Below are 115,343 nucleotides of genomic sequence, written 5' to 3'. Positions count from 1 at the left end.
ATTCTCGACTCTGTTAATGCACTGAATAAGCTAGACTTTAGCCAACAGGAATTAACTGCAATCAATAATATTCTAAAGGAATAGGATTTAAACGATGAACAGCCTAATCAATGATAAAGCAACATCTGGCAAACCACTAAAACACCGTACAAAAGGGGCTATAGCCATGACAATGATGATAACCGCATTAGCCCTAGTTAACCCTGTTGCCGCTGAAATTAATCCCGCACAGCTTGCAGATATAAAAGCGATCAAAATTAACAATAACCAGGTGATAACCGCAGGTTTGCCGACAAGCTCTGAGTTTGAAACGCTCAAACAAGCAGGCGTTGAGGTCGTGATTAACCTAATTCCAACCAATAATCCTAACTTTCTTGCTGAAGAACCCGAATTAGTAAACGATTCAGGGATGAAATATGAAAACATCGAAGTCGATTGGCAACAGCCAACAATAGAAAATGTTGAGCTGTTTTTTAGTGTGATGGAACAAAACAATGATAAGTCGATTTTAGTGCATTGCGCCGCCAACTATCGCGCCTCAGCATTTTACTATTTGTACCTAGCTACCCAAGGTATCGATGTTTCTGGAGAAGTACTAGAAGATACATTATCGCCTTGGGGGGACTTACAACAAAGCTTTGAAAAATACCCACAATGGCAAGCACTCATTGAACAAGTCAAACAAAAATACTCTACCAAATAGACCAACTCAACGTTGGGCAGCTATGTGTTAATAAGTGTGACTTTAAGATTTATCGACATAGCAGATAATTTGTTATGTCGATATTTTCATAAAATATTGTTAAGCAAGCTCATGAGTAACTTAAAAGTCTATGGTAGCGGGAGTTGCTCAATAAGCATCGAGCTTGATTAACTGCAACCAAAAACTGAAAACCTTGAGCCATTTTTTAGTGTTATGAAACAGCGCAGTGACGAATATATGTTTATCTTGAACATCATTTTGGTTGTTCAAGAGTTTCTATTGTCATGAAAATATAAAATTATCGTTTCCCAGATCTCAATACTGACACTACAACCTGTATCTCAACCAATAAAACCTTTAATCTCGCGCACTTCTGATGTGCCTTCAACACTAACCAATATTTAGCGGTCGCCTTTTAACCTCAATACAATCCAAGGTTAATTAAAACTCATGCCACTAAACCAAAATGAAAATAGCGCACAACTTGTCTATATCTATTGAATTCAACTAGAACATTGGATTTTCAGAAGGAAGGTTAATTCAGTAGCACACTTGAATAGTTGTCGATAAGGTGGCGTCACAATACGCCTATCTATTTACCTACATTATTTTTTAATTAATTAACTGCCTAATGAGTCATCACAACCCCGTTTTCAGGACAACTCTTTGCTCTTCTAGGTTGTCTTATTCAACGGCGAAAGCTAGATACACACCACGTTATTGTAAAGCAATTACCTACAACTAATTCTGGATTAACAACTGATTTAGTTAGCTGAGTTATCAAAATTAAAACGCTCAACGATTGTGATTTCCGCCCACAAAAAACGCACTCTAAGGGCTGTCACCGCAAATGGTGACGAAAGTTTCATAAAACACTTAAAAATATAAAATCTACAAATAGAAAGGGAAAAATGATGAGAAAAACCGCCAAGTTTATGTTGTCGATGGTGGCTACAGCAGTTGCAATGTCTTCTACTAATGCTATTGCAGAAGAACAAGAAGATGGTATAAGCATCGGAGGTGCTGTTCGCGTTAATTATGCATACAAAGACTACGATGAGTCCTCAAAAGACAAGTTAGGTGAATTTGATTTTGATGTAGCTTCAATTACATTTGACGGGAAAATAGGTGATTGGGGTATAGCTTCAGATTACCGATTCACTTCAGATAGCAACTACATAAAATACGGTTATGGCTTCTACGATATAAACTCTGAGTGGCAACTTCAACTTGGTATCAATAAAGTACCATTTGGTAATCCTGGTTTCATCTCAAACAGCTTTTGGTTCGGCCTTCCTTATTACCTAGGTTTTGAAGATAGCCACGATGTGGGTATTAAAGCCTCTTACGACAATAACGGCTGGAACACTGATTTCGCGTTCTACAAAAATCCTGTTTACAGTGCAACGGAAAACAAGCGTTATTCAGCTTCATTATTCAGCGGCGAAATCAATGGCACTGAATATCATAACGAAGAAACCAATGGGTTTAACTTTAGACAAACCTATACCTCTGAGTATGAAGGTGGTTCTACAACGTTTGGTGGTTCTGCTCAATATGGTCAAATCTATAACAGTGATACAGGTAATATGGGCGACCGTTATGCTGTAGCGTTGCATTTAGATAGCACTTACAAAGGCTGGAACTTGCAACTGCAAGCGATGCAATACGAATATGACGCGGCTGACTCTGCTGACGACAATAAAATCGGTATTGCTGTCGTAAGCTGGCAGTATGAAATCGCTTCTAAAGGCCAGGCCTATAGCGCAAATATCGCTAAAACCTTTGCCACTGATTTTGGTAGTGTTAAATGTTACAACGACTTTGGTTTAATGACACCTGACGTAGCTGACGATAGCTATGACAACAGCATGCAAAACGTCACAGGTTGTGCGATCTCTGCTGGTGCGACTTACACCATGGTTGACTTTATTTTGGGTAAAAACATGACTTTCGCGACAGCCAATAATGACCATATAGGCTTACCAGAATTCGGCAATGACTGGGACAAACGAATTAATGTTAATTTCGGGTACTATTTCTAAAGATTAGAACCTAAATGCGATAATCCAAGCGTTAGATAATCAAACAGACAGAAACAAATTCATGCTCCTTAGTTTCTGTCTGTTTTACCTTCAACTTTGTAACTCATATGGGTCATTGATGACTCGATTGATAGCACTTCCAGCTGCAACAATAACTCAACCAATCCGACATACCTTCATCGATATTGCCCTTTCGTCCATTCTAATTCGGCTTCAAGTTGGCCGATCTTTAATTGTTCATCCGATGATTTAGATGACTTAAACTTAGACTTAGACTTAGACTTAGACTTAGACTTAGACTTAGACTTAGACTTAAACTTAGCTTTATCTAACAAATGGCTTTGTCAGAGATAAAAAGTTTTAAGTAAAATACCAAATCGTTCTGATACCTCAGCGACTGAATAGCCACGTTCATTTGTCTGCCTAACCGCTTCAATTTTAAATTCTTGGTATCAGTGTTTGCCTTTGCTCAAAACACCTCGCATTGAACTTACAATGTAACTCATTTGGTGTTTAGCAAAGCCTAGGAAGTCCCAGATTTCTCAGCACGAACACTACAAACCATTTTACCTGTCGCTAAACAAGTTTCACACGTGCGCTTTTGACCAGCACCATGATCTAAAAACTGACGAATACGTTGACTTAAGCCTTGCATCATCTCCTGCGTAATCGGTGTGCGCCAATGGTAGTAATTCATCAAACGGCTGATATGACGTAAACCATCCGCATCATCAGAATTTAAATATTTATCATCCATCAAACCACTTTGATATGAAGATGTCGCACCAGCGAGAAAAAAGTACAGTGACTGGGATAAATTTTTGATATCCATTTCTGTCGCATTCAGCTCACCCGCGGCAACGGCATCTTCCAATGGGTTTCGAATACAACTCCAAAAGAGGTTCACCCGATTGCGAAGGATAGATATTTTATCAGAGCTGGCTAATTGCCAAAACATGCTATTGATTGAAACAACTCTCAATATGTTAAATATTGGGCTTAATTTTACTAATTCAAAAGTAAAGATAAGCGGTAACACTGCACGTTCATGAACAGTTAAATGAGGATTATCTTTAATAAAATCGGGCATTCTTGATGAAGTTGTATTGCGTAAAAACAAGCAAACTAATACATCTTCTTTTGACTCAAAATATTTGTAAAGCGTGTTGGTTGAACACTGAGCACCCTTGGCGATCTGTGCAAACCTAAAAGAAACAACCCCTTGATTATCAATAAGTTCTTCTGCCGCATCTAATAATTGATTACACCTTATTACATCCATTTTATGATTTGGACAGTGCATGTTCATCTCTTATTTATCAAGTTGATTCCAGTTGATATTACGGCTATAGGCAGATTTTTATAGTTAAAAGAAACATTTTCTTGAGCAGCTCCACAAAAAAGATTATCACCCCGCATAAAGTGTGATTTTGCGCATGTTTAGTTAAATGATGAAAGCATATTGTTAGCCCAAGTTAATCGGAGGCAACACAATGCAAACAAGACGTTCATTTTTAAAATTTGGGGCTGGAGCTGCTGCCGTTGGCGCACTTTCACCATTAGCAGTTAGCGCTAATTCATCAGAAGTGAAGTGGGATGAAAAGCATGAGATCGTTATCGTAGGTTCTGGTTTTGCAGGCTTAGCCGCTGCAGTTGAAGCGGGTAAATTAGGTGCTAAAGATATCGTCATCTTTGAAAAGCTCGGCGTATATGGTGGCAATAGTACCCTCAATGCTGGCCAAGCTTGTTTTGCCAATACTGATCTACAAAAACAGCTAGGCATTGAAGACAGCGCAGAGTTAATGGTGCAAGACCAACTAAAATCTGGCCGAGGCTATGCCAGTGAAGAATTACTGCGTCACAGCGCTGAACTCGGTCCATACATTTACCAACTGACTAAAGATTGTGGCTGTGTTTATCGCGATCACATCATCAACACAGGCGGTACAAGTGCCACCCGTAGTCACCAAGTAGTTGAACGCAGTGGTGCAGGTTTTATCCGCCCAATGCTCAAAACGGCTAGAAGCTACGGCGTTAAAACCAAAATCCGCCATAAGTTCGAACACCTTATTACCGCAAAAGACGGCACTGTTCTAGGTATTCAAATACGTCGTGGCTACCACTTCGGTCATGAAGAATCGGGCGAACTCATCAATGTAAAAGCTGAGAAAGGTGTGTTGATTGCAACAGGCGGTTTTGGTGCTAACGTCAACTTCCGCCAAGCACTAGACCCCAACTTAGGTAATGAAGTGGGCTGTACCAATGCGCGTGGCGCAACAGGTGATGGCCTAATTGCCATGCTTGCAGAAGGTGCTATGCCAATTCACTTGAGCTTTATTCAATCAGGCCCTTGGGCATCTCCTGATGAAGGTGGCTTTGGCTACGGCGCAGGTTTCTCGCTATATAACTTCCCCCACTCTATTGCTATCGACCGTAACACTGGCGAGCGTTTCATGAATGAAACTGCCGACCGTAAACACCGTGCCGATTTAGAAGTTCAACGCAGAGATAAAGACGGTAACCCTAACCCTGCATTACTCATCGCACCTAAACATGAGGCGCAAAAAGATCCTTCTATGGCTAACGTCCTCAAATATAACGTTGCCTGGGAGTTTGACAGCGTAGATGCGATTGCCAAGCACTTTGACCTACCTAACAAAGCGCTTAAAAAGCAGATAGATGATTGGAACAAATACGTCAAAGCAGGCGAAGATCCGCAGTTTGGCAAACGTATGAACATGAGCACTGGTATCTATCTGACTGCACCATTCATCGTGCAACGCTTATGGCCAAAAGTGCATTACTGCCAAGGCGGTATCCAAATTAATGCCAAAGCAGAAGTGATTGCTGCAAAAACAGGACAAAGCATTCCAGGGCTTTATGCCGCAGGCGAAGTTTCCGGTGGCGTACATGGTGTGAGCCGACTTGGTGGCTGTTCAACACCAGAGTGTATGGCATTTGGCGTAACTGCTGCTCGTTCAATGATGAAGGCATAAGGAAAATTACCATGAAGACAGTTAACACATTACTTGCACTCATTCTTGGTGGTTGCATTGCACTTTCAGCACAAGCGCAAGATCAGCGGGATTATCATGAAATGGTATACGACTCAGGCTGTAAAACCTGTCATGACCAAGGGATGAAAGCCTTCCCGTCAGATGAATCTTGTTTGCAATGCCATGACATGAGCGAACTGGCAGAACAAACAAAACGTGAAGGCCATGAAGCTCAACAGAACCCTCATGACAGCATGCATTACGGCCAAGAAGCGCCGTGTATGGAGTGTCACGGAGAGCATAAACCGAAACAAGCAATCTGCATGGATTGCCACAATTTCGACTTCCCAAAATTTAAACAATAAAACTGAAATACCTAACAATATAAAGGAATAGATGATGAAAAAACTAATCGCAATGTCAGCAATCCTTGTTACAGGTTGCGCTGTAGCAGGTGACAAGCCAGCAGACCAACCTTGGCATAATGAAAAGCCAACACTGTCTACCATCAATGCTCCAACTAAAGTCATGCCTATGGTATGTAAGCAAGAGCAAGCGATGAAGTACCTTGAAGAATTGAAGTCTGGCAAAAAAGACATCAACTCTATCATGTCGAACGATCACGGTGGCACTGGAGCTAATGAATCAGGCTGGTTAACTTGGCGTGTTGATGACCCAAGCAATCTTATCCCTTGTCCAGAAGGCGGTGCTGGCGCTACTGAAGTTGGCATGTGTTGGAAAGAGCTGAACGATGAGCCAACAGTAATTGGTTTAGTTCGAGTTGCGCCTGGTACGGCAGCACCTCATTACCATCGTGAAATGGAATGTTACTACGGCCTAAGTGGTCAAGGACTAACGTGGGCTCAAGAGCGCATGCAACCATTTGGTGCTGGTGACTACATTGAGATCCCATCTAAAGCAATGCACTACACACCAAACACCTATGATGATCAAGATCTGATCTACATGTACTGGTTCCCACTAGATGGCAAGTTCTCAACCTTCAAATACCAGTGGCCACAAGATGTAGGTCCAGGTGAGCAACTAATGTTCGACTTTATCCCATACACCAACTCTAAGCTTGTGCGCTCAGGTAATGGTGGTTACGGCTGGGATGTTGTTCAAAAAGCTAAGTAATCCAGGTTAATAGTTAACTAGGAAGGGCCAGCTCACGTTGGCCCAACATAAAGTTATGAAAAAATCACTAATATTGTTTATCGCTGTACTGTTCAGCAGCCAATTAGCTGCCGATGAGGCCATGTCGATTTTATGGCAACAATTGGCTCCTGGACCAAGCGACTTACCCGTCGCAACCAACGTCAATCAAGACCTTGACGGTAAAACGATCATTATACCGGGATTTATAGTGCCTTTAGATGGCCTAGATGTTAGCCGCAGTAAGAACTTCTTACTTACGCCGCAGCAAGGCGCGTGCTTTCATAAACCTCCTGCTCCCGCCAATCAGCTCATCCATGTGGTATTTGATGAGCCGATAGCCATCCCTGATGCACATCATCCTATGTATATCGCCGGTACACTCAGTATTAAATCGGCACAATCAGGCTTTGCCAAAACCGGTTATGCACTCAAAGGGATTGAAGCTATCGAGTATCCCATTTCGGTAGCGAAAACCAGCGCAGCTCATTCACATCAACACTGAGAGTTAGCAATACTTTCAAGGACAAAAATATGAAAAACACCGCCAAGTTTATGTTGTCGATGGTGGCCACAGCAATTGCAATGTCTTCAGTCAACGTCATGGCAGAAGAGCAAGAAGATGGTATTAACATCGGTGGCGCAGTGCGCGTAAATTATGCATATAGAGATTATGACGAATCTAATAAAGATAAACTAGGTGAGCTTGATTTCGAGATGGCTGCCATTAAGTTTAATGGTAAAAAAGGTGATTGGGGTTTAGCTGCTGAATATCGCTTTACTTCAGGCAGTAACTATATCAAATACGGTTACGGCTCTTATGATATTGATCCGAATTGGCAGCTGCAAGTCGGTATTAATAAAGTGCCTTTTGGTAACCCTGAGTTTATCTCTAATAGTTTCTGGTTTGGTATACCTTACTACCTAGGTTTTGAAGATAATCACGATGTGGGTATTAAAGCCTCTTACGACAATAATGGCTGGAACACTGATTTCGCGTTCTACAAAAATCCTGTTTACAGTGCAACGGAAAACAAACGTTATTCTGCGTCATTATTCAGTGGTGAAATCAATGGCACTGAATACCACAACGAAGAAACTAACGGCTTTAACTTTAGACAAACCTATACTTCTGAGTATGAAGGCGGTTCGACTACATTTGGTGGCTCTGTTCAATACGGTCAAATCTATAACAGTGATACAGGTAATATGGGCGACCGTTATGCTGTAGCGTTGCATTTAGATAGCACTTACAAAGGCTGGAACTTGCAACTGCAAGCGATGCAATACGAGTACGATGCAGCAGACTCTGCTGACGACAATAAAATCGGTATTGCTGTAGTGAGTTGGCAGTATGAAATAGCCTCTAAAGGCCAAGCGTACAGTGCAAATATCGCTAAAACCTTTGCCACTGATTTTGGTAGTGTTAAATGTTACAACGATTTCGGTTTAATGACCCCTGATGTTGCTGACGATAGCTATGACAACAGCATGCAAAACGTCACAGGTTGTGCGATCTCTGCTGGTGCGACTTACACCATGGTTGACTTTATTTTGGGTAAAAACATGACGTTTTCTACCGCTAATAATGACCATGTAGGTTTACCTGAAATGGGTGATGACTGGGATAAACGCATTAACATTAACTTTGGTTACTATTTTTAAGCTATTACTAACTCTATTGACGTTAGTCTTTATTTAAATGTTCTGTAGCTAGCTGTATAAAAAACAAATAGTCAGAAACAAAAACGGCCACTTTCTTGTTCCAGAAGAAAGTGGCCTCGCGCTTTATGTCGCAATAACAGGATGAAGTATTACCACAAACATTAGCACTCGCGTTGCTATTTTTACTTATCACTTCTTCGTTTAAAAACGCCTGTCTTAAATAACGTCTTATCAATAAAGAAGCGTGTGATTAATTGCAAAGAAGTGTTCCAGACTTCCTACTCTAAATCACACTACATACTGGATTTTTAGCATTAAAAGGATGAAGTAATAATGCTAAAAATCAGTACCTTGTTACACTCAAGAAAACCAAGGGTTACCATTTATCCGCAATGCAGTGACAGATAACCCTGTTACTATTTTTAGTATTGGTAATCGAATTGCAGAGTGAATTCTGTTCCTGGCTCTTTTGCGTATACCACCACGTCTTGCTGATCGTATTCGGTTGTTTCGCCTAGGATATTCTTCACTTTAAATTTCACCCCAAAGCTTTCTGTTGGCAGGTAGCTGTATGTGAAATCTAAACTATGAAAAGGTTGCTCATAAACATCATCTAACCCGCCGCGTCCGCCATAAGCAATACGTTCACCAAACACGTTATATACCAGTGTCGCACTATGTGACTCATTAGCAGAATCATAGCTAAACTGCATGTTGGCAACCCACTCAGAGTGACCTGTCATGCGGCGCTTATTATTAGTTGGGTCAATCTCACCATTCGCTAAGATTTCAATTTCTGAATCACTTAAGGTTAAGTTACCCGCGACAAAGAAGTCTTCCCAGAATCCGCCTTCTGTGCCGATAAAGCCAAGGTCATGTAAAAACTCGGTTTCGATACCATAAATAACGCCTGATTCAGCATTGTAAAACTTGAGCTGACGACCGGCTTCAGAAATACGTTGAATCGCTTCAATCGGGGCATCGACGTCTTTGTAGAAACCGCCAACACTTAAGTTTGCGCCATCTTCTGAGTAGTATTCCCAACGTAAATCCAAGTTGTAAATATCAGAGCTTTCAAGCTCTGGGTTACCGAAGAAATCAAAACCAGTAATAGGGTCTTGGAAACGTACTGGCGCAACTTCACGTAAGTCAGGGCGCACCAATGTTTTACTTGCACCAAATCGCCACTGACTCACATCAGATGATTTCCAGGTTAACGACATTGATGGGAACCAGCCATCTTCAGCGATAGCATAGTCTTCCATGTCATAACGACCACCTTCATCTGAGATTTCGCCATCAGGCGTTAGTGGTAATGTCACTCGGCGGAAATCTTCATAGCGAACACCCGCAACAAAGCGCCATACGTCATCAAAGTCGATATCAAGGTTCACAAACCCTGCATCAATCATTTCTGCGGCAATGTAATCTTCGGTGTCTGTTGAAGCATCTTTAAGTTCTAAATCAAGCGTGTCATTGGCAATATTGTCATCAGAGAAAATATTATCAAAATCAGTTGATAGGATGTCACCATTAGGATCTGTTGGACTTAAGCCAACATCAAAACCTAAACGTGTTGCATAGCTTTCACGGGTGCGCTCAAAGTATTCGTAACCACCACTAATTTTTAGCACGTTCATGCCAAATTCAAACGGTAGGGTTAAATCGAACTTGTAATTTTCGGTATTATCATCAAGGCGGCTATAAACATATTTAGGCGCATCTTGAGTATTCAAGTTACGGCTTGTCATGTTATTAGCATCATCAAACAATACGTTATAAGTGTACGAAAGCTCATTAGGTGCATAACGCTTAGAGCTTGCGTTTGAATACATCCAATTAGCTTCTAAGTCCCATAGATACTCAAAGAAATGGTTACCCTGAATTTGGTTACTAATCAGATTACGTTCTTCATAAGCCACATCGTAAACTTGCAGAGCATTAGGCTCTGAAATCGTATCGATGGTTTCTTCAATTGCCACTGATACATCATCTGAAGTGTCGCGCAGGTAAGTTGAGAAGGTTTGAATTTTATGGTCGTAACCAATTTCTAAACCTAAATTGAGCATGCCAGACATTTGCACAATCGAATCAGTACCCATAACATCTTTTGAGTTTTCGATTTGTACGTTGTCAGCATCACCCGCTAATTCCACTTCCGTTTTGGTGTAGTTTTCAGCTTGTTTCTTATAAGAAACTGCCGACATTGCGCCAAAAATAATGTCATCAGTAATATCCCAGCGATCGCCAATAGCGATGTTACCGCGAATACCTGGGTCAGTGCTTTCAGTAAATACCGTCATGTCGCGATACATGTCACTGGCTAACCCACGGTTAATTTCCTGCGCCTTGGCAAAATCAATGGTACCGTTTGAACCTGTCACGATATCAATTGGGCTGATCCCGCCATACATATTATTGACATCATTAATGCTGTTAGGCATTGAACGAGTGCCGTCATCTTGGCCCATCCAATCATCACCACCACCGTTATAAGTGAAAGTGTCATCAGAATCGTTGGTGTTGTAACGGCCACCTAAAGACACTTTAAAAAAGAAGTCTGCAGGAATGGATTTAGTACGAATATCAACATGACCACCACCAAAAGCTGCTGGCGTACTGGCTGTACTGGCTTTTTGTACTGATAGTGACTCAATAATAGAGGCCGGGAACATATCCAGCGGTACCACGTTACGAGTTGGGTCTGGTGATGGCACAACCGCACCATTTAAAGAAGTACTTGAATAGCGTTCGCCCAAACCACGTACGTAAATAAACTTGCCATCTTTTAGTGTCAAACCAGTCACACGGCGCAGCGCTGCGGCGGCGTCACTGTCACCTGTGCGAGAAATTTGGTCTGCACCCATGATGTCAACAACCGTTGGTTGTTCACGACGTTCTTCAACTGCTGCTGAAGCAGAAGTGCGCAAGCGACCCGTTACAGCAATCACTTCAATTGGGAAATCTTCACCTGGATCAACCGCAGGCGTTTCTTCCGAGTAAGCTGGTAGTGTTGTAAAAAGAGAGGCTGCAGAAATGGCAGTGACAACAGCTAGACTTAGCTTGTTAGCGATAAAACTCGGCTTGGTTTTCATAGCGTTTTTCAATCCTGTACACAGTTCAGGTTGCGCCTTCGTCTTGGGAAACTCTATTTACATGGCTTACACAGACGAGGCAGAAAGTATTGTCTTATTGACTCAATATCACTTACTAAAACCCTGAGATAAGGGTTTTAATTAATGCCAGCAAGCACTGCTTGCTGGCATTATCAGGGCAGATTTACTTGATAAATGCCCAACCTTCACGCCAGTCAGTCTGGCCATCGAATGCACCGATATAATCAGTTGATTCGAAGAAAGTATCAGTCGTGCTCATATCAAGACCAGTACCCAGTAACACGGTGTCAGTACCTGCTGGCATGCCATCTGTTAATGTGACTTCTTGTGCAGAGTTACCTGTTTGCGCTAAGAACCACTCTTCGGTACCAACCGCATCAGTTGTCGCATCATTATCTGAGCTGTATTTAAATGGCTCGTTACAATCGATTACTGAGTGAGAAATCATTAATGAACCATCATTAACATTGTCAACAAGACCGGCATACGTACCGTCTAGCTCTAGACACTCACCTGATTCAGTCTCCGAAGTTGAACCTTTACGACCTTGAATCAATAGGTTGTGGATTGACGCTGCTGTAGCAACACGAAGGATAATCCCTTCACCTTTGTCGCCACTGGCATTTTCAATGTCAGTACCTGGAAGGATGGTCACGTTAGAGATAGTTGGGTTAGACACTGGTGTATCGTCAGTTCCTTTATGGCTATCACCTTCAAAACCACGGTTTGCTTGACCATCTTCATGAGTGATATACACATATTGTGCTTTACCCTGCCAGCCATTAGTCCAATCTAAGCTGTCATCGAAGTTGTCAGTTAAGTAAACATATTTAAGGTTGACTGCACCGCCCCAGAACTCAACACCATCATCGCCATTAGCGTGAACTTGGATATGGTCAACTTGCGTACCGCTACCTACTGCCGCAAATGAGATACCGTTCATTTCTTGAGTATCGTTCACTTTAAAGCCAGCATACTTAACTACCACATAGCTGATTTGACCGCTGTTATCAGCATTGTCGTTACCGCCGTATGGGAAATCGCCCACTTCGAATGAAGCATCACATGCATCTTTATCAGGACAAGTATTGGTTTCTCCGTTACCAAGAAGTACTAAACCACCCCATTGGCCACGCTCACCTTCTGCACCCGCAATCACATCTTGCTGCGAAGTCATCACGATTGGATGTTCAGCACTACCTTGAGCCATGATTTTTGAACCACGGCTAATCGCGATGTAGCTGTTATCTGTTGCAAATAACTGAGTACCAGCTTGAATGGCTAATGTCGCTGAGTCAGTTTTATCACCACCAACAACCACTGCACCGCCATCCACTTTGTACATCACGTTTTGACCAGCAAGCAGTGTTGTATTCGTGGTGATGTTACCTTCGATTGAACAGACTAAAGTCACGCTGTCATCTTTATAAAGGCCTGCAACCACATCTTCTGCAGTTGTGCCAACTGGGCAAGATGTTAATACTGGTAATTCAGTTGGCGCTGGCGCTGCGTCTTCATGAATCGCAGTTGTCCAGCCCGTAGTCCAATCAGTTGTACCGTCGAATGCACCGATATACTCAGCATCCATTAAACGGTCATCCATGTTAGCTAAATCTGCTGCACCGCCAGTTAATGCCACTGAAGATGAGTTAGGCATGTAACCAGTTAGGTCAGATGCACCCGCTAGGTTACCTTCTTGTTCAAGGAACCATTGCTCAACGTCAAGTGCAAGTTCACGACCTTCATCAGCATCTGGTTTTGCATTTTTAAACGGCTCAACACAGTCGATTAAGCTGTTTTGCATGTTTAAGTTGCCAGCTTCTGCAGTAATAACTGTGTTGTCATCATTCACTTCTAAACACTCGCCAGATGCCACATCACCTTTAACCAGCATGTTGTAAGCGTCTACTGCAGTGCCTTTACGGAATAAGATACCTTCAGCATCATCGCCGCCACTGTTAGTGCCATTAGCCACTTGAATAGTAAAGTTAGCTAAAGTTGGACGAGATTGAGGTTCTGCGTCTGCGCTGCTGTTACTGTCAGCTTCAATACCACGGTTAGAACCGTTATCTTCTTGACGGATATATACGTGTTGCGCGCTACCTTGCCAACCGTTTGTCCAGTCTAAAGAATCATCAAAGTTTTCAGTTAACACAACGTGAGAAAGCGATACGTTACCGCCCCAGAACTCAACACCGTCATCGTTATTTTTATGAATTTGGATATGGTCAACAGTTGTGCCCGCACCGACTGCTGCAAAGCTGATACCGTTCATTTCTTGTGTATCGTTGATTTTAAAACCACCGAACTCAACGCGAACATATTGGATAACACCTGAATTATCTTCAGTGTCATCACCACCGTAGCTGTGACTTCCTACTTCAAATGCAGCATCACAACTGGTTAAATCAGGGCATGAGTTAACTGGTGCGTTACCTAAAACAACTAAGCCGCCCCATTGACCCGCTTGACCTTCTTGACCCAATGCAGATTCAAGTGATGTAAATACGATAGGTTCATCTTCTGAACCTTCTGCCATGATTTTAGAGTCACGACTAATCACTAGGTAAGACTCACTGCCACCCACAATTTTAGTGCCAGGCATGATAGATAATTCAACTGAATCGGCTTTATCGCTACCAGCGATAACTGCGCCATCTAGCATCCAAACAACATCGTTACCAAGAATAATATTGTCACCATCTTGGCCGCCAACATTCACTGTCGATGCAGCAGTAGAAGGTGCTAATGTGCCTGACAATACCCAAACTTCTTTACCGTCGATTGCTGCAATAGTTGCACTCTTCTCAGCAAAACCACCGTAAGCAGCTTCCTGATCTGAAATGTCAGGAGTTGTAGGACCTGGGTTAGTTGGCGTTTCACCGTCTGAACCTGTATCGATATTAATGTCACCACCACAACCAGCAAGTAGCAAAGTTGCAGAAAGTGCAGCAGATACAGCATTAAGTTTAAAAATGTTTTTCAGTTCCATTGTCATCTCCGAGGACGGATTTAAGCGTGTTAAGTAATTCGGCTGGACGACAAACTAACCCTCAAAAATGACAAAAAGACTGCGTAAAAATGACAACAACATTTCATTAACATGAAGTAAATATTAAAATCGAATAGAGACAATGACTTACAACTTGATACGGCTTGATTTTTATTGTCACATTATTAACAATTATTTTACTGAGGTAACGTTTGGTACAACTTTAGAGGGGGCGACTGGAGGAAAAATAAACTAAAACTCAGGTGAAAAACTTAAAAATAGACCTACATCTGACCTAAAATAGACAGTCTATATTGACTGAAAATGACAATATTATGACTGTCGAAACAGGTTCTTTAAGATGAAGTTATAAATGATTAAGTTAAATAACAAAACTAATCACCTTTAGATTTACGGTATCAATCAACGTTCATCACGAAAAGAAACCTGTAGATAACAGTTTTAATCGATTAGTACCGATTAAAAAAACGAAAGAAACCACGTAAATGATGCCATATTGATGGTGATATTATTCCTTTAGTCAATATTTTACTTAAGCTTATTTGTGTTTTACCACCACATTAGTAATTACTAATGTTAGTACTATTAATATTAACAGCTTACAATATTCAAAATATAAACTGATACTTCAACTGTCATTTTTCAGAAACGAACAGACTTGGTTCATTTCCCCAAATTAGAAGTTCACAGCATCATTCACATCAAAGACAAGGAATGTTATTCAATACAAATAAGTCACTCACACAACGCAAAACTGGCAAAGGCTTTACCCTGATTGAGTTAGTGGTGGTGATTATAATTCTTGGTATTTTAGCAGTCGTTGCAGCGCCAAAGTTCATCAACTTACAAAGTGATGCCAAAATCTCTATCGTTCAAGGTGTTAAAGCGGCAATACAATCATCACTGTATTTAGCCTACTCACAGGCAGCCATTGATGGCGTTGAAAAAGACGACCGCAGTGTGATTGATTACAATGGTGAAGTGATTGAGATGAAGCTTGGCTATCCAGAAGCATTTGGTAAAAATGCGGGTGGCGGCTTACCACAAATGTTGGAAATAGGCTCTGAAATTGATTTCTGTTTTGGTAATGGAACCTGTACACCTAATGTTGAAGTTGGTTCGTCTAATGTTCGCTATGGTTATGATTTAGATGATGAAACGATAAACTGTCATGTTCGTTATATTGAACCAACTGGCACCAATGGCTCAGATACCACTTATACGTTAACGGTTGATATTTCAGGTTGTTAGCCACCGATGTGGTTTTATGTAGATAAAAATAGGTTTAGCCGTTCAAGCTAAACCTATTTTTTGTTAACAAGCAATACTAAATCGCTGCTTTATCTTGCGTTTTCCATTGTACGGCCAATAATCCCAGCACCACCGCCACACCAATAACGCCTGTGCCAAATGGATTAAACAACACCCAAGGGACAGTGGCGATTGCAACCAGTCGTTCAACCGTTGAAAGCGGACGTAAAAGGTAACCTTCAATCGATATCGCAATAGCCACGATAATGCTAGCGGTCTGAATAATCGCGAAGGTAAATGCCATCATGCCTGCATCAGGATTAAGCAAATCGGTATAGGCCATCATAATTGGGATTATGAACAAGCCACCTGCTAGCTTAAATGCCTCAACAGATGACTTCATTGGGTTGGCATTTGCCACCCCAGCTCCCGCAAATGCAGCCAGCGCAATCGGTGGGGTTACATTTGAAGTTTGCGATAACCAGAACACAATTAAGTGCGCTGTTAATAATGGCAAACCAAAGTCACCCAACATTGGCACTGCCATTACTGCAAGAACAATATAAGCTGCAGTCACAGGTAATCCCATGCCTAACACTAATGCCACTATGCTAATTAACCCAAGCGCCACCAGCATGTAACCGCCCGAAAAGTCCATTACAAATTGAGTAAACTGCAGCCCAATACCGGTTTGCCCTACTACACCAACAATGATGCCAGCGGCGCCACAGGCAACTGAAATTGGTAGCGCTAATAACGCGCCATTTTTCATGCCTTCGATAAACTTTTTAAGACCTATTCGGCTGTGTTTACGCAGTGCTGCTGTCACTAAAATAGCCGCGCAGCCTGCAACCCCTACCAGCAATGGTGAGTATGCCATCATCAATAATGACGTGATGATAGCGAGCGGAATAAGGTGATGAGCGCCGTGTTTCATTACCTCAATGATGGCCTCAGTGCGACTCGCCGCTTTTAGGTTCAACTTGCACGCCATTAAATGCACATAAAGTAAGGTACAGAAGAAATACAAAATGGCAGGTGCAATGGATGCCAACATGATTTCACTGTAAGGCACACCAGTAAACTGCGCCATCACAAACGCACCAGCGCCCATAATCGGCGGCATAATTTGACCACCTGTTGAAGCCGAGGCTTCAATCCCAGCAGACTGCTCAGGTGTATAGCCCAGTTTTTTCATCATTGGAATCGTCACTGCGCCAGTGGTCACTGTGTTTGCAATTGCCGAACCTGAAATTGAACCTAATCCAGCAGATGCCAATACAGCCGCTTTTGCAGGGCCGCCGCGATATTTACCTGCAATTGAAAAAGCTAAATCAATAAAGAATTTACCTGCGCCAGTGACCTCTAAAAATGCACCGAACAGCACAAAAATAAACACGGTTGTCGCCGCAATACCCAAAGCAGAACCGAAGACACCATTAGCAGAATAGATTTGGAATTGAATCAACTCTTGTAGTGAATACGCCTTAGTCGCCATTGCTCCTGGCAAGAGATCACCAAAGCCACTATAAGCTAAAAATACGCCAGCAATCAGCACCATCACCCAACCGACGGTACGTCGACAACCTTCTAATAATAAGAGTAATAATGCACTACCTGCGACTAAGTCGGCTGTACCTAAACCATAAAGCAAATGGTCAATATCGTTATAGTCAAAAATCGACATCCGATAACCGGCAAACACGGTCACGCCACACAACGCAAGATCAAATACCCTGCCAAGCATATAGCCTTTTTTACGACGATTTTTAACTAATGGATAATGTAAAAAAATCAGAATCAACACCCAACACAAATGAACGGGGCGAAAATAGGTTGCTGATATCGTTGAGGTAATACCTTGCCAGATTTGAAATGATGATAAGAGTACTGCGATAACTAGCGTAGTGTAGCCAATAATTTTAACGGTTCTTTCATAAGGAAGAGCGCTGGCAACACCTGCGTCAATATCGACCTGTTGCTCATTATCCCCACTCACATACTGCTCGGCTTTTTTGCCTTGTTCTTGGGTCATAGTTTTTCCTCTGTGCCAATGATTGAGTTAAGCCACAATCAATGACCTAAATATACAAAGGCAACATTACGTTGCCTTTGTCTTTTTCACGTTCACCTAAAGGTGTTATAACGACCTAGAAAACTAAGTTAATTTACTTAATGCTATCTAAATACTTTTGCGCACCTGGATGTAATGGCACACCTTGTAGTCGTTCAGCATTTTCAGGTGTTGTCGCTTCTGCAACCTTAACCACTTTTTGCACTTCTGACATGTTCTCAAAAGCTGCTTTAGTTAAATTAAACGCCATTTCATCGCTCATTTTGGCGCTAACTACAATCACGTTCCACACACTTAATGTCGGCACTGCGCCTACATTGTTGTATACATCAGCAGGAATGGTGTAATTACTGTAAGCAGGGTTTTTATCAATGAAAGAGGCACTTTCATCTGCCGATACAGGAATAATGCTCACTTTATGGGTTAACGCCACTTGAGTAACCGCGCCAACACCTTGCCCGCCAACAATAAAGCCAGCATCAATTTGGCCATTGGCTAATGCATTGGTCGTTTCTGAATAGTTTAGGTACACCGCTGTGATGTCTTTTTTCACATCAATACCAATAGACTCAAGTAATGCAGCAGAGGTCACCGCTGTACCACTGGCAGGAGCGCCTAAAGAAATACGCTTACCTTTAAGGTCGGCTAGTGAAGTAATACCAGACTTTTCAAGACTGATTGCGTGAACTAAATTTGGATATAGTGCAAATAAGGTATTCACAGGCATAGCACTTCTGAACTTACCTTCACCTTTATAAGCATCAAGCACAACATTGCCCATCGCGATCCCAGCAATCATATCGCCGCGAACCACTTTAATGGTATTTTCAACAGAAGCGGCTGTCACCTCTGCTTTCACATTAACCTCTGGGACTTTATCAGACCACACTTTCGCTAACGCACCACCAAATGGGTAGTAAATACCACTTTGGCCACCTGTACCTATTGAATAGTTTTCTGCTTGAACCGCAGATGGCAATATTAATAATATCGCTAAAACTAATGCACGATGAAACATAGCCTTCCCCTTGATTTTAATCACGCCCTAATATTAGGATATGATTAAAAACCTTTGTTTATTAATAACTTTTTGTTAACAGTTACGATTTAATTAGCCATCGATAATCACTTATGAGGTAGGCAAAGTCAAGGTGTAGAATAGTCGTAAGAGTTTAGTATTATCTAGACCGAGATCGTCAACAAAGAATGAGAGCTTTTATGAAACACTAAAAATAAAACAGTATCGGCAACATGTCCTTAAAACCTATACATTATTAGTTATTCGAAAGACCATACTCTGCATTAACTGTAAACATCATGTTCATGGCAATGAAAAAACTTATAAATTGATATAACAAAGCCCAATACTGAGATTGGGCTTTGAAAATTATCTAATGTAGACCAATTGGTTAATCTACTGCTGGGTAAAAATAATATTATCGATCCAAACAGAATCTTCTAAAGAAGACACACTGCCGTCTTTGAAATACTCAAAACGAATGGTGTTTTCACCGGCAACTAAACTTAATAAATAGTTAGTCCATTGTTGAGCTGTAGAATCAATCATTAATTCATCATTAAGGTATACCCGTAATTTATCGCAGCATGGCTCAGAGAGTACTAACACATCAAAACTAAGTTCTCCATCTGTCACTAGTACAGAAAATTCAGTAATACTTTTCTGTGAATCACCAATATCACCCGAGCGGTAACTATTACTACCTTGACTCACTTGATCTTGAGACAGTGACCAATTTGCATTTGAATCTACAGGTTCAGTCCAAATTAAATTCAGTTGCCCCTCAAAGTTTTCTGTAAAATCGGTGAGTGCATCAGGTATAGACCCTGCATCATTAGGATCAGTTAAATATAAATTGACTTCAGCTCCATCGCTAAACATGTCACCGTCAGTATCGCTCAGTAACGGATTGGTAAATGTTGTGTTCACTTCAACTCCGTCTTCTAATCCATCTAAATCAGTATCTTTTAACGTTGGATTAGTCAGGTAGAAATTGACTTCATCACCATCTGACAATTGGTCATCATCGGTATCAAACACAGCCGGATTAGTGAAATTATGGTATTCAACAAGATTATTTAAACCATCTAGATCTAAATCAATTGATGCGTCTGATGAATCGAGATCGCTTAAACCATATTTGTGCTCCCACCAAGATGGCATGCCATCTAAATCTTGATCAATAACTGGGACATCACTAATAAATTGACTACTAGAATGCTCCAGTTCAACGCTAAAACTGTCAAGGGATAAACTGGTTTTGATTAACCTGTAATTAGAATCAGTAATAAGTAACTCATTACGTTGGTTAATATTAATATCTATCAGCGGCGCGTTGATTGATAAAGTTTCAACTATCACACCTTGAACATCGTATTTTAAAACGTCACCACTCCATGTGACCAAATACATATTACCCTCACCGTCTGCAGTCACGGCACGAGAGTCCTGTACTAACACCGAAGAGTCTAATTCCATGGTATTCGGATTATAAATATCAATTCCGGAACCTGAAAGCGCATATAAATTGCCATCTAATCCAATACTTAAATCAAAATATCCAGCACCAGAAATATGCTCTGAAGTCTGGTTAACAAGGTCAAATTTTACTATGCCTTGACTATTATCGTAACCAACATTCATATCTGTTACGAACACATTGGAGCCCAAACTATCAATGCCACCGTATGTTGAATTATTTACTATTCCCCAACCCGAATGAGTTAAGCTCTCCCATGTATGACGCTCAGGATCATATAATGATAATGAAGGAGCAAACACTCCATTAAATACCGCAATTCGACCATCATCTAATACCTCAATATCCCGGGCACTGTATGAAAAATAAGGGACTTCAACAGTCTTTGTCACCTGATTATCATAATCAAAAAACGATAATTGATTATGCTGTTGACTAACATATTGAGTCGCAGACTCCGCTAGAGACTGCAATGGAGTAAATTGAACATCATCTATTCTTAAGGTGCAATTATCATAGTTATAGAAATATATATGATGTATGCCACGAGGGATGAGCATTGTATGCTGCTGCCAATCGTTACTCAATGTAACGTATTGAATATTATCGTCGTAGCCAAAAGCTGACGAAGCCCAAGCGCAATTACTTTGCACTTTGAAGCTCAACTCATTACCGGCAAAGTAACCCATAAAGCTGATGTCAGCTTCACCGTTAGTATATAAACTATAAGTACCATCACTTGCAATAACATCGTCAACATACCAAGTGGCTAAACTTGCATTCATTGACCATGAATCTGGGATAAGTTGATCTTCAAAAGAATATGACTCGCTAGTGATGATATGAGGCGCTGAATTAATATCGTTAGGGTCTGTTTGTAACCAATACTCTTCAAAATTCGTAATGGTGTCGCCATCGCTATCATTCGCGGAATCTGTAGGGTCTAATAAATTAAACCCTTGCTCTATCTCCCAGTTATCAGGCATGCCGTCAGCATCAGTATCTGAATTTTTTGGATTTGATAAATGAATATTTAACTCATCATAATCAGTTAAGCCATCCTCATCAGAGTCAGCATTAACAGGGCTTGTTCCTGAAACAAACTCTTCAAGATTACTTAATCCATCAAGGTCGGCATCAAGCAATGCATCATCAGCAAAGTACTTATCGAAACCGTAGAAATCCTCATACCAATCCAACATGCCATCGTCATCAACATCACCACCAACATCTATAGCGGTCAACTTTCTATTTTGATGATCTAAAATATAGAGTGCACCCTCACTCCCTAAAGACAGCATCCCTCCTTTAGCAATCGACCACAGCTCTTGATGGGTATCAAGATCAAGTGCATAAGTCATACTATTATCAGAAACAAATAACAAAGAATTACTGACCACAATATTGCTGGCTAAGAATTGATTGTTATCAGCCTCCCACGCCCACAACAACGATCCATCTCTTGAGTCTAATGCATTAATAACACCGTGATTAATCACATAGACTTCACCAGCGCCTACAGAGATTCCGTCTGCATAGCCTGCTACTTTGTTCCACTTAATCGATTTAGTGGATAGATCTATAGCAATTAACTCATTGTTATCAGATAAAAATAAGTCATTTTCAAGACCTAAAACAGCCGTTTCCCCATTAATAGAGTTATCTTCAATTGCGATCGACTCCACCAATTCGCCATTTTCTTTATCAATGATATGCAGATCATTATCTAGCATATAAACCGAATTATTATCGACTGTAGGAGTCCAGTTATAAAGATTATCTTGCTCTCTAAACCAAATCTCTTCACCAGAGTTTGCATCAAACCTATATACACCGCCGTAATAGCCTCCACCAACATATACACCATCTTCAAAAATGGTTGGAGCAGCGTAGCGTGTCCACTGGTTTTCATAGGCAGACTTAAATACCAAATCACCAGAATTGATATCCAAAGCTCGAAGGAATGAATCACTATGACCGCCAGTTTGAAAATAAACTTTACCGTCGCTATAAGCAGCGGGGGTAATCGCATCAACTTGGTAAGTACGCTGCCAAGCTGTAGTACCATCCAATGCGTTAAAGCTTACTAATTCCTTAAACCCATAATTTTCAATCTGACTACCCGTTAACAAAACATAATTATCAGCAATCATTAATTTATCGGAATAGAGATCAATATTTAACGGTATATCAATCGTCCAACGCTCAGATAAATTATCAACATCAATATCAACTACATTTAGTCCATTATGAGATGCATTACCTTGCAAGCTCGACCACGGGGAAGCTGTCGGTATATCTGCAATATCTATAGGATTTGTTTTATAAAAATACTCTTTAATATTCAAAAAACCATCAGCATCAAAATCAAGCTGAGCATCATCTTCTTGAGGGTTGAAACCATAATTCACTTCCCAACCATCTGACATACGATCGTCATCAGTATCAAAATTCATTGGTAGTGTCAGATACACATGGACTTCATCACCATCACTAAGATTGTCAAAATCGCTGTCTATTATTGAAGGGTCTGTACCATAAGCAAACTCATCAGCGTTACTTAAACCATCGTTGTCAGCATCAGCGAGAGTATCGTCCAATAATGGGTTTAATGAGTTAGCCACCTCCCATGAGTCTGGAATACCATCAGCATCACTATCTTCATTGAGCGGGTTGGTTCCTAATGTTGCTACCTCTACATAATCATTAAGTCCATCAGCATCTGAATCTTGATTTAAGGGATCTGTGCCGTGATCATTAACTTCTTCACCGTCTGTTAATCCGTCGCCATCGGAATCGCTATTTAGTGGATTTGTCTGTACACCATTAACTTCATCTCCGTCACTTAAACCATCGTTATCTGAATCAGCATTGGTAGGGTCGGTCAGTAATGAATACTCTATGAGGTTACTTATTCCATCATTGTCAGAGTCGAGAAGCGCATCATTTTGATTACTGTCATCTAAGCCATAAATTTGCTCCCACCAACCAGGAATACCATCATTATCATGATCAGCTACAACTTGATTGGTGTAGCTAAGCGTCTGGAATTGTTCAGTAACAACAACCAAATCATCATCAATGACCTCTAATGCCACAGGCATACCAGAAAAACTAATTACACCAAGTTGACGAAGCTCTTCACCTGACCAAACCGACAATACTGAATCACTAGAATCGGTTACTGATAAGGAAAATATTTCACTTCCAATCCATCGAATATCAGTAGTCGATAGCCCTAAATCAGCCACTTGCTCTAACGTTGATGCATTAAAAATTTTACCGCTACCTAAAATCACCTTGGTATTGTCACTAGACACTCGAACAGGGTGACTAATACCATCACTACTATGATAAGGAGAATCACCTGAAGATGTGATAACACCAGTGGACTGATCTATTTCTTCATAATGTAAATCATTTGGTGATGTATCATCCCTTAAGAAGTACACTCTTGAAGTATCAGAGTTCCAGGCATATGTATGGGAGAAATAGTTCCAATCTTTACTGTCTGTTTTAACACCATCTTGATTGAAAATATGATGAGAAACCCAAGCACCACTTGAGTCTTGCGCTAAAACGTAGTTACCAACACTCGCTAAGCCATTGACAGACCAACTTAAACTAGTAAACGGCTGTACTTCATAGGTGTTGCTAGGCTCGATGGAATGAACCTCTCCAGACTCAAACCCCACGTATAAGCGTTGATGTTCAGCAGAATAAGCAAGCTTGTTGGCAGAATGCGCAGCTAGAGAAGGAAACAGTGGTTTAAGATTGATAGGATTATCATAAGACTCACTACTGGTGTTCCAAGTATATACTTTTTGATTTTCAGCACTTAATAAATAAAGCACGCCATCCGCGGACACCACATCATCAGCCAAAAAGTCAGGTACTGTTGTATTAAAGTCACACACTTCATTTAAGCCATGTTCAGTTAACCAACAAGCTGAATCTTCAGGAAAAGCATCCACTAACGCTAATAATTCAGCATCCGTTTCTACCCCCTCATTGACTTCATCAGCAAAACCATCGTTATCTGAATCTTTTGAAAATGCAGGGTTAGATGCAAAGGCATCCTCAGTATTAATCACGCCATCATTATCAATATCATCATTGGCAACAAAAGCTTGAATTTGCACTCTATCTGGAGTGTTAACAATCAATACACTGCTATTATCATATGAAAATGAAGCTAGAATATCCCCATCAAACGTTAAATATTCTTGTACAATAAGTTCGGCATCTCTTCTTACCAAGTATGATACTTCCTCACTGGACTCCACAGTTACTAATGTGTTGTCAGCCAACCAAAAAGCATCACTAATTTGACTTGATATAGAGCCTGTCCACTCAAGAGTATTACCGTCATAAATATCACCGCTACCCAGTAACACTTTGCTTCCATCAAGTGAGACTGAAATAGGAGGTCTAATAACATAATCCCCATGGTGAGGACTGTCGACTTGCTGAGTTATTTGTCCTGTAGATTGGTCTATTTCAGTAGAAATAAGGTCATTTGGAGCCGAATCATCACGAAAATGGTATAACTTTGAGTTGGCATCGCTCCAAGCAAAAGAAGCTGAATTTAACTCAAAGTAATTATTGTTTTGTTCAGACGCTTCAGCCGAAATATTGAAGCTTGCATATTCTTGATTATAATAATTATGACCACTTAAAGTAAGTAGATAATTACCAGCGGAAACAAGTTGATTAGCTGGCGTTTCTAACGTTGTAAAATGCACCAATTCATGACCATCAATGTAACTAATATCGCCATCGTCATCACTATAATATAAACGGCTATGGCCATTAACAAAGCCCATGACTGGTGAGTCAATTAACGCTATAGGTATTGGTGTAAGGAAGTGTTCAGTCGCAGTGTCGTAACGGTGTATTACTCCCCATTGTGGTCCAGATAAATAAACTAAACCATCATTGCCAAATTCAACTTCACTTGGCGTTTCTATTGCCATCCAAGTTAAAAAACACTGTTCATTAACCCCATCAGATTCCGCAAAACAACTCGCATCACCAGGAAAAAAGTCTGCATTATCGCCAGTTCCATCACTATCTGTATCAATGGATTCAGTGTCATCCAATGGAAAAGCATCTTCTTCGTCTACAATGCCATCCCCATCATCATCGGTATCGGCATTATTGCCAATACCATCACCATCAGTGTCTATTGATTCAGCCGCATCTAATGGGAAAGCATCTTGATCGTCATGTACACCATCTCCATCATCATCGGTATCAGCATTATTCCCAATACCGTCACCGTCAGTATCAACTGACTCAGAAGCATCTAATGGAAAGGCATCTTTATCATCTAAAACTGTATCGTTATCATCATCTGTGTCTGCATTATTTCCAATACCGTCACCATCAGTATCAACCGATTCAGAAGCATCTAACGGAAAGGCATCTTTATCGTCATCAACGCCATCACCATCATCGTCTTTATCTACATCATCGGGCAAACCATCACTATCCGTATCAACGCTAGGTTGAGGTTGCGGCGATGGTTCAGAACTCTCTCCACCTCCGCCTCCACAACCCAGTAAAAATAACATGAGTAGTGTAATAGTAACTGTATTTTTCATTGCGCTTCCTAGCAGAGAAATTATATTAGCAACTCATTTAATCCGATGAGCCAAATAACGAAATTTGAAGGAGAATAGAAATAAAATTAAGAAGGGAAAACACCGATTTCGACATTATCCATAATGCAGTTTAACTCAACTCTTCCTTGAATCTAGAGCACAAAATACACACAATACTCGCAATAATCAACATTACCCTAACAATTCAAGGTGTAAAAATACCAATAAAATCAATTATGACAAGACAAATGACTTATCTAGTTGACACATCTTTATAATATTCATTTAACCGTACCCATTAACGAAACAATCAAATACACCAAACAAAGCGACACCATCAGAAGATGTAACTATTTAATAAACAAAAAATAGCCCTGTTACACCTAAAAGTATTTAAGTTTGATACTGGGCAATCAAAGCTAATCGAAGGGAATAAAAAAGACCCACGAATACTGATTTTTTATTTTTAATAAAATAAATTTTGTGGAAAAAGGCTTATTCAGCTTGATAAAGTGTTTGGCATTGTTCAGGTTTTACCTTAACGGTTTTTGATTTCGGCTTAGACTTTTGTTTGGATTTGGACTTGTATTTAGGTTGCTTACTCGCTTCATTTGACGCCAATATTTGTTTGCGCCACCAATCAAGCTCATCACAACCTGTGCCCGTTGGTGGCGCTTTTTGGTTTTGACATAATGCATCATTTTCAGGGCAAGCTAAACGCACATGCATATGAAGAGAGTGTCCCCACCAAGGACGCACTTTAGTCAGCCAACTGTCATCTTTCCAGTCCATATTGCACAGTTGCTGTTTGATTGCTGGATTAACAAAAATCCGCGCAACCTCGCTAGACTCAGCAGCTAATCTGATCATAGTACCGTGATGAGCTTGCCAATCTTGATTAACGATAAATGCCGACTTATCAACAAGATCTAACTTCTGAGGGTTTTCTCTGGCATCTCTTGTCAATGTCTGCTCAGCTTGGCGAAACCAAATATCTGCATCAAGCCCAACTTGGTGACTTGAATGACCCGATTCAAAATTACCACCGCGAGCCATCGAGATATCACCAATCAAAATATCATTCATACCTGCTGCTTGGGTCTGTTTAGCAAAATTAGTAATAAAGGCCACTAATTGAGGGTGGCCATAATAGCGATGACGCTCTGTGCGTATCACCTGATAACCTTCACCTATCAAGGGTAATGCCTTTGCCCCTGCCAGACAGCCATTGGCATAAGAGCCAATCGCTGCAACCTTACCTAAAGATGGAGTATCAAATTGACTCCATTTCATCTGTTGAGCGAAAACTGCAGGAATAGATACAGAGATTAGAATGGTGCCAATAAGTAGTGCGTTTTTCGGCAGAAATACTTTGAACAAATATGACATGTGCTGCACCCTTTTACACTTCAGATGATGAAAAACATAAACAAATTAAGCTTTATCTTTATAGAGTCTAGCAAGAAAATAAGACCGTGAAGTCAGCCTGTTCGGCATTAAGAAGAAGGAGTTGAGAAAAAGGAAATAAGAAATTAAAAAGGCATTATCATTTTTAAATGATAATGCCCATATTGCCATTAACCACAAAGATAACTAATTGAATTAACTTGCCTCATTACCCTATCGAACATTATTCCCTTTTGGTATTTCATTTCTATACAACCACTGATACATCGTCGGTAATACCAACAGCGTCAGCGCAGTTGAGCTAAACAGTCCCCCGATGATCACCACCGCTAATGGCTGCTGAATTTCGCTGCCGGCACCTGATGACATTAAGATGGGGATTAACCCTAGTGCAGAGGTGAGCGCGGTCATTAGCACTGGTCGCAATCGGCCAACTGTGCCTTCGTAGACACTCTCAAATAAGCTCTCATCACCTTCCATATTTCTAACATGTGCACGTCGCTGATTAATCGCGTCCACCAGCACCACGCCATTTAACACCGCCACCCCAAATAAGGTGATAAAACCGATAGAACTCGGCACGGACAAATAGGTGCCTGTACTATATAAAGCAACCACCCCACCAATTAGCGCCAGTGGTACATTCGCCATAATTAAGCCAACCTGTTTGATTGAACCGAACGAGAAATATAGCAACAAGGCAATTAATACTATGGATACTGGCACCACTAACATCAGCTTTTGTTGCGCGCGTTGTTGGTTCTCGTATTGACCACCAACCACCACAGTGTAACCTGCTGGTAACTCTGCCTTTGGCACTATGGCATAAATGTCATTCACCACCGAGCCCATATCACGCCCTGAAACGTTGGCTTGTACTACAACGCGGCGCTGCACATCATCACGGCGAATATTAGGTGGCGCCATTTCTACGCCTACTTGCGCTACATCGCCTAAACGAACTTGCGCGCCATTGGCACCACGTAATATCAAATCTCTAAGTGCATCAGGTGAGCTGCGGTAAGTTTCAGCTAAACGCACATTGATATCGTAGCGGGCATTACCGTCAATGACCTGTCCTGCACTCACACCACCAATACCTTGACTCACTAGGCTCATTACTTGATCGACACTAATACCGTAACGCGCCAATTGCTCTCTTAATGGCCTAACGACCAATTGAGCCTCACCGCTGACTTGCTCAAGCGACACATCTACCGCGCCTTCAATCTCACTAACAAGCTCAGTAAGTTGCTGTCCCTTTTCAGACAATATATCAAGATCAGGCCCAAAAACTTTAATCGCTAATTGGGCTTTCACTCCTGATAACAGTTCATCAACTCTGGTGGCAATGGGTTGTGAAAAGGTAAACAGCAAACCAGGAAACACACTGAGTTTATCTTCCATTAAATGCTGTAATTCATATCGGTTATCAGCACTTTTCCACTGCTCAACAGGTTTTAGGCCAATATAGATTTCAATGTTACTCACAGGCTCTGGGTCGCCACCAAGTTCTGGGGCACCAATACGACTTAAGGCATATTCGACCTCTGGGAATGCCATCAATATTGACTCTATTTTCGGCGCTATATCTAACGATGTCGCCAAACTTGCAGTTGGTGCAAGCGTCACCCGCAAGTTAATAGTGCCCTCTTCAAGTTCAGGAACAAACTCAGTGCCAAGTTTTGGCACTAACAGCATACTAGCGATAAATAATGTAGCAGCAGTTCCCATCACAGTTGCAGGTTTATGCATTACCGCCAAAAGCAACTGCCGATACCCTTGCTCAATTGGGGTCAAGATTGGGCTTTGCTTGAGGGTGACACCGCGATTAAACAAGTACACCGCCATTGCAGGAACAGCAATCAGCGCAACTAACAATGCAGATATCATCGCTAAAATAATACTTACCGCCATTGGCTGAAATAACTTGCCTTCAACCCCTTCTAGGGTAAACAGTGGCGCGAACACTACGATAATAATTGCGGTAGCAAAGAAGATAGGACTGCACACTTCTTTAGCCGCTCGCATAACTTTAGCCGCTATTGGATCTGAACTGTTTTCCTCTTGAGTTAATTGTTTAAAAATATTCTCAACCATCACTACTGAGCCATCAACCAACATGCCAATAGCTACCGCTAGACCACCAAGCGACATTAAGTTAGCCGACAACCCAAAGTAAGACATGATCATCAACGCTAACCCAATCGATATCGGAATGGATAGCAGCACTAATAACGTGGCACGTAAGTTCACCAAGAATAAAGCCAGAATAATCACGATAAACACAAAAGCCATTAACAGTGCATCAATCACAGTAGTAACCGCCTGCGTAACTAAATCCGATTGGTCATAAAACACCTCAAATGAGACGCCTTTTGGCAGTGCTTGTTCAATTAAACTAACGCGCTTTGAAATGTCATCAATGGTGGCTTTGGTATTCGCGCCCATGCGTTTAAGTACTACGCCAGCAACGACTTCGCCCATGGCATTGACTTCGATTTTGCCATTTACTGGATTTTGCTCTTTACGGGTAAAAGTAACCGCCCCTACACGGATTTCACGGCCATATTCCACCTTGGCGATATCAGTAACACGAACTGGCGTCCCCGCGACCTCTGTTAATGGAATTTGCCCTATCGCCTTTAAGCCCGCATGACCCGATGGCAATAAACCATAACCACGTACAACCAGCTGCTCTTGACCTTGGGGCATAAACCAACCACCCGCATTACGGTTATTGCTTTCAAGGGCCTCGGTGACCTGGGGCATAGATAAGCCGTAGCTTAATAATTTATTCGGGTCGACTTGCACTTGGTATTGGCGAACATCACCACCAAATGACAACACCTCTGTCACCCCTTCTACTGGCATTAAAATCAGCTTCACTAAGTAATCATTAATACTACGAAGCTCTGCAGCATCAACGCCTGACGCTGGGGTTGCCCGTAAAATATACTGATAAACTTGCCCTAACCCAGAAGTATTGGGGCCAATCTCAGGTACACCAACGCCATCTGGGATCATTTCTTTAGCCGCTTGTAACTGCTCAAACACCTGCTGACGAGCAAAATAAATATCGGTGCCTTCAGCAAAAACCACTGTGACTATCGACAATCCAGTGCGAGATAATGACCTTACCTCAATGACTTCAGGTAAGGCGTACATAGCCGATTCCACGGGGTAACTGATCAGTTTTTCAACTTCTTCAGCAGCGAGCCCCTCGGCTTCAGTGTTCACTGTCACTTGCACATTGGTTACATCAGGAAATGCATCCAAGTTTAATTTGGGCAGCATGAATACGCTGGCGGCAACAATAAATAACAATACCAAGCCCACTAGCAATCGGTTTTTCACCGCTGCTTCAATTAATTTCTGTAGCATTAGTGGCTCCTAGTGGTTATGGATATCAAAACCTGCTTTCGCAAGTTCAGAGGCTAAAAGAAAAGCGCCACTCACCACCACTCTACTGTTGGCAGCAATCCCCGTTACCATATTCATCCCACGTTGGCTTTCAACTACCTCAACTTCCATCGCTTCAAAACCATCAGCATCTTGTATAAACACCTGCCAATGCCCATCAGATCCTCGTGTTAAAGCGGCATCAGGTAATATCACTCCACCACTCAATGCACTTGGTAAGTACAACTCAGCAAATTGACCTGCATGTAATCTATATTTGCTGTTATCAATGCTTACGAGCACTTGTTCAGTTCGGGTAACCAAATCAAGTTCATGTGAGCGACCAATAATAGTGCCCTCAATAGATAAACCATCGATTTTGACTAAGGCTTTATCGCCTCTACTAATCCCCTCCGCTTGGTGCGCTGACAACTGAGCCTGAACCCACAAGTGTGATTCATCGGTAAGCTGCATTAACGGTGTTCCACCAGCGGATACCTGACCTAACATGGCAACATCCTGCTGCACACGGCCATTAATTGGTGCTAATAATTGATAACGACCAATGGATTCTGGCTGGCTAACTAAAGCGTTAATTTGCGCGCGAGTCATTTTTAGCGCTTCAAGATTCGCGCGGGTGAGCTCTGCTTGTACTTGTGCCTCTAAACGTTGGCTTTCACTCACCGTGTTTTGGCTCATACGCATAATCCTGTCCCACTCAGCTGCTGCGTTTATATAGTCTGCTTGCGCTTGCGCCACTGCCGAGCCGCCTAAGGTCAATAACACTTGCCCTTGTTTCACTAATTGACCCGGCACCACATGTCGCTTTAATACTCTGACATCGAGTTGTGGAGCTAGTGTCATGGTGCGATCGCGATCAACGATTAATGTGGCTGTGGCTACATCATCTAAATTGAATGTGCTGCTGGATAAATTGACGACTTCGATACCTGCGAGCTGTTGCTGCTGCGCAGTTAATACTAAAGCGTCGCTATGTTGTTCATTGGGTTGTTCATTGGGTTCTGTAATAAGTTCTTTGTTAGGTTCTTTGTTAATTCCTTTATTAAGTTCTTTGCTAATTCCTTTATTAAGTAAATCGCTTCTTTTACTGCTAGGTTTGTAACTAGAACTAGGTTTATCGACCATTGAATCGGTCTGGGAATTTTTTTCTATTTCATTGTGGGCATGTCCATGCTCCGCTGCATCAGCCTGAGCAGCCCACGCCGTGTTTGCTACAGCTAACGATGTCATTAGGGCTAAAGAAATAATCGCTAGTCTAATTTGAGTTAGTGTTAAAAGTTGAGTCTTCATAGTGTTACCTTTCGAGTTGCTACCCGCAGGCAATGTTGCTGTTACAACCACTGCAATATTGCGAATAACGACGGAATACTTTTATTGAAAAATGATTGGAGAAATTGCTTCGCATCCACTTAATTTTTGGAGCTTAATTTTGGAGCTTAATTTTGAAAGTAATGTTGAATAAAATCCCGCAACTACTGGACCTTTGAGCGCTAGAAATTTGGTCACTAGTCGCTTTAGCAGAAGAAGTCATTGCACAGAAATGTACAATCAGCGCTGAGGCAAAAATCGATTTTTTCATCATTTATTCTCGTTTCGACAAAGGTCAAAACAGTAAAATTAAGTGATGATTAACAAGCAAAACTTGTGGATTCTGTATAAGCAATATTTATGGCGATGAGCCGCTTGCACTAAACGCAATTCAATACTGTTCGCTAGCTAATGCCCGAGCGCTAATTAGTGCCAAGCACAACTGAAAGTATTAATGCGCAAGCATGCACAGCAATATCATCGGCAAAAAAGCCAAACAAGTTATAAAATTTGCAGAGTTAATCAGTTATAGAGTTAACTGATTACGCAATGGGAGGGCGGTAACTTAGGCGAGCGTCAGGTGGAATATAAGCTTGAATAAAGGTATGGGGCGACTCAGACATAATGGCCGCAGGCAGTAAATGAGCAACGACATCAATCGTTGCACTATAGCCACCATGGCACTGACAATCTAAACACAATTCATAGCTCTGAGTATCAGAAGATACTATGTGTTCGTGGCGTTCAGTGTTTGAATGAGTATTAAATAAGTGGGCTAAATCATCGCCCTTATCACAGCTATCAGCAGGCGCTGAAAAAACGAGGTGTGAATGGTTTACTTGCTCATTTTCACTTTCACCAAGATGTAATTGATGCTCACCTAAGTTAGTGCTGATAAATTGCAGCAACATAACGGCGACCATTAATTTAGCAAATTGTCTAAACGCGGAAAGTGACAAGTAAAAACCTTTTATTCATAACAATAAGTGACTGAAATAAGTGACTGAAATAAGCAACTAAAATAAGCAACTAAAATAAGCAACTAAAATAAGTAAAAATGAGCTAACTGGTGTCAGCTAGCTCTCATTCAATATGACCTAGAGTTTAGCTAAAAGTTCTCAATCGACTAGCAAGAAATATTATAATAACGAGTTAGGTCACAACTTAGTTTTAATCTTAAAATACGCAATGCTTAGCATAATCAGCAGCTTCATTAGCTGTCCAATCACCACTTGGTTTATCTTGCATTTGTTTACACCAAGCTTCACTCCCCACTTCAGGTGCACAAGCACTAAGGCCTAATATCAAAGCTGCAGCTGCGAAAATAACAGTTAATTTGGTGGCTAAGTGGGTTACTTTTTTATTCAACATTGTCTAATACTTCCTTGAAATAACATGATTAAAAGCGATAAATGAGTAAAACGGATTAAATTGGCATCACAGTCTTTATTGTTGAAGCCAAGCAATTGCCTGTTGTTTTTGTTCTAGCGGATACCAAGCGACTTCGCCTTGCATAAATGGGCCAAGTAAATTGACCGCATTGCCCACCCAGTCTGGTCCGCCAACAAAGACTAATGCATCAAAGTGCGGTAATTGCACTTTATCACCACCCGATAACGAGCTAACGTCCCAACCTTCAAGTAGCACATCGGCTTCAATGTATAAACGTACTTTACCGCTATCTTCTCGATATTGAGTGATTAACGGTTGCAAGTGTGTTTGGTAATCTTCGGTAGATAAACGGCCACTGACAAATAAACTGATAACACCTTCGGCGATATCTGGGATTTGGCACAACATAAAGCAACTCCAACGGTATTGCGGCTGGCTGACAATATTAATTCATCAACTGCAGCCTATATTCTTGCTGATAGTAACAAATCTTATCAGCAGTACTATAGAAAAGTTTGTTAAACTCTCCACACTAATGCGCTAAAAATAGTTAAGTTAACCCTAAAAATGATAAATATTACCAACCGCGTCAGCATTGAAGACAATGAAATTGAATGGCAATTTATCCGTTCAAGTGGTGCGGGCGGGCAGCATATTAATAAAGTCTCTACTGCGGCACAGATTATTTTTGATATCAGACAGTCTTCATTACCGGAGTTTTATCAGCAAAAGCTGTTGGCAAAAGCTGATCACCGCATAACCAAGAGCGGAAAAATTATCATCAAATGTCAGCAAAGTCGCAGCCAAGACTTTAATCGTCAGCTCGCATTAGAGCAGTTTATTGAATTGGTGAAAGGCGTCGGCATTGTGCAAAAGGCACGTATTCCCACAAAGGCAACCAAGGGAAGCCAACGCCGCAGGGTCGACTCGAAAAAGAAACGTGGTGCAACCAAAGCATTACGAAGCGGAAAGTCAGATTATTAGCAAAGATTTTAATCATTTATAATGATGAAAATAATTCCCCGTTTGGCATTCATTAACGTGATAAATTACACTGACATAAAATACATTAGCTCATGTATTAATAGTGACTCACTAACTTAGCAAGGAACCTCAATGACGACTCAAGCCAAAATTTTATTAGTGAATGGCCCTAATCTAAATTTATTAGGTCGTCGTGAACCGGGTTTATACGGCAGTGATAATTTAGACACACTAGTGGCAAATGCTAAGATTCAAGCTGCAGCAGCGGGTATCGAGTTTGATCATATTCAGTCCAATGCTGAATTCGAATTAATCAACGCCATTCATGCAACTGATGCTCAGTTTATTGTGATTAACCCTGCCGCGTTTACCCACACAAGTGTCGCATTACGTGATGCACTATTGGGAGTGAATATTCCCTTCATTGAAGTCCATATTTCCAATGTCCATGCCCGTGAGCCATTTAGACACCACTCTTACCTTTCAGATAAAGCTGTTGGGGTGATTTGCGGATTAGGCATTCAAGGCTATGAGTTTGCAATGCAAGCAGCGATTAAGCATTTATCATCAGCTGAGTAACTTCAGCCAATACCCGTCGATAAAGTAAACTTTCATGAGTAAATTAAAAGCAGATATCAGCATTATCCAGTCAGGCATCTTCAGCCAATGGGATTCAGACAGTGATGAGTTACCCCGCTTTTTGAAAGCGACCGTCCATGTGCCTGCTGAACTGGATATGGAGTTTGGCTTTGTTACTCGAATTAAAAAAGCTAAAAACCAAGTACTAAAATATTGTATTTACCATCCTGATATTCCTGATGCCGATGGCAATGTCCGCCCACCATTTGATGGTGAAGTGTATATCAAAGAAAACGATTGGAAGTTTTACTTGGGCGACTGTATTTGGTCACCCGTGAGTAATAAAGTGGGTAATTGGCGAATGACATTAGAACTGAATGGAAAAGTCATTGCCGATAAAACCTTTAAGGTCCATAACGTTTAAAGCTACAGCACCTCTTCATTTCGGCTGATTACAGCACAATTTCGGCCTTGGCCTTTAGCTTGATATAGAGCAACATCGGCCATGGTTTTATAATGTAGCCAGCCTTTTACAAGTTCATTGGCAGCCACTGGCATTGTCGCACCAATTGAAATACTCACAGATAACTCTAATTCGGCAATTTTCATTGGCTGTTCAGCAATCACGTTATTAAATCGCTTAAGCACCTGTGATTGTAGTTCGGCTGATTCTAACGCCAGTAACACCATAAACTCTTCGCCACCCCAACGAGCTAAAATATCTTTGCCTCTAATGCAGCTTTGCAACCTTTCAGCGCAGGTTTTCAGCACTTCATCACCCACTTCATGACCATAGGTATCGTTCACATTTTTAAACTTGTCACAATCAAGCATCAAGACGCTGTAATAACTCACCTGAGATCTTATCGCCTTATGTTCGACAAAGTTTTCAAGATAACGGCGATTATGCAGACCCGTTAACGGATCTTTGTTTGATTGCATGAATAAATTTTTGTTAGTGGAACTTAAGTGCTTAATTCGCTTTTCATGAGTCACATAACGATGAATCAAAAACACTAAGCCGATAAAAGATATACCCAATACCAGCATCCACAGCTTCTCTTGCAAACCTTTCTTTTCTAATGTGGCTGCTGCGAGCTCATTCTCTGCGGTTAAAAGGGCAATTTTCTCTTCTTGTAATTGGGTATCAAACTTCATTTGCAGTTCAAATATTTGCTCTTCGCGTTTATCAAATAGCTGCTTTTTCCTTCCTTCGTAATAAGCAATCAAATGGGTGATAGCTTGAGGGAATCGTTCCGTTTGTTGGTATAAATTGGCTAATAACTGATGCACGCTGAGTGAAAAATCTTGATTATTAATTTCAGTAAAACCAGCCAATGCTTGTAGCGCATTAGTTTCAGCGTCTTCAAAATTCTGCTGGTACAAACGTACTTGGCTTAAACCATACAGGCATTGATTACGCGCTAGTGGGTCGTACATTCCAGCCGACAGTTCAATACACTCCATAACAATAGACTCAGCCTCTAAATAACGCTGCTGATTGATTAAAAGCTCACCTTGAGTCCACAGTGCGTTAACCACTAATTGCGCATTATTTGACTTACGAGCGACCGCTGTACTTTTTTGACTGAAGTCAGTCGCCGCTTCAATATCATTTACTTGCAGCATGATGTGACTGGCATTGCTGTATAGCACGACTAAATGCTCAAAGCTCGCTGCGCCACTGTTGATATATAAATCTGTTGCTAGCTCATTGTATTTTATTGCATTAGGCCAATCTTTGACCCGCGAGTAAACAACTGAAATATTAGAATAAACTTTACTTAAAAAGTTATTGTATTTGATATTGAGTAGTAAGGAGATCGCATGATGATAATCATTGAGCGAGGCTTCATATTGTAATTCACGAGAATGTAATACGCCCCTAGCATTTAAGGCTCTAGCCCATAGGCGGTGATAGTTTAACTGTGAGGCTAATTCAATTGCCTGATCGATCAAGCGTTTCGCTTTATCCCCTTCACCTTGTCTGGCGGCGAGAATACCTTTTAAAGTTAATGCCTCTGCCACGACCCATTGTTGATCAACATCTTGACCGTATTGATACATTGCCTTCGCAATAACTTCAGCTTGTTCAATATCAGTTCGCCCCAAGGTTATATTATGCTTAATGCGATAATAAATGGCTTTGTAATAGGGGTTCTCATCTATAGCACCTTGATTGTTAAGTACCTCTAACTCTGCTTCGACTTTTTCAGGCTCTGCATCTGCTTGATAATAGAGTTCAACCAACTCACGACCTTGCTGGCTGTTATAAATAGTCTCTAAAGGATCAAATACCACCTCATCAGCTTTACTATTAACAGCTAAAGTGCAAAACAGTGTGGCAATAAAAAACCTAACCATTAATACTTTTAAAAAAGCAGGATCATTATACGATTTCAACTAAAACCCCTAGAATCTAACCAAGTTGGGATAGATACCTGTAATATTATTCTGATTTTTCACGGTTCAATACACTTAAAACATAAATAATCATGCTAGGTCACTTTATTGATATTTAACCTCTTATTTAGCTTAGTCAGTGATAGACAAATCTACAATTTAGTTTTAATGCGCTTTTACCGACAGATGCGCCCAAGCTTGATATAATTACGCATTATTCAATTTTCTTGTCACCGAGCATTTTTATGTCACTTCAGTCTTCGTTAACCCAAGCCATTAATCAAAGAGCAGATTTTCTCGCTCAATCCGAAGTCAATCAAACAGATTGCTTTCGCTTATTTCATGGCACTGTAGAAGGCGAAAATGGCCTTAATATTGACCGTTACGGTAACGCTTGGCTTATTCAAACATTTCATCAAACATTAACTGAAGAACAACTAGAACAAATAACCGATTTACTCACTGCTCTAACGCCTTTGCCTGTGATCTATAATGATCGTGCTAAAAGAAATTCTCGAATAGAAAACAACTTACAAACTGAACATCATGAGTTTGCTTGCTCAGAACAAGTTATCCAGGAGAATGGAATAAAGTTCACCTCTAAACTTCGCCATGAAGGCCAAGACCCATTATTGTTTCTTGATATGCGTATAGGCAGAGAATATGTACGAGCCAATAGCCAAGATAAAACAGTATTGAACTTGTTTTCGTACACTTGTGGTATTGGTACCGCTGCTGCTATGGGCGGAGCAACTCGGGCTGTTAATGTGGATTTTTCATCTTTTGCCCTTGCAGCAGGTAAGAAAAATGCAGAGCTAAACCATGTATCAGAAGTTTGTGAGTTCATTCAAAGTGATGCGTTTCCTGCCCTAAGGCAGCTAGCAGGACTTAAAGTTGGCGGTCGTCGCGGCCAAAAACTACCAAAGTATCCAAAACTGGCAGCAACTCAATTTGACCTAGTCTTTTTAGACCCACCTCGTTTCGCTAAAAGCCCTTTCGGTACCGTTGATTTAATTAATGATTATCAAGGTTTATTTAAACCTGCCATGTTAGCCACAAAAGACGGCGGTACTATTGTTTGTTGTAATAATGTCGCTAAAGTTGACCGAGAAGCTTGGTTAAATAGCCTAGTACGCTGTGTAGAAAAGCAAGGGCGTCAGGTAAGCGCTATCGAATGGCTTCATTGCCATGAAGACTTCCCTTCATTTGATGATAACCACCCGTTAAAAATCGTGGCGTTAAATATTGATTAGTCATACAGAACATTACGTTTGCATAAAAGCCAGTTAATGGTTTTTATGCAAATGGAACGCAAAGGTACAACAGCTATCACTCAACCACTTCTTGCTTTGTAGATTGCTTTAGCCAATTCAACTTGGCTAAATACTTCTGCTGACTCTCGCCCATTGAAGTAAGTGATAACGCTTGTTGAATGGTTTTTTCAGCACTGACATATTTCCCCAAAGCATTCTGCGCTTTCGCCAATTCATAATAAGCTTGATGATAATAAGGGCTGTTATTAATGAACTTTTTAAAATAAGTTTCTGCCGCTGAATAATGTTGTAAAGTTAATGCCTCTATTCCCATCGAATACCAACCGTAGGGGGTATCATTTTCAAGTTGTAGCAATTGTTGAAGAACGGCATCCGCTTCAAGTGCTTTCCCTTGTTCAGACAGGGAGTATTGATAGTTACTCAACAAGCTAAGTGAATTCGATTCAAACTGTAACCCATATTGATAATACGCATCTGCAATTTGGTGTTCGGCAACGCGCCTATGCACTACTGCCATCATATTGATCAATGGTACATACCGAGGAGCCAACGAGAGCCCTTTTTCAAGAAGTGTATAAGCATAGGTTAATTCGCCCGCTAATAAAGCATCAGCTGCAAGGTTACGATAAAACATTGCAATAAATTCATGCTCACTCACCACCCCACCAGTGCGATCATTGCTATCTGGGAAATAGTCAATCACAGTAAATTCACTACCGTTTAAATACACGCCGCCAGCATCGGTTTCATACAAAAATGTTCGAACATGATCAGAAGTTATAATAAGGTCATTAGAAATATGCGTTAATAATGGTGCCGAGTGAACGACCTGAAATACAGCTCTTACGTCTAAGTGCTTTGCAACTCCATAGGTCAGCATCGCCAATGCCATACAGTTACCCGCGCGCTGCTGCCAAGCTTGAGAAGTGCTGTAATTCAAGCCCTCATAATTAAAGTTGACCATTTTATCTTCAATAAATCGGGCAACTTGATACCTTTTCGACAAACCGACAATATCGTCACGGGCTATAAATTCATTAAGCTCTTGTTTCTGCTGTGGTAGTAACTCTGACAAACTTTCAATTGAAGGCACTGTTGATGGCGCTTCGGGCTTGATGAAATAGCTCGCAGTTTCCGGCATGGGTAATGAAGCTGCTGAGGGTGTTGATGTTGTTGAGCTACAAGCACTCAATAAAGAGCAACTTAGCACCCCAACAGACAATATAAATTTTGAATTAAACTGAGGGCCTAGGCCTAGCAATGGGCTTTTAAGTCGCAAGCTTTTAAGCAATGAGCTTTTAAGTAATGACCCTTTAAGCAATGGCTTTATATATAACGGGGTAAATAGCTGTTTTTTGAAATATGGGTTCAACATTTTTTTGTTCGACATCCTTGGCGTAACCTTCCCTTTCTAACGACCACAACTTCACTCATCATTAGATGAGCATTTAATCATTTAAGTTAAGCTAGCATGTTTTCTGCTTACATTTCCAGCACCAACCTCGCCACTAGCATTTACTCTCAAGATAAATTCTTATTATCAACAATATACATGACTCTTCAGATAGCACTGCATATCCGTTTGAGCTGCCAAGCTCAATGAGTATAGTGTGAAGATTTTTAGAGATTCATTAACAAGGATTAATAGTCAAAGTTGGGTAAATTAGAAGCTCAGTAAACAAAAAAGCTACCTAATAGGTAGCTTTACTATACTCTCTCAAACACACTCTAAAACGCGCTTTAAAATCAAAGCTTCACTTTAATTTATGGCAGGATTACCCGCAGCACTGGTCACGGAGTGTGAACGAGACGAGTTCTCAGTAAAGGTCTTACTTGCAATGGTATCCACATACATCCATTCACTTTTTACTTCATCTTGAGTAAATGTCAGTAATAACAAACCACGATCGTTAATATTGGTATATTTAAGATTAGTAACAAGATCCACCAAAGCCGCTTCAGTTGCTGGAATTTGCTCATCTGGTAAGCCTAAGTAATATTCAAGACCTGGGGATGTCACTGAACTCGTTGCAAACTCAACCCCAACAGTATCCCCTGCTGCATCAGTTAAATCACTTGCCCAAGCATTATGAGTATCACCTGCGATGACAACCAAGTTATGTCCCATAGACTTCGCTGACGCGAAAATGACTTCACGTTCATAAGCATAACCATCCCATGCATCTAGATTGTATGGAATGGCAGGTAATTGCAGTAACGCTAGTACTTCATCAGTCAGTTCAGCTTGGTTCTGTTGTAAATAGGCTAACTCTTCAGCGGTGAGACTCGGATCGCCAGCTTGTGCTCTTGCTGCTAATTGCGCTAATCCGCCTAAACGAGCAAATTCAGGAATACTCATTTGCAGTGTAGCAATAGCAGCTGGTAGTAACATGCTCCCCATTAACACTTGCTGCCCTAATACTTGCCATTTTGCCGTTGACTGTAATAGTGAGCTTTGCAGCCATAATAATTGCTCTTGACCTAGCATGGTTCGCTCTGTATTGGTGACATCAGCCATAAACTGCTGGCTATCAAATGCACCTGTTGCAGGATCTGTGTAAGTGGCATATTCCAATTGTTTATCACGAGCTAACACACGAGTGTCCAGCATATGTAAATCGACTAAATCTCCGAATGCAAAACTACGGTAGATTTCCTCATGGTTACCTTCTGTCCATGGTCTAATTGGCAACCACTCAAAGTAAGCTTGCAACGCCGCTTGTTTTCTTGTGTCGAAATCACCTTCGTCATCATTATGATTTTCAGCGCCATCACGCCAAGTATCATTCGCGACTTCATGATCATCCCAAACGGTAATAAATGCGACAGCAGAGTGCAGCTTTTGCAAACTTGTGTCAGTGCGATACTGGCCATAACGAGTACGGTAATCGGCCAATGTAAATAGCTCACCTTCGGGTAGCACTTGTCGGTCATACTCTACGGCTTTTTCACTGGCATATTCACCGCGAGCATATTCGTAAATATAATCCCCAAGATGGATCACAGCATCCAAATCATCTTGCTGAGCAGCTAATTCATATACATTAAAATAACCGGCTGGGTAATTAGCGCATGACATAACAGCAAATTTAGCAGCACTCACAGCGCCTTCAGGTAAGGTGCGCCCTTGACCTACAACAGATACTTTATTAGCAGTTTTAAAGCGATAGTAATAAATTGTGCCCGCTTCTAAACCAACGGCATCGACTTTAACAATAAAGTCTTGATCTACAGTCGCTACCATTTGGCCATCTGTCACGACTGAGTCAAAATTTTCATCTGTAGCCACTTCCCATGACACTTTCACTTCGTTATCTTGCGAATTTTCTGGCGTTGCTCTGGTCCATAAAATAATCGCATCGTGAGTAGGATCACCACTTGCTACACCATGAAGAAAGTCTGCATTAACGCTCTTTTCATCGTCATCATCAAAAACGCACCCCATTAAGCCACATGAGACAACCACAGCCCCAACACCTTTTGAAGACATCGCCAAAAAATCACGTCTCGTCACTGACAACTTCATACCTATTCCTTTATTTATAATTGTTACTGATACGATTACGATTAGAGCATCTAATCTAATTGGATTATTGTGAGAGAATTTTGTGACACCAACATGATCAAAGTGTGACGAATAGAGTTCGTTACTCGGTGAGCTTTATAGCACTTTTAAACAGCAAAAAAAAAGCTACCCGAAGGTAGCTTTTTAGAGTCTAAAAACTGAAATTAATCTTCAGTTGTCAAATTAAGACTGTTGACTTCAATACCTAAACTGTAAGAAATATAGCCTTCTTGAGTTTCAGGGATCTGGTCCGTTCTATCTGTGATAACCACTTTAGATAAACGACAACCTTGGTAAAACTCTGGAGCGAAGTTGTATTCAAAAATATCACTGGTTTGAACTTCATAAGGGTTTTCTGGATCCGCAGAGTAGTGTTGGTTCGCTAATAGTGTGCGACCATTTTGGCTTTCGTCCTCACAGCCTATTAACTTAATACCGATAACCCCTTTCTCAGCGTAAGTTAAATACGTTTGATCATTTGCAGTAAATTCATTGAATTTAAGAGTTTTACCAGCAATAGGGCAAGCAGCATTAATACCGTTCTGTCTCATGGTTAACTTAAGCTTACCCGCTTGACCTAGCGTTAAAAACTTATCATTAGAAGTACTAAAAACATTCGAAACGGTAGAGCGATCAGGGTTCGTACTTACTTTTTCCCCTTGAATCCACTCTATGTTAGCAGCTGTCAAATCACAGCCGATAGATTGAGGGTCGACATCCCCAACTAAACAACGTTTTAACGCTCGCGTGTGGGCAGCATAATAAGCCGAACATTCCAGCTCGCGTTCATTATCAGCTGTTTTAAAAGCTTGAACTCCGCGGATTAAAATACCGTAACTATCAGGAAAGCCACTATCACGTAGAATTAGCGGTGTATAAAAGCGATCAGCAGTAAATGTTATCCAGGCTTTCTTAAAGCCCTGATCTAATGACTCGCCTTCAACTGCATCAATAGAGAGTTTATGCTTTTCAGAACCGACTCGAACAATCAAATCGCGAAATGCTTGCGCTTCATTGCGAGCACCAAGACTTTCATAATCATAATCGCGCTTTTGATATTTAACTGAAATAGCGTATTCAGCACCTGGTACAGTAGGTACATATGTACGCATTCTGACTGTACCTAGCTTTTGTTCATTATTACATGCATGCGTATCAAGTTCTGCTGCGTAACCTTCACCATCAATGCCATAAGTAGTGGCATAACCCACTTCCATACGCGCGTCACAAGCTTGATTACGGAGCTGTTTGATAGCAGCTCGGCGCTCATCACCGTCCAATGACTTTACGTTTTCCCATTCAGCAGGAAACATTTTCTTCAGTGTTTTTCGAGTCCACTGCACGTCAAAGTACATTTTACCATCTTCAGAATAAAGCGCTTTCAATTCGCGTTTAAGTGAATTGGGGTTTTCCTCTTGTAGTTCTGAAAAGTCGAGGTCATCAATAATCCCCCAAGTACCATTATTAAACTGGTCTTCATAGCCATAAAAGTATTGACCAGCAACAAGCTCTAGATCATTAGCTTGAGCCATAGAAACTGTGGAGCAAGACAGTGCTAACAGCATCCCTAACTTCTTTGTTAATTTCATATAAAATCCTAGTGTTATAAGTTGTACAAACAATCTGCCATCTTTTAACACTCAGTAATGCAGCCCACAGACCTGCCTGTGCTGTCACTTTGCGTCCTCATTTTACAACGAGTTTGCCGTTAGAGTATCTATTACATCCTAAATCTAAGCACATTTTAACATTGACCACATCAGGTTAACAAGTCAAAATATTGACAAACACAAAACCAATAAGCAACTGAAAAATAACCACTTAAATTAAAACGAAAAACTTTTGACTAGTAATTTATATCAAAAATACAACTTAAGAATGACAATAAATTAGCAAGATAAATTACATTTTTATCACTTAAAGTGCGAAGCAACCCTCAAATATCCAAAATAACGACTAAACTATTCTCATTAGTCGTACAAGACGATTGCAAATACATTTTTATAATATAAATTATCTATAAGTATCATTTAGATACGAAAAAATAACACACAAGGATTACAAACATTATGAAGATCAGTGCACGCAACTCGCTCGTTGGAAAAATTCTTTCAATTGAAGAAGGTTCAGTCAACAACGAAGTAGTTATCGAGCTTGCTCAAGGCGTAGAAATCACTTCTGTTGTGACGAAAAAATCTTGTGAGCAACTAGGTTTAGTGGTTGGCGGTAATGCTTACGCGATTATCAAAGCAAGCAATGTGATGGTTGCAGTAGACTAATTCAGCTAAACCGTTAGCTTGATACAAGCGATTTCAATCACTTGTTGAATGATGAGGTTTATCAGAACAAAGTGGAATTCATAACATAATTGGGTTCCACTCTTTAATGCAATAGAAATCAAGAATCTCATTGCGGGATCAGATTTAGCGTACTTTTTGTCACCACTGTAGATTGAATTCACCAGCCAGATCTCTCGGGATTTATCACCCTCAAAAACGCAACAAACCGAACCTAGCAACTTTACATTCACAACTATTACGCTAACATTCCTCTCAATCCCTTTAAGACCATGTTAATTACAGCTTCGATCAGCTGGTTAATCCTTCATTTGGCTTTAATCTCATTATATTTAGCTTCTTCATAATCTATAATCAGCATAACTAATTAATTTGAGTCATATATAAAAGGCATACCATGTGGTGATGCGTTACGGCAGTGCGTAATTTTTTTTACTGCTACAAAGAGGAGTTTCATGAATACAGTCTACTCAATTGGAGAGCTTGAATCGTTTCTTATCGCGATTTTAGTTTTATTCATCGGCCATAGCGTTAACCGTCACGTTGCCGTTTTCAGAAAATACAATATTCCAGAACCTATTGTAGGTGGCTTGATTGTCGCTGGAATCATCACGGTTTTGCATTTTAATAATGTCAGTCTGCAGTTTAGTTTATCGATGCAGAATACCTTAATGCTGATGTTTTTCAGTTCGGTTGGGTTAGCGGCCAGCTATAAGCTGTTGCTCAAGGGTGGCAGTAAAGTCTTTTTATTTTTAGGTATTGCTTCTCTCTACATTATTATTCAAAACGGTGTCGGTGTAGGCATGGCCTCAGCACTCGGTTTAGAACCAATAATGGGGCTTATTGCTGGTTCTATTACTCTCTCTGGTGGACATGGTACTGGTGCAGCATGGGCGCAAACATTCCAAGACTCTTACGGCATTAATACGCTTGAATTTGCCATGGCTGCTGCAACTTTCGGTCTTGTTATGGGCGGTATTATTGGCGGGCCAGTCGCGCAGCGCTTAATTAATAAGAACAACTTAGTGTCATCTTATGGTGTTGGTGGTAATCATCATAAAGATCATCCTGATTTGGTCACCTATGACCAATTAGAAGAAGACAGAGTCACTGCAAAACGTATATTAGAAACCTTGTTTACATTATTGCTTTGTGTTGCAGGTGCTAAGTGGTTTGGCAGCTTTGTACATGAATCAGGGCTCACTTGGCTTAAAATGCCTGACTTTGTGTATGCATTATTCTTAGGTGTTGTTATCACTAACATCACTGAGTTAACCCGTGGATTTAAAATCAATAAAGAAAGTGTTGATATATTAGGCACAGTGTCATTGGCCTTATTTTTATCTATGGCATTGATGAATTTAAAGTTATGGGAAATTTTTGACCTTGCAATCCCATTACTAATCATCTTGCTGACTCAAGGTATTATCCTGGCATTTTTTGCTTATTTCGTGACATTTAGGTTGATGGGTAGCAATTATGATGCCGCGGTAATGGCAGGTGGTCACTGTGGGTTTGGTATGGGAGCAACACCAACCGCAGTAATGAATATGGGTGCATTAGTATCAAGAACAGGCCCTTCTCCACAAGCCTTTATGGTAGTGCCAATTGTAGGCGCGTTCTTTATTGATATTGTTAATGCCATAATCTTGCAAGGCTATTTAAGCGTGATAGGCTAAGCCGTCACCTGTGATAAAAAACGCCACTCAATAGTGGCGTTTTTTTATGGCATCAGTTCATTCAACTACCTGTTATTGGAATTAATTGACACTGAAGTTGCTGAGGATTATCGCAGCATGACAACAAAGCTGATACTGAAGGACTGTATACCTGTTGCCAAAACGCTTGGCTATGGAAATTATTAATCGGCATCCAAGTACTCAAAGGATACTGGTTCGCTAATAGATCCCCTCCCTTAACAGGTAATGCCATTCCAGAGGCGACTTGAATATTACCAGGGAATGTTTGTCCCGTTTCAAGATCGACATTAACACAACTCCCTAAATTACCAATCCGATGACAAGTGGTACAGGTATTTCCCTCGGTTTCAATGCTTGAAGACGTTGGCCACAGAGCAAAATCACCAATCGCATTATTATATGGTCCGAATGGATCAACCGGCACATGTTGCCAAACCTGCCCTATATATGGACTATACATAAACGGATCTGCATCATGACAACCACCACAATTCTTGCTCACTGTATCAAGCGGCTTCCACCAAAAAGTCATTGCATCAACATGCCCTGGAGGAGGACTGACTTCATTAGGTGGTGGTACCCTTGAAGCATCAAATCCGGCACTTGTTCCAGAAGGGGCTTCAGCATGAAACCAACACGTATCACCTGTAGTGGTACTATGCAAAATGACGTCAACTTCGTCATATAACGGACTATCATCGGGTCGAAGGTATTTTCGGCGACAAAAAGCAGATATTTGAGTTGTCTTATTTGATAAATCTAACACCTTAGAATAAGGAGTACACTGGCCAAAAGTGCCTTCACCATAAGGCAATAATGCAGGACGGTCGCAAACCACATTTTGCGTATACCCTTGATATTCTGGTATTTTCCCATCAACTGTAATTGGCACATCAACCCCGTCATTACAATCAAATGCTGGCACCTCAGCAACCAAGTTTGCGCACTGTTGGCCATACTCAATAATCGATTGGTTTGGCTCTACAATAACCACTTCATCAATCACTGAACTCTGCTTCTGCTGAGATGATGTACCCAAGCTATCACAGCCAATCAAGGCTAAAACACATATTGAGTGGCAAATATAAAATAACCAAGCTGGTAAAAATCGTTTATCCCCCTTCATGACAAGTGCTCCCTCGTTAAAGGCAACGCTAATTCTCTGATTGCTTGATAATATCTAACATAGCCACTACAGCGACAAATATTGCGGCCAACACCCTGCTCTATGGCATCATCCAGCTCATTCTCTGAAATGGGAGAAAGCTGTAACTTCTGCAATAACACCCAGGTGGCCATCAAAAATCCAGGAGTACAATAGCCACATTGAAAAGAAAAGTGCCTTAAAAAAGCTTGCTGAAGAGGTAACAATTCATCTCCTTGTTGTAATCCTTCTACAGTAAAAATTTCTAAGCCTGTCAAACTATCAACCGGAGTTGAACAAGATAAAGTCGTTTGCATTGCTGCGTTAGGGCCATTTCTAGTGGCAACAGTACACGCTCTGCACTCTCCTATACCACAACAAAATTTAGTCCCAGTTAACCCTAGTCGTTCATGTAGATAATCAACTAAAGCCATATCACCATCAGTAGTAGGCGCTTCAGTTTCCTCACCATTTACCACAAAAGAAATCCGTAAATTATCCATTAGATTGCCGTCCTTATTGCCGCTGGCGTTACAGGTAACTGTGTAAAACGATGTTGAGTTGCCATCGCTAATGCGTTGAGAATAGCTGGAGGAATTGGACACATTACAGCCTCAGCAATCCCCCGCGCAGTCGCTTCATTATCGGCAGGAGGCATAACCAGCAACTGTTGATTTAAAGGTACATTACCCATTTTCATTAGCTTATATTTATCTAAATTCCAATTGCCAGCACCTGGTCCTTCAGGACTTAAAGGGCAGTCTTCAGACAGTACATAACCCATTGCCATTGCAACACCACCTTGAGATTGGCCACTCACCAATTGCGGGCAATGTTGCACACCTGCACTCAACGCTGTAATACAATCTTCAACAACAACATAACCAGTGTTAGGATCGACAGATACCGCAATTAATGCCCCACTAGGTGCGTAAGTGCTACGCCCATAACGTGAATTAACCTTTGGTAGTGTAGTCATATTAGTTCGAGTGACAGTCTGTAAAGCATTAGGCGAGGTGCCAAGGGCAATATAGTCTAAAGGCAGAGTGATTGGATTTTGGCTTGATGAAGAAAAGCTAAAGTCAGCATTGACGAACTCGCCAACAAAGCTGGCATGAACGGCAGCGCTATTGGGTAGTTGCTGACTAAAAATTACTTCAACAATCTGGCTCCATTCAATAGCAGGAAACCCTTCTAGACTGATACTTCCTTGGGAGAAAGCTAACAGTTTATAGTCCACTTGTGTTTGCCAAAGCTGCTGTAAAGCCGGGATAACAGAGCCTATAAGTAGACTTAGCCCCGCATATGATACGGCATGGTATTGGTAAAAAGCCCCAAGACAAGCACTTGATGAACCCGATAACTGTGCCACTTGTTTCGCAGGGTCATCTTGAACATCTGATGGTTCGCAAGAAGGGTAAGCATCTATCTTCGTTAAGCCAAGATTATTAAAAAATCCAGCATCGCCCATCATAATATTACTGGCATTTTTCCCTAACCAAACAGATGGTGCTAAGCCAAGCGCCGTGGCTGCGCCATTACCCATATCGATATAGGGGGTGCGAACAGTAATGCTGCCATCAGGGTTAATCATCACAGCGCCAAACATACCATCACCACCGGTACCATACGCTTCGTTTGCTAACGCTAACCCCACACCATATTTAAGCCCTTGAGTGGCAAACTGTTGCTTTGTTGCCTCACGGTTAGTCCACAATGGCTGAGCTTCTAATGCATCAAGAATTTGGGGTAATTGTAAATCTTGCTGAATAGGTGCACCTGTTACCGTAGTGCTCTGATTATCAAGCAAGTTTAAACGGCGGAGAGTGAAAGGGTCTCGACCTGTATCTTCTGCAGCCTGATCCAATAAGGTTTCTAAAGCAATAAAGGCTTGTGGTCCACCAAACCCACGTTGCGACCCGCCAATTAAATCAGGTGTATCTAGAGCTTCACCATAAGCGATGATTTGCGGGATATTATATGCATTACAGACACTTAACGCTGCAAGTTCAGCAACATAAGGGCTTAAGTTTTTTCTTCCTCCCCCATTTAATGTAAAACTCGCAGTAACAGCTTGAATAAGGCCATTATCATCAATACATAAATTTTCTGTAAATTCAGTATGATGACGTTTTAACCCGACTTGAAATTGCTCAAATCTGTCTTGTGCCCAGCGCAATGGATAGCCATTAGCATAGGGCGCTGCCATGGCTAAATACATGGTAAAGTAAGAGCTATCACGCCCACCAAATCCTCCTCCTGGATAGCAAGCAATCAAATCTACTTCACTGACATTATGGGTACATTTTGCATTTCGAAATATTTCTGCTGCTCCAGATATATCCCCTGTGGGTGATTGAGTACCGAGTAATAAGTGCAGACGAGAGGATTGCTTGTCATACCAAGCTAAACCAGCCTCAGGCTCCATGAACATAGGATCCATAACTTGAGTGACATAATTAGCAGAATATTGCTGCCACACTCCAGAGGCAGTGTTAACCTCAATGGCAGAATTAATGTTGCTCTTTACTAAAGGACTGTGACTTTTATAGTACTCAGGCTCATCATGTACCACATTGAAGGGATTATCATTCAATGAGCCTTTTACATATTCATAAGAGTTACCATAAATACTCGGCTGAAGTGGAGTAACTGTATCACCATAAATAATAGTATCTTGATTAAATTGCAGGATTTTTTTAGCACGGCGATAGACATCAAAATTTGCAAAAATTAGCAAAGCTACAGGCTGGCCGTAATAATCAGCAACATGCCTACTCTTACACTTACTCTTACTCTTGTTCCTATTTTTGGCACACACAAAAAATGGCTTTTTCATATCACAACTAATATCCACTTTATCTTCAACCAGTTTGTGCGCATCAATAATGGTAATGGGTTGTAATTCGGCTGGGAGCATTGAAAGCTGATAATCCATTACAATCGTATTTATCCGATTGGTTCTTAGGGCATACATCACCCTTTCTTCAGCTTGATATGGCCAGCCATATTCCGCTAAATCGCGAGCACGAAAATCACGAGCATATATCTTTTGCCCCATGACTTTTGGCTTACCATCGATCCGCCATTGCGCAACACCAGGCTCAGGTGCCCATGCTGGCTCAGGGGAAATATCGGTTAAAGGTGGGGATTCTGCAGCAAGCAAAGAGATGGGAAGGCTTGAAATAGTAAAACTGACGGCAGCGCCACCAGCGATAGTTTTAATAAAACTGCGACGACTAATGGGGTGACTGTTAAGTTTGTTCATCCATGATTTCCTGCATCCTATGTTGTTTACAATTTAAGCAGGTGATAGGTAATTCATCAATGTCTTAATTAAAAAATGCTTTAGTGCTATGACAATATATCTCATTAAGACAGCGCATTTGTCACGATTAAAGAATCCAGTTACATTATTTACCCCCATAAAAAAACCAGTCAGAGACTGGCTTTTATGAATAATCAAAACTGAATTCTGTCTCATTTAATCGTGTGAGTGAGTCTCTTCACCATGCTCTTTACCCGCACAATGACCACATTGATTGATCTCAAAGCCAGTTTCAGTTTCAGTTAAACGGCCGTTGCTGATAAACAAATCAACCAACTGAGAACCCGTCATATCACTAGCACGACATGTGTGAAACTGTGCATTTTCGCCAAACTCTTGCGCCATAAGAGCAAGCCATTGTTGATGTGGCTGTGGCGTATTCTGCGCTTTCATCAACTTAATAACATTACGACCATGAATTGAGTCAGACATTTAACGATTCCTTATATTGAAAAAACCATTTTACGACAAAGCGCACACCCACTCATTGCGATAGCTCATGGTTTAACAATAATTAATCTACAATTTATCTTCGGTAGCAAGATTGGGTATAGTGTAGCGAGAATTTACATGGTGACAGTAGGCAGTGATGGCAAAGAGTATTTCTCAAGAAACCCAAAATGAAGCAATGAAGGTAGCAAAAGCCACTCAAAAGCCTTCGCAAACCAAAGAACAAACCAAGTTAATTGCGCTAGGCATCGAAAAAGGCATTGCTGAATACAAAAAGCAGCAAAAGGCCAAAGCCCGAGGAAGGGACAAACTGCGTAAGCAAAGCCTAAAGCTAAAATCTCAGCAAGAAAATACTGAGCAGGAAGAAAACATTATTGCACATCCATCAAACGCTAAACTTCCATGGATTTTATTAGTCGCTAGCTGGGTTGGCTTTTTAAGCTACGCCTTATTAAACGGCCAATAGAGCTCAGGTTAAAAGTTAACTTCCTCAATAAAAAAGGCCTCTCACGAGGCCTTTTGTTTAGGTTAGTTTGCTTAACATACTTGGAGTCTGTTGCTCTTTACAGGTTAACTTCTGTTCAAGATAAAAAACGTTGAAAGATCAACAGGCCCTAATTACTTAATGAGTTTTACGGCGACGAATTGCCAGTAAACCTAATCCACCTAATGCTAACCAGCCTAAACTACCACCACTTGAAGACTTCTTCTCTTCAGCCACTTGTTCAACTGGGAAGGCGCATGAACCATCATCGGTATTAGCGTTGGCATCATAATTAGTTGCATCTGAGTCAGTACAACCATTTTCAATACCATCAGAGGTAACTGTTAACATAAAGCTTGTTGATGCACTGTCAGATGGATATGCCATATCGTGCACCATCACGGTCACTAATGTTTCACCATGCCAATCTGCATCAGGCGTGATAGTGACAGTATCGCCATCGGCAACCGCAGTGATATTTTCACCTGACACTTGAATACCATTTACAGTCCCTTTTTGGTCAACATAAACCACATCAAGGCTTAAGTCAGTATTCTCAGCAACAGTATGATCACTCAAGCTTGCTAGTTGAATATTACTCGCTGAGCTCACCACTTCAGTCACGGTCACTAACTCAGAATCTGAATATTGGCTATTGACTGTTAGTGCGTTATCAACACCGACAGCATTAGCAGATACACGAGCTGAGAAAGTCACTTTCAAACCTGAGCTTTCAGGCCCTTGGTAGTTGGCACACACCAACATACCATCAGACACTTTGTCGTTAACATCATTAAAAGCAAACCCATCGCTTAACCAACCAGTTACAGGGCCAAAGGTGCCACGTTCACCGTAGTAACCGTGAAGACCAATGGAACCAAAGTGATCATTGCTAGTATGAATAGCTTTATAACCAAACATGATTTCATGCTGTCCTGGTGCAAAATCCAATTTAGTAGATATTATGGTTTCAACATCAAAATACGCTGCTGCATCCGGCGCTCGGTTACCCGTAAAGCGATTATAGATTTCTTCACCACCTTGCCACTGGAATACAAAGTAATCATCAATCACCGCACCATAAACAAGGTTAGCAGTAGCACCAACATCTTCACGGAAGCTTGCTTCAGGCATATAGACATCACCACGCCACAAAGGCGCAACTATTGTGTCAGGGAAGCTCTGGAAGCTATCGTTAAATTCACGATGGAAGTTATAGAAGTCAGGTAACTCATCAAACTTCACATAACCAAATGGTGAAATTTGCAGCAAGTCATGCAACATTTCTTGCTGTGCACCGTACAAAGGTACATGCGGTAAACCACTTTGCGACATCGGAATAGTTAAATACTGGTTAGAGTACCCACTAAGTCCTAAGTCTGTGAAACCATACTGAGTTGGAATATCTACATAGAGTTCGTCATCACCCTGCATTGAAGCTGGCACTCGACAAGTGTTATCAGTTTCATTGGTGGTGAATACATAATGACGCTTAGTATCCAATGATGATGGCTGCAGTGTATCAATAACAATGCTATTACCTTCAACAGTCATGTCATCTGCATAATGCTCAAGACCAGAAACGGTAATCGAATCGCTAAGCAACTGCAACCCAGGTGCAAGCTCTGCATTCAAGTTAAGTGCTCGTTCACCACCTAATAAATTAGGCTCTACAGAGACGGTAAAGTCTACAATATCTCCAGCTTTGGCTTGTGACTGACTGGCTTCAACCATAGTATCGGTACCAATATGCATCAACTTGACAGGTAAATAACCTAGGTTGTCGGCATTATAGCTATCAGAACCTAAACCAACATAGCCGTAGTAAAAATCACCTTCGGCTGCATCAGCAAGGTCATAGTTCAATTGCACATTGAAAGGCTCCATGCCATTGGTAGTCTCAGGTCCTTGAGCAGTTAAATTACCATTATCTTCATCACCAATGATGGCTAATGCAAAAATGATATTATCCGCTAAGTTATCAAAATCCTCATGGTCAAACTTATAGTTTGAACCATAAGCCCAGTATGTACCTGGGGTCGGATTATTGATTGCACAGTAATCGTTGTTATCAACTCTTGAGTAACAAATAGCTTCATCGTACCACTGAATTTCACCATCATTATTCACATCAAGACCAATATCCAATGAAGCATAGGCATTGTAATCAGCTTTAACGACTTCCCAAACGATGCGTTTAGTGCCTTCTGGTACGTCAAAGAAGGTCACCACTTGACCATCATCCATACGGGCTTGAGCAGTACTATCAAGGGCACGTACATCAGTACGTTGCATATTTACATCAAATAATTCAGCCTTAACTAAGCCATTTACAGCACTGTTAAAGCTTTGAATCTCATCAGTCATTATCTCAGGAGATAGAATATGGCCTTGCTGGCGATGAATTTGGCCAGAGATATTTTCAGGCATATTTTTACCACTATAACGAATACTCACAGGCAAATGCTGTATAGGCATTTCTGTGCTTTCTGGAGTAATCGTCACATCACCTAATAAACGTAAAGATGATGAGTCAGCACCTGGCGCTTGCACTTCCAACACTTTAGCTGTCAGTAAAATAGCTTGAGTTTCACCTTTCATTAAGCTGAAGCTTTTAGGTGATACCTCTAACTCCAGCATATCGGCACCTTCCATTTCCATAGTCTGTGCATCAACGGTGAAACTGCCATCTTGAGTCGCGGTAAAGGTTCGCATCATGGTGCAAGAACCACTACACGCTTCGTTATAAAAGTATGGAACGTTTAAAGTATTAACGGTGCCACCGTTACGTGGATTTGCAGCACGGTAATTATCACCTGTTTCATCCAACACTAAGCCAGCTTTATAGGCGCGCGCGACATTAATCACACCACTACCCGCATCGCTAAAACCTGCAGCCTCAATACCTTCAAATGGATACACTTCAACAGAGCGCGTCATACCTTCAAGACTTGCAGTGGTCATTAGCGCTGATTGAATTTCAGCAGGTGACCAACTAGGTTGTGCTTGCTTTAAAAGTGCCATAGCGCCAGCAACATGTGGCGCAGCCATCGAGGTCCCACTTATCGCGTGGTAATCACTTGGGATACCATTGGCGGAAAACGGCATATCATCAGCCCAAGCAGCATAAACATCGACGCCTGGAGCGGCTAAGTTTGGCGACATAACTTCTGGATTATCGAAATTATGGCCTCTTGAAGAGAAGTCAGCCACCATATCAGCTGTACGTTCTTTAGTAACGACAGTTGAAGCTGTGATCGTTAAATGATGATCACTACCTTCATTTAACCAATCAGACAAACCATAATAATCATTGCCGCTATCGCCATAAAATTCGCCATAGCTTATTTGAATACCTGGAATGGCATAAGGATCGTTGGCTAACGATTCATTAGCAGATGCATTACGTAATATGAAACCACCTGCGCCACCAGTTGCAACATTCACAGCTTTATCGACTCGCGCTATATCACCACGTTTACATACAACAATCGGCGCAACAGCATAAGGCTCACCATCAGGTGAGTTTAAGAAAAAGTCTGCAGGAAAAGGATCATTACATTTTTCATACTCCCAACCATAGTCTGCAGCTAACACGACTGGGCCAGTGTATTCATCGGTAATCCCGCTACCTTCAATGTCCAGGGGCGACTGCTCACCACCAACAAAGTCTGTTAGCATTTTGCCTTCTACACCAAATTCACGTGGGTGGGTGGTTGCCGCAACAGACGTTAACCAAGGTGATAGATGATCAATTGCACCTCTGCGGGCGTTGGCTTCAGTTGGGTCAAACGAATTACCTGCTGACGCAGATACTGAAATACCTGCTTCACGTGCTGATAAGAATGCCATTTCCATTGGGTCTTCCCATGGGAAAGCACCATATGCTGTACCAATTGAATAGTTAATGACATCCACGCCATCAGCAATGGCATCCTCTAGGCCAGCCAGTAACGCAGAACCTGGACAACCGGTGATGCCGTTTAAGGAGCCATCACCAGGTAAGCACACTTGATACATAATAACGTTGGCATGTGGAGCTACGCCTGATATGCGAGGTAAAATTAAGTCGGTAGGCTGACCATCACTTTCCACGCCAATTTCAGGCAGAGTGTAAGCTTTATTAAATAGTACATTACCGGCAGCAGTTGAGGCAGTATGCGATCCGTGACCGTTATAATCTTCACCATTTGCAGGTCGAAGTGGGCCGTCTATTTCCCACCAATTTTTATCTGGCTGGAAACTTTCGTCACTATAAGTGTCGGTAATGACATCGTAAGAGCGCACACCAATTAACTTATCATTACACATTGACTCAAATTCAGCCTGCTCACAGTCACCTAAATAACTATCATATCGAGCTGGGAGTTGATGCATATAACCATCGTCACCTTCTGCGGCAAACGACTCATGATCACTGTTAATTCCAGTGTCTAAAACCCCTACAACAATTCCTTGACCAGTAAACTCTTCACCAGTTATTTCACCAGTCCAAAATTTATCGGCACCAATATGCTGTGGGCCGACATCTGTGTGTAGTTCGTACATGATTTCACGCGTAACACTGACAACATTAGGTAACTCAAGCACACGCTCAGCCTGCTCTTGAGTCATTTTTATCGCTAATCCATTAAAAGCAAGTTGGTAATCAGCAACTTGTTTCACTTGTCCGACAGCACTTAAAATAGCTGTCGCCACATTTTCTTGTTGTTGTTTTAGGTAGCTAACATATGATTTTACATCACTGCTTTTTACATCAAGCTTGTCATGTAATTGTGGACTTAGTGCCGCTGGGATTTTATTGATTCTAGGAGTTGTTGCCTGTAGTCCTGCTACACCACCTTGATAAAGAGAAACGGGTGAATCAACTAATTGAATAATATAAGTCTGCTCACCACTGATATCAGCCTCATAAACAAAATCGACTTTTCGAGTTTGCGAATGCACCGCACGATGCACATTTCGCCCGTTACTATTTCGCTGTTGTGATTGCTCAGGATTAATTCGGTCTTTATTGCGATCTTCATTAAATTTTATAATGGCATCGGTTATCACAATAGGTTTTGCATTAGAACCTGAAGTGGAGTGACTTACACTATCCGCTGAGGCACCAACACCACCAGCATATATGGCCGCAAGGGTCATTATGTGCAATTTATTAAATTTCATTATTATTATTCCATCCTTGTAGATTGCCCAACCTCTTAGTGGGTTAGATAGAACATTGTTAACTTTTATTTAAATCTCGCGCTAATTGATTTTAAGAATAAACCAATAGCCACCTGGAATGGCATTAAATGACAAATTTTAAAATGTATAAATAGGACTTAACAAACAAACACTTGAAACAAAAATGAAATGTTTTTGATATAAAAAAGATAAGAAGTGAACAAAATAAATATGATAACTAATTTACATTTCTACTAAAAAGACAATAAATAGGAACCAAGGGTATTTGATAGTGACTTATATATTTATATTACTTCATAAACCTCACCTCAAATAAAATTACTAAAAACTATAAATAATTTAACTAACAAAATTAGGTAGGGCATGGAATTAAGAAATATAAAACACTTTGTAGCATTATCTGAATATAAGCATTTCAGTCGAGCAGCAAAAGAATTAAATATTACCCAGCCAACACTATCCAAAAGTTTACAAAAACTAGAGTTGCTCGTTGGAGGAAAGTTATTCTTACGAGACTCTAAAAATATGTCTATGACGCCACTAGGCAAATTGATGTTAAAGCATGGAAAAGCTATTTTAAAAGAGCATGATGACATGCTACAGGCACTCGCTTTGTTTCACGGGGAGAATGAATTAACCATCAATATTGGCGCCAGCCCCATTCCATCAAACAGTCTAGTCGGGCCAATCTTAGGAGAATACATTAACTCAAGGCCAAATATGACCTTAGAGCTAAGTGTTGATGGTTGGAAAGAACTAACTCAACAGTTACTTGAAGGGGAATTAGATTTATTTGTAGCTGAATCAGATTTTAACGGTTTAGATAATCAATATGAGTTAAGCGTGATAGAACTACCGCCATTCCCTGTCGTCTTTTGCTGCCGCCCAGACCACCCACTCGCCAAACTATCTCTACTGAGTTTAGATTCATTTAGAGATTACTCTTTAGCAATACCAAGACACTTACCAACCAGCATTCTTAACCAGTTCGAGGACTTATTTAAGCAGCGAGATAACTTTTGTGGCCAGATTCGCTTCGATCAATTCCACTCCATTAAAGACTCAATAATGAATGCAGATCTGGTCGCCCTAACTCCCGAAATAGCAGTTAGAAAAGAAATACAACAAGGTAGATTAATAGCATTATCTCCACAGTTAATGCCTAAACTTACCGCTAAATTTAGTATCATTACATTGGCTGGTAAGATACAAAATCAAGCGGTGAATACCTTCATTGAACACTTAATAAAACGCACTTTAGCCGTTAATGCCAGCCATCAATCTCAGCTTGAGTCAGCATAAAATTGATTAATGGCTCTCGATATTGGCTCATAAAAAACACCGTCTGAATGCTTGCTTTAAAAATATCAATCTATTGCTAAGTTACATTTTTAACGTCACATCTGAAGTGATTTTCGTAGAGCAAGCCAATACATAACCCGCGGCAATTTCTTCAGGCGTTAATGTCATCGTACTACTCGACTCTGTCGTCCCTGAAGTCACCTGACACTTACATGCACCACATACGCCGCTGCGACAGGCTGCAATAATTGGTAGCCCTTCAGACTCAATACCATCAAGTAATGTTTGCTCAGTGGAAAGCGAAATCGATTTATCTGCTATTTTCAGCATGAATTGACGACTGTCGTCACTACTTGAATCACTAACAAGCTTGTCTGACTTTATCGCCCCGGTGAAGCTCTCTTGATGGAAGTTTTCCATTTCAAATCCACTAGCTTCAACCAATGACTTAACCGCAACCATATAAGGTTCAGGGCCGCAAACAAACACAGTACGCTCCATAAAATCAGGAACAAATTTAACGAGTTTATCGATATCTAAACGCCCTAACATACGACTATCATTCGCCGTATGGTTAACGCCTTCAACAAGTTCAGGAGCTGCTTCAAGTAAGTAATGTAAACTGAATTTGGCACTACGGTGCGCCATCGAACTCAAACCATCAGCAAAAATAATATCGTCATTACTGCGTGCACTGTGCACAAAGGCAATATCGCTGCCCACTCTGGCATCTAACAACCAGCGAGACATAGAGTACATTGGTGTGATACCACTGCCAGCACTTAAAAATAAGTACTTTGTAGCAGGAATATCCACTAAATTAAACGCCCCATCTGGCCCCATTATTGTGACCACATCTCCCTCGTTGACGTTATCAGCAACAAAGTTTGACACCTTGCCACCCGCAATTCGCTTGACCGTCACTACGATTGAGTAAGGACGAGAAGGTGAAGATGACATGGTGTAACTGCGATAAACTATTTCACCATCAATCTCGAGCTTAAAGGTAATAAACTGACCAGGCTTATAGTTAAACTTAACTGGTGTTAAGCCTTGAAACCGAAAACTAACTACATCATGAGTTTCGTTCCACTTCTCAACACAGCGAAGCTTAATATCGCCACGCTGCCAATCATCTGCACTTAGTAGTGAAGCATCATCATTTACTGTCGCTGTTTTAGCTTGAGTAGCGTTAACTTGAGCAGCGTTAACTTCGGACTTAACTTCAGATTTAATCTCTACAGTCTTCTTAGCTGTGTTTGCCAATGCACTCGACATTGAAAAACCAGCGGCTGGCTTCTTCTCTGCTTTGTCGTCATCTTTAGTTGACTGCACTGCTGACAACGCAGCTGAAAATGAAAATCCTGATGAGCTCATAAGGCACCTGTTACTGGGTAAATGATGGAAGGAGAAATGGAAAATAACAGTCATAAAAATGGTGATATAAGCCGAGTACTTATATCACCATTAACAGCGTATTAAGCCGCTTTGATCATCGCTTTAAGATCAGATTCAACATCAGTGGTGTTACGTAAACCGAATTGGTCTTCTAACACTTTTGCCAAGTTTTCAGTTAAGAAAGCAGGCGGAGTCGGACCTGTGCGGATGTTTTTAACACCAAGCGACAATAAGGTTAATAGCACCACAATCGCTTTTTGCTCAAACCAAGATAAAACAAGGCTTAACGGTAGCTCATTGATGTCACACTCAAAGATATCTTTCAGTGCTAATGCTAATTGAATCGCAGAATATGCATCATTACACTGACCAACATCTAACAAACGTGGAATGCCATTAATGTCACCAAATTCAAGTTTGTTGAATTTGTATTTACCACAACCTAAGGTCAAGATAATGGTGTCATCTGGTACTGATTTAGCTAAGTCAGTAAAGTAGCTACGTTCAGACTTATCGCCATCACAACCACCAATTAAGAAGAAGTGTTTAATAGAACCATTCTTCACATTCTCAACCACAGTAGGCGCAGCTTCCATTAACGCATTACGAGCAAAACCAATGGTGATTTTGTGCGGGATTTCATCGTAAGTGAAACCTTCAAGTTCAAGGGCTTTATCAATCACTTCACTGAAATCTTCGCCTTCAACGTGAGTCACACCAGGCCAGCCAACAATGCTGCGAGTGAAGATACGGTCTGAATATTCACCCACATTTGGATCAATAATACAGTTAGACGTCATCACAACTGCACCAGGGAAAGTACCAAATTCACGTTGCTGGTTCTGCCACGCACTGCCGTAGTTACCCACTAAGTGAGGGTATTTTTTAAATTCTGGATACGCTAAGGCTGGTAGCATTTCGCCGTGAGTAAACACGTTAATGCCCTTGCCTTCAGTTTGTTGCAAGATAAGCTCAAGATCTTTCATGTCATGGCCTGACACTAAAATCGCTTTACCTTTAACTGACTTAGTATTGACTTCAGTCGGCTCTGGGTGACCAAATGCACTGGTTTCACCTTCATCTAACATCGCCATCACGCGATAGTTTAATTGGCCAATCTCCATTGCTGTGCCAAATAACTTGTCACCATCAACTGAATCTTCACCAAGGAAAGACATGATTTGGTGGAACTCACCGGCAACATCAGCATCGGTTTGCTCTAAAACGCGTGCATGCTCCATGTATGCAGCAGCGCCTTTAAGGCCGTATAAACAAAGTAAACGTAGGCCTAGAATATCTTCATGGACATCACCACGATTAGGTAAGGCTAATGGTGCTTGCTCTAGCATCTCAGGTTTTGAAGCAGCAAGATTTAATGAACCTTGTGCAATAACAACTTCAGGCTCTACGCCTTTTTCAGCACACGCTTGCTCGTAAGCCGCTTTTAATTCGTTACGGTAATCTTGCGCCTGATAGGCATAATCCATTAAACGTTCGTCATCGAAGTTAACGTTAGTCAGTGTGGCAAAGAATGCCTTAGGAACAAAGGTGTCAATTTCAGCATTAATAATGTTGAACTCACGCGCTTTAACTGCGTATGCAGAGACGCCTTGCAGCATATAGATAAGGAGATCTTGTAGATCTGAAGTCGATGCTAGCTTGCCACACATGCCTTGTGAATAACTACAACCGTTTCCTGCTGGTGTTCTTACTGTTTGCTCACACTGAATACAAAACATTGCCTTTCTCCTGATGATAAACTTAATCATGCATATTATTTACATGTTTAAGGTCAGTTTACGCTCATCGTCAAAAAGCTAAACTACTTTTTACATAATTTAAGTGGTTTTATGATCTAGATCAGTTTCAGCACTCGCTAATATAAAGCTAACTCTTGTCATGAGTTGAAAGCTAATTCGTTTAGTTATTAAGCCAATATATGATGGAAACCATATTAAAAACTATAGTGAACAACTAAAGTGAAAAACTATAGTGAACAACTATGATTCAGAAACAAAAAAGCCAGTATCCTTAATGGTTAAGGAAACTGGCTACTATGACTAATTAAGTGAATTAAAGAGTGCTTACTAAGGCGTGTTGATCTTTAGCACTACGATTAGTTCGCTAACAACACACTAAATCTACGCTGTAAATTCTCAGGATCTTGCTTACCAAACCTTAATAATAAATCTTCTTTGCCATCAAGGTTAATATCGACCGCAGATAACATTGAGCCTTCGACCGGTATAGTCATTTGCCACTCTTCAGCCCTTTTAATAAATGGATTATTGCCAGCCTGACCATAATAAATATCCAGTGCATCGTTATCATCAGAAAGCAGTAACTCTTTAAAACCGTCACCATTAATGTCAGCTAACGCCACTACGGGCTCACCACTTTGACCTGAAGTTAAACTGAAATTTAACTCTACTTCTTTAATCACATTGGCTTTGGCGCCGAAACGACTCGACTCGTTCATTTTAAAAACATGCACGTCTTGATCAATACTGCCTGAAAGTAGCGCACTGATAATTTGAGAAATGCTGATATCAAACCCAGCCACAATCACTTCATCAATATTGTCGTTATCAATATCATCAAAGCGTAATCCAGTCAGGGTACCTTCAGCCTTAATAATCGTATCTGCCTCACGAGGGAAAGAAATACTGTCATCGCCTTTTACGCCAAGGTAAATTTCATAGTCATTGCTGCGATCAAATACCCCTGAACTTTTGGTATAGCGTACAACTAAGTCCGTTACACCATCACCGTTAACATCGCCAATGCGCTCTACTTTTCGGTATAGCAAATCACTTTGATCTAAATTCTTACCATAAGCATCACGCTTATTCCACCAATCAACACCACTGATTGGCTGACTAACGGATATGAACTCAGCGATAGCTGAAAACTGGCCATCGTTTTGTTGATAGTAAACTTCTAACGACCCTTCACCTACCTTAATAATATCGTCACGACCATCAAAGTTCATATCACTGTGATATAGCTTGGAATGGCTATACTCAGCACCATTATTTTTCAGTTCAACCACAGGTAATAAAGGTAATGATTGCTGAATAAATGTCCCATCAGCAGCGCCTAATAGCACTTGAGTATCTCTAAAGTCACTCATCATGATATCGGCGATATCGTCGTTATTGATATCTTTAACAAACTCCCCACGGGAAATAAAATCAGCACGGCTTGTCACCGCAATAGAGTTTATATCAGCCACTTTAATCAGTGCACTAGAGGGGACTTTCGAAGCCGAGGTAGATAAAGGATCGTCTATATCAGTCAAGTTCAATTCGTCTTGTTGCAGAGTATTGTTTGCTGTTGCTGGATACTCTTCAAAGCGCAGCAAAGAGTCTGCGGTAACAAAGTACAATTGTTGCATTTTTTCAGCATCTTGATCTGAAGTTTCAGTTGATAATAACTTAGACGTATTCTGTTCAAGCTCATTGACGTCAAAACTATAAATGTCTTTGGTCAATAACACTTTATCAAGCATCACCAATTCATTTTGCTGAAAACCATAAATAGCCAACCAGCGGTCGTGGTTATCATCAACCCCTAAGGCAATTAATTCATTACCTGGATTTTCCAATATATTGGCGCTGACAACAGCTTGAGTCAGTTCAAAATCGGCATCAATATGAAAAGTCGTAAATTGCGGTTTAAAGGGTATTTCATCAGAAAATGCGGTGTTACTAACGACACTGCCACTCACTACTAACAGTAAACCCGTGCAGCATTGCAGTAATTGATTCAAACTCACTCGATTAAAAACATTCATCCTGAAAGCCTATCCTTAACAATTAGCGATTAATATTATTGTTTGCTTAATTATTAAGATAGCGAAGATTGATGAAAGTTCACACGATATAATTGTTACGATTTAAGTATGAAGGATATCGAGGGGTAGATTAGCATCACAATACAAGCGTATCTCATTGACTAGCATTGTTGATTTACTCAGTCATTAGCAAGCTATCGTAGGCTAATCTCACTGACTCTCCACCATACTTTCGCTCCAACCGCCTGACAATGAAATGCCCTCTTGCCATGTCTTGAAAATGATCGATAAATAAGGTGTTAATGATCGCGCCACCCGCAGCGCCAATCGCGGGCACTGCTTGAGCTGCCATCTTTTGAGTGACTTGTACGCCAAAACGCTCAGCGATAACGGTGACAAATTTAACCATCATAGGGCCAGCTTCTTTACTGAAGCCTTTAGCCGCAATATATTCAGCGGTTTCGGCAATCGAGTTTGCTAATACTGTGCGCACAGCAAAGTATCCTTTCTCGGCTTGATCGTCATTAGTTGACTCCCCGCCTAAGGCAAACACTTCTAAACACGCCATCTTAGTCTCAATATCATTAAGTTGCTCGCCTTCGCTACGAGCAACATCTGCGATAGACCGCAACATGATAGTAGTAGAAATAGGTAGCTCAATGGCTAAAGCAGATAAGCCAAAAAATCCGCCCACTCCGCCACTGACAGCAACACCCAGTTTATGCCAGCGATCAGAAGACTGCTCACCGGGCGCTTCTTTCATAGTAAATAGTGCGGCATCAGATGCTTTAGTCAGCGCCATTTGAGTCACTTTGCCAATTCCGCCACTGACACTTTTAGGCAGTAATGAAAAACCTTTCTCAATTGGCGTACCAATAAAGTCTGTGATTTTTGCAGCAAGCCCTGGGTTTTCAAGCAATTGCTTAGCTTGGGTCAGTTGCAATATATCAGCTTCAGATAGACTCAAATTAACTCCCTACAAACTCAAATGCAGCCTCTTAGCTAATGGTAACCTTTTCAATCACGATAGCCTCTTTCGGCACATCATCATGACCCGCTATCGTTGCCGTTTTAACTTTTTCAATTTCTTTAACGACTTCAATGCCAGCAACCACTTTACCAAATACTGCATAACCCCAACCATTGTTGGTGGTCGCGGTATGATCTAAAAAGGTATTGTCACCGACGTTAATAAAAAACTGCCCAGTAGCAGAATGAGGCGCATCAGTTCTCGCCATCGCAATGGTACCTAATACATTACTTAAGCCACGGTTGGCTTCATTAACAATCGGATCCCGTGTCGGTTTTTCTTTCATTTTGGCAGTAAAGCCACCACCTTGGATCATAAACCCCTTAATCACACGATGAAAAATCGTGTGCTCATAAAAGCCCTCTTCGCAATACTGCAAAAAGTTCTTTGAACTCACAGGCGCTTTTTCCATATCGAGCTCAATGCAAATATCGCCAACATTAGTGCTAAAGGTAATCATATTTTTTATCTATATCCAAAGTAATCGCAGAACAGGTTAATCCTGCTTATAGCCAATATTATAACGTTATTTGTCTAGCTAAGGCATGCTTGGCTCAGCAACAACTATTGTTTTTGGTTAAACAAATCCATTGCTGTGCGAGTCATCGCTCTCACACCCGTTTTAATCGTTAATGGATAATCTGGGGCAAATAAGCTCGAGTGTAATGATGGCAAGCCCTCACCTGAATCAAGGCTTGCTTGATATGCTGCAGGCTCAACTGCTCCTAGCCAAAATAACGTAATTGGCACATTTTGATCTGTACGGCCATACAAGCCAAAGTCTTCACCCGCCATCACTGGTGGTGCAATCACCACATTTTGTTTACCTAACTCAGTTTCGATACTGGCTTGCACTTTGGCAGCAAGCTGCGGCTCATTATAAGTTGAGGGAATGGTTTCATCGTCATGCACATAAACCTCTGGCATTAACTCGTCAGGTAAACCTGCGCTTATCGCAATCCCTTTAGTAATACGTTTAATGGCTGCAATTTGTTGTTCACGCACTTCAGGATTATAAGAACGTAACGTTAACTGCAGCTTTACTTGATTGGAAATAATATTGTGCTTTGAGCCGCCATGAATGGAGCCCACAGTGACAACATTAGGCTCAAGCGGAGATACCTCGCGACTTGGAATCGTTTGCAGTGCTAACACCGTTCTTGCTGCTAACACCACAGGATCAATGGTTAAATGTGGGTAAGCACCATGGCCACTCTTGCCCTTAATAGTAATATCTACTGAATCAACATTAGCTAAAGCGTAGCCACTCACCACACCCACTTTACCCGCTGGAATACCTGCACTGACATGTAAGCCAATGACATTGTCAGGGGTTGGGAATTGACTAAACAAACCTTGCTTTAACATGGCTTTCGCACCACCGCCGACTTCTTCTGCAGGTTGTGCCACCATCATCAAGGTGCCTTTCCAATCTGCTTTATGCTTCATCAACTGCTCAGCGGTACCTATAAAACTGGTCATATGAATATCATGACCACAGCCATGCATAATGCCAACGGTATTGTTGTGCTCATCTAGTGTTGTCACTTTTGAAGCATAGGATTTACCCGTTTGCTCAATAATCGGTAAACCATCTATATCAGCTCTTATCATCAGCACTGGGCCCGTGCCATTTTTATAAATGCCAACGACACCGTAACCACCAAAGTTATCAGTCACATCAAAGCCAAGTTGGCTTAACTCTTTTGCCATTCGAGCGCTGGTATTTTTTTCTTGATAAGACAGCTCGGGATATTGGTGCAAATGAGTATAAAGCTGCTCAAGTTTCGGCATAGATTTCATTACCGATGCATCAAAGTTTTCAGCTTGAGCTGAGACACTAACAATCGAGCTCGAACCAATCATAGTCGCCACGGCAAGTGAAATGGATAACGCTTTCGGTATTACAGCAAAACCTGCTGATAATTTCATGATATCTTCCTTGTTTACTAGGGCGTGTTGTTCTTTTTGTGGTCAAGGTATTGCTTAAAAAACAATATGCCGTCAAAGAGTAAGCACTTAAGTAATTATATTTATTAAGGTGTGTTATTAACCTAGCATAGTGGCTGGCAATTTTATAATGTGTGCTAAAACATGCACTCACTCAAAAAGGAAAACATTGGTGAAAATGGAAACTGGTCGGTTGGTTCGCTGGAATAGTAATAAAGGGTTTGGATTTATTGAACCAGACGAAGGTGACAGAGACGTTTTTATTCATATTTCAACCCTAAAGCATATGGCAAGAAAGCCACATGTTGGCGACAGAATTGAATATGTAATAGAGCAACTTGCTGATGGAAAAATAAAAGCTGTTCAGGCACAAATTGAAGGCGTTGCTGTTCGCACTCAATCTAACAAAGACAAGCAACAGACGAATCAATCACATCAGGGCCAAAAATCAATCAAGAAAAAAGGTCCAATCAAAATGCAAAAAGCCACCACGGCTTCAGGTACCATGAGTCGGATCATTATTATTTTGATTGTTATTGCCATCGGCCGCTTTGCTTATCAAGCTTACTATGACATCACCAATGCATCTGAAGCAGGTGCATCTGGAGCAGATGCAACAATCCAAGAACCAAGGAAATAAAAGTGACAATAATCATCGAAACTGAACGCCTAATCATTCGTGAATTTAATCTTGGCGATACAAAGGCTGTGCTTGAGTTTAATTCAGAGGAAGTCAACCGCTACACTGGCGATGCAGGCATGTGTAATAACATCGAAGATGCGAAAAACATTATTCAGGACACCTGGTTAGCAGAATACCAGAAATATGGTTTTGCTCGTTGGGCTGTAGTATTAAAAGCAACCAAACAAGTCATAGGCTTTTGTGGGTTTAAATATGATTTACGTATTAATGCAGTAGATATAGGCTATCGTTTACACCAAGATTTTTGGGGTAAGGGCTATGCCACAGAAGCTAACCTTGCCTGTATTGAGTATGCTAAGAAGCATATGGATTTAGATATTATTTACGGCGAAGTTGTTAACCTTAATCTTGGCTCAGTGAATATCATTGAAAAATTGGGCATGAGCTTTATCCGAGAATACCAAGAGGATAATTTTACTCTTTTACGCTATGCGCTTTCTCTAAAAGGTAATCCATTACCAACTGAGTAATGTTAAAAACAAAAAGAGCTCAGACATGGTTAAGTCGAGCTCTTATGGATACGTGATTAAGCATGATTGCTATTTAGTCTCGCTAAAAGTACGCAGCCCAACCAATGAGAAAACCTTGTGAAGCGGTATCGTAAGCAAAATTATCTTCATTATCGTAATCAACCCAGGTGGATTTATAGCCCATATTTAAATCAGACCAAGTGTTTATCTGGTATCTGACGCCCGTCATAATCGACGAAGTGAAGTCAGTATCAGTACCTAAACCTGCATCTGCGCTAACATAAAAAAGCCAATCCTCATTAATTGGATTCATCCATCGAATACCAATTACATAATCAACCCAGTCATCTTCTAAGTTAATCTCACTGAAAATGGCATTATTGTCTTTGCGGTATAACTGCATATCAATGTCGTTATCCCACCAACGCAGTCCAAATGTATAATCCAGTGTGCTATCGCCATATTCATAGCGTTTAAAGCCCTTAGCTTCTAATACGCCTTGGCGAATATCAATATCGCCTTTTAGCACCAAATTGTTAGTGTTATCTATTATGTTATTGGTTTCACCATTGAGCTTCATGAAACTATAATCAATGTAATAGCCCCACTGATTCTGATGAATTCCTTCAAAATGCACCATAGCAGTCATTTCAAGGGTGTCCATAATAAATTGCGGATCAACATCGACCTCAAGATTCTGATCGTTGACAGTGGTGTCGCCACGTATATTCAGCGCTAACCCGTAAATCTCTACGCTGTGCTTCCATGATGCTTCTGTTGTCGAGAAACCGTCATCAGCAAACACGCTTATTGACGTAAACCCTATCGCTGTAGACAACAAAGTACTGCAAACAATTAGCCACTTTCTAAGCTTCATAAAACCTTCCTTGTTAACATGTAGACCTATATAACCCAACCGAAATGGCTATATAGGCCCTTTAAAACAGACATTGAAAGAGAGTAAAAGCCTTTAATTCCCAACGCCACCACTATTAACTGAACCAATATCAGCTGTCATTGGCGGCCACTTTTTAAACGTCTCTAAATGCTTTTGTACAGCAGCTTGCGCTGGGCCAAATGCCCACATTTTTTGTCCCATCCATTTGAGGTACATGCCAGATTCTTCAGCGGCACGTTCATAAGGATCACGTCGAAGGTTAAATAATAGCGGTGCATTCAACTCTTCTTTGGCTCCTGACCATCCATTATTCTGTACCACAAAATGCGCCTTCCAATCACCAACTCTTACAGCCTGTAAGCGATCACGTTCGTAATAAAAAATCTCTTTACGCTGCGAAGGCTCATCTTTAGTCAGCATACCCAGCTGATTGTAACCATCTAAATGGGCTTTAAAGCCTTTATAACCCGTCAACATTTTCTGCTTCAGATCATTAGGACCACCAGCTGCTGCAACCAAGGTAGGTAAAAAGTCCATACCATCAAACATGCCATTTTTAACTTGGCCCGCTTTAATTTTGTCAGGCCAACTAATTAACATTGGCGCTCTTACTCCGCCTTCCCAAGTGGTGCCCTTCTCACCATGAAATGGTGTCATACCGCCATCTGGCCAAGTCATTATTTCAGGGCCATTATCAGCCGTGAATACAATGATGGTGTTATCAGCAATGCCCAGCTCTTCCATTTTGGCTAGCATTTCACCCACATGGTCATCTAAATCTTTCATGACAACTTCTTGTAACCCCCAGCCATTTTGGCCAAGCATTTTTTCGTACTTAGGCGATAAATGAGTCCAAACATGACCTCGAGATGGGCAATACCAAGTAAAAAAAGGCTTATCGGCTTTGACTGCTCTTTCAATAAAATCGATGGTGTGTTTGTTTACTTCATCATCAAGTGTTCGCATACGCTCAATCGATAACGGTCCATCATCTTTAATAGACTGCTTACCTTTACCTGTTGATTTAGCATGGATTACATTACGAGGAGCAAATGATTGAAATGCTGGATCGGTAGGCCAATCAGGGTCTTCGGTGTATTCCATTGCATTCAAGTGATACAACCAGCCCCAATACTCATCAAAGCCATGCATTGTAGGTAAAAACTCATCGCGATCACCTAAATGGTTTTTACCAAACTGGCCTGTCATGTAGCCCATTGATTTTAATATCTCTGGCAGAGTAGGAGTATTTTTATTCAGCCCTACTGGTCCGCCTGGTAAGCCCACTGTATGCATTCCCGTTCTCACCGGAAGTTGCCCTGTCATAAAAGCAGATCGCCCTGCTGTACATGAAGGCTGAGCATAATAGTCAGTCATCAAAATGCCTTTTTCAGCAATACTGTCGATATTAGGTGTATCACTACTCATCACGCCATTGTGATAGGCACTTAAGTTTGAGATACCAATATCATCAGTAAAAATAACAAATATATTTGGCTTATCCGTTGCCGCAAATACACTGCTACTGACCAAAGTGAATAGCGTTAATACTCCCCATGAAACAATACTTTTCATACAGTCACCTTTTAGTTTAAACATCAATTGGATTATTAATTAACACATTAAAAGCTATGATTTATAAGCAAATAGCTCACTAGACTTGCGATAGAACTTAAACGTCTTCTAATACTGTTTTTCTGATCATTTGAATGCCCACTACACCAAAGCCAATTTCCAACAGCAGATACACAACCAACAACCAATGTGGCATACCATCAATGAATAAGCTCAAACTGCGACCTGCTGCTAAACCAAGCATAAACACGACCAAACTGTATAAAGCTGCAAGCCTGATGGATGCCTTTAAAGCACCTGCCACCCAAAAGAGCACCAAGGCTAAATAAAGCCCCATTACAGCGCGAAAAATATGAGTCACATTAATGGGTTCTGCGTTGATATCGAATAAAAATGAAAGTGAATTAGCTGGAGAAAAACCATAAGATAATGCGATAGGAAGGAGCCCTACAGCCGCCAGAAGTAAAAATATTTGTTGTGCTTTCATGCTTCATTAACTCCATGTTGTTCTGTGAGTATAAGTTTGATTCCATTCAACTGATAACGTACTTAATTTGTCGCGTTTGGTATTGGCTAAAACAATGATGCTCTTGTTTTTACAGGGTGTTAGTGGTTTCAGGCTATGTAGATTCAGTCTAGGCAAGATTCAACATTAATCAAATTCAACTTAGCTATTATTAAAAGTCTATTATTTTCAATAAGTCGCTATTCTTCAGCAAGAACGGTATCAGGAACTACAGCCTGAAATAGATAACCCACTTAACCTACGACAAACACCACTATGCTCAGCTTCTTGTAGGCATTAATAGTTATCTAGAGGCGTGGCTTTACCTTAAGTGGCAAAGTATCAACCGCAAAAATGTAACCACCTTTAACTAACTTTGTGAAAATTATGATAATTCGAGCTAGCAGTCTGATGATAAAACACATATATTTGAAAGTGTTTCAGGTCTTATTTTAGGGATAAATTATGATGCACAATTGGCGCTGGCTTCTCTCTGTTGTTTTACTCATTTCACTCCACTGTGCCCCCTTTAACGCTGTTGCCGCTGATGACATTAATCTCAAAAAAGTCGCCGAGGCAGAAAAACGCAGTGAAGCCATTGCCGAAGCACAAGGCGGGTTGATACTTGCCCGAGATGGTGAAACGCCACTATCAACATTAATCGCCATAAGCCAAGCGGTTGAGCAAGATGATTGGGAAACAGCGGCTGAATTTGTCGACTTACGTTATTTACCTAACGGCATTAATCCAGAAGACGGCCCTGAATTACTGCGAAAGCTATCCATTTTATGGAACAAGCAAAATATCATCGACTTGTCGCAAATCAGCGATCAAGCAACAGGACACTTAAACGATAAGCTCCCAAGTTACCGAGATTTACTGGGCGTGCTTGAAACCAATACCGGCCCAATTCCTGTTTATATGCAGCATGTCCCAGATGGAAAAGGCGGTAAAGTTTGGAAAATATCTAACGCTACCGTCGCCAAAATCCCTGAACTCTGGGACGAATACGGTTACAGTCCTCAAATAGAAACCCTCGCAAACTTCTTACCTGAATTTAAAGCCTTTCACATGGAAAACTGGCAATTACTCATATTCAGTTTAAGCATATTTTTTGGTTGGATAGGCACTGGACTAATTAGTATCGCGGCCAAAAGTCTAGCCAAACACTTCGAGCCTCGTATTGCAGGCTTAAGCCGATTTTGTGGCCGCAGTCTGCGTTGGTTCTTATACTTATCATTACTGCAATATGTCGCTTTAGCACTTGGATTATCTGTGCGAGCAAGAGTTTGGTTTGATAACAGCACGTTACTCTACCTTGCCAATACCATTTTGATTTTGGGTTTAGTTGAGCTTTATTCTGCTTACAAGTCTAAGCAACTTCATGATCAAGATAAAAGTTATAGTGTGGCTTTATTAAGACCTATGGTAGCCATTCTTAAAATGGTCATAGTAGTTATTATCGCGCTGATGTGGTTTGAAAGTTCAGGCTACAATATGGCGACAATCCTAACTGGTTTAGGTGTTGGCAGTTTAGCCATTGCATTAGCCGCACAAAAACCATTAGAGAACGTCTTTGGCGCATTAACCCTCTATGCTGCAAGGCCGATTAAACCCGGTGATTTTTGCCGCTTTGGCACAACCTTAGGCGTGGTTGAAGAAATCGGCTTACGCTCAACCCGCATTCGTAAGCTTGACCGCACCGTAGTGCATATCCCTAACTCAGTATTTTCATCCCAAGAATTAGAAAACTTTTCAGTGATCGATCGCCGCCGTTATAAGCATGATTTGCGAATTAGCCTCGATACTTCCAAAGCGCAGTTACAAATGCTGCTGATGGAATTACGTAAATTACTTTTATCGCATCCAAGAGTATTAGAAATCGCCCAGCGAGCACGTTTCTTAGCGATTGAACGTGACGCTTTTGTGGTCAACGTCAATGCTTACATTGATACTGGTGACATCAATGAATATTTTGGTATTGCCGAAGATTTGAATTTTCACTTATTGAACATTATGAAAACACTGGATATCCATATTGCGCCAGTAGGGCAAAATGTGGTGCTCAATAATGCGGTGCCTGCTGATCTCGACGCGCAGCAAAAGGCAGAGCAAACCATTCGCCAGCTTATTGAAGAAGAAGAGCTACCCTTTCCAAATTACAGTGAAGACACCCGCGAAGGATTTAAAGATAGTGTGGCTTATCCGCCAGTCGGTAGCGTGACTAAGCCTAAAGATGTGCTGAAATCTCCTGAAGAATTAGAAGTGGATAACGAGATGGTCGCTAAATCTTGATGGTGAAGCAGCCTTGATGGAAAGATAACTCAAAATAAAACTCAAAAAGCCAAGCAGACGCTTGGCTTTTTAGTACGACAGCCCACCATTTAGTTCATTAATGGATGCTCTGGAGGAAGCTGTTTTGAAATCCATAACACCAATTTATGCTTTCTATTAGGGCCATCATCTTTGTCTTCGGCAAGTGCTTGTATCAAGCCATCTTGTACTAGTAAACGATAAATACATTCCACTTTATCTTTTGGCGAAATACCTACACCAAAATCTTTAAAACCTCTTTTTTTCGCATATCCCTCACCAATTTCCATGGCGAGTTTCAGTAACTTGCTATCATTTTTGCCTGGCTTCATATCCAAACTCCAGTCGGTTTCAATACCTTAAAATTACGCTATTTAATTCAAAGTTCAATGCATAACCCCTAAGTCTTGAGAAGTATTTCACTTATTCAGCGGTTAAACATACAATTTGCTCAGTATTTATTGAATAGTGTTTATTGAATTGAATAGTATTTAGCTAATTTCTACGCCAATACCGATTATAGAGAGATTATTTTCATCGAATGAATATCGAAACTGACATTAATTCAAGCATTAACTCAAGTGTGCTCAACACCATAAAACAACAAACTGGTGCGACAGCAATTACTCAAATAGAGCTGATTCAATCGCTTTGGAGTGGTTACGGCGAATTATTCAGAGCTCATTTGTGTGGTTCAACCTATGACAGCGTGATTGTTAAACACATCAAATTACCTATGATGGATCCACAAGATAGCACCACAGCACAATCGCACCCTAAAGGATGGAATACAGCCCTTTCTCACCAGCGCAAGATAAAGTCATACCAGGTAGAGTTTCATTGGTATCAAAATTACGCCAACCGATGTAGCCAAGATAATCGGGTGCCTAAATGTTTATATCTAGAACAAGATGGCGATGACTGCTTATTGATTCTTGAGGACTTAGCCACTGTTGGTTTTAACAACGTCCTCACTCGAGCTGATGATACCGCCATCAAAGCTTGCCTTAAATGGCTTGGGAGTTTTCATGGCCAATTTCTATTTCAAAATCCTGATGTTCAGCACCTAGATTCAACTGAACAAGATAAAAAAGTAACTAACCACTTACATGAAAAACTCTGGCAGCAAGGGACCTATTGGCATTTAGATACTCGACCAGATGAGTTAGCAGCATTAACCGACCCGAACTTAAAAGCCGCAGCTCGGCAAATCGATACCCTACTAAAACAAAGCCCTTTTCAAACCTTAGTTCATGGCGATGCCAAGCTCGCTAACTTCTGTTTTAGCCCAAATCACCAACAAGTGGCAGCAGTGGACTTTCAATATGTTGGTCAGGGTTGTGGCATGAAGGATGTGGCGCTACTACTCAGTAGTGTACTGACATTTTCAGAAAGTGATGCAAAGATCTCTGGGTTACTGGATGATTATTTTAACGCATTGGTCAGCAGTACTTTAGTGCATCAGCCCCAAATATGTACCGCCACATTGGTCCAGACTTGGCGACCTCTCTACTCCATCGCTTGGGCTGATTTTCAACGTTTTGTAAAAGGCTGGAGTCCTAATCATGTTAAAATTAATCCCTACACTGAAGCGTTAACGCTCAAAGCACTCAATCAGCTTAAATAACGACCATTCTGTTTATACCGCTCAACAGTGCATCTAGCTGCACGCCTTAACAATCCAATCGAAATAAAAGCCTATATTTTATACATTTTCACACTTTAAGTGGTTACATATCTAACCATAAGTTGGTATAAGTAAATGCTAATGAAACGCAATTGCGATTATTTAGCAGTCAAAGCATGATGCAAATAGCTGGGATTTCAACGGAATGTAATAATGAAAAAAGAGATTTTTTTCTTTGGTGAGTGGCAGGTCGACCCCAATAGCAATAGCGTAAACCTAGGCAAAAAAACCAAACAGCTTGAGCCCAAAGCAATGGACGTGCTGATTTTGCTATGCGAGCGCAGCGGTGAAGTCTTAAGTAGCGATGATATTGTTAATCACTGCTGGCCAGATAGCGATATTGGCGACAATCCACTGCATAAAATCATCAATCAATTACGCCGCGCCCTTGACGATAAAGCCACTTCGCCCTGTTATATCGAAACCATTCGCAAACGTGGCTATCGCACCATTGCCGATGTTAACTTTCCCATTGGCCATGAAACCGTTGCCGATAACCAGCTGTGGAAATCAGGCTCGCCTTTTCCAGGCCTGCAAGCCTACTCAGAACACTTTTATGAAGTCTTTTTCGGACGCAGTAAGCAAATAAGCGTCTTACTCGAACGCATCAGCCAGCAAGTCAAATTTGGCCGTGGGTTTTGCCTCTTATTAGGCCCCAGCGGCAGTGGTAAATCATCATTAATTAATGCGGGAATTATTCCCAATCTCACTGTCGGCTCAGGTTACAACGGCGTGCATCTTGCCTCCTATGGCAGTCTCGATTTTGCAGATGTATCTAAATCGCAACTCTTCATTGAACTTGCTGGCGTCATGCTCGATTGGGAAATTAATGATTTGCCAGTATTTGACGGTGACAGTGCCGACTCACTGTCTCATCGACTCATTACTGAGCCCCAAGCTATTGTGAGTCAATGTAAACAAGCGATAAAGTCTAACCATAAACGCCACACTCACTTTGCTTTATTTATCGACCGCCTCGAAGTCTTACTATCCTCACCGATATTTTCTCAAGAGCAGCGCACAGCATTCATCAGCATCCTCGAACAATTAGCCAACTCGGGTTGCATTATAGTACTAAGTGCCTGCCGTAATGAGTTTTACCCATTATTAGTGGCCTACCCCAGTTTAATGACAGGTAAAGGGCGTGGAGCTCATTTTGATTTATCGCCGCCTACTCGCAGTGAATTACTGCAAATGATCCGACTGCCAGCTGTTGCCGCCAATTTAACCTGGACCAGCGATCCTGATACTGCGACACCGCTGGATGAAATATTATGCGCTGAAGCCGCCAGTAATCCTGATGCACTCCCCATGCTGCAGTACATGCTGCAAGCACTGTATTTAAAGCGCAGCAAAGATGATCAATTACTGTTTAGTGTCTATCAAGAACTGGGCGGGATAGATGGTGCAATAGGTAAAAATGCCGAAGATGCCATTGCCGAGCTAACTGTGCAGCAAAAAGCCAGCTTGCCTCATGTATTGTCGCTATTGGTCACTTTACGTGAAGATGAATCATCAATCACCAGTCGTACCGCTCGTTGGGCACAACTGCATACGAAAGAAGAACGGGCTCTGACCCAGGCGATGATCAATAGTCGTTTATTTGTTTCCAGCCTACAAAATGGCGAACCCTGCTTTAGCATTGCGCACGAAGCCTTATTAAGGCGCTGGCCAAGAGCCACATCATGGATTGCCGAACACAATCAAAGTATTCGTATTAAAAGCCGATTACAGCATCTTTCTAGCCGTTGGCTACAAGAAAATAAACATCATGCTTACTTACTTGCCGACGGTAAACCACTGAAAGAAGCGCAAGCACTTAAAGCTAATCCGTTATTTGATTTAGAGCCACAAGAAATCGAACTGATTAATGCTTCTAGTAAGCATGAACGGATCAAGCGCTGGCAAAAAACCTTCACCGTCTCATTGATGTTTTTACTCACTATCACCTCGATTTTAACCAGTATTAAAAGTTTCGAAGCTGAGAAGATGGCACTACAAAAAAGGCAAGCAGCTGAAAATCTACTTGGCTTTATGGTGGGAGATTTTGCCGACAAAATGCGTGGCATTGGCAGAATGGATTTACTCGATGGTATTAATAAAAAAGCGCTGGAATACTATAGCGAAGCATCAAGCCTTAAAGACACCAGCTTAAGCTTTGAGTCTCGCTTTCAACAAGGGCAAACACTAGAGGCGATGGGTGAAGTGGCTTATTCACGGGGTAAAATAACCGAAGCCAAAGAAGCATTGTTAGCCGCTAAAGAAAAGCTCAGCGCATTGTTAATTGAGCAACCTGAACATTTTGAGTTGCTTAAAACCCTAGGGGCTAATGCGTTTTGGTTAGGGCAATTAGATTACGATCAAAGTGATTGGCAAGCTGCTAAAGCTTGGTTTGAGCAGTATTTAGCTTACAGTCAAATTATGTATGACTTAGCTCCTGAAAGTAATGAAGCAATAATGGAATTGTCATACGCTCATAATTCATTGGGTTCTATTTCAAGTAAACAACAATATTTTGATATAGCTAAAATCTCCTTTGAGCAATCCTTAGCGTTAAAGCAAAAAGCTTTATTAATAACGCCTAAAAATGCTCAATTAATGGCAGATATTGCTGATACACGTTCATGGCTTGCAACTGCAGTTATAGCTCAAGGTGATGTAAAAACGGGGATTAAAATCCATGAACAACTTCAACATGAGCTATTAAGTCAGAATAATAGTTTAACTCCATATTCACTTGACCGACTATTCGCTAGTTATCAAATTCATTCCAATTTACTTAGGTACCAGAATCAGAAACAGCAGGCCTATGAGTTAGCCCAACTAGGTCTAGAAGCGATAACAAAAGCACTTACTCAAGATCCAGATAATGAGAAGTGGCAGATTGATAGATTTAATATAATGTTTCGTCTGTTAGAGCTTTCAGAGCAGAAAAACGACAAAACCGTACATAGTGTAGAATTACTTGCTGAATCACTTAGCACCAATCAACAACTTAAAAAATCATTACAAATTAAATATATTTGGGCAAATTATTACCTTTCTTCCGCTCGGTATTTCTACTTTTTTCAGGAGTTCGAAAAGAGTCATCAATACGCTGAAATTGCCACTGACCTATTTAATGATATTTCAAAAAATCACTTAAACAATGTTACTTATAAAGCCCTATTATCATCAAGCGAACTCCTTACTTACTTAACCTCATATAAGTTTGATGAGAAAAATATTGATATCTCATTCTGTGAGCAAACCAAACTCCGACTAGATAATTTAATTTTAAATAATAAAAACCCTGAAATCACTGTGCCTTATCTAAAAGCACTTAATTGTTTAGGGCACTTTCCTCTAGATTCTCAGCTTATAGACATAGTTAATAATGCTGGAATAGATTACATAAACGTTCACTAACTATTGGAGTTACCATGCTAAATATTACAGGTTGCGCAACATTCATCACCGTTACAGTGACAATTGACAAAAATGAAGTACCAAACTTTTCATATAGTAATGGTAATGGTTCAGTTGAAATATCAGGAGAAAGTACGATCACCTATATTCTCGAAGACCTTACTGATAAAGGATTGAAATTTACTGGTGCAGCTTTTGAAACTCCTTTTGATGGTATCGTTGACGCTGTCACAATAAGCACGGATGGACAAATTATTCAATTAATGGATTTAGACAAAGTAATTGGTACTACAAAATTTCAATTTGTTCTTTCTAATACTGATAATACACTTTTACTATTAAGCGAAGACCCTCAAGTCATTAACAAAGGAAGAACAGCAACTCAAAATTGCCAATAAAAATACTATTTTTCAACAACTTAAAAGGGAAGGTTGGCGAAAGGTTTTAGCCAACAGAGTTCGATAGAGTATTAACTAGAAAACGCAACTAATGCGATGAAATTAACACACTAGTAAGGATACTCGTTATGTTAGAACTCACTTCCACTGCAGAGAAACAGCTAAGCCAGATTTCTCAAGTGAAAATGGATATGTTCATTGGTGACACGCTTGGTGGTAATTATCATTACAAGTTTGGCGCTAATGAACAGCCTCCGAGTGCTAACCCATTAAAAATTGAACCCCAGTTTCTATCTAATAATTTAGCTCAACATACGACGGCTAATGCTGCAGATCTAGCCGCAAATAAAACACGCACTGATTCAAATGAATATAATCACTTTGATAAAACGTTGGAAACTAGGTTCAATCCTCCTCATAGCACAACCATGCTTGGTGGTAATGCACTCAGCTCATTATCGACTTTAGTTGATTACATGATGGAAGCGATGATTGTGGTTGATGAGTTTGGCAATATCCAAATGGCTAACCGTCACGCAGTGGCGTTATTGCTCGATTGCAATAAAAGTTCGACAAATTCTTTAATAGGTCAACGCTGGCAGTCTTATTTGACCGAACCTCAAAAGTCTCATTATCAACAGATGATCCTCGAATCAACATTTGAGCCAAGACCACTAAACCATCTACCTAATGAAACCACGCTTAACATGTCCAATGGCCAAACCATTGATGTTGAAATGTCTGTAACCCATTTCCCCATGTCAGAACCTTTATTTGGCATCATCATAAGAGATTTAAGTAAGTATCGCGCAGAGTATCAACAACTTTATAAGTGGGCATCAACGGATTGCTTAACTAATTTATCTAATCGCCGTGTATTTGATGCTGACTTAAAACACCACTGGAAAACCTGTATTGAACAGGGCGACCCAATCAGCGTATTGATTATTGATATCGACCATTTTAAAAGTTTTAATGATAACCATGGGCATGTGATGGGTGATCGCTGCTTGCAAAAAATTGCCGCTGCTATTCAAGCGTCTTTACCCAATGAAAATTGCACTGCCGCCAGATATGGCGGAGAAGAATTTGCCTTAGTGATGCCAAATTGCGATACATCAGAAGTTCAACAAACAGCGCAGCTTATTCAGCAAAATATTAATGCGCTGACTTATATGGATATAGGTTTGGATATTTCTGTTTCTGTTAGCGTAAGCCAAGGTCATGCTAGTGAGGTCAATGGCCAGTTCAGAACGCCCAACGCCCTACTTTGCGCCGCCGATACAGCATTATATCGTGCGAAAGCAGATGGTAGAAACCGTATAAATGCTTGCTGTTAGTCTGCAATTGCGAGTTAACAAAAAGCTGGCTTGGTTTTGAATCAAGCTAGCTTTATTGATCAGCTTGAATCACAAGTTAATCAACTGCTGGTATTTGCCGCTATTATCTAAGCCACACATCTCATCATAAGCCGTTTGATATTCAAGGTGAGCGATAGCGTAATCATGACTTTTCAGTAAGGCTTTAGCTTCAACGATTGAATGAACACACTCGCCAGCCCCTTCGCCATTTAATCCAGCGAAGTTATTATTCGCATCAGTAAGACCCACCAAATAATGCGTGGCATCTGCAACACCAATGATCGTTGCAATACTTCCCGATTGATTCATATTATCCATCATTTGGCACCTGTTTAATTGGTTATAAAGTGCACTACGCAAATAGTGAAATATTGGTTCATTAATCTTCAAAGATAATGGAATAAAGACCAGTATCATTAATGTGTTCAATTCATGTTCATCACTGCGTAATGCTGATATAACTATTGACTTAAGCGGTAAACCTATGCTGTCTCTTTATGGTTTCAATTGAGTCAATGCCCCCGATAACAAGGAATAATTCATGGATTGGTATATAAAAGTTCTTAAAAATTACATTAACTTTAAAGACAGAGCCCGTCGTAAAGAATATTGGTTTTTTGTTTTATTCAATTTAATTGCGGGCATTGTATTGGGCTTAATTGACAATATGACTGGCACACTAAGCCCTGAGACCGGATACGGCTTGCTCAGCGGTATCTATTCTTTATTAGTTTTCTTACCAGGGCTTGGCGTTACTGTACGTCGATTACATGACACTGGCAGAACCGGTTGGTGGATATTAATTGGATTAATCCCGCTTATTGGTGCTTTGGTTCTACTGTATTTCCTCGTATCCGATAGCGAGCAAGAAACTAATCAGTACGGCCCAAACCCGAAGGGCTTTGAGTATGAGTGTTAACTTATCCTCAATAGCAGTGATTGGTCACAAACCATTCACTGCCGCTTTATAAAATCTCATTATGGCTACTCAGATTACATTGGGATTGGATTACTGTTGAATAATAGCGCAGTCAGTTACCGCTCGATTAAACTGTGATCCACTTCTCTTGAGTCAATGAAATAGATCCCGCATGCTGATTGCCCTTTTTGAGAAATGAATCCTGTTATAAATAGGCATTTTCAAAAAGATCCGTTCGGATGAAGGTAGCAGGAGAGTGGGGAGTAACCCCACACCGACGAGGCAAGTTTATTCATGTAATGACGTTTTGTGTAAACATTAAGTCATTTCAAGCAAATGAATAAAGCACTCTTTCAGGTGCCACATAGTGGTGAGGACTGTTACTGGACGAGCCTCTGGAGAGACTGTAAGCAAACGTGGTTCGTTAGCGATTGTTATTACAGCGCCGAAGGCGAAAGTGAGGCTGACTTGTCAGTCACGCGAAACGCTCAGGCAAAAGGACAGAGGAGAGGATGACTGTATTCATTTATGGTCGCTGTCGTTTGCTGCTGCGCCTGATATTAACCTTGAGCTATTAGCACAAGGTGATGCTTCGCCCGTCTCTTTCTTCAGTACCACTGATCAGCCATTTCTTTTCCTCCTCCATATTAATTTTGTTGTTTAATATTCGAGGAATATCATGAATTTTCACGCGCTTTTAGCCGATATCAATGGCATTGTTTGGGGCCCTATTACCCTTTGCTTACTTGTTGGTACAGGTCTTTATCTCACTATTCGCCTTAAACTTTTGCAAGTTTTCCAGCTGCCTTTTGCCCTTAGTTTGTTATTCAAACCCGCTACTGGTAAAGGCGATTTATCGTCTTTTGCAGCCCTATGTACAGCCCTATCCGCCACTATCGGTACAGGTAATATTGTTGGAGTTGCAACCGCCATTAAAATTGGTGGCCCAGGCGCATTGTTTTGGATGTGGTTAGCCGCCTTTTTTGGCATGGCCACTAAATATGCTGAATGTATGCTCGCAGTTAAATACCGCACCACAGATGCTAAAGGTAATATTGCGGGCGGACCTATGTATTACATTGAGCGTGGTTTAGGCCTCAAGTGGTTAGCCAAGATCTTTGCTGTATTTGGTGTTGGTGTGGCCTTTTTTGGTATTGGTACTTTTGCACAAGTTAATGCCATTAGCGATGCCATGACCATCGCCTTTAATGTGCCAACCTGGGTCACAGCGTTAATACTAACTACCATGGTTGCTGCTGTAACATTAGGCGGGGTAAAACGTATTGCTAACGTTGCTCAAAAGTTAGTACCTACTATGGCCCTAGGTTATGTGCTTGCGTGTATTTGGATTCTATTTAGCTTTTCAGAGCAAATCATTCCCGCTCTCGAATTAGTCATTCACTCAGCCTTTACTCCTATTTCTGCTACGGGCGGATTTTTAGGCGCAACCGTTGCCCAAGCAATTCAAATTGGTATTGCTCGTGGCGTGTTTTCAAATGAGTCAGGTTTAGGCAGCGCGCCAATTGCGGCTGCGGCAGCTAAAACCAACGAGCCAGTAGAGCAAGGACTTGTGAGCATGACAGGCACCTTTTTCGATACTATTTTGATTTGTACCATGACAGGCTTAGTGTTGATCATTACTGGCGTATGGAATGGCGATACAGCCGGTGCAGCCATGACCAGTGCCGCATTCGCCTCGGGCGGCTCTGTGATTGTCGGTCAATATATTGTGACTATTGCGCTAGTGTGTTTTGCCTTTACCACTATTTTAGGATGGCACTATTATGGCGAACGTTGTTGGAATTATTTGACCAATCAGCGTCTCGGTGACAAAGGAATTAAGATTTACCAACTGACTTTTTTAGGGTTAATTGCGGTAGGTGCTTTCATTCAATTAGATTTAATTTGGATGCTGGCTGATACCGTCAATGGCCTGATGGCCATTCCTAACTTAATTGCACTTATTGGCTTAAGACATGTAATTCTGACGGAAACAAATCACTACTTTGAAAACAAAAAGCGTCAGGTTTCTCAACCTCAAACAGCTAATAGCAACTAAACGCACGCAACAGATTTATTCGTTTTCATTACCGATGTGCAATATCAGTTTATTGCTGATATTGCTCATTTTTAGTGTATTTATCCACAATAGCTTGAATGGTGCCATCATTTTGCAACTGGGCAATAGCCATATTAATTCTCGGCATCACGCTACTGTGTTCTTTACGCAAGCGCATCACTAACACCCCACTTGAATGCACCGCAGCAAGCGCTATGGGTAATTGCAATTGCTTCGCCCAATACAATGCAGGTAAATCACCTGATATCGCCGCGCTAACGCGATCTTTATGTAACGCTTTGATGAGCTGTTTTTCAGATGCGAAATCGACCCGAGTAAATATGTCATCATCATGGTAAAGGTAGCCGCGCACCGTTCCAATAGACTTGCCTGTTATCTTGTCTATGTCAGACCACTGAGATTGGTTTTTTTCAAGCGTGATGATGTTTTCTTGAATCGATAAGATCGCGGAAGATTGAATAAACTGATCTCCCATATCACCTTTAGGAAACCAACTAGGACTGACAAAATCAAAATCCAGCAGGCCTTTTTCTAGCGCTTGATTAGTTCGCTTAGGCGGAAAGTTATGTTTTTCGACTTCAACTTCGGCAATGGATAAAATTTTAGGGACCAGTTCACCCAAAATCCCCGAGTTTTCAACTTTATTAGGAATATAATACGGCACCCAACTGCTTGAACCATTCACATTATATTTGAGAGTAGTCGCTATACTTATTGAAGAATAAAACAATACAAAAGCCGTCACGGCAATAAGTCTGATTTTGTTCAAATAATTATCCCCCATACAGTACAACAACAAATAAAAACCAATCATTTATTCTTTTATCAATAATTTACACTAGAACAATTTATTAACATAGTTAAGCTTTTATTCGTTTATGATGCTAAAAACATCTTCCTTATATAGCGACAAATTGATTCGTCACTCAGGTTTAGTCCTTTAAATTCCCCCTCAGATCCAGCTATGACGCATCAAAAAACAGCTTAAGCTAATACTAAAGTTCTGTTTAAGACTTTAAACTGATAACTAATTCAGTCATAGTGAAAAAACTGAATATAGCTTCGAATACTGGATAGCGACTAGATTGGAATCACGTAATACAAGCCCACGTGCAAAGTCTGAAACACCGCCATTGCTGACGCCTCAACTCAGCTTTTATATACCCGTCATAATCATTGCGGGCTTGTTGTTGACCTTCCCTCACAAAACGTTGGCAACATTCAGCTTATTTACTCAGTTTTTTCTTGAACATTTTGACTCTCAATTCATTCAGCTTTCGAGTTTATTACTTATTTTTGCTACAGCAATATGCTTCAGTCCTATTGGCAAAATACGTATTGGCGGAGAAAAAGTGCAAACCGAGTTCAGCTTTACCAGTTGGATAGCCATGCTATTTACTGCAGGCATGGGATCGGGGCTCATTTTTTGGGGCGTGGCAGAACCTGTATATCACTATGTTAACCCACCTGCATTTTTACAAGATGACTTCTCATCGGTATCTGGCGCGTTAGCGATTACCTACTTCCACTGGGGTTTGCATGCTTGGGCGATATACGCCATGGCTGGCTTAGTCATGGCATGGTTTGCATATAATCGTAATCGCAGCCTGAGGATCAGTGCCAGTTTTAGCGCAGAAAAACCTAAATGGCTTAGCGTATTAGATTTACTTGCGGTCATTGCGATTATTTTTGGCATGGCTGGCACCTTTGCCAATACTGTCGCCTTAATTCAAACAGGGATTGAACAAGCAATTGGACTTGATGTGGCCAGTGTCGGCTTTAGAATTGGGCTAATTTTGTTTATTGCAGTGCTATTCACCTTGTCATCCATTGCTGGATTAAATCAGGGAATTAAACGATTAAGCCAGTTTAATACCTTTTTTATGGTAGCTATTTTGGTCACGGTTATTGCTTTAGTTGATCCCTTCAACAGTCTACAGCTCATGTTTGAGTCAAGCGTGAGTTATTTGCAGTTACTGCCAAAAGTCTCTTTTAGTGTCGGAGACCCCGCTAATTGGAGCCAAGGCTGGAGCGTCATTTATTTGATTTGGTGGATTGCTTGGGCGCCTTTCGTTGGGCCGTTTATCGCTCGAATTAGTAAAGGCCGTAGCATTAGGCAATTTTTAGCATGTACCATTTTACTGCCAACACTCACTTCAATTATCTGGTTTTCTGGCTTTGCTGGTAGCGTGTTAACTCAACCCTTTGCTGCTGAGGTTATGGCTGCGGTCAATCAAGAATACACCTTAGGCTTGTTTAGCTTTTTTAATCAGTTAACCCCAAATGGTTTCCCCTTGGGCAGCATTTTATCGGTTGCCGCAATACTACTGTTAATCACTTTTCTTATCACCAGCGCAGATTCCTCCATTTACATTACCAGCATGCTCACTGGCAGTGAAAGTCACACTGCCAAAATGCTCTGGAGTCTTATTTTAATTGCGATAACAATTGCACTAGTGACCATTAACGACGTGGATTTAAACAAGCAAATTGCGATTGTTGGCGCCATTCCATTTACCTTGGTCATGTGCGCTCAAATAGCTTTTTGGATTAAGGATGTACTGAAAAGATAAGCAGGTCATTAGTCTTAGATAAGCATATCGAGTGTCAAATCAATGAGGCACTCGATTTAGGATTAACACATTGTTATTTAACGTCAGTAGCGATATCGAGATTCAACTTCACATTCAGCGATAAACGCGCAAGTTTACGGTTCAATAATTCACGAATATGTTGAACATCAGCCAATAATTGATGTGATTTTTTAGGATCGACATTAATGTTAACCATCAATTCAGGTCCTACTTTGGCAATGCCGGTTAACTTAAGGTTTTGCGGTGATATACCGTTAGCTTCAGAAACACTTTCACGCACAAGTGAACATATTTCTTGATCAGGTTTCATCATTAACAGCTCGCGTAATGCATTGGTTAACATAACAAAAGGCACTTTTAGGAAGTACAAACCAATACACAACATCATTAGAGAATCAGCATACACCGCGTAATGAAACAAGGGCGTCATCTCAAGAATCACGGCAATAATCAAGCCGCCACATACCGCTGCGCTCAGTACCGTATCCATTTGCCATTGCTTTTCTTCAGCGGCCAATAAGCCACTTTGTTGCTTTTTAGACTGGTTTTTATGTTGCAGCCAACGCCACACTCCCCAACAACCAACTAAATTGATAAAACCAAAAATAGCTGCAAACGAAGTATCAATTGCTTCACCACCATTGATAAACACATGAAAAGCACTGAATAAGCTGTAGCCCAATAACATCAAAATCACTAAGCCTTTAATCGCAACAACTAACGGTTCCATCATGGCTTTACCAAAAGCGAAGTGAGAACGTGAAGAACCATGCATATAGCCAGAAGCAGCAAGAGATAACATTGTCAGTAATAAGCTAATGAGTGAGTAAACACCGTCAAAAAGAATGACAATAGATCCACTTAACAGGCCAACGATGACCCCGAGGATTGCAAAGCTAAAAGCAGCGACTGCTGACAGCTTAAGTAATTGTTTATCTTGTTTGTTGCTCTTTGCACACATTCATTATCACCTGTTAAAACCTAAGAAAAGTATGGCGTTAACAGCGAAAAATCTCAATATCGTTAAGGTGTACATAAAGTGAACTTCGATGGGGAATATATGATTACATCATTATTTCAATGAGTTACCAACCGCCGGAAGCGTCAACTACTTTGACGCTCAGTGATTGTGATATACAAGCCCATATTTGAAGAGTTCAAATATAACGAGCGCTAACATGAAAGGTTTTAATATGAAGAACTTTAATATGAGAGGCTTAAGTTGAAGAGCTTTAATATGAAGTACTCTAATATGAAGTGCTCTAATATGAAGCCTACGAGTTAGGCTTAGCAAATAACAAGTGCCAATTCATTCACCAAAATCAGCACCTTTAAAACTTAAACAAATAGTCGCTCACTTGATCTGATAACCAAGAAATCGGTGCTGGTATTGCATTACCGGGAGCTGAAAATAAACAATAATCTTGATGGGTTAATCCATAAGTATGCTTAATAACAGCCAATTGCTGTTGGCGTAAATGCTGCCTAATCAATGGTTCAGGTAATACACCCCAGGCTTTTTCAGACAATATTGTGTTGAGCATATATTCAAAGCTCGTAAAGCCAATATGGGTTAATGAAAAAGGCTGCAACTCAGGATTATCTTTATCATTGAGATACACCATCACCGCTTGCATAGATTCACGCAGTTGAATATCTGACACACGGCGAAGACTGGCTAACGGATGGGTATGTTCACACACCGACATCATTCTTATGCGCCCGAGTGGCAAATAGTCAGTATTGGCATCATCCACTCGCTCAAAGTCGACCCCAAAAGCAAAATCAACTTGCTTGGTATTCACCAAGTTAGCTAAGTCGCCACTGGATGCCAGCACGGTGTTCACTGTGGTTGCCTTAAAATGATTATTCAGTTGATGAATGAAATCTTGCCAAACCTCATCAGGAAAGGAGTCGTCACGAGCGAGCCAAATCTCTGAACGAAATTTCTCTGATGTTTGTTCGCAGGTTTGCTTTATTCGCTCGCAGGTAGACACTACGCTTTCACAATCTTTATAAATAGACTTACCAACTTCAGATAACACCAGGCTATTACCAGAACGGACAAATAATGTCGCCTGCAAATTCGACTCAAGCGCCTTAATCGCCATGCTTAGCTGGGTGCGATTACTGTTAAGTTGCTTAGCGGCTGCAGTAACAGAACCCGTATCCGCTACGGCGCAAAAAATCTCTAATTGCTTTAGATTCATAGATTATCCATTGTGATAACTCACCCAGCTATCCTTCAGTATTAGTAGACTTTTATAACAGGCTGCTAATAATAGGCCTATTGCTGGCGTTGCCTTAACTCAAATTGCTCTTTCGCCAACTCATTGTATTGGGCTAATAAACTTAATTCATCAACGTTAGCTGACAAGGTATTTAAGTCGATTTTTAATTGCCCTTGATTATCAAACTGACTCGCAAACGTGCCCATATTATTCATATCAATCTGCCAATCAGTGAGTTGCCCAATAACATAATTACCATATTGGAAAGCCTCAAACTCATTCAACAACGTAAGGAAGTCACTAAATCCAAACCCCTTGAGTTGTTTTTGCGCCTTAAAAGCGGCTAAATACCCAGCGGATATCGCTACAATTTCACTGTCACTGTCACTGGCATTGGCATTTAATGCTTGCTGGAATTGGTAAGAGTGCCGAGTCTCATGAATCAAAAAAGCCAGCGAAGCATAAGCCTCTTCTTCGGCTAATTTATCTGGATTTAAGTACACAATTCCATTGCCACCCGCTTCAATATCAAAGTCAAAATACACCATTTTGTTGGCATAGCTATGATTATCAATAATCAGTTGCGGCGCCTTAGTACCAAAGCTTCGCACTTCTAACGCAAACACTTTTTTAAGCCATGGAATTTGTTGCTCAATAGTCATCTCAGGCCATTGCTGAATTGCGTTAGTCAGCGCTTTATCTTCTGCGATTAAGCCTAATAAACGATCGCCATCTTTTATTGTTAATGCATAAGCTGACACTAAGAAGTCGTGAGCTTCAGGCTGCAATGCAAATGCATCAGGTGCTTGTCGCTGCAAAGTTTCATTTGCATAAAAACCATCGGCTAGGCTTGGAAGTGATAACCCCATAGCCAGTGATAAAAACGCTCCGGCGGCGAAAGTCTGAAAACGAAATGTCATGATGCGAATGTCCTTTAAAAGAGGATTATTTTTGTTGTTATCTCACATTATTATCGCAGCACTTTATCACTTATCGCGACGCCCTTCACGTAAAGCTGAGCTAGAATATAAGCGTATCATTTCATTCTTCTCGCGCTTTAACACACGAACCACAATGGCAAGCTATGTAAAACGTTAAACGGGCTTGGATAGAAACGGAGTGATTGAAAAGTATCGTCAATATAAAACCTAGAAGTGGTGAACTAAACCACAACACAATAGTCAAAATTGTTTGTAGTTATTAATAATTAGCACGACGACAACCGAGTCACCTCCCAAGGACTCAACTTGATTAATACGCTATAAGCCATTAAGGTTATCGTTAGTATAATAGTAGTAATATCCACACCTTAAGTGAGGTAACAATGGACAAGTCCAAAATATTAGTGATTGATGATGACCCAGTTTGCACCAGTATGCTGCTCGCTATTCTTGGTGATGACTACTTGGTTATGACCGCTAATTCTGGCGACGGTGCAATTGAACTATTGTCTTCTGTAGAACCTGATTTAATCTTCCTTGATATCACCATGCCGGATGTAAACGGTTACCAAGTGATAAAATACGTCAAGAAGCATAGCCTGAACCAGCAAGTGCCGATTGTTGTGGTCAGTTCATTGGTTGAAGAATCGGATCAAAATTTCGCGTTAAAGCTCGGTGCCGACGATTACTTAACCAAACCAATTTTGCCGAATAATGTTCAGAAAATGGTAGATAAATACCTTTAATCGCTTCAGTAGTCATCGATGAAAACATCGGCAGTTAACATCGATAGTAAACATCGGTAGTTAAAGTCGATAGCAAACACTGATTTTGAGTTCACACCGATGGTTATGCCATCAACATAATGCTTGCAACTGCAGGCATTATTTGATCTTACTCATATGAAACCATCACATTGTCGTAAATGTTCAATCCTGAACAAGCACTATTGGCTATGATTTACCTGAACTCACATGACAGGTCACAAGCAATGCCTTTTAATTTTAATGCCTTAAAATCTGGTCAATCAATTCCTTTGACGACCACACTTACCATTTCCTTGATCAAGCAAGCTGATTTGATTGATATTATTCAGATGTTCGATAACCCCAATGTGACTCAATATCTATTTTTTGCCCCTGCGCCAGTTGAAGTTTATCAAGATTTCTTTACCCCGATTATCGACAATACCCAATCAGCAATTGATGCCGAAAAATGGCCAGATAATCCAACCATCATCATCAGAGATCACAATGGTCGCTTTATGGGCATGGCTGGTTTACCTGCTGTGATGTTTTTAGAAGGTAATTATGAAGTCGGTTATCAATTGCCGGAATACGCCTGGGGACAAGGTATTGCGAGCGCTGCTTGCCAGCTGCTGACTCACCTTGCTTTCACTGAACTTGGCGCGCATAAAATCACCGCAGATTGTTATCGCAGTAATATAGGATCATACAAGACCATGGAGAAATGTGGCTTTGTATTAGAAGGAACCCAGCAAGATTATTTTAACCTGGGCAACAAGTTCGACGATCGCGTTTTTTATGGGATCACCAAAACACAGTTTCTAACCATGTCATCATGCGATTAGAGCCTATTCGGCAGTATTTTGGCAGCAATTAAGCAGCAACTAATAATTAACCGTTAACAACAAAAATGCCGAGCGATCAGATTGCTCGGCATTACTTCTCACCATCAAGTTAATGAGTATTTTAACCAAAAACTAAGCGAGTTTACTTCGCCCCTGGCTCAGCATGTTGGTTCATCCACTTTTCAACTTCGTTGTACCAATAAATTGAATTGTTTGGCTTCATGATCCAATGGTTTTCATCAGGGAAGTAAATCATCCGCGATTCGATCCCTTTAGTTTGCAAGGTGCGGAACAACTCAAACCCTTGACCCACTGGCACGCGGTAATCTAATTGACCGTGTACCACTAGGGTTGGAGTGTCAAAGTTTTCAGCGCCGTAATGTGGAGAGATCGATTTGTAGATCTCAGGATTATCCCAGTAATCGCCAAAGCGAGTGCTGTGGACCGAGAAATCAGCGGCCATTTGCGAGTACATGTTATACACAGCAGCGTGGATAAATAGCGCATTAAACGGCTGATCTTTTTGACCGAGAATAATCGATGATAAGTAGCCACCGTAGCTTGCGCCGCCAGCCACTAAACGCTCGTTATCAATCCAGTCTTTAGCTTTAAACCAGTCAGTTGCTTTAAACACATCCTCTAATGATTTGTTTTTCCAATCTGGGTTAATACTGTCGGTATAGTCTTGACCGAAACTGTTAGAACCATGAAAGTTAGGCCATGCCGTTACATATCCCCAAGAGGCAAACGTTTGTGCATTCCAGCGGTAATGGAAACCGTCAGAAATCGCACTGTGTGGGCCACCGTGAATAAGCATCATTAACGGATATTTTTTGCTTTTATCAAATCCTGGCGGGTAATGTACCCACATTTGCACATCTTCATCGTTGTAACCTTTATAAGTTACTGACTCATAAGTGCCCATATCAACATCTGCTAAAACATCATCGTTAAAGCTGTCTAAACGAGTGGTTTTGCCATTCTTAGGATTAACTTTCACTAAACGTGCTGGGTACAAAAAGCTATCATTTGCCGCAACGATAGTACCGTCATTTGCAATCGCTGGTGCGCCAAAGTTGGTTTGCTTAGTGATTGGTTTTACTTTGCCATTTTTAGCACTGATATGGAAAATACGGCGGGTTGCAGCATCATCAATAGCGGCGTAAAAACCTTTGTTATTTGCAGTCCAGCTAAAGCGAGCCACTGAGCGATCCCAGTCAGTTGTGATCACTTTTTCAGAACGCTTTTTCACATCTAACAATACTAAGTTCGCTGTGTCAGCGTAAAAACCATGAATAAGCTGACGGGTAAACGCTAAGGTTTTACCATCAGGGCTAAAGGTTGGATTGGTATCTGGCGCTTCATTGTTAGCCGTTAAGTTTTCCACTTTACCACTGCCAATTGTTGCCATAAAAATATCAATTTTAGGGTCAACTTGGTTATCCCAACCATTACTATTAAAGGCAATTAACTTACCATCTGGCGAAATATCGTAGTTGCCACTACTTTGCGATGAACGTGGTAACTGCTTGTTTAATGGCTGAGTAATAGCCGCAATGTCACCGCCTTTAGCAGGAATACTAAATACGTGTGCTTCACGGTCTTCGTCAATCCAATGATCAAAGCTTGAGAATGGTAATGCATTCCATTGGTGTGCAGAGACTTTAGTATCTTTGTTGGCTTTTAATTGAACCGACATTTCGTCCCAGTTTTTATTTGGGAACACATTACTAATAAAGTAAATATTGTCGCCAACCCACTTAATGCCTTTTACACCACCAGGCACTTCAGTTAAGCGCTGCGCCTCACCTGCTTTATCCATTGGTAATAAATATACTTGGCCAGCTTCGTCTTTATCACGCTTGCTAACAAAGGCTAATGTCTTACCGTCAGGTGAAAAAGTCGGTTCGCTCGCTCTCAGCCCTTTGGCTGTAATAGGGCGTTGGCCTTTACCGTCTTTATCAAACAACCATAGTTGAGTGGCACCTTTATCTTCAGGCACATCGTATTGGGTTACAGGCGCAATGATAAACTCACCGTTTGGTGAAATAATTGGATTGCCGATTCGGCTTAGCTTCCACAACACATCCACTGATAATGTGGTGTTTTGCGCTGCTTTTTGAACTGATTGTGTTGATTTGACTTGCTCTGCAGCCATTGACGCTGCTGGCATCAACAAGCACATAAGCACTATCCCGACTTTCTTCACGAGAGGTCTCCTTGATCTAGTTATTGTTATTTTTATTCCGCTGCCATCATTAGTAAATTGCGGCAGTAAGTTAAGCTAGCGATGAATGTTAATCGAATTAACACCGAGAGAACGGAACAACCATCACCCTTGTTACATCAACATAAATCCATTGTCATGGTTAACAATTAAATAAAGCTTAATGAATGCTAGCTAAAGGCAGTAAAGGGATAATTAAATAGCAATAAAGACAAGCCTTGAAGTAATCACAGTTTTGCCCTCAATTCATTTAATGCAGCAACTGAAAAACCTTGGTCATAAAAGTAGATAATTTTTCCTTCTGCATTTAACAATACCACCCGAGTATTATTCGGGTTTTCATTACCGGTAAAGGCTTGCACTTGTTCGCCATCTTCATAAATAGTCACCACACCTTTCCATAGTGGTTTTGGAATGCCCGCGCGCATACCATTATCGATTAAGGTACTGAACATTCTTGGAAACATGCCTTGAATCGTCGGCAACTCATACACCGCAACTTGGGTTTGAGTCATATCCAAACCTATCAGCCAACGGTCAATATCAAACTGTGAGTCTTGCTTGTAGCCAATTAACAATAGAGTCACTTGGCCACTCACATCCTCAGGAAAGTTCATTGCAGTTTGCGCTAAACTCTCACCAGACACCGACGGAAACACCTGCCCCGTCACCTGCTGATTTGGGTAAGTGGTACTGCATGCACTTAGCAGAAATACCACCACTGACATTAATATGGCTCGCATTTTACAATCCTTTAATTATTTCATTCGCTAAATCAATAATTAACCATACGTAGCCCAGAGGAATATAGATTGGAATTTTGAAGGTATTTTTATCACAAACAAAAATGCCTTACTTATCTCACTTAAACAGTGTGATAGTAAGGCATATCTTTCAGCTAAAGAGTGCTTTATTCCTATTTATCCATTTCCTGTATTTACCAAATTCAGGCCTTAGACTGTAGGCTCACTAATGGCTGTTTACTGTCTATCTTCAATTGTAAAACCATTCGGTATTTGGAACTGGCTATCATGTACTAATTCTTCAGATACTGAAGTAATTTCATATAAGTAACGAACTCGGGCATCTTTTTGCCATTCTGCAACCACCTTATCAACGGCCTTATCAGCTTCATCTTTGATAATATTACCAAAGAAACTAGTCGCTGCATTACCTAGCCCTTCAGAGAAATCAAGGTTGTTATCTGAACGCTTTTTCTTAGCTGAAGGGCAAGCTTCATTTTTTTGAAACCATTCCATTTTTATCGATAATGGATAACCTTTAATAACTGATAACTTTTGGCTAATCATATTTTTCTGCTGACTATCACTGCTCTCAACATCGCCACTAAAGCCTTGAATAGCTTTAAAACCGTCTTCACCTAACAAGCGTACTAAAGCATTTTTATCACCGACCTTACTTAAATAGTTTTCAGTCGATTTCTTATGCACTTTCCAAGCAGCAGTCATTTCTTCATTTGGAGTCGTAGTCCAAAATACAAATTGAATTAAATTAAGGTCCACTTTACCATTTTCATCTTTGAACTCAGTGGTCCAAGTTGCTTTAAATTCTTCAGAAAGTAAGCCACTGATACGACGCTGTTGATTCGTAGCAGCAATCGTAAAATCATTTTTAACTAATTCGACATTACAGCTTTTATCTGCATAAGTTTCATACTCTTCTTCATCATCAGAAGACTCTTGTGCTTTTGCCATAAACTCATCAAAGCCGGTTGTACATCCGCTTAACGGACATTCACGATATTTTTCTTTATCGTTATCGATTTGCCACAATAAATTGTCTTCAATTCTAAAAACTGTGGTGTAATCGAAATTTGCCCATCGCATGTAAAAGCTATCAAATTCAGCAGTTTGATCAATCGCACGCATGTTCTCACGAGTATAAATGGTTTGTGTACCCTTATTATCAGGCATATATAATCCATTTAACGTCGTTTTGGCAGTAACAACGGTGGTAAGATTTTTTGGTGAATTATCTACAGGGGTAGAAGAACAAGCAGAAAGTATTGCAGCAACGGCAACAGCCGACACTTTACGAACAAGATTCATTTATATTTCCCTTATTAATGAATTAAGTTTTATTTTTATAGGTGAGTTAAGCTACAAACAAAAAGTCCAAAAGTGCTTATATTAACCAAGCCTTACAAACTCATCTATGCTTTATCAGTAACTTAGCTAGCATTAGCGCTAACCCGTGGACATACTACTTAGGTATTTACACAGATGCACGCTTGATTTCTTCCTTTCCAGTTAGTTTCTCATTAATAATCAATATAATGCCCCGTCATTAATCTTATCATGCCTATGTAGGTTAAGGTTTTAGCCTGTTAAGGCCATAATCAAGTGAGACTTGTTGTAAATGGCTAAAGCACCAGTGCTACTCTTCTGCTGCTATTAGAGGTTCAAGCTTATTCAGCTCAGCATCAAACATGTTGGTTAATAGCACTTCACCCTGTTGATTGACTCTGAACTCACCGTACTTTGCAGCTTCATAGACACTGGCGTGACCTTCTTGAAAGAAAAATGCATTGGTGGCAAATTTGATCCTGCCGTCTCTGACTCGATACTGTAAGCGCATTTCATCTGCTGCTAGCTCCTGCCCATCATATAAGGCTTGATAAGTCGCGATATTGCGTGAATCGACACTCACCACCACGTATCCGTCTCGATTAGGTAGTTTTCGCCATTGTCGGTCAGTTTCAGCTTGTTCATTGGTTGCAGAGCTAGTGCTTAGGTTAGCACTTGAATTATCATTTGAATTAGCACTTGATTCCGCTTCAGTAAGATTTTGCTCTATTTGAATCTGTTCTTCTTGAGCCCGCTCTTCTTGAACCTGCTCCTCTTTACGCAGCTCTTCTTGACGCAACTTGAGCGCACTGCGAATATCGTTACTCATTTGAAATCGTAGCGCCATATAATCGCCCTGCATTAGCGAGCGAGGATCTACCGGTGCCAGTTCAAGATAAATTAACTCCCCATGGCGTATGTGCTGCTCTTTTTGAAATATCTGCCAATTAACTAAAGCTAATATCAACACCAAGGTGCCGACTAAGATAATGGTATTGAGGTTTGTCATGATTGCGGTTTTAGAGAATTTAGGCATCGGCTTGCTCCCTTTGTTTGGTCACAAATTTGAGCATGGCCCAGCGCACAGCCAGTAAAAAAACACCTATTAACATCAGCGTGTAAGATTTATCTAATAGGCTGAAATCTAAGAAATAGTAATATGCTGATATGAAGGTGACCAAGGCTATAACCCCTAAGCCTAACAGTAATCTGTTGCTGGCTGAAAAGCCCAACACCATAATTAAAAAGCCAATATTAATTCCATGAGCTTCAAACGACAGCGCTGAAACCAACAGGCTGATTACGAGTACGCTATAACGCACTTTAACCGATAATTCTGGGTATCGATTTACTATTTGCCACACCACATATAGCGACACTAAAGCCAATAAAACATCACCCATCCAGGGCGCAGTAAGTGACTCCGTTGATAACAACTCACTTTCAATTAAGCCATACCAAGCATATTGAAATGACATAAAGCATGTTTGCACTAAAGGCGCTAATAGCAAACCATAAGCGATTGGCCGCTTATGCAATAAAACCACTGAAAAAAGACTATTTAACAGCGGATTGTTAGTTTGTCCTTTACGCTCAAACTCATGCAAAAAAAGCCAGCAGGCAAGCAGTAATATGATGCTAGTGGCAATAAAAGGCAGCTGAAAAATGGCTAAGGTGACGATAAAACAACAGGCAGCAAAGAAGGCTGAACAAAAGCGGTGAATGTCATTGGGCATTATCGCCATCAGACAAAATTGCAATATTGTCGCCAACAACCAGCAGGTGTCATCATCAAAATGTTGAATAAAGCCATAGACAATTAATATCTGCCCACTAAAACTAACCGCTAATGACAGATGTTCGATAAATTCATTTTTATTGAGCGTAAATAATGCATAAGCACCTAGGGTCAGAATTGCACCGACAATAAAAGCGCCATGATCACTGTCAAAAATAAACTCCATCGCTAGAGCTAAAAAACCAAGAAAGAACAGCGCGGCAAACCAACCAGAAATAGCCAATAATAGTTTTACAAACCACGGCGATTGGATTTCTGCTTTAGCGGGTTGCTCACCTGATACCACTCCGTGGTGCAATAAGCTTTGCCATAACGAAGTTTGGTTATGAGCTTTTTCTTGGGTCAGTGACTCTGAGCCGAATTCCTCTGGGGTTAATGACTCATTCATGACTGCCACTCCTTATTGATTTTACGCAGCCCAATAGCCGAACCTGCTGCCATGGCGATCATCATATTTGATATCAATAACAGGCCAATTTCTTCCAATGTTTCAAGCCAATATGCCGAAACATAATTGATAATGACAATGTTGGCTGACAATAATGTTCCAGCCAGCATAAATAAGTCTTTTTGATAATGGCGATAACAAACATACATTGCCAGCAACCAAAGCGGCCAAATGGTGATGGGTAAAAAACCTAATTCTTTAAAAGCAGAATGAAGATATGAATCATGAGTAAAGCTCCAAATGCTGCCTACCATTAGCCATGTAATGCAAGCGCCACTGACGACAGCCAGCAGCCTTGGTGCCCAACGCGCCTTTAGCCAATGGTAATGACGACTGAAACCTTCCCAGCAAGCTAACGCCACGATATTGAATAACAATATCACCCATAAAGCATTCAGTTCTTGGTTAATAAACCAGCCTAGTCTGCCGCCAAAATTTAGGTAATACAGCAAAATAGAGACATTAATTAAGACAACCCACAACATCCAAAGTGCGCCAAGGCGGCCAATGACAACCCAAGGAAGGATTAATAAAGCCCAGTTAAAAAATAGCTGCCAAGGGTCGGCGCCTGTTTGATAGGTTTGTCCAAATAAGGCTAATAACACCCCAAAGAAAACGGCGGCCATAAATAACGGCACTTTAACAACCGACTCAGATACTGTTGGAATGATGGACTTTAGAGGGGGAGGATTTGAGTCATCTAGTGATTTCGATGTTTTCTGAGCGAGCTTGTTTAACTGATAATAGGCAACAATGGCGAATACAATCAGTATTTCCACTAGCGCAAACTTGGCAAACTTACCCATCTCATGCCAGTTAAACGCGATAAAAAACAGCACAGAAAAAGTGATCGCAAGACCACCTAGCCAGGCTAATAGTTGATTAAAAAAGTGAACCCAATGGTGTTTACTTGGTTGCACCTTACTGATGATAAGGGCATCGTTTATTTTGCTCTCATCAATCGCATTTTGTTCAAGCAACCCAATCAGTTGCTGTCTATTTGATGTCATGTTGAATCCATTCGCTTACATCTGTCTGCGTTGTAATATACCAAAGCTCATTCGAGATGCTAGTGAAAGATAAGCTTTAAAAAAAACAAATACTAAGCAGGGTACCTGACCATTAACCCACCCTTGTTAATATCTTCGAAGCAATTAGGATGCTTGCTATCATCGTTTTCTAGGACATAGAAAATCCCTGTTAACTTGGTTAACAGGGATTATCACTTATTTATCTATTTACTATTAAGATTAGGGTTAATTTATTAGTGTCCAACTGAATCAGTATCAGATTCATTTGTTGAGTTATTATTAACCTCCACAGCGGTCTGCTGGGCTGTTTCATCATTGCCGAACAACCCACCGTTCATCATGTCATTATTACCTGTTAGTAAATCATTAAGTGAGCCAGATTCTGAATTAACGAGGCCTAATTCTTTCAGCATAGCATCCACCACTGGCGCATTGGCACGATAATTTAATGCAGCTGTTGTTACTTGGTCAGCAATACCACCTTGTGTTTGCGCAGTCACACCCGACGCATGTTGATTACCAGTACCGTAACCTTGAAGAATTTTAATTCCTTCAATATTTTCTAGTGGCTTAACTGTTTGTGCAACAATCTCAGGCAGCGCAGTTAATGTCGCTAATGATTTCTGTAATGCTATTTGCTCGTCTCGCAACACATTTTCAGCTTCATAAAGCGCCTGTTTACCAGCTGCCTCAACAGCGTAAACTTTCTCATCAGCTTCGGCTTTCAGTTTTTTCGCATCCGCACTGGCTTTGGCTTCGATTAAAATGGCACTGGATTTATCTTCAGCAGCGCGTTTTTCTGCTTCAGCATGAACAGTCACACCTACGGCATCACGTTCAGCTTCTTTACGAGCATCGATCACTTCAATTTCTTTGCGACGGTTGGCTTCAGCGACTTGGCGGGTTGTAATGACGCCCTCTTCTTTTTCGACTTTAGTTTTTTCTGCTTCAGCTGCGCGGGCGCGAGCAGCTGACTCTTCTTCTGATTTTGCTGCGACTGCAATACGCTTATCTTGCTCAGACACTTCAATATCACGCTGCTGTTGAATTCGAGATTGCTCAATAGACTTATGTCTATCAATTTCACGGGTTTGAATGTCTTTATTCTTTTCAATTTCAGCAGTTTCGATAGCTCGCTCTTTAGCAATTTCTGCTTCACGTTCTTCACGAGCTTTGCTTTCTTTCTGCTTAATAATTTCTGCTTTTTGATCCGCACGTTTAAATTCTAAGGATTGTTGTTGGATCAAACGCGCTTCTTCTTCTGACTTTTCAATTTCTAAAGACTCTTTTTCAGCCTCAAGATTACGCTGCTCTATTTTAATTCGATTTTCTTGTTGGATATCATTGGTTTCTTTACGCTTTTCTTCAATAATCTTAGCTAATCTCGCTCGACCTTCGGCATCGAAGGCATTATTTTCATTGAAAAATTGTAAATCCGTTTGGTCAAATCCAGTCAAGGATACCGACTCCAACTCTAAACCGTTTTTCTCTAGATCATTAGCAACATTATTTTGCACTCGTTGCACAAAGTCAGCTCGTTGCTCATGCATTTCCGTCATCGTCATTTCAGCTGCTACAGCCCGTAGCACATCGACAAATTTAGATTCCATCAACTTTTTTAGCTCTTCTACACGGTTGGTTCTGCTACCTAGTGTTTGCGCTGCCATTGAAATGCCTTCTGCATCTGGGGCAACGCGTAAATAAAAGTCTGCTTTAACATCAACACGCATTCTATCTTTAGTAATTAATGCGTCTTTTTGAGTTTTTTCAACTTCAATTCTTAAGGTATTCATATTGACTGAAATCGTTTCATGCAGCACAGGTAAGACGATAGCACCACCATCTTTAATGATTTTCTCACCACCAAAACCTGTACGTACAAATGCCATTTCTTTCGTCGCCCGCTTGTAAAGCTTGGCGAAAATGAGCCCAATAACGACAAAACCAATAATCGCGATACCGGCAATCAATAAAGTAAATGAGCTACCAGAATTAAAACTTGCTAGTGTTTCCATTTTTTTTCCTTGTAAAATTTTACTGTAAAATAGGTCAACATTTATAAAAGCTAAAAGCGGTTAATCACCATGAGTTAAGATCCTTAAAAGTATTATTGTTTTTATCTGCAACTTCACATTCGCTCTAGCACTATATTTAGGCATAAAGATCGGCATTAATAGCAATATCAGCGCAATAAAGAGTCCTTTCTAAAATGTGGAGTTCAAGCGTGCAGCAGACCAGACTTTACCTTGACGGGACAACAGCACGACTTGTGAGCCCTGGGGAAATACTTGCTTTGCCTCATCAGGTTCAACAAATACGTAATGCTTTTGTTGATAGATATCTCTGACGACAGCCTCTGCTGGCATCCCTGCTTTAGCTTCACCAACAGTCACTGTTGCAACGCAACCATTTAGTGAATCGATATCGATAGCAGAGCTTTCATCTTTAGGTAACAAATTAGCGAGTATTGGCCCTAGGTAACGGCACGTTAAACACATGAAAAATAACGCTAAAGGAAATGAAACCCACAAGGATATTAAGCTGCCAGAGGCTTGTAGATAAAAGAAATTAACGCCATAACCTGCCATAGAAAAACTGCATAGTGCCATTACAAGCCAGATTAACAGCGGCAGACGATTCAGGCACAACCAACCTAAAAGGCCTGTAAATCCATTGGGGATGACATCACCATCAACTGATACATCGGTATCTAAAGCTAGCCAGTCATCTATGGCGCCCATCAAACTCAAACCGAAAATGAGGGACATCAGCTCGAAAATACCAAGAAATATCACGATTAAAGAAGCGATGCTGAACGGTACATTTTCAGGTGAAATTAAGAAGGAATACATTGCTAACTCCATTAGCGATAGATGATCCATTACATATAAAATTGTTATTTTATGCCAAAACAGAGTAACAAATTAATCGCTGATACGGAACTGTATTTCATGCTCTAAAAACAGATATTTTCATTGATTGCAGTACCTTATTAACAAGTTATGTTTTGTTCATTTTTGAATATCATCAGCCTGAAACTATCTCTGCATATTTCTCGAGGAAATCAGCTTATACTTTTTGACTTACTGCTAGGGCATGTTGATCTTTGCTGGTTAAGTTTTGTTCGAAATAAAAGCGTTTTAATCGAATCCCTTGGGCAGCGTTTGTTGGCCATTTTTACTGCGTTATCGACTTTTTATGTAGAATAACTACACCACAAAGTCTCTGCCTTTTATAAATGGCCAACAATTCGCTGCAAAAACAACCTTGAAAGATCGACAGGCCCTAGAAATTACGAATACAACTTATGGTTAGAAGAGAAAAATGAGGCTTGTGTGAGTTTATGAATAAACCTCCAACTCTTCAGATTAAAATTATACCTTCAGCTAACAAGGCAAGTGAATCTTGGCTGTTTTATGCTAAAATCTTCAGCTCTTCAATTAACCACAAGGTCTAGCAATGAATCCAATTATTGCCCTGTTAAAAGAACACAGTGTCAGTGATGAAAAAATCAGTGAAGTGTTTCAAGCATTAACTCAAAACCCAATGATGGCGATGAATATCATCGGTCAACTTGGCATTCCTGCTGAAAAGCTACAACAGCTAATGGCGATGGTAATGCAAAACCCAGCGTTGATTAAAGAAGCTGTACTTGAGTTAGGATTAGATTTTTCAAAAGTTGAAGCGGCTAAAGCACAAATGCAGCCTTAATAAACTTCTCGATCTTCTGAGTAAGTAGTGTGCAAGACCTTTAAAACGGCCAATCTATGATTGGCCGTTTTAGTATTGTTTTTTTACCTGCTTTCGATATTGGCTCGGGGTGATATTTTTACATCGTTTAAAGCTATGACTGAAATTAGCGCCATCGTAAAAGCCTAACTGCAAGGCTACCTCTTCAAGCGGTATGGATTTCAATACTTGCCTGTGCTGCCTTATTTAAAACAAAACCACACTAGCACCATTATCAATATGTCATCTGCAAGCAGTGATCATGGTGTGCCTGAGTTAGCAAGCTACTCCGCCAGTAAATTTGCAGTAAAGGGCTCACTGAAGCACTTGAGTTAGAACTTGCTCAATATGGAGTTCGGCTATGCGAGGTGCTGCCGCCATTTATCGCTACTAAAATGCTTAATACACAACAAAAAACCGCTAAAGTGATGACAAAACTAGGTCGGCATTTAACCGCTGAAGAAGTGATTACTGTGATTGAAAAGCAAGTTAATCAACCTAGAACCCATAGAACAGTCGGGTCGCTTTATAGTATGTTACATTGCTTAAGTAGTGTTTCACCTCCTGTTATCAACCGCTTGTTTATGAAGGTGTTAAGTCGTCAATTGGTCCAAACTGTAATTTATAAAAAGGAATGAATAAATGAGTCAAAGCGCCACATCGATAAGATTACAAGCGCCAAAGTTAGAAGCTAAACAACGAATGGCAGCCAAACTGCTGACCTTAGCGCCATTACATAAATTGCCGCCAAAAGTATTTAGACATGTTTATAGCACAATGGACAGATTATTGGGTTTAAGTAAGATTGAAATGGCGAAGGTTATCGACTCAAGTATCCCTGTGACCACACATACTGACAAAGAGAGCTCAATCAAACTCCGTGCATATTATCCTGTTTTCGAGCAAAAGATTGATGCTGACTTAGTTAAAACTGCGCAAAAAACACTGGTGTACTTTCATGGTGGAGGCTGTGTGATTGGTAGTTTAAATACCCATGATCGTTTTTGTCGGTACTTGGCTAAACATGGCAACATGAATGTTATTGCTGTCGATTATCGCTTAGCCCCTGAGTATAAATTCCCTACCCCAATTTGTGATGCCATTGACGCATGGAACTATATTAACGACCACCATCAAGAGTTGCATATTCAAGCTGAACATATTGGAGTCGGTGGTGATAGCGCAGGTGCATACCTTGCTTGTATTATCGGCTTAAAGCAGCTGCAATCAGCGTTACCGTCTATTGCTATAGCAAAACCTGCATTCCAGTTTTTAATCTATCCGATGCTTGATTTACAAGGCTTAACTGAGTCCTACCGTGGCTTCAATAAACAACTGCTCCTAACTCGAACCTTAGTGGATTATTTTAGAGGGCATTACCTCAACTCATTGAATGAAATCGCATTACCTTTAGCCAGCCCTTTGTTAACAGATGACATTAGTGACTCACCAAATACCTATATATTAACCTTAGGTTACGATCCTTTAAGGGATGATGGCATTGCATACGCAAATCGTCTCAAACAAACTGGTATTAGCACTCATCATCAGCATTTTGACGACTGTATGCATGGTTTTATCTCCATCACTAAAACCAGTGCCCGTACTATGCAAGCTACCCATGCGATTGCCATGGCTTTAAACAGATTCAACTCGCTATAAGTAACTGAGTAAATGGGTAAGTGGTTAAATGACTGGTTAAATGACTGGTTAAATGAGTCGTTAAATTAGTGCATTTGATTCAAGTCGGGCTGTATTTCAATAATATTTTGCTCAATTGATCAAATCATCCAACTCGATCACAATATTGTAATACAATATTATTGTAGTATCTTAGGTAGACTTTAATGGCATGTTCCAGAGGAAAGGCTCAATGAGAAAACTCCAACTTAGTGTTTTGATTGCAACTATCGTTGCTGGCTCTGCAGTGGCATCAGTTGAAACTGATACCGCCAAAAAATTTAACCTTGATCCAGCTAAAGCACCTGCGCAAAATTTTGATTTAACCAATTGGAAAATTACCTTACCGGAATTAACCAAAACAGGTAAACGCAAAGGCAAAGCACTAGAAATTGATAAAACTCAACTGGGCAATACCGAAACGCCATATGCCCACCCTGAATGGTTCTACACTAATAAAGATACTGGCGCCTTGGTGTTCGTTGCACCGAATGAAGCTCCGACGACGCCAAATAGTAAAAATACCCGCAGTGAATTGCGTGCCATGTTAGCCGAGCATTATGGCGAGCCTAAAAACAACTTTGTGGTTGCCTCTCACCCTGACGCCAATGAATATGGCGCTATTGGCGGCCAATTAAAAGCGACACTGTCGGTTGATCATGTCAGTGTCAGCGGTAACCCTAAAAAGAACGGGGCGTACTCGGTCGTAATTGGCCAAATTCACGGCTCTGATAATGAACCATTAAAGATTTCTTATCGCAAACTACCGAACCATGAATATGGCTCAATCGCATGGAACTATGAGTTAAACCCGATTCCAGAGCTGCAAGATGCCAAAGATGAAAATGGTAAAAAGCTGCGTCAAGATATCCGTCATAATGTATTTGGCGAGTACAACCTGCGTGAGAATGCTGCCGATCCGCAAGATGGCATTAAACTCGGTGAAATATTCTCTTATGAGGTCAATGTAACGGGCGACACCATGCACCTGTTATTTACTAAAAACCCTGGCACCGACAACGAAGTAACAAAAACCTTCGCGGTTGATTTGACTAAAGGTCAATACCAAGGCCACGAAGTGGATGAAGGCTACGGCACTGACTGGATGTATTACAAAGCAGGGGCTTACAACCAATGTAATACCAAGAAAAACAGCTCAGATTGTCAATGGCGTGGCATGGAAAGTGGCGACTATACACAAGCGACTTTTTACCAGTTAGAACTGAATCAATAAGCCTTGTTAGTTGGCTAGCGTAACTGATACTCGAACTCCTAATGCCTATTAGGAGTTCTTCTTTTCAACCCTATCTACCCAGCAATCGGCTTTTGACCTGATGAAATGGTTTCTGCGCTCTTAAGCAGCATATAAATACAAGTGGTAATTAAACACACACCTAAGTAGATAATTAAACCGTTACTTGCCTGAGTAAATGTGGTCGCCAATAACGGGCCTAATACTGAACCTACGCTATAGCACAACAGCATCATCTCGGTAGCAGACACCATTTTTTCAACTGGTAAGCTATCGCAAGCTAACGTAATGGCTATTGGGTAAAGGGCAAAACTGCTCGCCCCTAGCATTAATAAGCTTAACGCCATCATGACAACACTCGTTGACTCCAATACGCCCATGACAGCCAAGCAACCCAATAGACAAAAAATAGCCATCAGTAAGCTCTTGCTCATGCGAGTCGACATGGCACTCGCCGCAGGTTGAACTAGCATGCCGCCCAGTATAATACTCGCCATTAATAACCCCGTATGCTCAGCATAAGCACTTGAATGGCTAAGATAAGACGGCATCAATCCATAAATAGGCCCCAATAATAATCCCGACACAATACAACCAATAATCGCAGGACGACTAATATGGCGAATTTCTTTGCGGTTAATCGATTGTTGGTCGTGGCTAATCGGCTGACCTGAACGGATCAATACAGGCGCCAGAGTCGCTAAAAACAGTAGTCCTAATACATACAGATAAGGTTGTATGCCTTCGGTGCCTAAGACAGAAATAGCCAGTTGCCCTACAGCACTACCGCCATAAAGCGCCGCCATATATAAACCTAAGCGCTTTGCTCGCTGCTTAGGACAATTAGCCATGAGTAACCACGACTCAACCACCACAAATACCCCTGCTACAGCCATACCTGCAATAAATCTTGCAGCGAGCCAAGTCACCTGATGAGGAATGAGTAGCATTAACGCCACAGTCAAACCCACAAGAGATAAAAAAATAATAAAGGCGCGTCGGTGCCCTAGCTTTTTAATGACCCCTTGAATACAAGTTGCCCCTAACAGCAAACCAAAATAAAACACACTGGCAAGCCAAGGCGTTAAAGATTGATTGATACCAAAATGAGCTAATGACAATGGAATAAGGCTCATTAAAAAGCCCGATGCGACAGCGAAAAATGTTAAACCAACTACAGGGGTAACAATGTTGTTTTCAACATTGCCATGCTTGATTATCGTCAATTTCGTACTACTTAATGTAAGATTTTGGAAGGGTAAAGCGTTCTTGTCGGCTAAAGGTGAGAAAGCCCTATAGACTATTTTCGGCGAATGTATTCCTGAAGCGAAAATAAGTAAAGATAAATTTTATCCTGATGCTAAATTGTGCAAATAAATATCAAATATTGCTGTTTAGATCATATTATTGCTCAGCAAGCACTCATAAACTGCAAGCGAACAGAGCAGCATCATCCATCAAAAACGCCAAGGATAAAAATGGGTAGATGATAAAAGACACCATATCCCCTAAGTAAACTATTCATTATGAGCAACTGAGACCATATCAACACTCAAGTGAAACTTTTAATAGTTTATGAATTTTTAGTGTCGATAATAACTTGTAATAAAAGACATTGATTAATCGCGCTTTAAGCCCAGGTTTATTAAGGTTTGTCCAATGAATATGACACTCTCAAGGTAAAGGGCACTACCTGAATCAATTGCATTATCGAGTGTTTTCCCCTTCTCAGTGTATTGTGACCAGTGATAACAAATAAAAGCACAAAACAGATAAGCACCAAACCAATGCCAAAGGCCATGAGAGGAATCAAATATCATCATCCATGTTATTTCGGTCACAATTAAACTGACTAAAATACCAAAGAGTATGGCAATGAAGGATTGAAACAAAGCAGGTAATTTGGCTGATAACAGTAAAATAATACCCAGCATGAATGCAATAAATATCAAACCGTCGCATAAAGGTAGAAGAATTTCTTGGGGGAGAATATAACTGAGTAACAAGGTCGGCCCTGTTGTCATCAATGTATAGCCAATAAAGCTATATAGGGGCTTTTGAGACTTAACGCCCAATAGCACGCCTAATACAATAATGCTTAAATACACCCCCAAGACCCAAAGCACCCCCGCTTTTAATAAGTCATGTTGCGGCATATAAGTAATCACAGCATAAATACAGCTAATTCCCCACAATAACACTAAGCCTAAGACAATATTAAATGCCCATGAACTTAACTCGCGGTCCTTATAAAATAACCATCGAAAATACTCAATTACGCCTCTATCTTGCATAGTGCCACCATCATCAAATCTGACTAACTCATTCATAAAGCGGTAGTTTACTTAAGCTTAAATACAGCAAAAGCTTACTCACAGTAATAAATCAGACCTAAAGAATATTTCTAATGGAATTTTTACAAAAAGTGACATAAATCAGGTTATGTTCGCCATTGAAAAGAGAGCTAAAAATCTAAAATGACATAACTTATCTACACATGATACAAAGTTTAACAAAAACAGTGTGTTAATGGTTGATATTTGCACGTTTTATGAAAAAACAAAAACCATTTACTGTTATTATCTGTTGCGAAAAAACATTAAAAATAACAATTTATATCATAGTGTTACAGGATGAACATGTTTAAAATAACTAAAAATAATATGCTTAAGTATTTACCTATTTGTATCGTTGCCGCCTTTGCTACTTCTGCTCACGCAAACAACCACAGTTTTGATGCCCGCGCTCTTGCCATGGGTGGTGTAGGCGTAAGCACTGCAGATTACCTCACAGCCCCTTTTCACAACCCAGCGCTAGCGGCGAACTTTAAAGAAAATGACAATGTCGGTTTATTGATCCCCTCACTGGGCGCACATGTTAACGACCCAAGCGATCTTATTGAGAATGTTGAAGATTTTTCTGATGTGTATGATGATTTCAAGTTCTTGGAGAATCCCACTGAAGCCGACGCCCAAGTGGTGATTGATCAGCTTAAAAAGGTGCAAGGCAATTATGCTCAAGTGCAAGCGGGCACCCAGTTAGCCATTGCTATTCCAAGCAACCTTGTTGCGGTTAATTTATTTGCTCAAGCCTATGCTGACGCCTTAGTATTTGCTGATATTGCCGATGAAGATCTCGATCCAAGTAACATCATCAATCAGGATATCAATTCACAAGCGCTAACAATGGGCGTCATCATATCTGAAATAGGCGTTAGCTTAGCAAACTCGCATCAGTTTGAGTCTGGTAGCCTTTTTTATGGTGCTTCACCTAAGTACCAAACTGTAAATACCATCAATTATATTACCGACATTGAAAACTTCGAGTTTGATGATTGGGATGATGATCGCTACCAGAATGATGATAGTAACTTCAACTTAGATGTGGGTATCGCCTTTCAACACAAGGATGGTTATGGATTCGGTTTTGTCGGTAAAAACCTAATCAAAAATAGCTATGACACTGAAATAATTGAAGGGGTAAAAGGACAGTACGAACTCAGTCCGACTTACACAGTCAGTGCAAATTATCAAAATAGTTACTTAGTAGCAGCTATTGATGTTCAGCTTAATGAGTCTGAAGGTTACAGCGAGATCAGTGGAACGTCGACCTTGTTTGATGCCACCCAAGATAATCAACAAATTGCTGCAATTGGTATCGAATTTTTCCCAGATAGTTGGGTAAAATTACGAACGGGTTATCAAACGGACTTAAGCAATAACACTGATGATAGTATTACAGCAGGTATCGGCTTATCGACCTTCAGCTTATTCCACTTCGACTTATCAGCAAGTTACAGCGATGAGAACAATATGGGCTTTGCTATACAGACTGGATTTACTTTCTAGTTCGATTACATAGTTCGTTCAAAAATAAGCTGATATTGCATCAGCTTATTTTTATCACAGCAAGCTTTAGTAGCAAGCAGTTATTGTGTCAGTCGCTCACATGTTGAGTTGTACTCGTTAAGCTCAATAACCCCTTGTAAAATGAAACCATGATAGCGAGCTCTGACTAACTGATAGTCCATATCCGGAGCAAAGTAATAGGTCACTTCCTCAGCTCCTGACTGCTCAACAGGGATCAATTTCATTTCCCCCCATGGTTCAATTGTTGCCTTAATCGTGGGTTTAACATACAACTGATACGGCTCGATATCATCTGAAGCTTGTCTAACTAACGCAAACTGGCTGCGACCTTGCATTAACAATTGACGCATTTGAATCGCTAAAGTATCAACATCTCTTAGCGGTATGTGAGCCGATTTATAGCGGTCGATATCGCCATCAATATCCACCTCTGATTCAAGCCCGTCCTTACTTAAAGAGACTTTCATATCCCTTGCACGAAACCCTGTGACTAACTGATGAAATCGCTCAGTGATCCATTCTTCGGTCGTATCAGACCATGAAAGTTCTGCTCGTTGATCATATTGAGTGCCGATCCCTAAAATGCTCGCTTTACTTGTCGAGGTAACCACCGCTGACTTACCCTGCCAATTTTCCGCTCTTTTCATCGTGCCAGTATGAATACCACTGAGATAAATGTCGTAATTGGCATGACGGGTGCACTGCTTTTTTGTAGGCTGATGTTCTACTAACTGATTTTCTATTGACTGACTTTCTACTGACTGATTTTCTTCAAGCGCAGCAATAACCTGCTGACTGAAAGACAACATTAAGACTATGGCGAGCAAACGCTTAAGCGGAAAAAAATCAATCGGCAAGATCATCAAAATACTTCGTTCACATTTAAGTAAAAGTTAGTTTCGTTTTCGCCCACACCAACATCAAAACGTAAGTTAATATTGTCTTTGATTTTAAAGCGGAAACCTGTGCCGTATGAGGCTAATAGCTCTTCAGTTAAGTCACTAACATTAGGTGCAACACTGCCAACCGCGCCCCAAAATACCATGCCATAGCGTTGGAAAATCGGTAAACGATACTCAACTTGTCCCATCATCATTTGCTCGTCACGGTATCGGCCTTTAATGAAACCACGCATGGCACTAGAACCACCCAAGTCAGGCAGCATATTCCAAGGCACATCACCACTGGTAAAATTACCTTGGACTTGCCAAGCAATTAAACCAGGAGCATTAGCTAAAATAGACGTTGAGCTTAAATCAATATAGTTGGCTAACTCGATATTATAGGTCGAAAAAGTAGAATATTCGCTGTTTTGATAAAACCCTGCATCAATTTGAAATAACCAACCTTTAGTGGCATTCAAACGATAGTCACGGGAGTCGTAAATACTGGTGACGACAACACCAGAACTAAAGTTACTCGGCAATAGGCTGTTTTCGTCAACCGGCTCACCAGTTTCAACTAATTCCAGTTTTTCAGCACTAGAATAAGTAAAATCCGCTCCAACACCTAAAAAGTAATTGTCAGCAATTTCTGTCATCCAACGAGGTTTAAAGCTATAAGCTTGCTCTTCATACTCATGATGGTTGGCATCGATATTGCCATCTTCAATGCCTTGGCCATAGTAGACTGCAGCTTCATTGTATAGCTCTAAATCCAGTAACAGCCTTTGTTTACCACCATTGAAAAACGTCATGTTTTCAACTTCAATACCATAGGAGTTATTCATCGACACAAAAGAGTTCAGCACCAATGATGAAGGCTGCTCTTCCGGTGTAGAACCTTCGGTTTTATATAAGCCTACCATCAACAATCCCACGCCAAATTTTTTCTCAGGCGTGTAATAAGCAGTTGGTAAGTAACTCATATCAATCGGTTTGCTGTCATCAAATTCACCATCAGCACCAAACACAGATAAAATGTCATCGACCCAAGTCGGCTCCATATCTTTTGGTGTTTCAAATAGTGGTTCAACAGCAACAGCAGCACTTGAAAATGCTAATAAGGTAGGTAATAAAATCCGTTTCATAATGACTCTAATCTGATATGAAGCAAAGCGGGATGAAAGCCTTGTGGCTTGATTGCGCGCATTCTACCATTACAAGAGTATTCGACCATTAATTTTTGTTTAGCTAATGATATTTCTAGCTGTAAATCAGTGTTCAACAAGCGAGAACTTGAACGTTAACTCACTATTCTTACTTGGTTTTTACCGCTATATTTGGCGATATATAATGCTCTGTCTGCATTTTTAATCATAGGCTCAAACCTTGCTAAAGTTAACGGGGTATCCTCAAACTGATTGGCTACTGAACCTGCCACACCAAAACTAGCGGTTAAGGTTAACGAAAGCTCTAGCGCTAAAAATTCAACTTTTTCTATCGCTTCTCTTATCACTTCAGCTTGAGTAATGGCACTATCGCGAGAGGTATGAGGTAAAAATACAATGAACTCTTCACCGCCCCAGCGCGCTGAAATATCACCTTGGCGGCAGGATTCAGAAATCACTTTCGCAATGGCTTTCAACACCTCATCACCAACACTATGACCATGAGTGTCGTTAACATCTTTAAAAGAATCGACATCGATTAATAATAACGATGCGTCACCCTTCTGATAAACGATCTGCTGCCAAAGGGGCTCAGTTAATTCTTGAAACCCTCTACGATTATTTAACTCAGTCAGCGGATCGGTGCGGGCGTATTTTTCAGCAATCAATTTATCAATTTGAGCAACTCTAAATTGGCGAGCCAGAATAGAAGCTAACAAAATGGCTTCGAACGCCATACCGACTTCAATAGCCTTAAAGGTGTAGTCGTTATACGGCACTAACACCCCTGCAACTGCCAATGTTGAGATAGTGATACATATGGCGGCAGTGACAGAGGAAAGAATAAAAATCACTGCAAATGGTTTTTTAGCATTCAGCGCTTTAACGCCCATGGCGATAAATAGCACCACAAAACAGGTGTTAAGTAAAAACGCTAGCACCATGGAGAAAAACAACTGATTGAAAATAAAACCAATCAGCATTCCGAAAGGAATGTATAAGGTAGTGCGTAACACAAATCGATCTAATCCAGGAGCATACTCCTTTGTTTGCAGTAATGAACGAGCAAAATGCAATCCAGCTACGCTGTAGGTAATCATGAGGAATATATCGAGCCAATCTTGAAAGTAAACACCAAAATCATAGGTAATAATGGTGTGTAATTGGCCCGTATAAGACAGACTATTAAGCACAAAACCTAGAAGATATAAGCCGTAAAGACAATATTCTCTCTGTCGAATAAATACAAAAAGCACCAAATTATATAGCGCAAGCGCCAGCATAATGCCGTATAAAGCGCCATATTGATAACCGCTATTAATATCACGATGAATGGCTTGTTCTAATGAGCTAAATTGTATCGGCAGTGCCATCGGGCCTTTTGTTTCTACGCGCATAATGACTTGGGTTTCACCCGAAACAAAGGCGTGTTCAAATGCGTAAAAACGATATTGCATGGGTCTTGATTCAAAGGGCAAGCCATCGCCACCAGCAATATGTTGCGCCACTTTTCCATCTTGTATTAGCCAAGTATCGATGTAATCAATCCAGGGTGTTTCAACTGAAAGTCGGTAAGGAGTTGGCGAATGTGATGTGTTATTGACCGTAAATATCATCCAGACTGGAGTCACATCAATGCCTAAAGAAATAGAGTTACTGCTGCCACGAGTGAGCGAGCTCGTTTCAAAGTGCTCAAGGGCTTGGCTCAATGAAAGCTTGTTATCTTGCTCTCTAAAGTACTGAGTTTGCTTACCCAGGCTGCCTTGCTGGAACTCAGGAATAACGATGGTATCAGCTTTAACAGAAGTACTCAGCACACAAGCACACACAACAAAAGTGAGTAACAGCCCCCAAAGGAGAGAATGTAAACTTTCGTTACTGAGCGCTATATTATTATCGTTTTTTAAGTCGCTAAGCTTGGGCATAAATGACGATGTGAAATTATTGTTATTTTATTTATAGTAGCATTTAACCCAAAAATCTTCGATATGAATAGATTAAGATAAATGCAGCACTGAAATTGCAATATCTCCACTGAAGTAGGCACGACATAGTGCAGCACCAATAACGTCCTATTTAATGCAAGCCCCATGCATTTTAACTAGACAATTAACCTTGATTTTGAATTTAAAAAACAGATCATCTTAAACAAAAAATACTCCATCTCTCAGCCATTCTAAGCACTAAAGACAAACCTCTCCCTTCCTAAAGGCTGCAACTTCTTTAAATAACAGCGATAAAAAAGCAGACACTTTATTGATCTAGATCATCTATTAAACCGAAGAAATAAAGCTTTTGTGCACCAGTACACACTTTAATTAAATGATAATCATTAGCGTTTGCACCATTAATACCACAGCCATATTATTGCAACAAATCTAACAAGCTTTACACGCAAGTAACAAGCTATCCACACTAACCATCACACAAGTTGACAATATGAAGCATTCAATTTTAGCAGCGGCAATACTCAGTGCACTCACCTTCTCGACTCAAGCAGAAACATCAGCAACTCAGGATGAGATCGAAAAAATTGAAGTAAGAGGTGTTCGTCAGAAACTACAGCAAGATGGCAGATTGAAAGATGTCATCCAAAAAACTGAAGTGTTAGACGAGTTGATGATTCAAAATAAAAATGCGCTGAGCTTAACAGATGCCATCAATAATGAGCCCGGTGTTAATGTGTCAAATGAATGCTCAATGTGCGGTGTTAAACGTATTATGCTCAATGGTATGAAAGGCGAACACACGACCATTTTAGTGGATGGTCTGCCAACACATACTATGATTTCGGGATACTATGCCGTTGATGCGATTTCAACAACTGGTGTTGATCGCATTGAGATCGCCCGTGGCGCCGGAGCATCACTGATCGCACCTGAAGCCATTGGTGGTACGGTGAACATTGTTACCAAGCAAGCATATGAAAATGAAGTTTCTGTTGATATTGCCAAAGGTTCACATGATTTTACCGCAATGAAAGGCATGGCAACGGGGATCTCTGAAGACGGTAAAACCGGTATCACCCTGATTGGTCAATACGATAAACAAGATCAGGAAGACCATGACGATAATGGTGTGAGTGAAGCGCCTTTTCAAGAAAACTACACTATCAGTTCTTTAGTCAGCCACGATTTAAATGATTCAAACAATGTTCATCTTCGTATTGCTAAAGTGCGCAGCGAAGTGTTTGGCGGCCCAGTAATTGGCGAAAATGTGGGTTCGATTTCAGAAGCCATTAGCAGCTACGACGGCATTGAATCTGACAGCTTGTTCGTCGGTGATGATGTCCGAAACGAATACATTGGTAAAGCATGGGAAACCACAGAGTGGATTGAAACAAATCGTGATGAAGCCTACGTTAAGTTACTAACAGAATTAACTGATTACACCACCTCTGAATTTGCTGTTAGTTATGCCAAACACGAACAAGACTCTTTCTATGAAGGGATCGATTATCGCGCCGAAGACACCATGTACTATGCCCGTGCTAAGTTTGATACAGAGATAAATGACACTCACTTTTTAACGTATGGTGCCGATATCCGCACCGAAGAAATGCGCTCACATACAGACGCTTTACATGAAGTTGAAGCTTACGTTAGTGATTCATTCGACTACGATGTGAAAGGGGTGTTTATACAAGATACTTGGACACCTACCGACGATATAGAAATCGCGATGGCGCTTCGTGTAGATAAAGTCACAGCTGATTTTATTGATGAGAAAAAACCAGGTACTGAAATCGATGAAACCTTTATCGCACCTCGCGTCGATATGCGTTACTTCCACAGCGACACATGGACTTCTCGTTTGTCTGCAGGACGAGGTTATCGCGCACCACTATCTTTCTTTGAAACCGACCACGGTATTCTAGATTCTGAAAAAGGTTACTTAATTGAAGTCGATTCTTTAGAAGAGTCTTTATCAGCTAACTATGCCTTAAGTTACGATGCAGGCACCTTAACGGGTACTTTCTCAATCGCTCACTCAAACGTGCAAAACCTAGCATCGCTTGAAGAAAATGAAGACGGCGTACCTGTTCTGTCACAACTTGATGAAGATGCATCAGTTACCACAGTCGATTTAGTCGCAGGTTACAGCCTGACAGATGAGTTAACCGTAAATGGTAGTCTTGAATATTTTGATTACAACGATGTGTTCCGCTCATCTTATTCTATTGCACCTGTAGAAACGCGTGCTGGTATTGAGTTTGAATATAAAACCGATGATTTGACAGTATATTGGAACACGACTTGGTTCGGCGAGCGTGACTTAACCGAATATGGCTATGAAGGCTACGACATCAAAGGTGACCCTAGCTCACTTAAAAGCCAAGATGCACCAGCCTTTACCGTATCGGAAATTAAAGTGCAGTACAGTTTAACTAATAACATCAAAGTCTATGGCGGTTTATCTAATATCTTCAACTACACCCAAATAGAAGAAGGTGAATCACCACTGTTTTATGATGCTGATGGCGGCTATGACGTAGCTTACATCTATGGTCCACTTCATGGTCGAGAATTCTATGTTGGCGTTGAAGGCAAGCTTTAACTGTCTAGTGCTACTGACAGCTTTAGCTGTCGGTAGCACTGCCAGTGCAGATCATACGAATACCGCACTTTCTGTGGCGCAAATCCAATTAAAGGATTTGCGCACCAGTCAATCCTCGGTGAGTTACCATGCAGAAAAACCTACCGTGTTGATGTACTTTCAACCCGATTGCAGTTGGTGTAAAAAGCAGGGCAAAATAATCACAGAGCTATTAGGCGAATGTGGCAATAGCGTGCACTTTACTCTAGTCGGGGATAAAGGCTCTAAAAGCCAACTCAAACGCGAATTACGTCATTTTTCAGCCGATATACCCTCTAAGCAAAGCAATAAAATGTTTGTACGTAAAAGCGGTGGCGTGAAAGGCTTTCCAACCACTTTAGTACTTGATACCCAAGGACATGTATTGGCTAAACGC

86 protein-coding genes, 1 pseudogene and 2 riboswitches (2 of these 89 running past the window's edge) are annotated in these 115,343 nt (G+C 40.8%); of the genes and pseudogenes, 36 read left to right on the top strand and 51 right to left on the bottom strand.

From position 1 onward, the window contains the following. The 3 genes from L2737_RS14555 to L2737_RS14545 all read left to right on the top strand — a co-directional run. Positions 1-84: the 3' end of an aldo/keto reductase gene (locus L2737_RS14555; RefSeq protein WP_248956178.1), read on the top strand. The gene continues 933 nt to the left of window position 1, outside the view; 84 of the gene's 1,017 nt are visible here — the last part of the coding sequence; its start codon lies off the left edge, out of view; its stop codon occupies positions 82-84. A gap of 10 nt (positions 85-94) precedes the next feature. Then, positions 95-703: a protein tyrosine phosphatase family protein gene (locus L2737_RS14550; protein ID WP_248956177.1), complete on the top strand. Its 609-nt coding sequence runs from the start codon at positions 95-97 to the stop codon at positions 701-703. A 911-nt stretch (positions 704-1,614) separates the two neighbouring features. Further along, positions 1,615-2,748: a hypothetical protein gene (locus L2737_RS14545; protein WP_248956176.1), complete on the top strand. Its 1,134-nt coding sequence runs from the start codon at positions 1,615-1,617 to the stop codon at positions 2,746-2,748. 350 nt (positions 2,749-3,098) lie between these two features. Here L2737_RS14545 and L2737_RS14540 read toward each other — a convergent pair. Together L2737_RS14540 and L2737_RS14535 are read right to left on the bottom strand one after the other, a co-directional pair. Continuing rightward, positions 3,099-3,185: pseudogene (locus tag L2737_RS14540) on the bottom strand (hypothetical protein); the annotation flags it as partial. A gap of 86 nt (positions 3,186-3,271) precedes the next feature. Next, on the bottom strand, positions 3,272-4,051 hold the full coding sequence (locus tag L2737_RS14535; RefSeq protein WP_248956175.1) for a TetR/AcrR family transcriptional regulator: 780 nt from the start codon (positions 4,049-4,051) through the stop codon (positions 3,272-3,274). A 190-nt stretch (positions 4,052-4,241) separates the two neighbouring features. On the opposite strand from L2737_RS14535, the gene L2737_RS14530 reads away from it, so the two are divergent. Genes L2737_RS14530 through L2737_RS14510 form a run of 5 tightly spaced genes read left to right on the top strand, consistent with a single transcriptional unit; the run spans position 4,242 to position 8,564 of the window. Further along, positions 4,242-5,744, top strand: coding sequence for a flavocytochrome c (locus L2737_RS14530; RefSeq protein WP_248956174.1), 1,503 nt, complete (start codon positions 4,242-4,244; stop codon positions 5,742-5,744). A gap of 11 nt (positions 5,745-5,755) precedes the next feature. Beyond that, entirely contained in the window at positions 5,756-6,109 is a 354-nt protein-coding gene (locus L2737_RS14525; RefSeq protein WP_248956173.1) for a cytochrome c3 family protein, read from the top strand. Between the two features lie 34 nt (positions 6,110-6,143). Beyond that, complete coding sequence (locus L2737_RS14520) at positions 6,144-6,881, top strand: cupin domain-containing protein (protein ID WP_248956172.1); 738 nt, start codon at positions 6,144-6,146, stop codon at positions 6,879-6,881. A 55-nt stretch (positions 6,882-6,936) separates the two neighbouring features. Continuing rightward, on the top strand, positions 6,937-7,404 hold the full coding sequence (locus tag L2737_RS14515) for a DUF3299 domain-containing protein (RefSeq protein WP_248956171.1): 468 nt from the start codon (positions 6,937-6,939) through the stop codon (positions 7,402-7,404). 29 nt (positions 7,405-7,433) lie between these two features. Continuing rightward, complete coding sequence (locus L2737_RS14510; RefSeq protein WP_248956170.1) at positions 7,434-8,564, top strand: OprO/OprP family phosphate-selective porin; 1,131 nt, start codon at positions 7,434-7,436, stop codon at positions 8,562-8,564. Positions 8,565-8,986: 422 nt separating this feature from the next. On the opposite strand, the gene L2737_RS14505 is transcribed toward L2737_RS14510, so the two are convergent. Both L2737_RS14505 and L2737_RS14500 read right to left on the bottom strand, forming a co-directional pair. After that, the gene (locus L2737_RS14505; protein WP_248956169.1) at positions 8,987-11,659 is read right to left on the bottom strand and encodes a TonB-dependent receptor domain-containing protein; all 2,673 of its coding nucleotides are present in this window, start codon (positions 11,657-11,659) and stop codon (positions 8,987-8,989) included. A 184-nt stretch (positions 11,660-11,843) separates the two neighbouring features. Next, positions 11,844-14,672, bottom strand: a complete 2,829-nt coding sequence (locus tag L2737_RS14500; protein ID WP_248956168.1) for a hypothetical protein — start codon at positions 14,670-14,672, stop codon at positions 11,844-11,846. Between the two features lie 735 nt (positions 14,673-15,407). Here L2737_RS14500 and L2737_RS22360 point away from each other — a divergent pair. Beyond that, on the top strand, positions 15,408-15,944 hold the full coding sequence (locus tag L2737_RS22360; RefSeq protein WP_283108353.1) for a prepilin-type N-terminal cleavage/methylation domain-containing protein: 537 nt from the start codon (positions 15,408-15,410) through the stop codon (positions 15,942-15,944). Positions 15,945-16,020: 76 nt separating this feature from the next. Here L2737_RS22360 and L2737_RS14490 read toward each other — a convergent pair whose 3' ends face one another. The 9 genes from L2737_RS14490 to L2737_RS14450 all read right to left on the bottom strand — a co-directional run bounded on the left by L2737_RS14490 (position 16,021) and on the right by L2737_RS14450 (position 34,060). Further along, positions 16,021-17,979 (bottom strand): TRAP transporter permease, encoded by a 1,959-nt coding sequence (locus L2737_RS14490; protein WP_102528475.1) that lies wholly within the window; start codon positions 17,977-17,979, stop codon positions 16,021-16,023. A gap of 133 nt (positions 17,980-18,112) precedes the next feature. Next, entirely contained in the window at positions 18,113-19,036 is a 924-nt protein-coding gene (locus L2737_RS14485; protein ID WP_248956167.1) for a TAXI family TRAP transporter solute-binding subunit, read from the bottom strand. A 396-nt stretch (positions 19,037-19,432) separates the two neighbouring features. After that, the gene (locus L2737_RS14480; RefSeq protein WP_248956166.1) at positions 19,433-26,122 is read right to left on the bottom strand and encodes an outer membrane protein assembly factor BamB family protein; all 6,690 of its coding nucleotides are present in this window, start codon (positions 26,120-26,122) and stop codon (positions 19,433-19,435) included. Positions 26,123-26,617: 495 nt separating this feature from the next. Beyond that, the gene (gene mepA / locus L2737_RS14475) at positions 26,618-27,511 is read right to left on the bottom strand and encodes a penicillin-insensitive murein endopeptidase (RefSeq protein WP_248956165.1); all 894 of its coding nucleotides are present in this window, start codon (positions 27,509-27,511) and stop codon (positions 26,618-26,620) included. A 231-nt stretch (positions 27,512-27,742) separates the two neighbouring features. Continuing rightward, positions 27,743-30,913: an efflux RND transporter permease subunit gene (locus L2737_RS14470; RefSeq protein WP_248956164.1), complete on the bottom strand. Its 3,171-nt coding sequence runs from the start codon at positions 30,911-30,913 to the stop codon at positions 27,743-27,745. Between the two features lie 9 nt (positions 30,914-30,922). Then, positions 30,923-32,242, bottom strand: a complete 1,320-nt coding sequence (locus tag L2737_RS14465) for an efflux RND transporter periplasmic adaptor subunit (protein ID WP_248956163.1) — start codon at positions 32,240-32,242, stop codon at positions 30,923-30,925. A 560-nt stretch (positions 32,243-32,802) separates the two neighbouring features. Beyond that, positions 32,803-33,219 (bottom strand): hypothetical protein, encoded by a 417-nt coding sequence (locus L2737_RS14460; protein ID WP_248956162.1) that lies wholly within the window; start codon positions 33,217-33,219, stop codon positions 32,803-32,805. Positions 33,220-33,436: 217 nt separating this feature from the next. Further along, a complete protein-coding gene (locus L2737_RS14455) occupies positions 33,437-33,631 on the bottom strand; it encodes a DUF3012 domain-containing protein (protein ID WP_102528464.1) in 195 nt (64 codons plus the stop codon). Positions 33,632-33,706: 75 nt separating this feature from the next. Beyond that, a complete protein-coding gene (locus L2737_RS14450) occupies positions 33,707-34,060 on the bottom strand; it encodes a SpoIIAA family protein (RefSeq protein WP_229370767.1) in 354 nt (117 codons plus the stop codon). 159 nt (positions 34,061-34,219) lie between these two features. On the opposite strand from L2737_RS14450, the gene arfB reads away from it, so the two are divergent. From arfB to L2737_RS14435, 3 genes are all read left to right on the top strand, one after another. Continuing rightward, positions 34,220-34,636, top strand: coding sequence for an alternative ribosome rescue aminoacyl-tRNA hydrolase ArfB (gene arfB / locus L2737_RS14445; protein ID WP_102528462.1), 417 nt, complete (start codon positions 34,220-34,222; stop codon positions 34,634-34,636). Between the two features lie 132 nt (positions 34,637-34,768). Next, a complete protein-coding gene (aroQ, locus tag L2737_RS14440) occupies positions 34,769-35,215 on the top strand; it encodes a type II 3-dehydroquinate dehydratase (RefSeq protein ID WP_248956161.1) in 447 nt (148 codons plus the stop codon). Positions 35,216-35,249: 34 nt separating this feature from the next. Beyond that, the gene (locus L2737_RS14435; RefSeq protein ID WP_102528460.1) at positions 35,250-35,639 is read left to right on the top strand and encodes a DUF3859 domain-containing protein; all 390 of its coding nucleotides are present in this window, start codon (positions 35,250-35,252) and stop codon (positions 35,637-35,639) included. 2 nt (positions 35,640-35,641) lie between these two features. On the opposite strand, the gene L2737_RS14430 is transcribed toward L2737_RS14435, so the two are convergent. Continuing rightward, the gene (locus L2737_RS14430) at positions 35,642-37,618 is read right to left on the bottom strand and encodes a tetratricopeptide repeat-containing diguanylate cyclase (RefSeq protein WP_248956160.1); all 1,977 of its coding nucleotides are present in this window, start codon (positions 37,616-37,618) and stop codon (positions 35,642-35,644) included. Between the two features lie 245 nt (positions 37,619-37,863). On the opposite strand from L2737_RS14430, the gene L2737_RS14425 reads away from it, so the two are divergent. Beyond that, entirely contained in the window at positions 37,864-38,871 is a 1,008-nt protein-coding gene (locus tag L2737_RS14425) for a class I SAM-dependent rRNA methyltransferase (RefSeq protein ID WP_248956159.1), read from the top strand. Positions 38,872-38,947: 76 nt separating this feature from the next. Here the strand turns inward: L2737_RS14425 and L2737_RS14420 are convergent, their stop codons facing one another. The 3 genes from L2737_RS14420 to L2737_RS14410 all read right to left on the bottom strand — a co-directional run bounded on the left by L2737_RS14420 (position 38,948) and on the right by L2737_RS14410 (position 44,046). Then, positions 38,948-40,282, bottom strand: a complete 1,335-nt coding sequence (locus L2737_RS14420) for a tetratricopeptide repeat protein (RefSeq protein ID WP_248956158.1) — start codon at positions 40,280-40,282, stop codon at positions 38,948-38,950. Positions 40,283-40,651: 369 nt separating this feature from the next. Further along, positions 40,652-42,418, bottom strand: coding sequence for an alkaline phosphatase D family protein (locus L2737_RS14415; RefSeq protein WP_248956157.1), 1,767 nt, complete (start codon positions 42,416-42,418; stop codon positions 40,652-40,654). A 203-nt stretch (positions 42,419-42,621) separates the two neighbouring features. After that, positions 42,622-44,046, bottom strand: coding sequence for a hypothetical protein (locus tag L2737_RS14410; RefSeq protein WP_248956156.1), 1,425 nt, complete (start codon positions 44,044-44,046; stop codon positions 42,622-42,624). Positions 44,047-44,096: 50 nt separating this feature from the next. Then, positions 44,097-44,174: riboswitch (cyclic di-GMP riboswitch) on the bottom strand. Positions 44,175-44,526: 352 nt separating this feature from the next. On the opposite strand from L2737_RS14410, the gene L2737_RS14405 reads away from it, so the two are divergent. Both L2737_RS14405 and gltS read left to right on the top strand, forming a co-directional pair. After that, entirely contained in the window at positions 44,527-44,736 is a 210-nt protein-coding gene (locus tag L2737_RS14405) for a TOBE domain-containing protein (RefSeq protein ID WP_102528454.1), read from the top strand. Positions 44,737-45,209: 473 nt separating this feature from the next. Beyond that, complete coding sequence (gltS, locus tag L2737_RS14400) at positions 45,210-46,433, top strand: sodium/glutamate symporter (protein ID WP_229370759.1); 1,224 nt, start codon at positions 45,210-45,212, stop codon at positions 46,431-46,433. 61 nt (positions 46,434-46,494) lie between these two features. Here the strand turns inward: gltS and L2737_RS14395 are convergent, their stop codons facing one another. From L2737_RS14395 to L2737_RS14380, 4 genes are all read right to left on the bottom strand, one after another. Next, positions 46,495-47,580 (bottom strand): hypothetical protein, encoded by a 1,086-nt coding sequence (locus L2737_RS14395; RefSeq protein WP_248956155.1) that lies wholly within the window; start codon positions 47,578-47,580, stop codon positions 46,495-46,497. After that, a complete protein-coding gene (locus L2737_RS14390; protein ID WP_248956154.1) occupies positions 47,577-48,101 on the bottom strand; it encodes a (2Fe-2S)-binding protein in 525 nt (174 codons plus the stop codon). Before L2737_RS14390 ends, L2737_RS14395 begins: the two co-directional genes overlap by 4 nt. Continuing rightward, complete coding sequence (locus L2737_RS14385; RefSeq protein ID WP_248956153.1) at positions 48,101-50,866, bottom strand: xanthine dehydrogenase family protein molybdopterin-binding subunit; 2,766 nt, start codon at positions 50,864-50,866, stop codon at positions 48,101-48,103. Before L2737_RS14385 ends, L2737_RS14390 begins: the two co-directional genes overlap by 1 nt. Positions 50,867-51,082: 216 nt before the next feature. Next, positions 51,083-51,358, bottom strand: a complete 276-nt coding sequence (locus L2737_RS14380; protein ID WP_248956152.1) for a YecH family metal-binding protein — start codon at positions 51,356-51,358, stop codon at positions 51,083-51,085. A gap of 157 nt (positions 51,359-51,515) precedes the next feature. Between L2737_RS14380 and L2737_RS14375 the strand changes: the two genes are divergently transcribed. Next, entirely contained in the window at positions 51,516-51,842 is a 327-nt protein-coding gene (locus L2737_RS14375) for a DUF2956 domain-containing protein (RefSeq protein ID WP_248956151.1), read from the top strand. A gap of 156 nt (positions 51,843-51,998) precedes the next feature. Here the strand turns inward: L2737_RS14375 and L2737_RS22355 are convergent, their stop codons facing one another. Next, on the bottom strand, positions 51,999-57,029 hold the full coding sequence (locus tag L2737_RS22355; protein WP_283108352.1) for a S8 family serine peptidase: 5,031 nt from the start codon (positions 57,027-57,029) through the stop codon (positions 51,999-52,001). A gap of 384 nt (positions 57,030-57,413) precedes the next feature. Between L2737_RS22355 and L2737_RS14355 the strand changes: the two genes are divergently transcribed. Continuing rightward, positions 57,414-58,352, top strand: a complete 939-nt coding sequence (locus L2737_RS14355) for a LysR family transcriptional regulator (RefSeq protein ID WP_248956150.1) — start codon at positions 57,414-57,416, stop codon at positions 58,350-58,352. 81 nt (positions 58,353-58,433) lie between these two features. On the opposite strand, the gene L2737_RS14350 is transcribed toward L2737_RS14355, so the two are convergent. From L2737_RS14350 to L2737_RS14325, 6 genes are all read right to left on the bottom strand, one after another. Next, positions 58,434-59,729, bottom strand: coding sequence for a hybrid-cluster NAD(P)-dependent oxidoreductase (locus L2737_RS14350; protein WP_248956149.1), 1,296 nt, complete (start codon positions 59,727-59,729; stop codon positions 58,434-58,436). 101 nt (positions 59,730-59,830) lie between these two features. Further along, entirely contained in the window at positions 59,831-61,489 is a 1,659-nt protein-coding gene (hcp, locus tag L2737_RS14345; protein ID WP_248956148.1) for a hydroxylamine reductase, read from the bottom strand. 377 nt (positions 61,490-61,866) lie between these two features. After that, complete coding sequence (locus L2737_RS14340; protein WP_229370748.1) at positions 61,867-63,546, bottom strand: FG-GAP repeat domain-containing protein; 1,680 nt, start codon at positions 63,544-63,546, stop codon at positions 61,867-61,869. Between the two features lie 175 nt (positions 63,547-63,721). After that, a complete protein-coding gene (locus L2737_RS14335; RefSeq protein ID WP_248956147.1) occupies positions 63,722-64,513 on the bottom strand; it encodes an EcsC family protein in 792 nt (263 codons plus the stop codon). A 31-nt stretch (positions 64,514-64,544) separates the two neighbouring features. Beyond that, positions 64,545-65,036 carry a peptidylprolyl isomerase gene (locus L2737_RS14330; RefSeq protein ID WP_153912574.1) on the bottom strand — a complete coding sequence of 164 codons (492 nt, stop codon included), beginning with the start codon at positions 65,034-65,036 and terminating at the stop codon, positions 64,545-64,547. Positions 65,037-65,140: 104 nt separating this feature from the next. Further along, positions 65,141-66,442 carry a M20 metallopeptidase family protein gene (locus L2737_RS14325; protein WP_248956205.1) on the bottom strand — a complete coding sequence of 434 codons (1,302 nt, stop codon included), beginning with the start codon at positions 66,440-66,442 and terminating at the stop codon, positions 65,141-65,143. 262 nt (positions 66,443-66,704) lie between these two features. Between L2737_RS14325 and L2737_RS14320 the strand changes: the two genes are divergently transcribed. Together L2737_RS14320 and L2737_RS14315 are read left to right on the top strand one after the other, a co-directional pair. Continuing rightward, positions 66,705-67,166 carry a cold shock domain-containing protein gene (locus L2737_RS14320; RefSeq protein WP_229370777.1) on the top strand — a complete coding sequence of 154 codons (462 nt, stop codon included), beginning with the start codon at positions 66,705-66,707 and terminating at the stop codon, positions 67,164-67,166. Positions 67,167-67,168: 2 nt separating this feature from the next. Beyond that, complete coding sequence (locus tag L2737_RS14315) at positions 67,169-67,699, top strand: GNAT family N-acetyltransferase (RefSeq protein ID WP_248956146.1); 531 nt, start codon at positions 67,169-67,171, stop codon at positions 67,697-67,699. A gap of 82 nt (positions 67,700-67,781) precedes the next feature. Here the strand turns inward: L2737_RS14315 and L2737_RS14310 are convergent, their stop codons facing one another. The 3 genes from L2737_RS14310 to L2737_RS14300 all read right to left on the bottom strand — a co-directional run bounded on the left by L2737_RS14310 (position 67,782) and on the right by L2737_RS14300 (position 70,659). Beyond that, positions 67,782-68,576, bottom strand: a complete 795-nt coding sequence (locus L2737_RS14310; protein WP_102527770.1) for a hypothetical protein — start codon at positions 68,574-68,576, stop codon at positions 67,782-67,784. A 93-nt stretch (positions 68,577-68,669) separates the two neighbouring features. Next, positions 68,670-70,172 (bottom strand): arylsulfatase, encoded by a 1,503-nt coding sequence (locus L2737_RS14305; protein WP_102527769.1) that lies wholly within the window; start codon positions 70,170-70,172, stop codon positions 68,670-68,672. A gap of 97 nt (positions 70,173-70,269) precedes the next feature. Beyond that, positions 70,270-70,659, bottom strand: a complete 390-nt coding sequence (locus tag L2737_RS14300) for a DUF4345 domain-containing protein (RefSeq protein WP_102527768.1) — start codon at positions 70,657-70,659, stop codon at positions 70,270-70,272. Positions 70,660-71,142: 483 nt separating this feature from the next. Between L2737_RS14300 and L2737_RS14295 the strand changes: the two genes are divergently transcribed. Next, complete coding sequence (locus tag L2737_RS14295) at positions 71,143-72,972, top strand: mechanosensitive ion channel family protein (protein ID WP_248956145.1); 1,830 nt, start codon at positions 71,143-71,145, stop codon at positions 72,970-72,972. A gap of 89 nt (positions 72,973-73,061) precedes the next feature. On the opposite strand, the gene L2737_RS14290 is transcribed toward L2737_RS14295, so the two are convergent. After that, a complete protein-coding gene (locus L2737_RS14290) occupies positions 73,062-73,322 on the bottom strand; it encodes a DUF5062 family protein (protein ID WP_102527766.1) in 261 nt (86 codons plus the stop codon). 209 nt (positions 73,323-73,531) lie between these two features. On the opposite strand from L2737_RS14290, the gene L2737_RS14285 reads away from it, so the two are divergent. The 4 genes from L2737_RS14285 (at position 73,532) to L2737_RS14270 (ending at position 79,823) form a co-directional block, all read left to right on the top strand. After that, entirely contained in the window at positions 73,532-74,617 is a 1,086-nt protein-coding gene (locus L2737_RS14285; RefSeq protein WP_248956144.1) for an ecdysteroid 22-kinase family protein, read from the top strand. Between the two features lie 213 nt (positions 74,618-74,830). Then, on the top strand, positions 74,831-78,085 hold the full coding sequence (locus L2737_RS14280) for an nSTAND1 domain-containing NTPase (RefSeq protein WP_248956143.1): 3,255 nt from the start codon (positions 74,831-74,833) through the stop codon (positions 78,083-78,085). Between the two features lie 14 nt (positions 78,086-78,099). After that, positions 78,100-78,483, top strand: coding sequence for a DP-EP family protein (locus tag L2737_RS14275; protein WP_248956142.1), 384 nt, complete (start codon positions 78,100-78,102; stop codon positions 78,481-78,483). A 128-nt stretch (positions 78,484-78,611) separates the two neighbouring features. Beyond that, positions 78,612-79,823, top strand: a complete 1,212-nt coding sequence (locus tag L2737_RS14270; RefSeq protein ID WP_248956141.1) for a sensor domain-containing diguanylate cyclase — start codon at positions 78,612-78,614, stop codon at positions 79,821-79,823. A gap of 69 nt (positions 79,824-79,892) precedes the next feature. On the opposite strand, the gene L2737_RS14265 is transcribed toward L2737_RS14270, so the two are convergent. Beyond that, complete coding sequence (locus L2737_RS14265) at positions 79,893-80,165, bottom strand: DUF6482 family protein (protein ID WP_248956140.1); 273 nt, start codon at positions 80,163-80,165, stop codon at positions 79,893-79,895. 220 nt (positions 80,166-80,385) lie between these two features. Here L2737_RS14265 and L2737_RS14260 point away from each other — a divergent pair, with 220 nt between their 5' ends. Both L2737_RS14260 and L2737_RS14255 read left to right on the top strand, forming a co-directional pair. Then, positions 80,386-80,763, top strand: a complete 378-nt coding sequence (locus tag L2737_RS14260; protein WP_102527760.1) for a DUF805 domain-containing protein — start codon at positions 80,386-80,388, stop codon at positions 80,761-80,763. Positions 80,764-81,148: 385 nt separating this feature from the next. Beyond that, a riboswitch (glycine riboswitch) is annotated at positions 81,149-81,277 on the top strand. 165 nt (positions 81,278-81,442) lie between these two features. After that, entirely contained in the window at positions 81,443-82,822 is a 1,380-nt protein-coding gene (locus tag L2737_RS14255) for an alanine/glycine:cation symporter family protein (protein WP_248956139.1), read from the top strand. A 49-nt stretch (positions 82,823-82,871) separates the two neighbouring features. Here L2737_RS14255 and L2737_RS14250 read toward each other — a convergent pair whose 3' ends face one another. Continuing rightward, positions 82,872-83,627, bottom strand: coding sequence for a substrate-binding periplasmic protein (locus L2737_RS14250; RefSeq protein WP_198589554.1), 756 nt, complete (start codon positions 83,625-83,627; stop codon positions 82,872-82,874). 301 nt (positions 83,628-83,928) lie between these two features. On the opposite strand from L2737_RS14250, the gene L2737_RS14245 reads away from it, so the two are divergent. Continuing rightward, a complete protein-coding gene (locus tag L2737_RS14245; protein WP_248956138.1) occupies positions 83,929-85,416 on the top strand; it encodes a BCCT family transporter in 1,488 nt (495 codons plus the stop codon). 73 nt (positions 85,417-85,489) lie between these two features. Here L2737_RS14245 and L2737_RS14240 read toward each other — a convergent pair whose 3' ends face one another. From L2737_RS14240 to L2737_RS14230, 3 genes are all read right to left on the bottom strand, one after another. Next, entirely contained in the window at positions 85,490-86,398 is a 909-nt protein-coding gene (locus L2737_RS14240; RefSeq protein WP_248956137.1) for a cation efflux transmembrane domain-containing protein, read from the bottom strand. 370 nt (positions 86,399-86,768) lie between these two features. Next, on the bottom strand, positions 86,769-87,647 hold the full coding sequence (locus L2737_RS14235) for a LysR family transcriptional regulator (protein ID WP_229370732.1): 879 nt from the start codon (positions 87,645-87,647) through the stop codon (positions 86,769-86,771). A 77-nt stretch (positions 87,648-87,724) separates the two neighbouring features. Next, entirely contained in the window at positions 87,725-88,588 is an 864-nt protein-coding gene (locus tag L2737_RS14230) for a hypothetical protein (RefSeq protein WP_248956136.1), read from the bottom strand. Positions 88,589-88,992: 404 nt separating this feature from the next. Here L2737_RS14230 and L2737_RS14225 point away from each other — a divergent pair, with 404 nt between their 5' ends. Together L2737_RS14225 and L2737_RS14220 are read left to right on the top strand one after the other, a co-directional pair. Further along, positions 88,993-89,355, top strand: coding sequence for a response regulator (locus tag L2737_RS14225; RefSeq protein ID WP_153912593.1), 363 nt, complete (start codon positions 88,993-88,995; stop codon positions 89,353-89,355). A 245-nt stretch (positions 89,356-89,600) separates the two neighbouring features. Further along, a complete protein-coding gene (locus L2737_RS14220; RefSeq protein WP_248956135.1) occupies positions 89,601-90,200 on the top strand; it encodes a GNAT family N-acetyltransferase in 600 nt (199 codons plus the stop codon). Positions 90,201-90,342: 142 nt separating this feature from the next. Here the strand turns inward: L2737_RS14220 and L2737_RS14215 are convergent, their stop codons facing one another. From L2737_RS14215 to L2737_RS14180, 8 genes are all read right to left on the bottom strand, one after another. Then, positions 90,343-92,409, bottom strand: a complete 2,067-nt coding sequence (locus L2737_RS14215) for a prolyl oligopeptidase family serine peptidase (RefSeq protein WP_248956134.1) — start codon at positions 92,407-92,409, stop codon at positions 90,343-90,345. 245 nt (positions 92,410-92,654) lie between these two features. Then, positions 92,655-93,170, bottom strand: coding sequence for a hypothetical protein (locus tag L2737_RS14210; RefSeq protein WP_248956133.1), 516 nt, complete (start codon positions 93,168-93,170; stop codon positions 92,655-92,657). A gap of 237 nt (positions 93,171-93,407) precedes the next feature. Then, complete coding sequence (locus L2737_RS14205) at positions 93,408-94,496, bottom strand: hypothetical protein (RefSeq protein ID WP_248956132.1); 1,089 nt, start codon at positions 94,494-94,496, stop codon at positions 93,408-93,410. A 328-nt stretch (positions 94,497-94,824) separates the two neighbouring features. Continuing rightward, a complete protein-coding gene (locus tag L2737_RS14200; RefSeq protein ID WP_248956131.1) occupies positions 94,825-95,550 on the bottom strand; it encodes a GDYXXLXY domain-containing protein in 726 nt (241 codons plus the stop codon). Continuing rightward, the gene (locus L2737_RS14195; RefSeq protein WP_248956130.1) at positions 95,543-96,700 is read right to left on the bottom strand and encodes a DUF4401 domain-containing protein; all 1,158 of its coding nucleotides are present in this window, start codon (positions 96,698-96,700) and stop codon (positions 95,543-95,545) included. Before L2737_RS14195 ends, L2737_RS14200 begins: the two co-directional genes overlap by 8 nt. Continuing rightward, positions 96,697-97,770 carry a DUF2157 domain-containing protein gene (locus L2737_RS14190; protein ID WP_248956129.1) on the bottom strand — a complete coding sequence of 358 codons (1,074 nt, stop codon included), beginning with the start codon at positions 97,768-97,770 and terminating at the stop codon, positions 96,697-96,699. The genes L2737_RS14195 and L2737_RS14190 overlap by 4 nt, the downstream gene beginning before the upstream one ends. Before the next feature lie 254 nt (positions 97,771-98,024). Beyond that, positions 98,025-99,806 (bottom strand): flotillin family protein, encoded by a 1,782-nt coding sequence (locus tag L2737_RS14185; RefSeq protein WP_248956128.1) that lies wholly within the window; start codon positions 99,804-99,806, stop codon positions 98,025-98,027. A 189-nt stretch (positions 99,807-99,995) separates the two neighbouring features. Further along, a complete protein-coding gene (locus L2737_RS14180; RefSeq protein WP_248956127.1) occupies positions 99,996-100,643 on the bottom strand; it encodes a YqiJ family protein in 648 nt (215 codons plus the stop codon). A 607-nt stretch (positions 100,644-101,250) separates the two neighbouring features. Here L2737_RS14180 and L2737_RS14170 point away from each other — a divergent pair. Continuing rightward, the gene (locus L2737_RS14170) at positions 101,251-101,502 is read left to right on the top strand and encodes a DUF2999 family protein (RefSeq protein WP_102527746.1); all 252 of its coding nucleotides are present in this window, start codon (positions 101,251-101,253) and stop codon (positions 101,500-101,502) included. A 69-nt stretch (positions 101,503-101,571) separates the two neighbouring features. Here L2737_RS14170 and L2737_RS14165 read toward each other — a convergent pair whose 3' ends face one another. Beyond that, entirely contained in the window at positions 101,572-101,706 is a 135-nt protein-coding gene (locus L2737_RS14165) for a helix-turn-helix domain-containing protein (RefSeq protein WP_267869180.1), read from the bottom strand. Positions 101,707-101,760: 54 nt separating this feature from the next. Here L2737_RS14165 and L2737_RS14160 point away from each other — a divergent pair, with 54 nt between their 5' ends. The 3 genes from L2737_RS14160 to L2737_RS14150 all read left to right on the top strand — a co-directional run bounded on the left by L2737_RS14160 (position 101,761) and on the right by L2737_RS14150 (position 104,434). Then, complete coding sequence (locus L2737_RS14160) at positions 101,761-101,856, top strand: hypothetical protein (protein WP_248956204.1); 96 nt, start codon at positions 101,761-101,763, stop codon at positions 101,854-101,856. A gap of 306 nt (positions 101,857-102,162) precedes the next feature. Next, positions 102,163-103,182 (top strand): alpha/beta hydrolase, encoded by a 1,020-nt coding sequence (locus L2737_RS14155; protein WP_248956126.1) that lies wholly within the window; start codon positions 102,163-102,165, stop codon positions 103,180-103,182. Between the two features lie 211 nt (positions 103,183-103,393). Beyond that, on the top strand, positions 103,394-104,434 hold the full coding sequence (locus L2737_RS14150; RefSeq protein ID WP_248956125.1) for a polysaccharide lyase family 7 protein: 1,041 nt from the start codon (positions 103,394-103,396) through the stop codon (positions 104,432-104,434). A gap of 74 nt (positions 104,435-104,508) precedes the next feature. On the opposite strand, the gene L2737_RS14145 is transcribed toward L2737_RS14150, so the two are convergent. Both L2737_RS14145 and L2737_RS14140 read right to left on the bottom strand, forming a co-directional pair. Beyond that, positions 104,509-105,678 carry an MFS transporter gene (locus L2737_RS14145; RefSeq protein WP_283108351.1) on the bottom strand — a complete coding sequence of 390 codons (1,170 nt, stop codon included), beginning with the start codon at positions 105,676-105,678 and terminating at the stop codon, positions 104,509-104,511. Positions 105,679-106,071: 393 nt separating this feature from the next. Next, a complete protein-coding gene (locus tag L2737_RS14140; RefSeq protein WP_248956124.1) occupies positions 106,072-106,782 on the bottom strand; it encodes a hypothetical protein in 711 nt (236 codons plus the stop codon). Positions 106,783-107,091: 309 nt separating this feature from the next. Between L2737_RS14140 and L2737_RS14135 the strand changes: the two genes are divergently transcribed. Further along, positions 107,092-108,300 (top strand): conjugal transfer protein TraF, encoded by a 1,209-nt coding sequence (locus L2737_RS14135; protein ID WP_248956123.1) that lies wholly within the window; start codon positions 107,092-107,094, stop codon positions 108,298-108,300. 80 nt (positions 108,301-108,380) lie between these two features. Here L2737_RS14135 and L2737_RS14130 read toward each other — a convergent pair whose 3' ends face one another. The 3 genes from L2737_RS14130 to L2737_RS14120 form a co-directional block, all read right to left on the bottom strand. Beyond that, on the bottom strand, positions 108,381-109,187 hold the full coding sequence (locus L2737_RS14130) for a hypothetical protein (protein WP_428848390.1): 807 nt from the start codon (positions 109,185-109,187) through the stop codon (positions 108,381-108,383). After that, entirely contained in the window at positions 109,184-110,350 is a 1,167-nt protein-coding gene (locus tag L2737_RS14125; RefSeq protein WP_248956122.1) for a BamA/TamA family outer membrane protein, read from the bottom strand. The genes L2737_RS14130 and L2737_RS14125 overlap by 4 nt, the downstream gene beginning before the upstream one ends. 155 nt (positions 110,351-110,505) lie before the next feature. Further along, positions 110,506-112,188, bottom strand: coding sequence for a sensor domain-containing diguanylate cyclase (locus L2737_RS14120; RefSeq protein WP_248956121.1), 1,683 nt, complete (start codon positions 112,186-112,188; stop codon positions 110,506-110,508). Positions 112,189-112,810: 622 nt separating this feature from the next. Between L2737_RS14120 and L2737_RS14115 the strand changes: the two genes are divergently transcribed. Both L2737_RS14115 and L2737_RS14110 read left to right on the top strand, forming a co-directional pair. Next, positions 112,811-114,928, top strand: coding sequence for a TonB-dependent receptor plug domain-containing protein (locus L2737_RS14115; protein ID WP_248956120.1), 2,118 nt, complete (start codon positions 112,811-112,813; stop codon positions 114,926-114,928). Further along, positions 114,888-115,343, top strand: partial view of a TlpA family protein disulfide reductase gene (locus tag L2737_RS14110; RefSeq protein ID WP_248956119.1) — the 5' portion only. It continues 72 nt past the right edge of the window; only the first 456 of its 528 coding nucleotides appear in the window; it begins with the start codon at positions 114,888-114,890; its stop codon lies beyond the right edge, outside the window. Before L2737_RS14115 ends, L2737_RS14110 begins: the two co-directional genes overlap by 41 nt.

The sequence above is a fragment of the Shewanella electrodiphila genome, from assembly GCF_023283985.1.
Taxonomy (GTDB): domain Bacteria; phylum Pseudomonadota; class Gammaproteobacteria; order Enterobacterales; family Shewanellaceae; genus Shewanella; species Shewanella electrodiphila.
The sequence above is the reverse complement of the archived record's forward strand: the minus strand, read 5'-3'. Positions and strand labels throughout refer to the sequence as shown.

What these genes read in the sequence shown, in the direction of transcription:
- L2737_RS14255 (WP_248956139.1), top strand. Translation starts at nt 81,443, where the DNA reads ATGAATTTTCACGCGCTTTTAGCCGATATCAATGGCATTGTTTGGGGC.
- L2737_RS14415 (WP_248956157.1), bottom strand. Translation starts at nt 42,418, where the DNA reads ATGAAGTTGTCAGTGACGAGACGTGATTTTTTGGCGATGTCTTCAAAA.
- L2737_RS14265 (WP_248956140.1), bottom strand. Translation starts at nt 80,165, where the DNA reads ATGATGGATAATATGAATCAATCGGGAAGTATTGCAACGATCATTGGT.
- L2737_RS14395 (WP_248956155.1), bottom strand. Translation starts at nt 47,580, where the DNA reads ATGAAGGGGGATAAACGATTTTTACCAGCTTGGTTATTTTATATTTGC.
- L2737_RS14115 (WP_248956120.1), top strand. Translation starts at nt 112,811, where the DNA reads ATGAAGCATTCAATTTTAGCAGCGGCAATACTCAGTGCACTCACCTTC.
- L2737_RS14470 (WP_248956164.1), bottom strand. Translation starts at nt 30,913, where the DNA reads ATGCTACAGAAATTAATTGAAGCAGCGGTGAAAAACCGATTGCTAGTG.
- L2737_RS14455 (WP_102528464.1), bottom strand. Translation starts at nt 33,631, where the DNA reads ATGTTGAATAAAAAAGTAACCCACTTAGCCACCAAATTAACTGTTATT.
- L2737_RS14535 (WP_248956175.1), bottom strand. Translation starts at nt 4,051, where the DNA reads ATGCACTGTCCAAATCATAAAATGGATGTAATAAGGTGTAATCAATTA.
- L2737_RS14385 (WP_248956153.1), bottom strand. Translation starts at nt 50,866, where the DNA reads ATGAACAAACTTAACAGTCACCCCATTAGTCGTCGCAGTTTTATTAAA.
- L2737_RS14280 (WP_248956143.1), top strand. Translation starts at nt 74,831, where the DNA reads ATGAAAAAAGAGATTTTTTTCTTTGGTGAGTGGCAGGTCGACCCCAAT.
- L2737_RS14225 (WP_153912593.1), top strand. Translation starts at nt 88,993, where the DNA reads ATGGACAAGTCCAAAATATTAGTGATTGATGATGACCCAGTTTGCACC.
- L2737_RS14220 (WP_248956135.1), top strand. Translation starts at nt 89,601, where the DNA reads ATGCCTTTTAATTTTAATGCCTTAAAATCTGGTCAATCAATTCCTTTG.
- L2737_RS14300 (WP_102527768.1), bottom strand. Translation starts at nt 70,659, where the DNA reads ATGAAAGCACAACAAATATTTTTACTTCTGGCGGCTGTAGGGCTCCTT.
- L2737_RS14185 (WP_248956128.1), bottom strand. Translation starts at nt 99,806, where the DNA reads ATGGAAACACTAGCAAGTTTTAATTCTGGTAGCTCATTTACTTTATTG.
- L2737_RS14485 (WP_248956167.1), bottom strand. Translation starts at nt 19,036, where the DNA reads ATGTTTCATCGTGCATTAGTTTTAGCGATATTATTAATATTGCCATCT.
- L2737_RS14320 (WP_229370777.1), top strand. Translation starts at nt 66,705, where the DNA reads ATGGAAACTGGTCGGTTGGTTCGCTGGAATAGTAATAAAGGGTTTGGA.
- L2737_RS14480 (WP_248956166.1), bottom strand. Translation starts at nt 26,122, where the DNA reads ATGAAAAATACAGTTACTATTACACTACTCATGTTATTTTTACTGGGT.
- L2737_RS14390 (WP_248956154.1), bottom strand. Translation starts at nt 48,101, where the DNA reads ATGGATAATTTACGGATTTCTTTTGTGGTAAATGGTGAGGAAACTGAA.
- L2737_RS14510 (WP_248956170.1), top strand. Translation starts at nt 7,434, where the DNA reads ATGAAAAACACCGCCAAGTTTATGTTGTCGATGGTGGCCACAGCAATT.
- aroQ (WP_248956161.1), top strand. Translation starts at nt 34,769, where the DNA reads ATGACGACTCAAGCCAAAATTTTATTAGTGAATGGCCCTAATCTAAAT.
- L2737_RS14520 (WP_248956172.1), top strand. Translation starts at nt 6,144, where the DNA reads ATGAAAAAACTAATCGCAATGTCAGCAATCCTTGTTACAGGTTGCGCT.
- L2737_RS14515 (WP_248956171.1), top strand. Translation starts at nt 6,937, where the DNA reads ATGAAAAAATCACTAATATTGTTTATCGCTGTACTGTTCAGCAGCCAA.
- L2737_RS14500 (WP_248956168.1), bottom strand. Translation starts at nt 14,672, where the DNA reads ATGGAACTGAAAAACATTTTTAAACTTAATGCTGTATCTGCTGCACTT.
- L2737_RS14325 (WP_248956205.1), bottom strand. Translation starts at nt 66,442, where the DNA reads ATGATTGGTTCGAGCTCGATTGTTAGTGTCTCAGCTCAAGCTGAAAAC.
- L2737_RS14135 (WP_248956123.1), top strand. Translation starts at nt 107,092, where the DNA reads ATGTTTAAAATAACTAAAAATAATATGCTTAAGTATTTACCTATTTGT.
- L2737_RS14200 (WP_248956131.1), bottom strand. Translation starts at nt 95,550, where the DNA reads ATGCCTAAATTCTCTAAAACCGCAATCATGACAAACCTCAATACCATT.
- L2737_RS14355 (WP_248956150.1), top strand. Translation starts at nt 57,414, where the DNA reads ATGGAATTAAGAAATATAAAACACTTTGTAGCATTATCTGAATATAAG.
- L2737_RS14465 (WP_248956163.1), bottom strand. Translation starts at nt 32,242, where the DNA reads ATGAAGACTCAACTTTTAACACTAACTCAAATTAGACTAGCGATTATT.
- L2737_RS14490 (WP_102528475.1), bottom strand. Translation starts at nt 17,979, where the DNA reads ATGACCCAAGAACAAGGCAAAAAAGCCGAGCAGTATGTGAGTGGGGAT.
- L2737_RS22360 (WP_283108353.1), top strand. Translation starts at nt 15,408, where the DNA reads ATGTTATTCAATACAAATAAGTCACTCACACAACGCAAAACTGGCAAA.
- L2737_RS14190 (WP_248956129.1), bottom strand. Translation starts at nt 97,770, where the DNA reads ATGACATCAAATAGACAGCAACTGATTGGGTTGCTTGAACAAAATGCG.
- L2737_RS14295 (WP_248956145.1), top strand. Translation starts at nt 71,143, where the DNA reads ATGATGCACAATTGGCGCTGGCTTCTCTCTGTTGTTTTACTCATTTCA.
- L2737_RS14375 (WP_248956151.1), top strand. Translation starts at nt 51,516, where the DNA reads ATGGCAAAGAGTATTTCTCAAGAAACCCAAAATGAAGCAATGAAGGTA.
- L2737_RS14235 (WP_229370732.1), bottom strand. Translation starts at nt 87,647, where the DNA reads ATGAATCTAAAGCAATTAGAGATTTTTTGCGCCGTAGCGGATACGGGT.
- L2737_RS14180 (WP_248956127.1), bottom strand. Translation starts at nt 100,643, where the DNA reads ATGTATTCCTTCTTAATTTCACCTGAAAATGTACCGTTCAGCATCGCT.
- L2737_RS14310 (WP_102527770.1), bottom strand. Translation starts at nt 68,576, where the DNA reads ATGAAGCTTAGAAAGTGGCTAATTGTTTGCAGTACTTTGTTGTCTACA.
- L2737_RS14170 (WP_102527746.1), top strand. Translation starts at nt 101,251, where the DNA reads ATGAATCCAATTATTGCCCTGTTAAAAGAACACAGTGTCAGTGATGAA.
- L2737_RS14290 (WP_102527766.1), bottom strand. Translation starts at nt 73,322, where the DNA reads ATGAAGCCAGGCAAAAATGATAGCAAGTTACTGAAACTCGCCATGGAA.
- L2737_RS14505 (WP_248956169.1), bottom strand. Translation starts at nt 11,659, where the DNA reads ATGAAAACCAAGCCGAGTTTTATCGCTAACAAGCTAAGTCTAGCTGTT.
- L2737_RS14140 (WP_248956124.1), bottom strand. Translation starts at nt 106,782, where the DNA reads ATGAATGAGTTAGTCAGATTTGATGATGGTGGCACTATGCAAGATAGA.
- L2737_RS14270 (WP_248956141.1), top strand. Translation starts at nt 78,612, where the DNA reads ATGTTAGAACTCACTTCCACTGCAGAGAAACAGCTAAGCCAGATTTCT.
- L2737_RS14240 (WP_248956137.1), bottom strand. Translation starts at nt 86,398, where the DNA reads ATGTGTGCAAAGAGCAACAAACAAGATAAACAATTACTTAAGCTGTCA.
- L2737_RS14330 (WP_153912574.1), bottom strand. Translation starts at nt 65,036, where the DNA reads ATGATTACCTTTAGCACTAATGTTGGCGATATTTGCATTGAGCTCGAT.
- L2737_RS14550 (WP_248956177.1), top strand. Translation starts at nt 95, where the DNA reads ATGAACAGCCTAATCAATGATAAAGCAACATCTGGCAAACCACTAAAA.
- L2737_RS14195 (WP_248956130.1), bottom strand. Translation starts at nt 96,700, where the DNA reads ATGAATGAGTCATTAACCCCAGAGGAATTCGGCTCAGAGTCACTGACC.
- L2737_RS14230 (WP_248956136.1), bottom strand. Translation starts at nt 88,588, where the DNA reads ATGACATTTCGTTTTCAGACTTTCGCCGCCGGAGCGTTTTTATCACTG.
- L2737_RS14525 (WP_248956173.1), top strand. Translation starts at nt 5,756, where the DNA reads ATGAAGACAGTTAACACATTACTTGCACTCATTCTTGGTGGTTGCATT.
- L2737_RS14530 (WP_248956174.1), top strand. Translation starts at nt 4,242, where the DNA reads ATGCAAACAAGACGTTCATTTTTAAAATTTGGGGCTGGAGCTGCTGCC.
- L2737_RS14285 (WP_248956144.1), top strand. Translation starts at nt 73,532, where the DNA reads ATGAATATCGAAACTGACATTAATTCAAGCATTAACTCAAGTGTGCTC.
- L2737_RS14250 (WP_198589554.1), bottom strand. Translation starts at nt 83,627, where the DNA reads ATGGGGGATAATTATTTGAACAAAATCAGACTTATTGCCGTGACGGCT.
- L2737_RS14380 (WP_248956152.1), bottom strand. Translation starts at nt 51,358, where the DNA reads ATGTCTGACTCAATTCATGGTCGTAATGTTATTAAGTTGATGAAAGCG.
- L2737_RS14410 (WP_248956156.1), bottom strand. Translation starts at nt 44,046, where the DNA reads ATGAAATTAACAAAGAAGTTAGGGATGCTGTTAGCACTGTCTTGCTCC.
- L2737_RS14340 (WP_229370748.1), bottom strand. Translation starts at nt 63,546, where the DNA reads ATGAATGTTTTTAATCGAGTGAGTTTGAATCAATTACTGCAATGCTGC.
- L2737_RS14545 (WP_248956176.1), top strand. Translation starts at nt 1,615, where the DNA reads ATGATGAGAAAAACCGCCAAGTTTATGTTGTCGATGGTGGCTACAGCA.
- hcp (WP_248956148.1), bottom strand. Translation starts at nt 61,489, where the DNA reads ATGTTTTGTATTCAGTGTGAGCAAACAGTAAGAACACCAGCAGGAAAC.
- L2737_RS14425 (WP_248956159.1), top strand. Translation starts at nt 37,864, where the DNA reads ATGTCACTTCAGTCTTCGTTAACCCAAGCCATTAATCAAAGAGCAGAT.
- L2737_RS14125 (WP_248956122.1), bottom strand. Translation starts at nt 110,350, where the DNA reads ATGAAACGGATTTTATTACCTACCTTATTAGCATTTTCAAGTGCTGCT.
- L2737_RS14275 (WP_248956142.1), top strand. Translation starts at nt 78,100, where the DNA reads ATGCTAAATATTACAGGTTGCGCAACATTCATCACCGTTACAGTGACA.
- L2737_RS14205 (WP_248956132.1), bottom strand. Translation starts at nt 94,496, where the DNA reads ATGAATCTTGTTCGTAAAGTGTCGGCTGTTGCCGTTGCTGCAATACTT.
- arfB (WP_102528462.1), top strand. Translation starts at nt 34,220, where the DNA reads ATGATAAATATTACCAACCGCGTCAGCATTGAAGACAATGAAATTGAA.
- gltS (WP_229370759.1), top strand. Translation starts at nt 45,210, where the DNA reads ATGAATACAGTCTACTCAATTGGAGAGCTTGAATCGTTTCTTATCGCG.
- L2737_RS22355 (WP_283108352.1), bottom strand. Translation starts at nt 57,029, where the DNA reads ATGAAATTTAATAAATTGCACATAATGACCCTTGCGGCCATATATGCT.
- L2737_RS14420 (WP_248956158.1), bottom strand. Translation starts at nt 40,282, where the DNA reads ATGTCGAACAAAAAAATGTTGAACCCATATTTCAAAAAACAGCTATTT.
- L2737_RS14155 (WP_248956126.1), top strand. Translation starts at nt 102,163, where the DNA reads ATGAGTCAAAGCGCCACATCGATAAGATTACAAGCGCCAAAGTTAGAA.
- L2737_RS14210 (WP_248956133.1), bottom strand. Translation starts at nt 93,170, where the DNA reads ATGCGAGCCATATTAATGTCAGTGGTGGTATTTCTGCTAAGTGCATGC.
- L2737_RS14260 (WP_102527760.1), top strand. Translation starts at nt 80,386, where the DNA reads ATGGATTGGTATATAAAAGTTCTTAAAAATTACATTAACTTTAAAGAC.
- L2737_RS14405 (WP_102528454.1), top strand. Translation starts at nt 44,527, where the DNA reads ATGAAGATCAGTGCACGCAACTCGCTCGTTGGAAAAATTCTTTCAATT.
- mepA (WP_248956165.1), bottom strand. Translation starts at nt 27,511, where the DNA reads ATGTCATATTTGTTCAAAGTATTTCTGCCGAAAAACGCACTACTTATT.
- L2737_RS14435 (WP_102528460.1), top strand. Translation starts at nt 35,250, where the DNA reads ATGAGTAAATTAAAAGCAGATATCAGCATTATCCAGTCAGGCATCTTC.
- L2737_RS14450 (WP_229370767.1), bottom strand. Translation starts at nt 34,060, where the DNA reads ATGTTGTGCCAAATCCCAGATATCGCCGAAGGTGTTATCAGTTTATTT.
- L2737_RS14350 (WP_248956149.1), bottom strand. Translation starts at nt 59,729, where the DNA reads ATGAGCTCATCAGGATTTTCATTTTCAGCTGCGTTGTCAGCAGTGCAG.
- L2737_RS14160 (WP_248956204.1), top strand. Translation starts at nt 101,761, where the DNA reads ATGTCATCTGCAAGCAGTGATCATGGTGTGCCTGAGTTAGCAAGCTAC.
- L2737_RS14150 (WP_248956125.1), top strand. Translation starts at nt 103,394, where the DNA reads ATGAGAAAACTCCAACTTAGTGTTTTGATTGCAACTATCGTTGCTGGC.
- L2737_RS14305 (WP_102527769.1), bottom strand. Translation starts at nt 70,172, where the DNA reads ATGAAAAGTATTGTTTCATGGGGAGTATTAACGCTATTCACTTTGGTC.